Below are 99,819 nucleotides of genomic sequence, written 5' to 3'. Positions count from 1 at the left end.
CCAGCGGGTGCGCCTGGCGACACCTGCCGCCCAGCTTCGGGGTCACGGTACCGACAGCGCATCGCCGGTTCACCGAGTGGACGACCGCCGGACTGTGGCGCGAGGTGCACCGAGCAGTCCTGGACGAGCTGGGCAGCAAAGGCCTGATCGACTGGGCCCGTGCGGTCCTCGACGGAGCCTCCGTCAGGGCCAAAAAAGGGGCGAACTGACCGGCCCGAACCCGGTCGACCGCGGCAAACCCGGCTCCAAGATCCACACCCTGTCCGACCGCAACGGCCCGCCCCTGACCGTCGCGATCTCCGCGGCCAACACCCACGACAGCCACGCGCTCAAACCCCTGGTCAACGCCATCCCAGCCACCCGCTCCCACCGCGGACCGCGCCGCAGGAAACCGGCCAAGCTGCACGCCGACAAGGCCTACGACATCCCCGCCCTGCGCGACTGGCTCCGCCACCGCCGGATCATCCCGCGCATCGCCCGCAAAGGCAACGAATCCTCCAACAAACTCGGCAAACACCTGTCCGAAAAGCCCGTTGAACTGGAAATTATCCAGAGCCAACGGGCTCGTTCAGCCGTCGGGACGACAGGACCTGAACTCTCGACCCCGTCACCCGCACCCCTGCTCAGCGCACAGTGGGCGGGATGTTCAGGTTGACACGGAAGAGGTTCGCCGGGTCCCGCTGGGCCTTGACTTCCGCAAGTCTGGCGTATGTCTCAGCGCTGAAGGCATTTTGGGTGAGCGTGGGATCGCTGGCGAAGTTATAGGCAACACCTTCGGTCTTCCACGGCTGGATGGCCTTGTGCAGCTGGGCGTGATCCTCAGCGGCGCCGGCCAACAGCTGCGGCGGGACGATCGACACCGCGTAGACGAGGAAAGCCGCGTCCCTGTTGCCGACAGCGTTGGCGTGCTTGGGTTCGCGGGACAGTGCGCCACCGAGGTGCCTGATCTCGACGAGCGTCGCCGAGGGCTCCAGGTCGGCGATGGCGTCCGCGGTCCCTGCGGAGAATTCGCTCAGCAAAGCCGTGGTGTCGATGAAGGGGATCGGTCCCGGAGGGTCATTGTGTATTGTGCCGACCTGCGAGTACGGGAGGACACCGACAGAGGCGATGAGCAACGGTGCGATCGAACGCAGGGGCGCCACGAGCCGCTCACCTTCGGTCTCTGGTCCGTTGTAGGCGATACGAACGTGGGTCACGTATTTGCCGCGCAACGGATCCGGGAGCGTCGGGTCAGGCGGAAGCCGGAGCAGGGCGACCGAGGAGGTCATCTCTTCGGGCACGGTCTCGGTCCACGCGCTGTATGCACGCAGCACCTCACGCGCCGCCGAGCCGAGAAAATACAGCCCACCACCATAGAGAGAGGAAACCGGGAATAGATCGACCACAATGGACGTGACGATACCGAAATTGTTCTTACCGCCTCGAACCGCCCAGAAGAGGTCCTGGTTCTCCTCGGGACTGGCCAGTCGCTCGACTCCGTCCGCAGTCACGATGGTCAGCGACCGGACGTGGTCGGCGGCATATCCGAACGAGCGGGCGAGCGGGCCGACGCCACCGCCAAGGGTGTACGACACCGCACCGACCGACGGAGCAGCGCCGTTCAGTGGCGCGAGGCCGTACTTCACCGCTGCCTCAACGACTTGCCGCCATACCGTGCCGGCTTCGACGCGTGCGGTCCGTGCGCTCGCATCGATCTCGACTCCATTCATCTGCCGTGTGGTGACCAGGACCGCGCCGTCCGAGGGCTGTGGTGCATGCCCTGTCGCCTGCACCGCGACCGGCAGGTTCTGACGTACACCGAAAAGCACCGCTTCCCGCACGTCCGCCGACGACGTCGCACTGACTATGATCGCGGGCGACTGAACCACGGCTATATTGTAGCCACTCCACTCGGCGTCGTAGCCCGAGTCTTCAGGCAACAAGACCTGCCCGCGCACGGCGCGGGCAAGCTCGGCCGCGGCCGAGCGGAAATCGTTGTCAGAGTTCATGACCTTCTGAAACCTATCGTAATAGTGTTGCCAGGAATGGACTTGGGCGTGGACTACGCTCACTCTTGATTCCACTCTGGCCAGAATCAGCACGAGAGTCAACCGCAAGCTTGGCAAGTCCTCGCCGATGACAGATCTTCCACAGCAAACGCTACTGCACGCCCTCCGGCTGCAGCGGCGGGCGGACCATCCGCCGATGGTCCGAGTCCTCTTCGACGTTGCTGCGCAGCGTCACGAAGGCTACGATCCCGTCGAGTCGCCGCGATTCCTGTCTCACGCGGAGAAAATTCCCGACACCTTCGCACTCGCCCGGGCTCCTCTGTTCACGGCGGATAATGATCGGCTGATTTTTATCGTACTGGAGTCCAGATGGTCACCACTCACGACACCGCACCTCCCCACGCGGCTTGATCGACGAAGCGTTGCCCTCGGCGCCGCAGGCTCGCGCCCGCGGCAAGGTCACCATCTACTTCGTCGTGTTCGATGTGCTGGCTTATGGCGCCGACGACTTGCGGGCAGTGCCGTATCAGCGCCGGCGGGCCCGGCTTGAGCAGCTCTTCGTGGCGGCGGCACCGCCGCTGCAGTTGGCGCCGAGCACAACCGACCGGGTTGCCGCGATGGCGTGGATACCGCCGGAGGTCAGCGCCGTGGGCATCGAGGGCATGGTTGCAAGCTCGTCGACGCGCCGTATCGCCCGGGCCGTACCGGCGCATGGGTGAAGATCCGCCAGACGACGGTCGTGGATGCGCTGGTGGTCGACGTCACCGGGGAGTTCGGAGCAGCCGGTCGAGGTCGTGCTGGCGCGCCGTGATGAAACTGGGGAGCTGCGCCGGACTGTCACTGCCGTTGGCGCCGTCGTTGAGAGAGTCCCGTGACGGCACGACCGCTGATGGGGATATGCGACGTGATCGCTGTGTAGGACCAGACCCCTGAGGCGATCCGCCGGCTGGGCGAGCAGCGCCTGGCCCACTGGCCGTGCGCGCGCTGCGCGAGAAGGACGTACAGGTGAAAACACTTGCCGCCTCGCTCGGCTACTCCTCGGAGAGCGCCTTCACCAACGCTTTCAAACGCACGATCGGGATCGCTCTAGGCGCCACCGAGTGTTGTCGACGACGCGTGAATGCTGACCCCGTGTCGGCCGGCGGGACACACCTGCCCCAGACCAGTGTCTGGGGCAGGTGTGTCCGGCTCACAGGGGCAACCTCAGTTCACCAATTGAGGCAAATTTACCGACCTTGACGATCGTGACACGAGCTGCTTACCATAATTTTCATTTAAACGCGCGCGTGCAGTCAAATTACTGATCAAAGACTGGCAGCCGCTCAGCTCGCCTCGCTGACGGCCCTGTCGTGTCGACAAGAATCCATCGTGACAGGAGGACCGAGCATGTCTCAGATGAAGGCAGCCGTCATCTCCGAGGTCAACGGCCCGTGGGTACTTGAAGATCGCCCCGTCCCGGAGGTCGGACCGAACGACGTGCTTGTACGGATCCACGCATCCGGCATCTGTGGCACCGACGTCTGGATTTCCAACGGCACGCTGTCGTTCAAGGAGTTTCCGCTGATCCTGGGCCATGAGAGCGTCGGTGAAGTCGTCGGCGTGGGGTCAAGCGTCACCAGTCGCAAGGTCGGCGACCGCGTCGGAATCCCGATGCACCAGAAGACGTGCGGTGTGTGCGATTTCTGCCGTGAGGGACACCCCATCAGCTTCGTCAGCGCGGTGAATTGTGCCAATCCGACGCTGACCGGCGTCAACGTGGACGGCGGTTTCGCCGAGTTCATCGCCGCCGACGCCAACGGAACTGTACAGCTACCCGATGGAATCTCGTACGAGGACGCAGCTCCGACGATGTGCGCCGGCTACACCGTGTGGTCCGGGCTGCGAAGGGCTGACGCGAAGCCCGGCGCCAAGATCGCGGTCGTCGGCATCGGCGGCCTCGGCCACCTCGCGATCCAGTACGCGAAGGCCGTCGGCTACCACGTCACGGCGGTGACCCGCACGCCTGTCAAGGATGAGCTCGCGCGGGAATTCGGCGCGGACGACGTCGTCGCTGACGGCGCGGCCTTGAAGGATGCGGGCGGGGCTGACGTGCTCATGCACACCAGCAGTTCGCATGCGGCCGTTGTGGACGCTATGACCGGCCTCAAACCTTGGGGCAAGGTCGCCATGATCGGCATCGCCACCGACGAGGTGGCACTGCCGGCCGGACCGGTGACGTTCCAGAGCTACCAGATCATCGGCTCCGCGCACAACGGCACGGAGTACCTCGTCGAGGCCCTCGACTTCGTGGCGCGAGGAATCGTCAAGCCGATGGTCGACGTGTACCCGAAGGAGCGTGTTGGCGACGCGTACGAGGCCGCGGCCACAAGTACGGCGCGTCTTAGGGCAGTGGTCACCTTCTGACTGGCGGCCAAGCCACCACGCGCGTAGATCAGAAAGCGCGGAGGGTGCTCCCCACTGGCCCGGTGTATTGCCGGTGATATAGCCCTGATCGCGCTCGACTGGTCACTAGACGGCGAAGGCCCCGACGGCAAGCCCGTGTACTTCAGGCAAGTTGGACACCATCGCTGTGGCGGTGGCGAACGGACCGGAGGACGAGGCCAGTTGGCTGTCGCTCGGCTGGCAGCTGGCCGAGCCGGACGTACGTTGTCTGCGGCGACGGATCTTCACGGCATCGAGGAATGGGGACCTGAAACAGGTCCGCAATCTGCAGAAGCTGATGCTGCGCTCGCGCGCCAACGCCCGGCATTGATCAGATACGCCGACGACTTCATCGTGTTCTGCATCTCCCGGGAGCTGGCCGATGCGGTCACGCGCGGCTCGCCGCCTGGTGGGACCGCCCCGGGGCCCCGCAGCGGTCCCACCACCTCGTGGAGGCCGGACAGTTGGGGCAACAGGACGTACACGGCCGCGCCGAAGAGCAGCAGTCCGATGATCGTGCTCGGGCGCAGTGGGGAATGGAAGGTGGGGCTCGGCCGGTCGATGGCGTCGGCGAGCGTCTCCCGGAGGTCGGTCAGCACGTAACGGCCATCGACCTGCGTCCGGATCCTGCGGGGCAGGGCGAGGGGCTGAAGGTAGGCCAGGGATGTCTCGAGTTGGTCGGGCGACAGCGTCCGGCGGGCGCTGCGGACCGTCCGCTGGACACCGACCAGAGCCGTAAGCGACACCAGCGCCTCCGCGATGTCCTGCGCGCAGCGTCGCGGGGCCGCGCTCACCCTGCCGAAGGTGAAGTTGAGCAGCCACACGTCGCCGGCGGTGTCGATGAGGAAGTTCTTGGGCCTCAGGTCGTGGTGGGCGATCCGGGCCGTGGACAAGATCGCGACCTGCCTCCAGATGCCGTCCAGCAACGACTCGTCGATCTCGGTGGAATCCAGCTGGGTCAAGCGGCGTCCCTCGACCTGCCGGCGCACAGCAGCGGCGAGCCGTGCTCCGTTTCGCAGACCGACACGACCGGCGGCGTCAGTCGCTGGTCGGACGGTGTGCGGCCCTTGAGAGCGTCGAAACAGGCACACCAGCCGACCAACGCCCTGCGCAAACTCTCAGCCAGCCGGTTGAGCGAACAGGCTCTTGCCGCCGCAGACGTAGAGCACCTGACCGGTGATCGACTGTGCTTCGGGCGATGCGAAGAACCGTGCGGCCCACGCGACGTCGCGAGCGTCGCCGAGCGTGCCCATGGGCTGCGCTTGCAGCAGTCGTTCCATCACCTCCGGCAGTTCGCGCCGCAGGAGCGGGGTGTCGATCAAGCCCGGCGCCAGGCAATTCACGGTGATGCCGTATTTCGCCATCTCGATCGCCAGCGAGCGGGTGGCCGACACCGTGCCGCCCTTGGACGAGGCGTATGCGAGCTGCCCGAACCAGCCGAGCCATGCGCGGGAGGCGATGTTGATGACCCTGCCACGGCGCTTCTTGGTCATGCTCGTCACCGCTGCCTGCGAACACAGGAACACGCCGGTCTGGTTGATCGCGACAGTGCGGTTCCACTCGTCGTCGGTGATGCGTCGTACGCCGCGGTCGATGCTGATGCCGGCGTTGTTGACGAGGATGTCGACCGGACCGAGCTCCGCCTCGGCGCGGGCGAAGAGCTTCTCGACCGCCTCGCGGTCCGCGACGTCGACGGGGAGCCCGACTGCAGTTCCGCCCGCGGAGCGGATCCGCTCGGCCGCTTCATCGGCCTTGTCCCGCGCGAGGTCGGCGATCACCACCTTGGCGCCGCAGGAGGCGAACTCTTCGGCGATCGCGTTCCCGATCCCGCTGGCGGCCCCCGTGATGACGGCCACCTGCCCGGAAATGCTCATGATATTTCCTTTGTGGATGATAGAAATTGCTTAGACGGACAGGCTCGACAGCAGGCTTGCGCCGCCGCAGCAGTAGAGCACCTGCCCGGTGATGTATCCGCTCCGGTCGTCGAGGAAGAACGCCGTGGTGTGGGCGATGTCCTCGGCGGTCACAGGCTGAGGCAGCAATGGCTGCGGTTCGCGCAGATGGCTCCCAGCGGGTCCGTCGGCGCCGTGCAGCGCACTGCCTTCCACGGGAAGGCTGGCGACGACGTTCACGGTGATCCCGCGTGGCCCGAGCTGCAATGCGAGGCTTCGGGCGAAGGCCACGAGCGCGGCAGAGGTCGCGGCCGTGCGTGGCCGGTTCGGCCAGCCCAAGCCGTCTCGGCTGGTGACGACGACGATCTTGGCGCCGCCACCCTCGCGGGAACGCATCCGGGGCAATGCGCGGTCGACCAGGCTGGTCAGATCGTCGATCACCGAGCCGGTGTGCACCTCGTCGTCGCCGCTGAACAGGTCGGGTGCGTAGACGAGCGCGGCGATCGGCTGTTCGCCGCGGGCGGTACCGACGTCGTGTGCGACCGTCCAGCCGGCTTGCTGAAGCCGGCCGGCGAGTGCGGAAGTGACGAGGGAGCCGGATCCGGCGACGACGGCGACTGCGCCGCTGCCCTGCTGGGTTTCAGTCATGTTCGAGCTTTCGGTCAGGTCGTGGTGAGGATGTGGACGGCGCAGGCGCCGTTGTCGACACCGAAGATGCCGCCGCCCGTGACGTGGGTGAGCGCGACCTCGGCGCCGGGAACCTGGAGGGGACCGGCTTGTCCGGTGAGTTGCCAGTATGCCTCGCAGATCTGCGTCACGCCTGTGGCGCCGACCGGGTGTCCGCGCGAGAGCAGGCCGCCGCTGGGGCTGATCGCGACCCGGCCGTCGCGATCGAATTCGCCTGCTGAGACCGCCTTGAAAGCCTGTCCGCGTTCGGCGAGCCCGAGCGCTTCGGAGTGCAGCAGCTCCGCGATGCTGAAGGCGTCGTGCAACTCGACCAGGTCGAGATCCGCCGGACCCAGCTCGGCCATGTCGTAGGCCGCGCGGGCGGTTCGGGCGGTGATGTCGGGCCAGGTCATGTCGCGGTAGGAGGTGTGGAACAGGCCAGAGCGGACCGCGCTTCCACGGATGCGAACGGTTGGCGAGCCGAGCTCTCGGGCCACATCCTCGGAGCACAACAGGACTGCTGCTGCTCCGTCGCTGTTGGGACAGCAGTGCAGCAAGCGAAGGGGATCGGCGACCGGCCGTGATTCGGCGACGTCACCGGCCGTGGCTGCCTTCTGGAAGTGGGCCCGTGGGTTGTCCGCGCCATTGCGGCGATTCTTCACGGAGACGCGGCCCAGGTCGTCGGGCGTGGCGCCGAAGTCGTGCAGGTACCGCTGGGCGCGCATCGCGTACGCGCCAGGCATGACCATGCCCTGGTCGATTTCGAGGTCCGCGGTGGTCAGCGGCAGGGTGCCGCCGCCGAACGCCGAGAGGTTCTCCGCGCCGAAGGCGATGACGCAGTCTGCGGTCCCGGCAGCGATCGCTTGCCACCCGAGGTGCACTGCGGAAGCGCCGCTGGCACAGGCGTTCTCAACCGTGTACACCGGCTGGCCGGACACGCCTACTCGTTGCAGCACACGCTGGGCCAGCAGCGAACCTCCGTAGGAGGAACCACCGAAGCCGGTGTCGACCCGGTCCGGTGTGATCCCGGTGCTCTGGATGAGATCGCGCACCGCGCGGTAGCCGAGCTCGGCCGCGCTCAGTTCTCGGTGCTTGCCGAACGGATGCACGGCCGCACCCGCTACGAAAACCGGCTTCATTGTGTACCTCCTGTGGTCGGGGTGACGACGTAGGACGAGAACTCCCCGTCGTCGTCAGCGCCGATCGGCCCGATGCGGAGGTCGACCGGCGTGCCGGGCTCGAGTGCTTCGTCTCCGGCGACGTGCGCGAGGACCCTGACGCCCGAGACGTCGACGTAGGCCAGTACGTACGGTGGTCGGAATTTCGCCGGACCGATCCGCACGACGGTGGAGGCGTAGGCGACGCCGTGGTCGTCGGTGGTGGTCTGCTCTACGTCGGGGGACGCGCAGGCGGAGCACACATCCCGCGGCGGGAACCAAGTCCTGTCGCAGCGGGTGCAGTGCGTGGTGGCAAGCGCGACGCGATCTCCGCGGTCGCGGATCCAGCTGCGCCCGACGACGCGGGCGGTCGTGGTTGGTGGTGTGTTCATGGCGTTCCTCTCCGGTCAGCGGCCTCGGTATTCGGGCGTGCGGCGTTCAGCGAAAGCGGTGCGACCTTCCACTCGGTCTTCGGTGTCCCGAAGCAGGCCCCACAGCAGCTGCTCGAGCTGCACGGATTCGGTCAGCGGCAGGTCACCGGTGCGCTGGGAGAGCGTCTTGAGGCTTTTGACCGCGAGCGGTCCATTGGCCGCGATCCGGTTCGCGACCTCCAGCGCGTGGTCGACCAGACGGTCGGGCGGTACGACCTCGCTGACCAGGCCGATCCGGTGCGCTTCGGCCGCGTCGATCCGGTCACCGGTGAGGATCATCTTCATGGCCACCGCCCGGGGGACCGCGCGCAAGAGTTTGGACACCCCGCCGACCGCGGGGACGCTGGCCCACCGAGCCTCGGGCAGGCCGAAGGTGGCGTTGTCGCTGGCGATGCGCACGTCACAGTCCAGCGCAATCTCCATGCCTCCGCCGAGTGCGTGGCCGTTCACCGCGGCGATGAGGGGCTTGTTGATGCGCAGCTCACTGATCGTGATCGCGCGGACGTAGAGTCCCTCGTCGACGCTCTGCTCGTACGGCGCGAAGTACGCTTCGGCGAAGGACGTTTGCGGGGGCAGTGTCTTCTTCAGATCGGCGCCGGTGCAGAACGCGCGCTCGCCGGCCCCGGTCAGGACGGCGACGAGCAGTTCGGGGTCGTCGCGAAACTCCCGCAGCCGCTCGTTGAGCTCGCGCATCGACGCGATGTCGAGGGCGTTGAGTGCCTCGGGGCGGTTCAGGTGGATGAGGAAGACGCGATCTCTGCGTTCGGTTTCGATGGCCATGTCAGCCCACGACTCCTTCCCGCGCCAGGCGCGCGTATGTCTTCTCGTCGATGCCGAGCAGGTCGAGGCACACGGACCGGCTGTCAGCGCCGAGCAGCGGCGCGGGAGCCCGCAGCCGGCCTGGGGTTCGAGACAACCGATACGGGATTCCGTCGTAGACGCTCGGACCCATTACCGGGTGGTCGAGCTGCACCCAGTGCTCGCGCGCTCTCAGCTGCGGGTCGCGGTGCAGCAGGTCGTCGGTGTTGCGCACGGGCGATGCTGGGACGCCGGCGTCGGCGAGTGCGTCCGCGAGCTTGGTCGCATCCCAGGCGCTGGTCTCGGCTGAGAGCACCTTGTCGAGCTCTCGTCGGGCCCGGTGGCGGGCCGCCGCGTCGGTGAAGTCGGGCCGGGCCATCCACGCCGGAGCGCCCAAAACTCTGGTCAGCGCCTGCCACTGGGGGTCGTCGAACACGCCGATCGCGCACCACGAGTCCTCGTCCCTGCAGGGGTAGACGCCGTGCGGCGCCGCGACGGGGTCGTCGTTGCCCGCTCGTTCGACGCGGTGTCCGGCCGATGCCGCGAGCAGGGCCGGCCCGATGACGTTGACCGTGGACTCGAGCTGGGCGAGTTCGATGTACTCCCCACGTCCGGTGCGGCGCCGGTTGCGCAGGGCGGCAAGGACGGCGATCGCGGCGTGCAGCGGGTTCGGGACGTGGTCGGGGTAGTTGGTGCCGGTGCCGACGGGCGGCCGATCTGGGTAGCCGGAAAGTCCCAGCAGGCCGCCCGCCGCGGCGATCGCGAGCCCGTAGCCGCCGAAGTCACGATGCGGGCCGGCGTTGCCCTGCATGGGCATTTCGATGTAGATGATGTCCGGCCGTATCTTCTTGACCGTGTCGTAGCCGAGGCCGAGCCGGTGCATGGTCCCCGGGGTGAAGTTGTCGGCCACGACGTCGCTGCGGGCGATGAGCTCCAAAGCGATCTCGCGTCCTTCGGGGTGCTTGAGGTCGATGCACACGGAGCGCTTGCTGGTGTTGCGGTTGGCGAAGTACCCGCTGCGGTCAGGCCCGGGTTCACCGTCGCGGAACGGCGCCATTGAGCGAATCGGATCGGTACGCGTCCTCGATTCGATCTTGATGACATCCGCGCCGTGGTCGGCCAGCGGTTTGGTGAGAAAGGGCCCGGCGCCGACCCATGTGAAGTCGGCGATCCGGACGCCTTCGAGCGGTAAAGCGTCCGTCATGCGGTGATCCTTTCGTGGTGAAGAACTGAGCTCGTTGCCCGCTCTGGAAGGCCGGCACCAGGGCCGACGTTCGCGTGGCTGAACCGGTACGGCGGACCGGGGAGCATCAACTCGACGGTGCCCACGGTGATCCGGCGGAAGTAGCTCTGCGCGTTGAGTTGCGGGCTGTTGAGCAGATCGTCCGGAGTGGACACCGGGGCGATGCTGATGCCGCGGCGCTGCCCCGTCTGGTAAAGGTCTTCCTTGGTCCGGTTGAGCGCGAAGCGCTCGAATATCGTGCGGAAGTCCGCACGGGCCTCGGTGCTGCGGCGCCACTCGGCTTGCTGCCAGCGGTCCTCACGCAGCTTCGCGGCTTCGCCGATGCCGCCTTCCTCGAGCCAGTCGACGATCGCCGGCCACGCGAGCGGGCGACCGCCGAGCCCGCCCACCAGGTAGACCCAGCCGTTGGCGCATCGGAACAGGCCGGTGCCGGCCTCCATCGGCCCCGCGCCGGCCCGTTTGCGGACCAGCCCTTCCAGATCCAAGGACTGAACTGCGTTCTCGAGAGAGTGCGCCACAGCCTCCTGCACGGAGACATCGACAGTCTGGCCGCGGCCGGAAGTTTCCAGGGCGAGCAGCGCGATCAAGGTGGCGGCCGCCGCGTGCACCCCGCCGACGACGGCCGACTGGCTGCCCCACGGCCGCACCGGTTCGCGGTCGGGGTCTCCGGCCAAGCTCAAGAGTCCGCCGGCGGCCAGTAGGGTGAGGTCGCTGGCGGGCCGGTCGGCGTGCGGGCCGGTCAGGCCGTAGGGGCTGATCGAGACGTGTACGAGCGACGGGTGCCGCCGTGTGACGTCGTCCGGGTGGAGGCCTTTCGCGCGCAACGCCGCCGGCCCCTCACTGGTCAGCAGGATCTGCCCCGTGCCGAGGAGCTCGTCGAGGTCCACTTCGGACTCGGAGACGCTGGTCTTGCCCACTTCGGTGAAAACGAAGCTCAGCGACATGCCATCGGCGGTGAGGGGCGGTCGTTGCCGTTCGGGGACGCCACCGTCGGGTTCGACGCGGATTACCTCGGCGCCGAGGTCAGTGAGAAGCCGGCCTGTGTAGGCGCCCAGCCACGTCGTGAGGTCGATGACCCGGACCCCGTCCAACGGGCCTGGGTTCGTCGGGATTTCCGTCACGTTCACCACCAGCCTGTCAGAATGAGGAGTGTCCAGGTCACGATCGGTGCCACCAGGACCAAGCCGAGACCCCACAACGTGAGTCGCTTGTAGACCACGGCTTGTTGGTCTTCGGGGGAGTTGGCGACCACTAGCGCACCGTTGGTCGAGAATGGGCTGGAGTCGACGACGGATGCCGAGATCGACAGCGCGGCCACGAGTCCGATCGCTCCGACTTGGCCGGAAGCGAGCAGCGGCACGGCAAGCGGGATGAGCGCTCCGAGGATGCCGGTTGTCGAGGCGAACGCCGAGACGATCGCTCCCACGAAGCAGATCACCAAAGCCGCCAGCGCCGGTGCGGAGATGGAGGCGATCCCGTCGCCGAGGTAGCGCACCGTGCCGACGGATTCGAGCAACCCGACGTAGGTGACGATCCCGCAGATCAGCAGGACCACGTTCCAGCTGACATGGCTGAGTGCGCCTTTTGCGCCGGCTGGTGCGAGCAGCGTCACGACCACGGCCACCGAGAGAGACAGGAGGCCGATGTCGAGCTCGAAGACCAGCGACCCGACGACGAGCGCGGTCAACCCGAGCACGGTGATCGTGCGTTCACGGTTGAGCTTCACGGTCTCGGTCTCGGTCTCGGTCACCGTGGCCGTCTGCAGTGCCATTCCGCCCGAAGGCGTCGTCTCCGTCGGCTCGGCGTTCTCGTCAGCACGGCGTCCTTGCCGGATGAGCTTGCGCCCTCCGAAGGCGAAGTAGACGCCGATGGCGAGGAGGAGGTTGAAGACCACGTTGCTGAGGAACAGCACCGTCGGGCTGCTCGGCAGGTGGCTCTTTCCGACGATGCCGTTGGTGATCACGCCGAGCACGCCGAGTGGGGAGAAATTCCCCGCTGACGACCCCTGCACCACCATCAGGCCCATCAGCATCGGGTTGATGCAGTATTGCGCGCCGAGCGCCATGCCGATCGGGGCGATGATCGCGACGGCGGCCGGGCTGAGTGCTCCGAGCGCAACCAGCGCGCCGCTCAAGATGAACATGACCCAGGGGATCGCGGCGACGTGGCCGCGCACGGCCCGCACGGACCATTGCACCAGCCAGTCGACTGTGCCGTTGTTCTTCGCGATGGCGAAGAGGTAGGTCACGCCGACGAGGATCACGAACAAGCTGGCGGGAAATCCGCTCAGGACGTTGGCGGCGCTCTTGCCGAACACCCAGGTTCCGACGAGGAACGAGGCCACAAGGGCCAACGCGCCGAGGTTGATCGAACGAAGCGTGCCCACCAGGAAGATCCCGGCGAGCACGAGTATCGCGACGAGGTGGGGGGACATTCAGGCTCCTTGAGGTGACGCCACTGCGCCGGGGCGACTGCACGACTCGACTTCGCAGATGCGGCGTCGACTTCGTGAATGCGAAGCTATGTTCAATTGCCTCTACGTGTCAAGGGTGTGCTTCGAAAATGCGAAGTGTGCTGCGGAGACACGAAGTGACTCTCGGTAGTACCATGGGGCTCGGCGTGTACGTGAGAGGTTGCGAGAAGAAATGAACTCAGCCCGCATCGACCGGGCGCTCAAGATCCTGCAGTACCTGGGGCACCACCAGGAGGGGGCGACGCTCAAGCGAATCTGCGGCGACCTGTCGATGCCGATGAGCAGCGCGCACGACCTACTGCGCGCGCTGGAGGAGATCGGCGCGGTGCGGATCGCGGACCAGCGCACGTACTACCTCGGCCCGCGGTCCCTCGTGCTCGCGCTGTCCATCGTCGACGCCGTCGACCTCCGGCAGATCAGCCGGCCATACCTGGCCGAGCTGTGTGAAGAGCTCAACGAAAACACGTACCTCGCTCTGCGCAGCGGCAACACGGTCACCTATGCGGACCGCTATGAGGCAGGGCAGACGCTCTCGGTCGTCATGAAACTCGGTGGCCCGCGTCCGCTGCACGGCTCGAGCATCGGGAAGCTGATCACCGCCTACAACGCCGACCTCGAGAAGCTGGTGCTCGGAACCCCGCAGCTGGACCAGCTCACTCCGTTCACCCGCACCAACCGCACCGAGCTCCGGAAGGAACTGGAGACCATCCGGGCCCGTGGCTACAGCGTGAGCGACGGCGAAAGCGTCGAGGGCATCATCGGCCTGGCCACTCCAGTCGCAAGTGCCTCCGGCGCCATCGAAGCCGCCGTCCACGTCTCGGCGCCGCGCGGTCGGCTGGCTCCTGACCGGCTTCCGCAGGTGCTCGCCGCGATGTCGCGGACTGCTGCGGCGATCTCCGCGCAACTGGGCGCACCGGCGGACGCGGTCGCCGAGAAGTCGCTGGAGGAGATTGTCGCATCGGAGGAGAAGCGGCTGGCGAACGCTGGCTGAGCCGCCTGTACAAGACCGTGGTGTTCGAGCGAAGCTCGGGTCGTCGTGGCCGGCAGGACGAGAGAGTCGGTGGTCAGGAAGTCGGTGCCGAAGTGCCCCGGGTTCGACGACGGTGACCTTCACCTCGAAGCCGGCGAGCTCCGCGGCCAGGGCTTCGCTGAGGCCCTCCAGAGCGAACGTGCCCGTGCAAGCTCATGGTGGTCTTCTTCTCCTTGAGCAGTGGATCGGTCGTGGGACCGTTGCCGGTTGTCCGGTGCGATTCCCAGCCTGGCAACCGAAAGGGCGTTGTGGACCGCTATCTCGTGCCCTGCGAGGGCCGGGACGCTGTTGCCTAGGACTCAGAGGACCAGGCGGGCCGACGATTTCCGTGCACAATGGACACATGGCCGAGAAGAACCAGCCACTCGCCGATTTCCTGCGCCGCGCCCGCAGCCGGTGCGACCCGGCCCGGCTCGGATTGCCGACGGATTCCCGGAACCGGCGCGTGCCCGGCCTGCGCCGCGAGGAAGTGGCGCTGCTGGCCGGGATTTCCACCGGCTACTACGCCCGGCTGGAACAGGGCGCCGTGCCCTCGCCGGCGGTGCTCGAGGGGCTCGCCCGGGCGCTGAACCTCGACGCGGCGGGGCGGGCCTACCTCGAGGACCTCGTCGGGCTGGCCGGCCCGGGCAACCGGGACCGGTCCTCGGGGCAGCGCACGCGCCCCGGCCGCGACTGGCTCCTGGCCGCGTTCGTCCGCCACCCGACCCTCCTCCTGGGCCGGAGCACCGATGTGCTGGCCGCCAACCTGATGGCGCGGGCACTGTTCACCGACTTCGAGGCCGTCCCGCCCGGCGAGCGCAACTACGCGCGGTGGATATTCCTGGCCGAGGACGCGCGTTCGCTGTTCGTCGACTGGGAGGTTCGGGCCCGGGCGGTGCTGGAGAGCCTGCGGCTGGAGATCGGCGCCGACCGCCGTGACCGGGGCACGGCCGCGCTGATCACCGATCTGCGTGCGCAGAGCGCCGAGTTCGGGCAGTGGTGGGCCGAACGCCGGGCGCACCACCGCGCCTGCCGGGCGATCCGCCTGTAGCACCCGCTCGTCGGAGACCTGACCGTCGACTGCGAAACTTTCACGCCGGCCGCGGACCCGGACACCACGCTCTACGTCTACACCGCGGAACCCGATTCACCGTCACAGCGAGCGCTGAACCTGCTGGGCAGCTGGGCCGTCTCGGACGGGGCCTCGACTCCGCCGGCGGCGAACTGATTCGGCGGGAATGTCCGTCCGCGTGGTACTGGTGCGCCGCCATACAAGCGCCCCGGCGGCCAGTGCCGCGAGGGAGAGTACGACGGCGAAGATGGTCGTTCCCGTGGCGAGGCCGAGGCTGTCGCTCAAGTAGCCGGTGGCCATCGGGAGCAACGCGGCGGGGATGTAGCCGCCGAAGTTGAGCAGTGCGTTGGCTTCCGCGCGCCGGTGGGCGGCGATGTGGGTGCTGATCATCGTCAACCCGCCGAGCTGGCCGAGGCCTTGTGCGGCACCGGCGAAGATCGCGGTGACGACGATGGCCGCGATCCAGCCGGCGTGCACGGCCGCCAGGAGCGAGACCATGCAGGCCAGTGCGCTGATGGCGCCGGTGAGCAGGACGGCGCGGATGCCGAGCCGTTTCGCCGCGAACTGCACGGCGGTAGCGGTTCCGAACATGACGAACGCGGTGACGCCGGCGAGCAGCCGGCTGGCGGTGCCGAGCACGTCGGCCAGCAGGGCCGGGCCGAGCGAGAGGACGAACGAGGTCGAGGTGATGCCGGGCGCGAAGACCGCGATGCCGAGCGCGACGTGCTTGCGGTGGGCGCGCGGCACGGCGGGCACGCGAACCCAGCCGCCGCCGGCGTCGCCGCTCGGGCGGCTCAGCGGCAGCCGAGCGGCCACGACCGCAGCTGCGAGCAGGAGCACGGCCGCGAGGACGAAGATCGACACCGTCGGCGCGGGGAGGGTCTCGGACAGGGCTCCGGCCAGCAGCGGTCCCAGGCCGGCGCCGAACACCATCGCGGTGGACGCGGCCAGGGTGGCGGTGCGAGCCCGTTCCGGGCCGCCGACGTCCACGACGGCCGCCATACCCGCCGACACGGTGATGCCCACCGCGACGCCGGTGAGCAAGCGCGCGAGCGCCAGCACCTCGACGGAGCCGGCGGTGGCGAACAGCACGCAGCCCACCAGCGCGAGCACCAGGCCGGGCAGGATGACCGGCTTGCGGCCGATCCGGTCCGAGGCACGGCCGGCCACCAGCAGCGCGGCCAGCAGGCCGGCGATGTAGGCGGCGAAGATCACCGTCAGGGTGCCGGCGGAGAAGCCCAATTGGTGCTGCCACAGCACGTACAGCGGGGTGGGGGCGTTGGATAGGACGAACACGGCGGTGACCGGCCACGCGGCCAGCCACGGACTGCTCGCTCGGGGTGGTGCGGTGTCGTGCACGGCGACCATGGGAACTCCAGTACGAATGAGGTCGAACTATGCGGGGTGTGACTCTGGAACCCGCGGTAGTTCGACTTTATTCGTATTGAGGTGTTGACTGTGTGCATGACCACGTCGATCGCGACCGACCCGGATGTCCCGCCTGATGACCTGCCACCTGCGTTGCCGGAGCCGGCGCGTGAAGAGCTCCGGCTGGAGGTCGTTCTCAGCGCGCTGAGCGATGCGTTGCGGCTGACCATCGTGCGCAAACTGCTGCTCGAACGTGAGGCGTACGACCACCCGTGCGGCTGGTTCGAGCTGGGGCGTCCGAAGTCTTCGTTGACCCACCACTTCAAAGCGTTGCGGGAAGCCGGGGTTCTGCGGCAGCGGCAGTACGGGCTGGAACGCCGCAGCCGCGTGCGCACCGAAGACCTCGACGCCCGGTTTCCCGGTCTGCTGGACCTGGTCGCCGCGTGGGAACCCGCGTCCAGCCCGAAGTGAAGCGCGTCCCTCCGTGTGGCGGACGACTGCTGTGACATATCAGCCACCGTCGAGGTGCCGAGCACCACGACCGACCGAAAGGACCTAGGCCAGCGATGAGCCGACCACGACCGAAGATGCTGATCCTCGACGATTGGGAAGGTGAGCTCCGCGCCTCGCCCGGCGCGGACCGGTTACGGCAGCTGGCCGACGTCACCGTGCTGGACAGCCCGCTCGCCGACGTACCCGATACCGAGCTGGCAGACGTTCGCGTTGTCCTGGCGATCCGTGAACGCACCCGGTTCGACGTGGCCATGCTGGATCGGCTGCCCCTGCTCGAGCTCATCTTGCAGACCGGCGGACACGCCTATCACATCGACCTCGACGAGGCGGCCCGGCGAGGCATCGCGGTGCCGCTGTGGCGCCGCCACGATGCGTGCGAGGCCGCCATGCGGGAACTCACCTTCGGCCTCATGATCGCCGCGCTGCGCAAGTTTCCCGAGGCGCACCACTCCCTTGGCACCGGGAGGTGGCCCGGCCTCCTTGGCGGCACGCTGCGCGGCCGTCGCCTAGGCGTGCTGGGCATGGGCCTGCAGGGCGCGGCCGTGGCTCGGCTCGGGCAGGCGTTCGACATGGACGTCGTCGCCTGGGCCAGGCCGGGCAGTCGCGCCGCTACCGACGACGGAGTCCCTCGGCTGCCGCTGGAGGAACTGCTGGGAACCTCTGACGTGGTGAGCATCCACCTACGGCTCACTGCGGAATCGCGCGGCCTGCTCGACGCGGCGAAGCTGAGCAAAATGAAACCCGGCTCCGTGCTGATCAACACCGCTCGCGGAGCAATCGTCGACGAGAACGCGCTGGCCGAAGTTTTGCAGGACGGCCCGCTTCAGTCCGCCGGGCTGGACGTGTTCACCACCGAACCGCTGCCCGAGGACTCTCCACTGCGCACCCTGTCCAATGTAGTGCTCACCCCTCACATCGGCTGGACCGTGCGCGAAGCCTTCGCCGAATTCGCCTTAGGCGCCGCCGGGCAGCTGGAGGACTACCTCGCGTCGCGCCTCGACCCGCGAGAACTGGCCTTCACGCCCGCCGTGCGGCGACGCCCCGATGCGGTGGGTGGAGTGTTGCTCCCGCAGTAGTGAGTCGTCAGGCCGGTTATCTGGGATGGTGCTGCTGCCACGGCAAATCAATAACACGCCGATATTTGCGCGCTTGAACTCATTGTGGCCAGGCGCTGCTCAGCAAGCGGTCGAACGGCGGGAACGGGCTGCGCCAGCGAGAGGTATGAATGGCGCACCCCGGCCGTCGCAGCCTTCACGCGCAAAGGGGCGGGTGAAGGCTGCGACGGCTCGATGGACTGGGCCAGTCAGGAAGCCGTGGTCGAACGGCTGAGCGTCTCCCAGGCGGTGACGTCGGCGAGCACGGTCTCGTGGTGGTCACGCCACCCGTCAACGGCGTCTTCGCCGAGGAGGAAGTGCAGCGGCGAGTTCTCGGCGTCGAGCACCTCGATGATCGCCGCGGCGCCCTTGGCCGGGTCGTTCGGCTCCTGCCCCACGACGCCCTTGACCATGCGCCGCAACTCGCCCGAGGTCGCGTCGTAGGCGGGGTTCTCGGGGGTCCACTGCAGGCTGGTGCTGAACTGGGTGCGGAACATCCCCGGCTCCACCACCAAGACGCGGATGCCCAGCGGGGCCAGTTCCATCGACAGCGCCTCGCCCAGGGACACGAGCGCGTGTTTGGTGGCGTTGTAGCCGCTCAGGCCTGGGAACGTCATCACGCCGCCGAGTGAGCTCATCACCACGATCGTGCCGTTCCCCTGCTCGCGCATCGCGGGCAGGACGGCCTGGGTCAGCTCCAACGCACCGAAGTAGTTGACGTCGAACATGCTGCGCAAGTACTCGACCGGGGTTTCCTCGACGGCACCGATCACGTTGACCCCGGCGTTGTTCACCAGCACGTCGATGCGGCCGAACACGGCCAGCGTCGCGTCGACCGCGGCCCGAATGGATGCCGGGTCAGTCACGTCCATCGCTGCCGTGCTGATCCGATCGCCGCCGGCCTCCGCGAGGTCGGCGAGGGTCTCCGGGCGGCGCGCGGTGGCCATCACCCGGTCACCGGCGGCCAGCGCGGCCCGCACGAGCTCGCGGCCGAAGCCGCTGGAGCAGCCCGAGATCAGCCAGACACGGCCCGGTGTTTCGTTCGTCATTCCCATGCCTTTCACGTTGATGTTCAGCGAGGCCAATGGTCGTCTCGAGAGCTCGGCGCCATCCAACACCGGTTACCTGTCGTAGTTGTAGACTTTTCCTGTGACCCCTGATCTTCGCGGCAGCTGAGGTACTTTGTCGCCGTCGCCGAGGAGTCGACCTACACGCGGGCGGCCGAGCAGCTCCTCATCAGCCAGCAGTCGCTGTCCCAGCAGATCACCCTGTTGGAGCGCATGCTCGGCGTGAAGCTCTTGGACCGCGACACCCGGCGCGCCCGCCTCACGCGGTCGGCGCGTTGTTCTTCCCCGAGGCTCATGCGGTGCTCGCCCAGGCCGACGACGCGTTCGACGTGGTGGCACGGGCCGCACGCGGCGAGGCCGGGAGCCTCTGCCTGGCCTTCCTCGCGACCACGACGAACTACTTTGCTGCCACCGGTGGTGCGGGCCGTCCAGCAACGACTCCCGGAACTCCGGCTGACGACGGAAGAGACGACGATCGCCCTGCTGGCCGAGGGGCTGCGGAAAGGCCGCTACGACGTCGTGTTCACCCGGCCACCGCTCGTGGCCGGCCTGGCAACCCGGACGCTCGTGCGCGAACCGGTGTGCGCTGTGTTGCCCGAAGTGCGCCCGCTGGCCGGGCGGGCCAAACTGTCCCTCGCCGAACTGGCCGGTGAAGCTGGGTACTGACCCCGCGCAGTACCTGGGAATCTTTCGACCAAGCGTTCGACCGGTCCTCCAGGCGGCCGGATTCACCCCCGACGTGATCCACCGGGACGCGAGCGTCCAGGCTCTGCTCGCGCTCGTCGCAGCAGGAGTCGGTATCACGCGGCTCGCCCGGTCGGCCGGCAGCCTCCGTGGCACCGGCGTGGTGTTCGTGCCGATCACCTGAGAATTCGTGTCGACCGAATGGTCTGGTGGGAGGGCAACGACTCCGCTGCTTTACACGCGTTGCTGGACGTCGTCACCGAAGACGAAGCCATTGTGGACAGTCGTTCGAGCGCGTTCCACCGGAGAAGGCGTGTGCTCGGCGGAGGCCGCCTCAGGCGATGGCCGCGTAGGCGCTGACGTGCTCGACGTGCATCCGCACGAGCAGCATGCCTGGAACGCTGTTGCGTTCGCCGAGCTCGCCGGCACGCTCTTGACCCATGTACCACGCGGCGATGTTCGTCGCCCAGGTGCGCAACTGTCGGGGGTCCTCTGAGACTTCCGTGTGTCCCCACAGCACCGCGTGGGAGTACGGGGGCACCTCGTCGTCGATGCACATCGCAGCGCGTCCGTTACGGGCGAGGTCGTGGGCTTTCGCGGTCACGTTCTCCGTGGTGAAGACGAGATCGTCGCCGTCGAGGAGGAACCACACGGGTGCGATGTGGGGGCCGCCGTCCGCCCATACGGTGGCCAGCTTGCCGGTGCGGGTACCTTGCCCGATGAACGCCTTCCACTCGTTCACTTCCATTTTGGTCATGCCGTTCAGCATCCGTCCGCGCCGCACCGGAAGCAATACAGCCGACCCCCTTACCGGAGGAAGACTCCCCGGCGCGGCTGGAAGCGCCATAAACTGGGTTCTCCGCGGGAGCGACCCGGCGACGCCGGGATCTGGTGGACGGAGGCGATCGGGTGCTGCTGGGCCGGCACAGGGAGTGCGCAACGCTCGACAGGCTGGTCGAAGCCGTGCGAGCGGGGCAGGGTCGCGCGCTCCTGGTGGTTGGCGAACCCGGCGCGGGCAAGACGGCGCTGCTGCAGTACGTGGCCGCACACGCCGCGGAGTGCCGAGTGCTGCGCACGGCCGGGGCGCAGGCCGAGATGGAGCTGCCGTTCGCCGGCCTGCACCAGCTGTGTGTGCCGCTGCTGGACGGGCTCGGTCGCCTGCCGGCCCCGCAGCGTCAGGCGCTGAGCACCGCCTTCGGCTTGACCGAAGGTCCGGCGCCGGACCGGCTCCTCGTTGGGCTGGCCGTGCTGGGGCTGCTGGCAGAGGCCGGCGCCGAGCGCCCGCTGGTGTGCCTGGTCGACGACGTGCAGTGGCTGGATCGCGCATCGACCCACGCGCTGGCGGTCGCGGCACGCCGTCTGTTCGCGGATTCCGTGGGCCTGGTCTTCGCGACGCGAAACAGGGATTCGAGCACCGCGCTGACGGGGCTCACCGAACTGCCGGTCCAGGGGTTACCAGCCGGCGAAGCGCGGGCGCTCCTGCTGGCAGCGCTGCCGGGACCACTGGACGAGCGCGTCGTAGATCAAATCGTGGCGGACACCGGCGGAAATCCCTTGGCGTTGCTCGAGCTGCCGCGGAGCGTTCCGCCGACGCAGCTGGCCGGGGGGTTCGGCCTGCCGGCCAGCCGGGTGTCGCAGGGCGGGATCGAGTTGGAATTCCGTCATCGGGTCGCGCAGCTGCCGGAAGCGTCGCGCCGGCTGCTGCTGGTCGCGGCGGCCGACCCGCTCGGCGACGCGGTCCTGGTGTGGGACGCCGCCGCACGGCTCGGGGTGGGTGCGGACGCGGCGGTCCCGGCCGTGTCGGCCGGGCTCGTCGAGTTCGGCGCGCGGGTCTCCTTCCGGCATCCGCTCGTGCGTTCGGCGGTCTACGACGGCGCCACCGAGTGGCAACGGCGGCGGGCGCACCGGGCGCTGGCCGAGTGCACGGACCCCGCCTCCGATCCGGATCGCAGAGCCTGGCACCGCGCTCGGGCCGTCGCCGGGCCGGACGACGAGGTCGCGGCGGAGCTGGAACGGTCGGCGAGCCGCGCGCAGGCGCGTGGCGGACTTCCCGCCACCGCGGCGTTCCTGGCTCGCGCGGTCGAACTCACCCACGACCCGGCGAGACGGGCTGAGCGCGCGCTCGCCTCCGCGCGGGCAGCACTCGCCGCGGGCGCCCCCGAAACGGCGCTTGGCCTGTTGTCGGTGGCGCAAGCCGGACATCTCGGGGACCTGCATCAAGCGAAGGTCAACCTGCTCCGGGCGGAGGTGGCGTTCGCGATCAGCCGCGGGGCGGAGGCGCCGATGCTGCTGCTGAAGACTGCTCAGCAGCTGGAGTCGTTCGACGCGCGCCTGGCGAGGGACACCTACTTGGAAGCGCTGTCCGCGGCCCGGTTCGCGCTGCACCTCGCCGTCGGCGGCGATGTGGTGGAAGTGGCGGAGGCGGCCCATCGCGCCCCCGCGGCACCGGAACCGCCCGTCCCGGCGGACCTGCTCCTCGACGGCCTCGCCGCGCGTGACACGGGAGAGCTCGCCGCCGGCAGTCACCTCCTGAAGCGGGCACTGCGTGGGTTCTGCGACGAGGCCGACGCCGGTGTGGACGACTTGCGCTGGCTCTGGCTCGCCGGCACGACGGCACCCGATCTGTGGGACTACCGCAGCTGGGAGCGGCTCGCGACGCACCACGTCGAGCGGGCCCGTGCGGCCGGCGCGCTCACCACGTTGCCGCTGGCCGTGACCTCGCGGGTGGCGGTGCACGTGGTCCTGGGCGAGCTGGCCGAGGCGGCTCCGCTGGTGGGCGAGGTCGACGTGCTGGCCGAGGCGATCGGCGTCGGCCTCGCGCCCTACGGTGCGGTCATGCTCGCCGCTTGGCAGGGCCGCGCGGAGGAGACCGCGAGGTTGGTCGCCGCCACCCGCGGTGAGGTGCTGGCTCGCGGTGAGGGCGCCGGGGCGCAGATCTACGCGTGGGCGGAGGCGTTGCTGGGCAACAGCCTGGGCCGCTACTCCGACGCGGTGGCCGCGACCGACCTCGTGGAACGCGAGGGGCTGCTGGTCGGCGCGGGTCTGTGGATGATGGCCGAACGCATCGAAGCGACTGTCCGGAACGGGCAGCCGCGGGAGGCCGCCGAGGCGTTGCAGCGGCTTTCCGCGCACACGCGGGTGAGCGGCACGGATTGGGCGCTCGGTATCGAGGCCCGGTGCCGGGCCCTGGGCACCGAAGGCTTGGTCGCGGAGGACAACTACCGGGAGGCGATCCAACGCCTCGGTCGGACGCGTGTGCGCGGCGAACTGGCGCGAGCCCACTTGCTGTATGGCGAGTGGCTCCGCCGCGATCGGCGGCGACGAGCGGCACGCGAGCAGTTGCGAACCGCACACGAGCTGTTCACGGAGATGGGGATGACCGCATTTGCTCGCCGGGCCGAGCGTGAGCTGCTCCCGGGCGGGGACATGCCGCGCAGGCCCGTCACCGAAGGCGGTCACGAGCTCACCGCACAGGAGGCACAGATCGCCTGGCTGGTGCGGGAAGGCCTGTCCAACGCCGAGATCGGGACACGGCTGTTCCTCAGCCCACGCACGGTGGAATGGCACCTGGGCAAGGTGTTCGGCAAACTCGGCGTCACATCGCGCAAGCAGCTGCGCGCTCTGCCGCGGCCAGCGGAACCCGGGTGCCTCCCCGGGCCATCCAGGCTGTCACCCGGGTTCGGGCCCGAGCCGCTCGGTCGACTGTGAAGGGATGACCTCTACGCCAGAGTTGAGCACGGCGTCGCGGACTCTCGCCCCGGACGCCACCGAGATCACCACGGCACTCGTCGTGATCTCCCGCGACGGGCGCGCGCACCCGATGCAGGAGGCGTTCGTCCGGCACGACGCTTTCCAGTGCGGCTACTGCACACCCGCCCAGATCATGTCGGCCGTGGCGCTGCTCGCCGAACGCCGCGCGAAGACCGACGAGGACATCCGCGAGTTCATGAGCGGGAACCTCTGCCGCTGCGCCGCGTACCCCCACATCGTGGCCGCGATCCGGGAAGTGGCGGACATCGGAGGTACCGATGCGCGCGTTTGAGTACGTCCGGACGTCCGAAGTAGGCGACGCGCTGGCGGCATCGGAGCGCGCCGACGCCGCCTACCTCGCCGGCGGCACCACCCAGGTCGACCTGATGAAAGACGGAGTCCTTCTGCAGCAGAGCGCGCGCACTCGGGTGACCCGAGTGCCGCTGCCGGGGGGCGTCGCAGCCGTCCGCAAGGAGCCGCTCGGTCTTGATGCGCAGCCGCGGCTGTGGCACGAGGTAGCGATCCTGGAGCGGCTGCGCGGTGTCGACGGGGTCGCGCAGCTGCTGGATGCGCCGCGGTACCCGGGATCGATCGTGCTGGTGGACGCCGGTGACACGACCCTGGGCGGTCTGGCCGAGCCGCTGGCGATCGATGAGCTGATCCGGCTGGCCGGCAAACTGGCCCAAGCGGTCGCGGGAATGCATCGCCGCGGAGTGCTGCACCGTGACATCACTCCGGCCAACATCGTCGTCTCCGGGGACGGGGACCCGTGCCTGGTGGATTTCGCGCTGGCGACGCCGTTCGCCGAGATCCGTCCCGAGTTCACCCACCACAGCGAGATCGTCGGGACGCTCGCCTACGTTGCTCCCGAGCAGACCGGGCGCACCGGCCGTTCGGTGGACCAGCGCGCGGACCTGTATGCGTTGGGCGCAACGCTCTACGAACTGGCCACGGGCCGGCCACCGTTCGGCTCCGGCGACCCGCTGCGCCTGACCCACGATCACCTGGCACGGGTGCCGGTGGCGCCGGCCCAGCTGAACCCGGCAGTACCCGCTCCGCTGTCCGAGATCGTGACGCGTCTGTTGGAAAAGGAACCCGACCACCGCTACCAGTCAGCGGAGGGCCTTGCCTACGACTTGCAACAGGTCCGCGACGTCCAGGCGCATCCGGCGGCGGCTCGGGTGCACATGCACATCGGCGAGCACGACGTTCCGCAGCGGCTGCTGCCGCCCTCACGGCTGGTGGGACGCGATGCCGAGGTGGCAGCGCTGGAGGTGGCGTTCGAGGCGGCGCTGGCCGGTCGTTGTCAGGGTGTGCTGGTCGGTGGGGCGCCGGGGGTCGGCAAGACGGCACTGGTCGATCAGCTGCGGTCGGTGGTGACGGGCCGGGACGGCTGGTTCGTGGCCGGCAAGTTCGACCAGTACCGGCGGGATATCGAGTTCAACGCGGGATATCAGGCGTTCCGGGCGTTGGGTCGGCTGTTGCTGGCCGAGCCGGAGGAGGTGCTGGCCGCGATTCGTGAACGGATCGTCGAGGCGGTCGGGGCGAACGCGGGTCTGTTGAGCGCGGTGGTGCCGGAGTTCGCGGTGCTGCTGGGGGTGCCGCCGGATGCGGGGGATCCGCTGACCGCGCAGGCGCGCGTGCAGCAAGCAGGTGTGCAGGGGCTGCGGGCGGTCGCGTCGCGGAACCGGCCGGTGGTGGTGTTCCTCGATGACTTGCAGTGGGGTGGGCGCACCCCGCTCGGCTTCGTCGATCTCGTGCTGTCCGATGAACCGGTCGAAGGCCTGTTGCTGGTCGGCGCCTACCGCGAGACCGAGGTGGACGCGGCGCATCCGCTGACCACGCTGCTGTCCCGGTGGCGCGAGCAGGCCGGCGTGCGCTGGCTGGGGCTGGACAACTTGGCCGTTCCCAGCCTGGTCGCCATGGTGGCGGAGATGCTGCGCGCGGATCGGGCCACCGCGGCGGGCCTGGCCGAGATGATCAGCGAGCGCACGTCCGGCAACCCATACGAGACGGTCGAGTTGCTCAACGCGCTGCAACGGGAGGGCGTGCTGGCGGCGACCGCCGCCGGGTGGCGGTGGGACGACGCGGCGGCACGGACTCGGCTGGGCCAGTCCGAAGTGGCCGCGTTGCTGGCGGCGCGGGTCGAGGCGATGCCGCCGCCCTCGCGGGCGCTGGTCGAGGCGATGGCGTGCCTGGGCGGGCGAACCGAGGTGAGCCTGCTGCAGACCGCCACCGCCGCACAGGCGGGCGTGGTGGACCAGCAGCTGGCGCCCGCCCTCGACGAGGGCGTCCTGGTGATCGAGCCGGGGCTGCGGGAGGCCGTGCGGTTTCGCCACGACCGCACCCGCGAGGTCATCCTGAGTGGGCTGGACCCGCCGCGGCGACGCACCCTGCAGCTGGCGATCGCGCGGCGGCTGGCCCGGGTGCCGGAGCTGTTCGCGGTGGCGGCCGAGCAGTACCTGCCCGTGATCGACGCCGTCGTCGACGCGGCCGAGCGCCGGCAGGTGGTGGGACTGCTGCGCCGCGCCGCCGACCAAGCGGTGTTGATCGGCGAGTACACGCTGGTGAACGCGCTGCTGGTCGCCGCGCTGCGGCTGATCGGCCCGGGGGAGACTGCCACGCTGATCCAGGTGCACACCGGCCGCCACGCTGCCCTGTACAGCCTCGGGCGACTGGACGAGGCGGACGCGGAATACCACACGATCGAGCGGCTATGTCCCAACACGATCCGACGCGCCGACGCGACAGCGGTGCAGGTGCGCAGCCTGACCCACCGCAAACGCTTTACAGAAGCTATCGATCTGGGCCTGAAGTCGCTGCGCGCGTGCGGCATTACCATCCCGGCCGCCGGCCAGCTTGCCGCCGATCTCGACCACCAGTACGAGTACCTGTACCGGTGGCTGGACACCGACACCGCCGAGGATCTGGTTCGGCCGGAGATCACCGACCCCACGCTGCTCGCTGCGACTCGCCTGCTCGACGCGACCCTGCCGCCGGTCTTCTTCCTCGCCGACCACACCAGGCTCGCCTGGCTGAGCCTGGAAGCCCTGCGGATCTGGCTCGAGCACGGACCCGGACGCACCCTGGTCTGCCCCGCCTGCTTCGCCTCTTACTACACCGTGGTACAGCGCGGCGACAGCGCCGGATATCGGGCGTTGGCGCGGCTCCTGGCGTGGGGCGAAGCCCGCGGCTATGAGCCCGAGACCTCGTACGCGCACTACTACTTCGCCATCCTCAGTTGCTGGTTCGAGCCCCTCGAAAACGGTCTCCACGCCATGCTGCGTGCCCGCGAGGGGCTGGTCGCAGGTGGCGACCTGGCGTACGCCGGCTACACCTATCACTCGATCGAGTACTTCTTGCTCGACTGCCCGCCAACCCTCGACGACCTCGTCGAGCAGCTGGAGGCGGGCGTCGCCTTTGCACGGCGCACCGGCAACGAACAGATCGGCCAGGTGCTCGACGGTCACCGGTGGCTGGCCGGTGTGCTGCGTGGCGGAAGCTCGGACGCGATTGGTACGGCGGATCCCGCCGACAGGTACGCCGACAATCCGATGGCGCTTTTGTACGCGCATCTCAGCCGGGCGCTCGCCGCCGCTGTCTTCGGCGATCCATTCGGCTTGGCACAGCACACCGCGGCGGCGATGCCGCTACTACCGGCCATCCTGGGCCACTACTCGACCGCCGTGGCCCGCCTGCTGCGTGGGTTGGCCCTGGCCGGGCAAGCCCGCAACACGGCCGGTGACGAGCGCGCCGCTCTGCTGGCCGAGCTGGACGAGACGACGCGGTGGCTGGCTGCACGTGCTGCGGACGCGCCGGTCAACTTCCTGCATCTGCAGCGGTGGCTGGAGGCCGAGCGGGCGTGGGTGGTGGGGGATGTTCGGGCTGCCGAGCTGGCGTTCGACGCCGCTCGACGCGAGGTCGCCGGCCGTGCGCGGCCGTGGCACCGGGCGTTGATCACCGAACGCGCAGCGCGCTTCTATCTGGCCCGCGGCCTGGACCGCGTCGGTGGTGAGCTCCTCGCCCAGGCCCGCCAGATTTATGCCGCCTGGGGTGCGAGCGCGAAGGTCGACCAGCTCGACTGGGCCTACCCCAGCCTGCGGCCACACTCCGACGTGACCGCTGGGCTGAGCGAAGATCAGCCCGCTCATCTGGCGCAGCAAACGGGCCCTGTCACCACCGGCACCCTGGACCTGCTGGGCATCTTGGCCGCCTCCCAGGCCCTGAGCTCCGAGACCAGCATCGAACGCCTGCGCGCCCGCGTCGTCGAGGTTCTGAGTGCGATAACCGGCGCCACCGGTGTGCAGCTGCTGCTGTGGAACCCCGAACGCGACGACTGGCTGCTCCCCGCTCCCGACAGCGACACCGGCACCACCCAGATCCAAGACATCACTCAGATCGCACGCACCGCCATGAGCGCCGCCGGGGAGCCCATGGTCCCGCTGTCTGTGCTGCGCTATGTCCAACGCCTCGGCGAATCGGTGCTGGTCGCCGACGCCACCGAGGACGACCGCTTCGCCCGTGACCCCTACTTCTCCGACATCGACCGCTGCGCCCTCCTGGCCGTACCCATCCTCAGCCGCGGCAGCCTGCGGGCGGTGTTGCTGCTGGAGAACCGGCTCATCCGCGCCGCGTTCACTGCCGAGCGGCTCGACGCGGTCAGCCTCATCGCCGGGCAACTGGCTGTGTCGCTGGACAACGCGCAGCTCTACGCCGAGCTGACCACCTCACGCGCCCGCGTCGTCACCACCGCCGACCAGACCCGCCAGCGCATCGAACGCGATCTTCACGACGGCGCTCAACAACGGCTGGTCTCCCTCGCCCTCCACGCCCGCACGGCACAAGCATCAGCAGCTCTCGCCGACACTGAGCTCCGAGCCCAGCTGGAAAACCTCGCTACCGAAGCGATCACCGCACTCGACGAACTGCGCGAGCTCGCCCGCGGCATTCACCCGGCCGTCCTCGCCGACGGCGGGCTGCACTCCGCACTCAAAGCTCTGGCCCGCCGCTCGTCGGTCCCGGTCGAGCTGGACGTGACCATCCCGCGGCGGCTACCCGAACAATTCGAGATCGCCGCCTACTACCTGGTCGCCGAAGCTCTGACCAACACCGCCAAACACGCGCACGCCACCACCGTCGGCGTCACGGTCGACACCACTGACCAGGAGACCGGCGACGTCCTACGCGTCTGCGTCCGCGATGACGGCCGCGGCGGCGCCGACCTCACCCGCGGCACCGGCCTCGTCGGACTCAAAGACCGGGCCGAAGCGCTCGGCGGCCGACTGGTGGTGCACAGCGCCCCCGGCGCAGGCACCACCCTGCATGCCGAACTCCCGTTGTCACACCCCCACAAGGCCCGGGACCGCCGAAGATGACCTGAGAAGCAAGGTGGGGGCTTCTCGCTGTCAGGTCGGGGTGCGAACGGTCCCGGCAGGTCCTGCTTCATCACTACTTGGCCGTCGCCAAGTACCACGACGCCGAGCGGGCAGTCGCCCTTCGACGTGCGCCCGACCCAGCTGGGACTGCAGACGCGCAGCATTGATGACGCGCCTCGTGGTCATCGGCCGCTGTCGGCGTCGAGCCCGCGGTTGGCACGCTGGGCGGTGACAGAAACCATGCGCACCAGGTGAAAACTGTCGCACACACGACGACCAAACCGCGACGTCGCTGACGTCGCATGATGACATGGCGTGTCTCGTCGCCAATGCTCACTCGAGGATGCGCTCGAGCTCGTCGTTGGCTCGCCGCTCACGGCGACCTCGGACATCGGTGAAGGAGAAGGGGTCTGCCCAGGGTTTGGTTGACACCTCAGCTGTGAGGCTTCGGCCTCGCCTGGAAGGATGTCACCGGGCCCAAGCCCTACCCCCGTGAGTTCCGCGACGACGTGATCGCCGTCGCCCGCCGCGGCGAGACCCCGTTGAAGCAGGTCGCCAAAGACTTCGGATCTCCGAGTCGTGCCTGGCCAACTGGCTGCGCGCTGCCGGCATCGAGGACGGCACCCGGCCCGGCGTGACCCGCGAGGAGTCCGCTGAGCTGCGGGACTGCGCAAACGCAACCGCCTGCTGGAGCAGGAGAACGAGGTCCTGCGCAAGGCCGCGGCCTACCTGGCGCAGGGCAATCTGCCGGGAAAATAGTCTTCCCGCTCGTCCGTGAACTGGCCGCGGCCGGCGCCCCGATCAGGGTGCCGGCCGCGGTGACGTGCAGGGTGCTCGGCATCTCCCGGCGGGCCTACTACCAATGGCGCGCCGCCCCGGTCTGCCAGCGGGACTGGGACGACGCGCACCTGATCAACGCCGCCCTCGAGATCCACGCCGACGACCCGGCTGATGGGTACCGGTTCGTCGCCGACGAACTCGCCCGTCGCGGGTTCACCGCCTCGGAGAACCGGGTGTGGCGGATCTGCTCGACGCAGCAGATCTTCTCACTGCACGCCAAGAAGAAAGGCCCTCGCGTAAGGCGGGGCCGCCGGTGCATGACGACCTCGTGCGCTGCGACTTCACCGCCACCGCGCCGAATACCAAGTGGTTGACCGATATCACCGAGCACTCCACCGGCGAGGGCAAGCTGTACTTGTGCGCGGTCAAAGACCGCTACTCCAACAAGATCATCGGATACTCCATCACCTTGCACATGCGGGCCTCACTCGCCGTCAGCGCGTTGCGCAACGCGATCGCACTGCGCGACCCGGCCGACGCCGTCGTCCACTCCGATCGCGGCGCTCAATTCCGGTCGGCGGCCTACCGGCGCCTGCTGCGCGGCCATGGGCTGGCCGGGTCAATGGGACGGGTCGGCGCGTGTGGTGACAACGCCGCGATGGAATCGTTCTTTTCCTTGCTGCAGAAGAATCTTCTCGATACCCGCCGGTGGCGCACCCGGGAAGAACTCCGGTTGGCGATCGTGTCCTGGATCGAGACGAAGTATCACGGCAAACGCCGCCAGCGCGCCCTGGGCAAGCTCACTCCGGTCGAGTTTGAGACCATCTACACCACCGCAACAGCGGCCTGAAACAGTCAACACCGGTGTCAACCGAAGTCTGGGCAGACCCGCGTTCCCAACCTCACAAGGCACTACACCTAAGGGATGTCTCGTAACTGCTCTTGTGGTTGGTGGGACTGGTGTTGCGGATCAGTCTGCGAGGAGAATGTTGTGCAGATGCGCGATGCCGGAGACCGTGTCGTTCAGCGTGCTGGCGGCGCGGCGATAGTCGCGCAGGATCTTCCAGTACTTCATCCGCGCCAGCGCGTGCTCGACACGGGCCCGGATCTTGCGATGGTCGGCGTTGAGGTCTTCCTGCCAGTCCGCCAGATCGCTGCGGTCACGAGGTTTGCGGTAGGGCATGATCACCTCGGGATTGCCTTGGTAGCCACCGTCGGCCATCACCGGACGCACTGCCAGTTCCTGCTCGATACCGGAGTCACGGTAAACGGTGCAGTCGTTGCGGTTGCCGGGATGCGCGTCGCCGGTGGCGATCACCAACCGGGTGTCCGCGTCGATCGCGACCTGCACGTTCGCCGAATACCGGTAGTTCTTCGACGGCGCCGCCAACCGGTGATCCCGCGTCGGCACCAGCGTGCCGTCCACGATCGCGATCGCGTCGATCCGCCGCTTGCGGACCGAGGCCAGCGCCAGCAACGGCCCCATCGTGTCGATCACCCGATGCGCCGCCGAATGCGATACCCCGAACAGCGGTCCGATCTGGCGCATCGTCAGGTTCGTCCGCCAGTACGTAGCCACCAGCAGCACACGATCGGCCAGATCCAGGCGCCACTGACGACCAGGCCGACCATCAGCGATCTCATCACCGCCACGGCTCGCCACGATCCGCACCAGCTTACGGAACTGGCCCGGCTCCAACCCCGTGAACGGGGCAATCCACTCCGACCGCGACGCCGAGATCACCTGCACCACACCATGATCAACCAACACCCCCAACCGACCATCACCCGGTTACGAGACATCCCTTAGGCCAAAGTCCGCCAGCCACTACGAAGACGTCGACGCCCTTGGTATTCGGCGTGACCCGGAACCCAGCCCACCCGACAGCGCCGGTGCACAACGTGACCCGGAATGCCGCCTACCCGACAGCGCTGGTGCTCGGCCCGGACGACCCGCGCGGACAAGTCCGGGCGGTCGGGCTGTCGGCGTCGCTCACGTCGCCGGCAGCTCGGCTCCGGCTCGCTGAGGGCGCGCGGCGGTGGATGTCCGGCATCTTCGCCGGCCTTCCAGGAGAGCGACGACTCTACTGGCCTGTCGAGCCTCGCGTGACCGTCGAGGCGCGCGGGCCGCGCTTGTGAACTCGGCCGATACCGCCACCGCCTGTCCGTCGTCCGCGTTCGGGATTTATTCGAGTGGATGCAACATTGATGCACTCGGTGGTCAACGGAACCTTCGCTGGTGAGGGTGGGTGCCGGGGTGCCGGCGGTTGGCCGCAGCGGGGCCGCGATGCTGATCAGCACCCATGCCCGAATCAGATGAATCGATGTTGTGTTGGATGCAACGTCGTGGAGCGGGTAAACGTGCCGGGCGCTCTCGCCTGTTCTACGGCTTGCAGATCCCGCTCGCCTCGATCGTCGCGACGATCTTCTCGGCCTTCGCCTGGTCGACCGATTCGTCGGCGCCGAACCGCGAGGCCGCGTTCGTGACCACGGTCGCGCGATCCTTGCCCTGCGCGAGGTCCTCGCACACGTTCCGCCCATTGTCGATCGCACGATTCGCGTGCCCGACGACGAGCGCAGTGTCGATCTGATGCAGCAGCGCCGCGAGGTAGGTCCGCTCCACCGGCGCCACCGGATCCACCGCGACGTTCCGTGGCGGAGCCGCGGGCGCCGCAGCCGGCGAGAAGGACGAGAGCACCGAAAATCACGAGAGGTTTGCGCACGGTCGCTCCAGCGTGATTCCGTGCCGTTTCGTTACGGACGAGGATGTGTTCGCCGCCGGTGTGGACCGCCTGCAGAACCAACGAATACCGCACCGTTCGAACAAATGCATCGCCCCGGCCGCGGAGCCGGACGAGTAATCAATGACGAGGGCCCTGTCCTCGAAGCAAAACAGGAGACCACCACGGAACAACTCGTCGCACGTCAACTCGACGTAGCTGTCGGCAGGCAACGTGGTGAAGCATTGTGAGATTGCTTACCTTCGGTCACTGTTCGCGCTGGACTGGGCCGAAATCGCCCGGCGGTGTCCGTCGGCATGCTCAAATGAGACGGTCACGGAACTGGGTTGGGTCTGGTGCTGGCGACGGGGTCCTTCGCGTCGACGTGACGCGCCGCGGAGTGATTGGCTGGGAAATTTGGGCGAGGCGAGCGACTTTCCGGTGCCCTGGCTGATCAAGGGGATATCACGGCGCGAGGCGGGGTGCTGTGCCCATCCGGTATAAGCGGTGAGACCGCAGTCGGTCCGTACCGTCGCTATTCCGCGGATGACCGCTTGTCGGTCCAGTCGATGACCAGCTTCCGCTCCTCGAACAGCCAGCGGCCCTCGTACCGCGCGAAGGAGTCAAGGTATCGAATGGACATGACCATCAGGGTGCGCTGACCTTTTTCGAGGAACAGGTGGTGTGCCAGGCAATAGCTTTCGCCGGTGGCGCGGTCGCCGTTGAGGGCGATGGTGTTCTGCCCGTTGAAATGAGTGGTCACATCATAGTTGTCGAGGGTGGCGAAGGCTTCGGCGAGTTCAGCGTGCCCCCGGAGACGTTGGACCGGTTCGGATGTCGCGAGGTCTCCCTGGTAAACGTCCACGGTCCCATCGGGAACGAAAAGCGCCGCCTGATCTTTCGGTTTGCGGCGGTCGGCACAGTGTGCCCATGCGTCGACCAGGTCGCGGATGGCGAGCCTGTCGGCTGCTTCGCCCGTGGGAACGTCGGGATCAGTCATCGGGGATAGTCCTTTTCTGCCGGCGTCACCGGCGTGATTCTGTGGCCCCGCCTGCGCGGTGCATCCGCCGTCAACGGGCTAACGTGGTCTGGCGACGAAGCTCGGCTGGGCAAGCACAGTCAGACGATCGCGTTTCGGCGGCTCTCGGACACCGAGTATCCGCCTGGCCGGGCTAACCGGCAGGCCGGCGCCGGAGGAGATGTCGACGACCGAGTCGAATCCCTGAGCGGCCATCTGTGGCGGTTCGTGCTCCATCGAGAACAACATGCCACCGACCCGCTGTCGGCCGGAGACCTCCCGGTACCCGGGCCTCCGGCCGACGCGATGTGTGTGCCGGGCGTGAGCGAATTACAGTCCTCGGTGCCGGCAGGGGCACTAGATCTTGGTGTCGGTGAGCTGCTCGCTCAGCTCCCACAGGCGTGCGGCGGCGTGTGGGTCGATGGAGTGCTGCACCACACCGGGAGGCGTCTGGGTCCGTCCGGTCATCAGGGCGGCATCCTCTGGGCTGGGCGAGACCAGCGGTGACACTTCGTTGTTCTCGCAGTAGACGCCGCCCATGTCGTCGAGTTGCGGGCTGGTCGCGCACCAGACGGTGGTCGACGCTCCCTGCTGCGGTGTCTTGCGGTCGCTCTCCGGGTCGATGACGGGTGCGCTGTGCTCGTCGATGAGGCCCATCGATCGCAGTTGTTCCTGCGTCATCCAGGGGCTGAGGTTGGTGCCGACGATGAGGCCCGGGTGCAGGGCGAAAGCGCGTATGCCCTCGCCCGCGCCGTGTTCGTCCAGCGCCACCGAGAAAAGGCAGTTGGCCGTCTTCGACTGGCCGTAGGCCTGCAGGCCGTCGTAATCGCGCCGTTCGAAGTGGATGTCGTCGAAGGCAAGCGGCGCAATCCGGTTGATCCATGCCGAGACGTTGACCACCCGTGCACCGCCGGCCCGGCGCAGGGCGGGCCAAAGCCGTGTGGTGAGCTGGAAATGCCCCAGGTGGTTCGTCGCGAAATGCGCCTCGCAGCCGCGCCCGTCACGTGACAGGGGTACGCCCTGGATCCCGGCGTTGTTGATGAGCATGTGCACGGGCCGTCCGGATGCGAGGAACCCCTCGGCGAACCTGTCCACCGAAGCCGGGTCTGCCAGATCCAGCCGGTCGATCTCGACGCCGTCGATTCCGTCGAGAGCGGTCCGGGCCCGCTCTGGCGAGCGCACCGGGACGACGACCGTCGCGCCTGCGGAACACAGCGCACGTGTGGTCTCCAGGCCAATGCCGGAGTGGCCGCCGGTGACAATGGCGACCTTCCCGGACAGGTCGATACCCCGGACGACATCGGCGGCGGTGGATGCGGCGCCGAAGGCGGACCCGATCGGTTGTTGTGGGCTGGGCATGAATCTCTCCACGTCTAACGAAGGTTTTCTCCAGCCTGCCACCGCAACCTAGGACTATGAATACTTGAGAGTCCGCATTACTTGCTCCATAGTACGGCTATGGCTGCTGACCCCTTGTCTGATGCGCTTGCACACATCGACGCACGCTGCGTCGTCTCGGGTGGGTTCTCGATCGGCGGTGCCTGGGGTTTGGGTTTCTGGCCGCGGGCCCGGTTGAAGCTGATCGCCGTCGTACTCGGATCCTGCTGGCTCACTTCGGACGGAGTGCAGAATCCGCTCCGGCTTGAGGAGGGTGACGTGGCCGTGTTGAACGACCGGCAGGTGGTCGCGCTCGCCAGCGATCCGGCGCTCGAGCCGACAGACAGGACAGACCTCTTCGAGGAAAACCCCGGTGCTGTGGTGCGCATCGGTGATGATCAGGAGGTCCTCGTCCTCGGTGGCCACATCGATGTCAACCGGGGCGGCGAGGACCTGCTGCTCACCGCCCTTCCGCCCGCGATGCACATCCGCGCGAGCGGGGCCGAAGCGCCCGCCGTGCGCTGGCTGCTCGACCGGCTCGCCCAGGAAATGGCGAGTCTCCGACCCGGTGCCACCGCCGCCGCGCAGCAATACGCTCAACTGTTGTTCGTCGAGGTTCTGCGCGGCCACCTGGCCGAGTCCGTCGCTCTCCCCCCTGGGTGGATCCGGGTCCTTGCCGACGAACGCCTCGCACCGGCGCTTCGTTTGATGCACGCGGATCCGGGCCGACCCTGGCACCTGGACGACCTCGCACGGTCGGCGGCGATGTCCCGGACCACATTCGCCGCGCGTTTCAAGTCGACGGCGGGCGTACCGCCCCTGACCTACCTGCACCAGTGGCGCATGCGCCTGGCCATGCGCGCGTTGCGCGAGGAGGACGTACAGGTGAGTTCGCTTGCCGCCTCGCTCGGCTACTCCTCGGAGAGCGCCTTTAGCCACGCTTTCAAACGTACGACCGGGATCGCTCCCAGGCGCTACCGAGTGTTGTCGACGACGCCTGAGAGCTGAATCCTTGTCGGCGGGCGAAAAACCCGAGGGCTCGAGGCGGAGGCCGGGGGGATCCGCCGACTGCATCGGGCGGTCGAAGATGCCGACCAAGGTGATCGTCCGCAAGCTCGGGGCTTGGGCGTGTATGACAGGGCTTTGGCCCAGCTGATGGAACCGCCGGGTGGTGTGCATAGCGTGCCCGCGATGTCGCCTGCGCGGCCGATGTAGGTCACCGGGACGGTGACCTCTCGGCACGTCACTCCAGTCGCCGTTGCTGCGGCCGCGGCACTGAGTGGGATGGCCGCGGCCGAGCCGAGGATGGTCACGATCGCGACCGTTCCGGCCGCGCGTACCACGCGTGAGATCCGCCGCGTCATTGCGGGGGGACGAAACATGTTCACTTCACCCGGTCGCCCGGATAGTCGAAAGCCCCTGACGCCAGCGTGATGACCACGACCGCGGCGGCCGCCACGCAAGCCGACGCCGAGGGACAAGGCACGCAGGTGCGGGTGACCGTACGAGCGGAACCGCCACAGCTGGCTGCCGGCTAGGAACAGGTCGCTGAACATCGACCGCGCGGCGATCGTCCCCCGGCGACGCCGTAGTGCTCCTTGATGATCGCGCGCCAGCGGGCTTCGAATGCATCCGATGCGGGGCCCAAGGACGCCTTTACCGGCGAAAAGTCTGCGTGCGATGCAGGCTCGACGACGTCGCCCGAGAGCGGCTCAAAGACGAGACTGGCACCGTCCGGCCCGAGCTCGAAGCACTCGTACCGGTGCTGGCACGGCACTGCACCGGCTCTCTCAGGCCGCGCTCGACAGCCACTACGGGCCCCTCAGCGCAGGCGCCAAACAACAGCTGTGCGGGTTCCTCAACTGGGCGGTCAAGACACAGCGGAGGCCCAAGCCCACGGAAATGCCTAGAGCACACCCGGGTTGGAGACTGTCGAGATCATGATTCCGGCTTGGCCAACTGTCCTCACGGCGGCCGGCACTGCGGCGCAGCCCGCAGCCGCGGCGGCAGCCCGCCTTCTGCGCGATGTACGTCGCACGGCTTACGATTCCGGGGCGAGACGGGTGATCGCGGCGACATCCTCGTCGGACAGAGCAACCTCCGCCGCAGCCAGGTTGTCCTCGAGATGTGCAAGCTGGTGGTGCCCGGAATCGGCCTTCCCACGGCACGAGTCGTGGGAGTTCGTCGTGGCGTTCAACAACCCGCCGATGCCGTGGTCGGAGCTGGAGCGGATCGCGTCCGGTCGCAGCGGGTCGGCGGTGCGTGGGGATGGCGGCGATTCGCCGGCGTGGTCGCGCAAGCGCGATGGCTACCGCCCGCCCGAGGGTCTGGTGCGCCACCCGGCCGCCGAGGCCGGCACCGCGCGGGTGTCCTACGCCGAGCTTCACACCCACTCCTTCTTCTCGTTCCTCGACGGTGTCTCCTCCCCGGAGGCGCTGGTGGAGGAGGCGGTGCGGCTGGATCTGGACGCGGTGGTGCTGACCGATCACGACGGCATGTCCGGCGCGGTCCGCTTCGCCGAGGCCGGCCGCGATCTCGGGATCCGCACTGGGCACGGCGCCGAGCTCTCGCTCGAGCTCCCGGCGCCGCAGGGCGGCATCCCGGATCCGGTCGGCACCCATCTGGCCGACCAAGTCACCCCGCTCGACCTCAAAAGCCTCGCGGCCGCGTCCCGCGACTTCCGCTGATCAAGCTGCAGTCGCCATCGGTCCTGTAGGGTCTCGCGGCTGATGACGTAGTCGCACGAGCGATGTCGCACGGGAGTCGTAGTCGATCCCGGATGCTGGCCCCGGCTTTCCACCCGATCGACGGCCGCCAGGAAGTCGACCTCAGAGATGCCGCGCAGCCCGAGTCACCAAAGGTGCAGGAAGTCCCGGACGTCGTCAAAGCCGGCGATTGCTCGCGTGTCCACGTCTGTCGGGTCCGCCTCAGCACGCGCCGCCAACGACGCTGCCAGCGCCAATGCCTCATCGCTGAGACAACCGAACCGCCGAGCGGTATCACCGTGCCGCTGACGCCGCTGGTGAGCGACGCTTCGGCGACGGCCGCGTACGCGTCGATCCGGCCCGCACCGTAGCGGGTGTTGGGAAGTGCGCCGTAGCGGTCGTCGGAGAATGCCGTGCCGTCGAGGACGTCGAGGGTTTCGTCCACGCTGAGGCCGGGGTTCGCCTGCCGCATCAGCGCGACCGTGCCCGAGACGTGCGGCGTGGCCATCGACGTGTGATGGGACCGGCGTGAGACCGAATGTGCCCGCCGTTGAACGCACGATCTTTCCGGGACCTGCGCTTCCCTCGCTGACGACGTTGCTTGCGGCTGTGCCGAAGTGCTACGGCATCGTGGCGCGTCGCGGCCAGCACGAAGGTAGCGGTCGCTTCGGCGGCCCGGTGCGCCAGGCACGGCAGGACACTCGTGTAGGTGTCGGCGGTGAGCACGATGCTCGAGTGCCCGAGCAGCGCCTGCACCACCTTGAGGTCGTTTCCCGCAGCCAACGAGAGACTGGCCGCGCCGTGCCGGAGATCATGCAGCCGGATCGGCGGCAACCCAGCCTCCGCGACAAGCCGGGTGAACGTGTGCGTCAGGTAGCAAGGGCTGAACGGTCGTCCGCCCGGCCGAGAAAAGACGAATCCGCACGGCTGACCCGTACCGGTGCGAGTACCGAGCTTCCGCAACGCACGCCTCAGGACGTGGTCCAAAGCCAACGTTCGCACGCTCGCCTCAGTCTTCGGCGGGCACACGACAGTCCGACCGCCACGGTCCTGCACCTGATGCGAAACCTGCACGGTCCCCACATCCAGATCAAGACCACACCGCCGAAGCCCCGCCGCCTCAGCACGCCGCAGACCGAGCATCCGTACACACCACCGCCCGCGGCCGCCGCCCCGGCGGCAACTCGACCAAGTGCGCCGGATTCCGCTTGATCAGCCTCACCCGGGTCGCATTACGCCGCATGCATCACGCCACGAATCCGTACGAACGTCGCCGGCGCCGACGGCCGCTCCCGTAACGAGTTGGCCCGCGCGAGCGCCACGAACATCGCCTGGGTGTGGCATGCCGAACCCGAGGGCTGAGCCGATGGTGATGTCCAGCGAGGAACAGCGAGTTTTGCTGGGACGTGTTACGTGCCGTCGCCGAGACCGGTGGGGTGATCGGGATGTCCGCGGCGCCGCACACCACCTTGTCGCATAGCCATCCCCTGCACGACATCCATTCGGTCATGGACCATTTCCGGTACTGCGCAGACCTGGTCGGCATCGAGCACGTCGCGTTCGGGCCCGACACCCTCTACGGCGACCACGTCGGCCTGCACACCTGTTCGGGCAGCTGTTCGGCAAGACGACAGGAGGCGGACCGCTCCACGAGAAAGTGCCCTATGTGGACGGATGGGAGAACCCGACGGAGAGCTTCGGCAACATCTGTGGGGAGCTGGTCCGAGACGGGCTCTCCGACAGTGAGATCGCGCCGTGCTGGACGGCAACATCCTGCGGGTGCTGAAGGAAGTCTGGGCATGGCCGCTGCGCCCGGCCGGATCGCCGGGCGCAGTCCCGCCTGGATCGCCGGGCGCAGTCCTGTCTGCGTTACCCGCAGACAGCGCCCTGGGAGGCCGAGCCGACGAGCCTGGAGTACTTGGCCAGCACGCCGCGAGTGTAGCGGGCGGGCAGTGGCGTCCAGCCCGCGCGGCGGGCCGCCAGCTCGGCGGCATCCACGCCGACGTCCAGCATGCCGGTCGCGACGTTGAGGCTGATGGGATCGCCATCGCGGACGAAAGCGATCGGCCCGCCGTCGGCTGCCTCCGGGGCGACATGGCCGACGCACAGGCCGGTCGTGCCGCCGGAGAAACGGCCGTCGGTGAGCAGCAGGACGTCCTTGCCGAGCCCCGCGCCCTTGATCGCCGCGGTGATGGCGAGCATCTCCCGCATCCCCGGCCCGCCCTTGGGGCCCTCGTAGCGGATCACCACGACGTCGCCCGCGATGATCGTGCCGTCCTCCAGCGCGTCCATCGCGGCGCGTTCGCCATCGAACACCCTGGCGGTGCCCGTGAAGACGTCCGAGTCGAAACCGGCGGACTTCACGACCGCGCCGTCCGGCGCCAGGGAACCACGCAGGATCGTGATGCCGCCGGTCGGGTGGATCGGCGAAGCCATCGCGCGCAGCACCGTGCCGTCCGGGGCCGGCGGCGCGACCTCGGCCAGGTTCTCGGCGACCGTACGCCCGGTCACGGTTAGGCAATCGCCGTGCAGAAGATCCACTTCCAGCAACGCTTTCATCACCACGGGCACGCCGCCGATGCGGTCGACGTCGGTCATCACATGCCGTCCGAACGGTTTCACGTCGGCCAGGTGCGGCACCCGTGCACCGATCCGCGCGAAGTCGTCCAGGCTGAGCGGTACCTCTGCCTCGTGCGCGATGGCGAGCAGGTGCAGCACCGCGTTGGTGGAGCCGCCGAACGCCATCACCACGGCGATCGCGTTCTCGAACGCCTCCCGGGTCATGATCTGCCGAGCGGTGATCCCCTTGCGCAGCATCTCGACCACCGCCTGACCGGACCGCCGCGCGAACCCGTCACGCCGCCGGTCCGTCGCCGGCGGAGCCGCGCTGCCGGGCAGCGACATACCCAGTGCCTCGGCCGCACTGGCCATCGTGTTCGCCGTGTACATCCCGCCGCACGCGCCTTCGCCGGGGCAGATCGCGCGCTCGATCAGTCCGACGTCCGCGCGGCTCATCAGACCCTTGGCGCAGGCACCGACTGCCTCGAACGCGTCGATGATCGTGACTTCGCGCTCGCCGCCGTCCGACAGCGTGACCCGGCCGGGCAGGATCGAACCGGCGTAGAGGAACACGCTGGCGAGGTCGAGCCGGGCGGCCGCCATCAGCATTCCCGGCAGCGACTTGTCACAGCCGGCCAGCAGCACCGAGCCGTCCAGCCGCTCGGCCTGCATCACGGTCTCCACACTGTCCGCGATCACCTCACGCGACACCAGGGAAAAGTGCATGCCCTCGTGGCCCATCGAGATACCGTCGGACACCGAGATCGTGCCGAACTCCAGCGGGTAGCCACCCGCGGCGTGCACGCCGTCCTTGCTTGCCTTCGCCAGCCGGTCCAGTGACAGGTTGCACGGCGTGATCTCGTTCCACGAAGAAGCGACACCGATCTGGGGCTTCACCCAGTCGTCGTCACCCATGCCCACGGCCCGCAGCATCCCGCGCGCGGCGGTGCGCTCCAGGCCGTCCGTGACGTCGCGACTGCGCGGCTTGATGTCCGGAGTCTCGTCCATGGACGGAGCCTACCGCTCCACCACACCACGAGGAGCACCAAAAGAGCTGTCACGGATGGGCGAAGCCGGCTGGCGAAGCTGGGTAGCAGGTTCGGGACTGTGTAGCTCAACATCAGGTCGGCCCACATGTCCACGACGGCCAGCACCACGGACGGGCCCAGTGCCCGGTAGGGGCGAGTGGCCAGCCGGACGGCCGCTCCGGCGCGGGCGGCGAGGCCGAGCAGCAGCAGTGCCCCGACCGCCTGCGCGGCTTCAGCGGTGCAAGCGCCGACGAGGGCGAGAAACCGAACCCGATCAGCCGCACCGGCCGGCCGCGGGCAGCGGCGACGTCCGGGGCCAGGGTCGCGAACAGCACGACCGCCAGCAGCACCAGCAGCCAGGCACGCTGCCACCGTCACCCGCAACACGTTCAACGCCGGCGCCGAACCAACGACGACCGCCAGCACCAGTGTGCCGACGAAAACCCTGCCGACTATGCGAACTGCGATCAGCGCCGCACGGTCGCGAACAACCACCTCGATGCTCGCCTTTCGTTCCAGGGAAAGCGCCTACGGCACCTACAACTCCACGATACAGTCCGGCACCGGCGAGCCCGAGAAGCCCGAACCGCGACAACACTCGACGACACCTGCCGACACCAGCATGCGACCACAGCCGACGCTGAGCAGCGGAAACGATCTCGTCCGGCATCACTCGACACCATCCGACACACCAAGGTTCCGACCCCTTGACCAGCGGGTTCGGGGTTCGAGTCCCTGATGGCGCACCCTCATTCCCCAGGTTCGGATCGCTTCCGGCCTGGGGATTTGTTTTAGGTGGAAGAGATTCTTCGATTCGTTAACCGTCCACAATGGTCGGTTACGTGCCCGAGTCGCGCCCTAGCTGTCGCGTTGCCGACCGCGGGATGATCTTGGCGGTGGCCTCAGCCCGCCGCGAGTGCGACTTCGGTCTCCCAGCCGTACTGAATGATCTGATTCGCCACCTCGTCAGCGGTGCCGGCTGCGTACGCACCTACCGCCGCAACGGCTTTCCTGGTCGTCGCAAAGCCCGCGCCCTGCGCGCAGGGTCGGTCCGGATTGCTCGCTGATCGTCAGTTGTTGTGGGCGTCAGCGATCAATTCGGCCGGCACCGGCAGGCCGAGGTGCTCGAGGAGGGCGGCCAGCTTGGCGTCGAGTTCGCGCCCCACCTGTGAGATCCGCGGGTCGTCAAAACTGTCGAATCGGGTGCTGGGCTGATCGATCGTGAACCAGGTGCGGTCGTCGTGGTCCACGTAGATCGCGGTGCGCAACGGCGCGTAGAGCATCACCGCGGGGTCGTGCCGGAACATGCGCTGGGCGAAAACGTGATTGCCCATCAGGTACTCCACGCACGGGCGCGATTCGGCGGCCAACTCCATCAGAGACGCGACATCGGTGCCCCAGTACCTGATGAAGCTGTGCGGGGCGTTTTCCTCAGTGGCCTGCCGGACGAGGCCCCAGCTGGCCTGTTCCCTTTTGAACTGCTCGTATCGGTCTGCCTGAAGCGCCGGTACCGCCCGCTCGTAGCTGTCTCGGAAATCCGAAAAGGTTGTCGTGACGGGGATGGTCAGGCGGACCACCTCGTGCGGGAAGGTCTGGATGGAGTGGGAATCGCTGGCGGACATGGCGTTGCCGTCCTTCGATGGTCATGGCTGGTGCTCGACAGGGGGCGGGGGGACCGGTGAGAGCGGCCACGGTGCCGATCGCCGACGGCACCGTGGCGGCCTGTCATTCGCCGAGGAACTCCAGCACCTGCTGGACGAACAGCTCGTGGTACTGGAAAATCCCACCGTGACCCGCGTGGGGGTAGATGCTCAACGTGGCGTCGGGCAGTAGCTGCGCGAGGTTGAACGAACTCATCGTCGGCACCAGAATGTCGTTGTCGCCGTTGACGACCAGGACGGGCTTGTCCACGTCGGCCAGACCGGCGGGTGAGGTGCCCTGCTCCCATTTCGTGGCCGCGGTCAACTGGGCACCGATCGTCTCGTCCGTCACGGGCGTGTCGCGGTCCTCGGTGCGCTCGTCCAGGCGAGCGAGAAACGCGTTCGCGGCTGCCTCGCCGCGGGACGTCGGCGAGAAGAAGAGAAAGTACTTGGGGTGTTTGCCTTCAGTGGCCGACCGTCCGAAGGCGCTTTGCAGCCCGGCGCCCCAACCGGCAGGCCCTTCGTCACCGGCGGGCGAGGTGCCGGCCAGAACGATCCGACGGACCAGATCGGGTCGCTGCTGGGCGACCGACTGGGCCACCATGCCGCCCAGGGAAAAGCCCAGCAGATCGACCGTGTCCAGCCCGAAAGCTTCCAGGAAGGCCACGGTGTCGGCGGCCATCGCCTCGATGCTGTCGGGGGTGGTGCCACCGGAGGCGCCGACGCCCCGGAGATCCACCACGATGACGCGTCGCTCAGCTGCCAAGCCGTCGACCAGGGCAGGGTCCCAGTCGTCCAGCACCGCGGTGATGTGGTTCAGCAACACCAGCGGCACGCCGGCGGTCGGCCTCAACTCGCGGTACGCGAACGGCGTTCCGCCGACGTCCACCGTCTCGCCGGGTGCCTGCACAAAACTCGCTGCCATGTCTTGCCTTTCTTGCGCGGTGGCTCCGCGCTCTTCGAGGGGAATTCGCTTCCTGGCGCCGTCCGACAGCCTCTCGTGGATCGGCGGGGAGCCGCTTCCGTCGGAAGACCACCGCCGGGCAGCGCGACACTCCGCACCAGGCAGTCATTCCTCCGTGCCACCGCTTTATGCGCAGGTCGGCGCAGTCAGGACGAGGTGACGAATTCAGATTTCACGATGATCTTCGCGTACGCTGAACCGATTGAGGGCCCACCGGGGCCGGCGATCGACGGACATCCCCGTATCCGTCACCGTGCAATCGGCATTGCCTGCGCATTTCACGTGCGCAGGGCCGATCAATGAGGCACAGTCTCGCTGACAGTCATTCGACTCATGCGAAGAGATTCCGTCCTGCCGACACTGATGCGACAGCCGAGCGGGGGCTGGTGAATGGTGAGCCGGCCTGCGCCCGCCGTTCTCGGTCGCCGCGCCGCTTCCATGATCTGCCGAAGGGTGACGAGGAGCAGCATGTCAAAGATCGTCCTTGTTACCGGGGCTTCCAGTGAGCTCGGAGCCGCCACCGCCAATGCGCTAGCCGGTTCAGGCCACACCGCGTACGCGGGGATCAGCCCGGCTGTCGTCCACCCAGCCGGCCGCCTCGCCGAGCCCAGCGGCCACGGCGCGCGCCTGCGCCCCATCTCGTTGGACGTGGCCGACCAGCGCTCGGTCTCGACCGCGGTCGGTCACATCTTGGCGGAAGCCGGAAGAATCGACGCAGTGGTCCACGCCATCGGCCCGGTGCCCCGCGGGCCGCTCGAATCCTTCACCCCTTACCAGCTGGCGCAGATCTACGACGCGCATGTGCTGTCCACGCAGCGCGTCAACCGTTCCGTGCTGCCGCAGATGCGTGAGCGGCAGGAAGGCCTGCTGGTGTGGGTGGTGCCGGCGAACCACGATGCCGAGGGCGCTCCCTACCTCGCGCTGCACTCCGAAGCAGTCACGATGATCGACCATCTCGCCGCGAGTTACGCCCGGGAGCTGACCGAGTTCGGGGTCGAGACCACGATCGTCGTCCCTCGTTTCCTGGTCCCCGAGACCGGCCCGCGCGTTCGCACAGTCCATCCGGACGACGCCGAGACGGTTCAAGCCTATGAAGGCCGATACCCCGGCCTGGTCCACCGGGTGGACTCGAAGCTGGCCGAGCACGCGCTCACGGGCGCGGAGGTCGCCATCGCGGCCCAGGCCATCGCGGCTGTCGTCGGCAGCCCCAAAGGCACCCGTCCACTGAGGATCGCTCCCGGCCGGCCCAGCGCCGCATCCGGCCAGGGCGCCGTGTGGTAGGTCGGTCCACCTGGCGCGGTTGACGAGGGGTTCGCCGACTCGTCGTTCATCACTGTGGCGGTGTCATTTCTCCAGAGCCGCCAGCGCGTCGCGAAGTGCAGCTCTGGAGGTGATCCCGAGCTTCGGAAAGATCTGGTACAGGTGTGCGCCGATGGTCCGGTGCGAGAGGTACAGACGCTCGGCGATCTGTTTGTTGCTCAAGCCGGAAGCCGCGAGATCCGCGATCTCCCGCTCCTGGGGCGTGAGCACTTCGCCGCTCGCCGTGGTTCTCGGTGCGCCCCATCCGGTGGCACGGAGTTCCTTGGCGGCACGGTCCGCCCAGGGTACGGCGCCGAGCAGCGTGAAGGCGTCGTACGCCAGACGCAGCGGCTCTCGGGCGTCGGCGTTCGCCCGGGCGCGTCGCAGCCGTTCCCCATACGCCAACTGCACCCGGGCCAGATCGAACGGCCACCTTTCGACGCCCGGCCTCTCCAGCGCCTCCTCGAACAGGCGCACCGCCTCGGTGTCGTCGGTGGCGCACAACGCCGCCGAACCGGCGGCAAGCAGGCTGAGCCGCGGGGACAGCGCAGCGATGTCGGCCTCCCGCATGGCCCGCACGTGAGCGGCGGCGGCGCTGTGCCGATCGGTCCGTACCGCGGCTTCGACGACGTCCAGCGCCACCCACAACGCATGCGGCACGTGGGAGGCGAACGTACCGGCTGGGCTGATCGCCGTCGCGTTCTGGTAGGCGCTTTCGAAGTCACCGCGGCCGGATTCGGCCACTGTGCGGACGTGCCGGGCGCAGTGCACTGCTGCCCCCACTCCCCGGGGTGTGGCCCAGCGAATGATCTGGTCGGTCAGGCGGTCGACCGCTTCGTCGTCGCCGCGGGCCGCGGCGACGACGGCTCGGCAGTACCAGAAGTAGAAAGTGAAGAAGTGGTACCCGGAGTCCTGGCACACCTGGGTTCCTTCATCCGCCAGTTCCAGGCATTCGTCCCACCTGCCGGTGAGGTAATCGTCCAGGCACAGGTGCAACAGCGCGCCGATGTGCGGGCGCGCCGGACCGCCGTCGCGCCCTTGGAGAACGACTCGCCAGGACGGCTCGCGGACATCCGCCAGGCGATCGAGGTAGAGCGAGCCGGTGCCGGCGCGAACGATCCGGCCGGGGTCGGTCTCTTTCTGCAAGTCGCTGAGAACGGATTCCAGCTGTTCCAGTGCTGCGGCACCGGAACGGGCTGGGTCGGACCTGGCCTTGACAACCACCGACAGCAGGGCGGGCGGCTCCGGTCGCAGGCGTCGGAGCGTCGCGTACAAAGGATCCCACAGCTCCGCGCGGCCGCTGAAGGAGCACAGGAGCAGCAGCAGGTGGAGCGCGTCGATGAGGGCGCCGTCCTGGGCGTCGTAGCGGTGCGTGCCGGACTCGACGGCGCCGGCCAGCAGTCGGTGGGCGGTGTCGATGTCCCCGTCGCCGTTGATGATCAAGAAGGCAGCCACCGCCGCGAAGTGGAGGGACCCCTTCAGCTCCGGGTCGGCCAAGCGGGCGCCTTCGAGCAGTTCCGAGGCGTTGCGGAGTTGCCCGGTCGCGTCGGCGCCGATGTAGGCGGCCTCGGCGAGCCGGCGAGCGCGATTCGAGGCGTGGGGGCTCAGATCGGCTGCCCTGACCAGCGCCGCGACCGCTCCGACGGCGTCTCCGCGGCCTGCGATCCGACGCGCCGCCTGTTCCAACAGGCCGGCCACGTGCTCATCCGGCTCGACGGAAGCTTCGCCGAGGTGCCAGGCCCGCCGCTCGGGGTGGCTGACCAGCACCTGGGCCAACGCTCGATGAGCCGCTCGGCGCTCGGCACTCGTGGAAGCATCCACGACTGCCGAGCGGATCAAGGGGTGCCGGAAAACGAGCCGGCGCGTGCCGTCGTCGAAAGCCACCAGCCGATCCTGCTCGGCCGAGGCGAGGTCTTCGAGGTCTGATTCGTAGCCGGCCTGCCGTGCCGATGCCTGCAGGACCGCGAGATTGCCGGTTCCCTCCAGCGTCGCGAGCAGCAGCAGCCGCCGTGCGGCGAGGGAGAGGACGGACACCCGGGAGACGAACAGCGCCCGGAGCCGTTGGCTGAGCGGGAGTACCGCCGGAAGGCTCTCCAGGGCCACGCGCTGCTCCCCGCTCAGCGCCGTGGGCAACTCGAGCAGGGCCAGGGGGTTTCCCTCGGCCACCGACAGCAGTCGCTGACGCACTCGGGCGGCCAGCGTCGGGAATCGAGTGTTGAGCAGGAGCTGTGAGGACTCTCCGTCCAACGGCGGCACCTCGTACTCGGGCAGGCCACCGCGGTTGAAGAAGGTCTCACTTCCCGAGCGCATGGCGCCGAGGAAGGTGACGCGGGTGCCGTTGAGCCTGCGGGCGACGAAGCCCAGTACGGCGGCGCTGGCCCGATCAAGCCACGGCAGGTCGTCGACGATCAGGAGCAGCGGGCCGGCCTTGGCCACGTGACGCAGGAGCATGAGAGTCGCGTTCGACACGACGAGCCGTTCCGGCGGTGCTCCGCTCCCGAAGCCCAGGGCGACTTGCAGCGCATCGGCATGCGACGTCTCGAGTTCCCCGAACGCCTCGTAGAAGGGGAAGAGGACCTGGTTGAGTCCGGAATAGCTCACGTCGGCCTCGAACTCGACACCGGCGGCACGCAGGACCCGCGAGCCACTCGCGGCCGCCGCTTCCGCCACAGCATTGAGCAGTACGGTCTTGCCCACCCCCGCCGCCCCCGACAACAGGAGCGCTCCACCACGATCCGTGGCGTCGAGGAAGCCGCGGATGCGCTCGAGCGCCACGCCGCGTCCCACCAGGGAATCGACACCACCGTGTTCGAAAAGGCCGTTGTCGCCCACCGGGTCACGCTCCCCCGCTTGCGCGGCCCGTCGAGAATTCCCGGCCCGGCGCCCGGCCTCGCGGGCCGGACTGTCCACAAGCGATTCGCCGGTGTGTACCTCTGGCTGTCAACGTAGGCGATCCTTCACTCCTGCGGCGCGGAGTGCTGACGTCAGCCGTTGCGCAAACGTGGCGTTAAAGCAGTGGTTCCGCGTTCGGGTGTTCAATAATCTTGGACGATGCTCCACAGCATCGCGTGAAACTTCGCGTGGTCACGGGTGGGAATCGAGGACAGGCGGCGCATGACCGCCGTATCGCGAGCGATGGCGACCTGTTCCTTCACCTCGATGCCTTTCGCGGTTGCCCTGGGAATGCGCACACGCCGGTCACGGGCCGAGCGTTCGCGGACGACGAGCCCGTCGAGCTCCATGCGGTCGAGAATCGACACCAACGTGGTCTTGTCGACACCGAGTTCCGTGGCGATCTCCAACTGCGTCCGCTCCGGACCGTTGCTGATCAGTTCGAGAACGAGCCAGTCGCGCAGATCCGCCAACCCCGCATCCCGCGAGACCTCGTTGAACGCGTCGCCGAGCACTGCCGCCGCGCGGTGAGCCAGCCAGGTCAGGTCGCCGATCGCCGAGGTGGCGTCGGGTGGCGGCACCGCGTCACGGCGCTCGTTCTTCGGAGACACCGCGCGACCATACCATCCACGGCCAGATCATCCGAAACCGGATTGAATCCGCTGAAATGATCCAATCTCATATGGTCTGCGTGGCAGACATGTTGGGGGTAACCTCCACCGTCGGGAGCCCTGGGTCCGCTCGTGCGGAACCACTGGCGCGTCGCCGTCGCAGCTTAGAAGGAGGTCGGAGCCGAAAACATGACTCAAGATCCGGAAGACTTTGCCGATTCTCCACAGCCGCCGGCCGCCGGCGAGCACGATGCGCTCTCGGACGTGCTGCAGGCGATTCACCTGCAGGGTGGCGATGTGCGGCGCCGGTCGAGCCCGCGTGCACAGCACCCCGCGGGGGCCAGGTTGTTGCACATGGTCGAGGAGGGCGGGCTCAGCGTCGAGGTCGCGGGCGAACCCACCGTGGAACTGGGCGCAGGGGACCTCGCGCTGCTCGTGCGGGGTGATGCCCACCTCGTCCGAGCGGCGCCGCACGCCCGCTGGGTGACCGGGGAGTTCCTCGTCGAGACGGTGGTCGCCGCACCGCTGCTCGGTGTTCTGCCGCCGGCGATCGTGATCCGCGGCGACGCGGGATCCGCGGCGTGGCTCGCGCCGATCAGTGAGCTGCTCGTGTCCGAGGTGGTTCACCAGGCACCCGGCGCCCGCGTGATGGTGTCGCGAGCGCTCGATCTGCTCTTCATCTGGTCGCTGCGGTCGTGGGCCGCGTCCGGCGATGCGCGGGGCGCCGGCTGGCTGACGGCGGCCCTGGATCCGGTGCTCGCACCGGCCCTCACCGCGATCCACCGAGACCCCGGTCGCCACTGGCCCGTCGACGAGCTGGCGCGGCTCACGTCGCTGTCGCGTTCGGCGTTCGCGACGCGGTTTGCCGAGTCGGTCGGGGAAACGCCCGGTTCGTACGTATTGCGCTGCCGCCTGGGCCACGCGGCGCACCTGCTGCGCGGCACGGCCGACCCGGTCGGCCGGATCGCGGCCCGCGTGGGCTACACCTCCGAAGCCGCCTTCAGCCGGGCCTTTTCCCGTGCCTACGGCAGTTCGCCACGGGCGTGGCGCGGTGGGGCCGGTTCTGGTTCCTCCGAACGAACGCCGGAATGATCGGCCGGTTCGCGACCTCGCCGTTCCGGATTCGATGTGGATGGTGCTCGTTTTAGCCGATTTGGACAGTGATCGCACCATTCCTCAGCTCTTTCCAGGCCAGACACCATCTCGGTCATCGAGTGCACCTCCATGAGAGGGAGTCACACCGCTCGTCTTACAGTCCGGACACGATGATCGGCCGGCGCCGGACGACACCGCTGAGTTGGCCTGCGGTGTCGTCCGGTTCACGTCACCGGGTGGCCGCGGCGGCCCGTTCGATGAGGTCGATGACGATCCCCGGGTTGGTCACTTGTGCTGCGTGGGGGGTGTTCGCCTCGACGATGTGGGAGTGAGCGCGAGTGGCCATGAAGCGCTCGGCTGCCGGCGGGATCACGTGGTCGGCGTCGGAGACGAGGGCCCACGAGGGGATGGTTTTCCAGGCCGGCTCGCCGGACTGGTCGCTCAGGGCCGCCGAGTTGATGGGGCTCTGCGTGGCGGCGAGTTCCGCGGCGGTGGCCACGGAGACGCGGTTGCTCAGGAACAGGTCCCGGTACTGGTCCGGCTTGGCGTACAGATCGGCCTGGGGTTTGCCCTCAGTGTCGGCGTAGGGGACGGGGCTGAGGGCCGTGGGAACCTGCGCGTTGGGATCGCTGGTGATCTGGCTGCCCGGGAATTGCTTGGTCAGGTCAAAGACGGTGTCGTTCTCGGCCGGCTCGAAGGCCGAGATGTAGACCAGGGCCTTGACGTTGGGGTTGTGCGTGGCGGCGTTGGTGATGACGAATCCGCCGTAGGACTGTCCGACCAGGACGATGGGGCCCTGGATGGTCTTGAGGTAGGCCGCCAGGTAGGCGGAATCGCCGGAAACGCTGCGCAGGGCCGTCGGCGGGGCGACGACCGGGTAGCCGGCGGCCTGCAGGGGCTTGACCACGCTGCCCCAGGCGGCCGCGTCCGACCAGGCTCCGTTGACGAGGACGATCGTGGGCTTCGGAGCCTTGGCCGGGTGCGCGAGCGCGACGGGCGCGGTCTGGGGGGACGGTGCGGCCGACGCCAGCGTGGTCAGGCCGGCGGCGAGGGCGATCCCGGTCACGCCGAGGACGGCGGAGCGGAAAACACGACGGTTACGCACGGTTTCTCCTTGTTCGAAACAATTGTCATTGCTGTCCGCAGACGTGTCCGCCGTGCGGGGGTTTGTGGTGGTGGGGCCGGGGGCGACCCGTGAGCCCGGTGCCGGCGTGGTGCCCGGGGCGGGCGTGGGCGCCGACAGTCACACGCGGGCGGCGGCGTGCTCCTCGGCCCAGTTCAGCGCGTAGTCGGCGACTTCCTGCCAGCCGTCCTGGCCGATGATGAAGTGCGAGCGTCCGGGGAATTCACGGTAATCAGTGACGGCCGCGGACTTGCGGTGGAGACGCCAGTTGGCCTTGTTGACCTTGGGCGGCACGATGTGGTCGGCCTCCCCCGCGATGAACAGCAGCGGGGCCTGGCGCTTGCGGAAATCGACCCGGGTCACGGCGCGGGGGTTGAAGTTGGCGAACGCCCCCTGGAACAGCACCCGGGCCGAGCCGGGCACGGCGTACCGCTCGTAGCGCGCGGCGGACTGGCTCTCGGTGAGCGTGTTGGTCACGGCGTAGTGGAACTGCTCCGGCGTCAGCGAGACCGCTTTGTTCTTGTTGGCCGGGTTTCCCAGGACCGGCCAGGTCGACTTGAGGGTCGACAGCGGCAGCGGCAGGACGCCCTTGACGGCGGCCGAGTCGATCGCGACGCCGACGCTGCCGAGCCCGCGATCGAGCAGGAGCTGCACGACAGTGCCGCCGAACGAGTGGCCCATGATGATCGGCGGTCGATCCAGCGCGCGGATGATGCTCTGGTAGTGGTCGACCACCTCGCGAAGGCCGACTCCCGCGATACCCGCGGGGTCACGCCGAAGCTCCTCCACCTCGCGGTCGAGACCCGGCCAGGCCGGGGTGAGCACCCGGTATCCCCGAGCCTCGTAATGGTGTTTCCACCCCTCCCAGCTGCGTGGATTCACCCAGAGACCGTGAACGAGCACAATCGTGTCGGCCTCGTTGGCAGAGACATCATTCATGCGAATCTTCCCTTGAATAGGACGCTGTCTTCACTGGAGCAGGCCTGACCGGCGCTCCTCGAAAGCCGCCTCGATGCGGGCCGAGCACGCATCGGGCCGGTTCTCAGGATCCAGTCCCGCTCTGCTCGCCCGCTTCCGTCGGATGGCCACAGGGAGTCGGCGCCGTTGCGCCGCCTCGGACAGTCGTTCGACAGGTTTCGGTGTTTGCGCAGGTCGGCCGCGAGTGACGATGCACGCGCGCGCAACCCGGCTCACGCGCCGTGTCCCGTTCCGCAGCTGCCGGTCTTCGCGGCCGGCTGCGATCGATATGAGCCGCGGCCGTCCGCACAGTCAGTTGACTTGAACCGGACAGGTCAGAACGCCGACCCACCACGGCGCCGCGACGAGGTGCCGGAAAACGAAGCAGAGACTGAGCGGCTCGCCCAACGGCGTACCCGGACCGTAGGAATCAGCATGGGTCGCGAGTGGACAGTGAGCCTTGGACAGGAGCCGCGGCGGCAGTCGTATGACAGTGACCGCGACGGTCGCGAATCCGCTACCGTCCGGCGGAATGCCCGGGTAACCCCCTGGGTCGGGGTGAGGATTCATGCCGAACGAGCCGGTCGTCCTGCTCCACGGTTTCTACCACGGAGCGTGGGCTTGGACGGAGGTGATCGCCGAGCTGGTAGGGCGGGGCCGCACCGCGGTCGCGGTCGACATGGCGGCGCACGGTCTGCACGCGACGTCTCCGGCGTCCGCCGGCCGACGTCCGTTCGACCCGGTCGCCTACGCCACGGGGCCGCCGCCAGTCTCGGGCGTCGGGCTGGACGCCGCCGCCGACCTTCTGGTGGCGCAACTGGACAGCGTCGGCAGGGGAAAGGTTGGGGTGCAGCGGCTCTTCATCGCTCAGGCGGACACGGCGTTCCCCAAAACCCCACGACGGTCGTCGAGCTGACACAAGTCATCCTCGCCGGGATCCGCGCCTACCGCGCCCGGGTCCCGTTCCAAACCTGCCCACGCAAGGACGCCCTCCCCGCGATCCAGGTACCCGTCCTAGAGCTGTTCGGCGGTCGCAGCATCGTCCACGACCCCGCCGCGGCGGCGAACCTCAGGAGACTCCTCCCCCATGCTGAGGTCGACGTCCTGCCTGACGCCGGGCACTACCTGTATCTCCGCCCCAACGATCGGCACTTGATCCTCGACGCGATCGACACTGCCCGTCAGAATCACAGAAATGCAGTCCTGAAAGAGTTCGTCGAACTCGACGATTCAGATCAGATCCTTTTCCGGCCAGCGACCGGGGTGGTCACCTGAGCCGATGGCCGGGCCCTACCGTGGAATGGCGGTGTGGTCCAGGTCGAGGATGACGGGCGCGTGGTCGGTGCACTGGCCGACCGCGGCGTGGTCGACGACGTGGACGCTGCGCACGGCGGCGTCGGGCGCGTGGTGGGTGGCGTACCAGCGGTCGATGCGCCGGGGCGGGTGGTGATCACTCGGGTGAAAGCCGGTGGTGGCGGCCCAAGGGGCGCCGGTGATCCGGGCGCAGTCGCGCATCCGGCCCAGGTGCTCGAGCCGGATCGCGACGCGGCGGTCGAGGTGTCCGTGCTCGTCGAACTGGTAGGCGTGGTCGGGGTGCCAGGGCTGGTGCAGGTAGGGGTCGTGGTCGTAGAAGTGGCTGTCGCCCTTGGGGGTCGGGACCGTGGTGGCGCCGACGCCGTTGAAGCCCCCGCCGATGAACCCGGGTACGTCGTCGCAGTGCATGGCGCGCAGGATCTGCACGGCGTCCGACCATCCCCAGGCCTGGTCGAACCGGGACAGCTGCACCGACCCGACGCGCAGCCGTGGGCCGCCGAGGTCGAAGACGCAGGTGACCATCGAGTGCCACATCCCGGCGTCGGCGCGCTCGAAGCGGCCGATGGTGCCGGGCACCGGGGTGATCCCGTCGCGCCAGAGCAGCGCGGTGTGGTGGATGTCGCCGCGCAGCGCGAGCATCGGCTCGCCGCGGTGTTTCCACTGACGGCCCACGGCCTTGGCCAGTCGTCGCAGCCGCGTCGTCGCGAGGTCTCGCTTGTCGGGGTCGCGGGGGCCGGGTTCGCGGGCGACGATCTCCTGCACCGCGAGCACGTCCGCGTCGAGCCCGCGCACGAGTGCCTCCAGGCGCGCGAACCGTTCCTCCGCGGCCGGGGTGTCGCCGTCGTAGAGGTTGAACGCGTTCACCGACACCAGCCGCACCGCGACCTCCGAGTTCGTTCCGTCCAGCACCGACCGGCCCAACCGATGGCGCGGGGCCGACGGCGACACCGTAGCGCGGTGATCACCGCGCAGGTCGGTGTCGAGAGCCGGGCCCGCCAGGAGGGGGTGATGATCCAGGACAGGGCGCGGCAGGCGCCAAGTGTTTGTCAGCGTCGAGAGTGACCTGGCCTGTGTGCCGCCACTCGTACCGCACAGCGCTCTCATCGGCAGGGATCGGACGGGTAGCCGGTCCGGGGTCGTTGATCATGACCAGCTTCGGACGCCGGGCGACGGGGCCGGTAATGGTGAAGGTTGGGCAGCAGGCTGCGCAGTCGCGAGGTCGCCGGCGACGCTATTCAGCGGTCCCTCGATGCCGCCAGGCCCGGCGCCGCCAGATCATGCACGGGGCGTCGAATCGGGTGAAGCTGCTCGAAGCCTTCGCGCAGCTCGACGCACGCCAGGCCGTAGCCGAGGCCGCTCCGTCGAGCGAGGCGCTCGTGAGGGTCGTCAGCTGCATAGGCAGGCGCCCTTCCGCGGTGGCTCCTTCTGATCGGCCCGGCCGGCCCGTCGAACTCATCGTCAACCACGGGGCGGGCGCCGTCATCCCGGACCATCGGGATGGGAGAGGTCGTAGGCCCGGGAGACCTTCTGGGGGACCACCATCCGCCACGCGTCCACGACGAACTCGCGGGCCTCGGCCGGGTCCAGCGCAGCGAGCTCGGCGTGGACCCAGTTGAACCGCATGTCCGACTCCGACGGCAGCCGGAACTTCTCCGGCTCGCCGGCGACGAGCGCGGCGCGCTCCTCCTTCGGGAACGCGAACCCCATCACCGTCTCGTCGAGGGAGAATGCGACATAGACGATCTGCTTGACCCGGAACTTCAACCGGCCGCGCACGTAGACCGGATAGGAGCGCTCGAGCCCCGAGCCCAGGGCACGAACATCCTCGATTACCGCCATGACGCCCCTCCTCACCCGACGACGAGGCCGGCCAAGTCGCGCGCAACGCGCGATGCCGGTCGTCCTGGATCGTTCCCATCACCAGGGTGCCCTCGATCAGCCGGTGCAGCCAGTCTGCCGTGCGCTCGGGGTCGGTGTGGTCCATCTCCTCCCCCGCCCGCCAATCAGCCGCTCACGAGGCCGCCGGCGGAACCCTCGGTCTCGACACGGCCGAACCGAGGGCGATGTCGCTGGCGAAATGTGTGGATGAACAAGAAGTTGATCTCGTCCGGTCTCTGACCAGTGCCGGCGAGGTGGCGATCTTTTTCAAGGGTGGCCGGGCTGAGGGTGGCCGACGCGTCGATCATGCCGGTGGTGCCGTCGGCCAACACGAGCGCGCCGTCGATCATGATCGGCGAGAAGGCGGCAAATCTGATCAGGGGCTAGGGCGGTGTCCTCATCGGACGGACGCCGCATCCCCGTCGCCGCAATACCCTCAGTGCCACAGTATCCCCAGTGCCACAATGGATTGTCCTTTCCAACTTACTCTGGGACGGTGGTGAAGGTCCCCCACAGTAGGGGAAACCGGAACGGTGAGCAGGGATGAGTTCGGACGCGGTCTTGGTCACGGGCGCGACCGGCGGCACGGGGGGCACCGGCGCGCACGTCGTGCGGCGGTTGCTGGAGAGCGGGATTCCGGTGCGGGCCTTGGTCCGCCGGCACGACGAGCGGGCCGAGCGGGTGGCCGCGCTCGGGGCCGAGGTCGTGGTCGGCGATCTGAACGACTACCGGACCCTGGTGCCGGCGCTGGACGGCGTGGCGCAGGCGTACCTCACCTACCCGGTCGACGCGGGAATCGTCCAGGCGGCGGCGAACTACGCGGAGGCGGTGCGCGAAACGGGCGGAAACCCGCGCACCGTAGTGATGTCGATGGGCCCGTCGACGCGCACGCATCCGAGCCACCTTGGCCGGGGCCAGTGGCTGTCGGAGGAAGTGCTGCGGTGGGCCGGACTGGACATGACGATCCTGCGCATGGCCGCGGTGTTCCACGAGGACGACGTTCGACCCGCAGCTCTACCACCTTGACGCCGACGGCGCGCGGGACACGTTCTTCGACGGGCTCGGCGCGAGCGGCTGGCACACCGCGGCGATCACCATGCGCCTGCTGGTGACCTCCGCCCTGCCGCTCGCCACGGGCATCGTCGGCGCAGCCATCGACCTGGCGTGGCCGTCGGCGGCCCGCGCGGGTGATGCGCTGCGCGTCGAGGGGCAGATCGACAAGCTCACCTTCTCGCGGTCGCGGCCCTCGCGGGCCACCGTGCTGATGTCGTACAAGTACAAGACGGAGAACCAGGACGGCGACGTCCGGCAGAGCACGTCCGCGCGCGTCCTGGCGGTTCCGTCGGCCCGAAGCCGGGCACTAGTCAGGCGACCGGCGAGAACACCAGGCTGCCGTTGTGCCCGCCGAAGCCGAAGCTGTTGGAGAGCACGGGTCCCGGAGTCCACGGCGTGGGTTCGCGGGGCACGTCGATGTCGAGCGCCGGGTCCTGTGTGGACAGTCCGAGCGTCGGCGGGATCAGCCCGTGCGCCATCGTCAGCGCCACAGCGACGGCCTCCACCGCACCGGCCGAGCCGAACGAGTGGCCGGTGGCGCCCTTGATGCTGGTCACCAGCGGCCGGGAGGCACCGAAGACGCGGCGGATGGCGTGGGCCTCGGCGGCGTCGTTGAGGGCCGTCGAGGTGCCATGGGCATTGATGTGAGTGATGTCCTGCGGTGTGTAACCGGCGTCCTCGATCGCCATGCGCATGCAGCGCTCGGCGCCGGCGCCGTTCGGGGCGGGTGCGGTGACGTGGTAGGCGTCGGCGGTCGAGGCGGTGCCGTCGATGGCCAGGTAGATGCTCGCGCCGCGCTCCAACGCGAGTTCCAGCGGCTCGAGCACGAGGATACCGGCGGCTTCCGACGCGGCGAGGCCGTCTCTGTCCACATCGAACGGACGCGAGATCCCGCTGCGGCTCAGCGCGCGCATGTTGGTGAACCCGGCCACGCACACGGGCGTGAGGCTCGAGTCGCTGCCGCCCGCGAGCACGAGGTCGGCGGCCCCCGAAGCAATGAGCCTGGCGCCCGCGGCGATCGCGTCGGTGCCGGCCGCGCAGGCCGTGGTGATCACCGACGCGCTGCCCTGGAAGCCGTAGCGGATGCTGAGCGCGGCGGCGCCCGCGTTCGGCATCGTCATGGGCACGGTGTGCGGCGACACCCTGCGCTCGCCCTGCGCGGCCAGGACCCCGGCCTGCGACTCCAGAGTGGACACGCCACCGATGCCCGTGCCGAGCGAGACGGCGGCGCGTTCGGCGTCGAGCACCGTCACCGCCGGCTCGATCTCGCCGGTCAGCAGCCCCGCGTCCGCCAGCGCCTCGTCGGCGGCCGCGACTGCCATCTGCGTCGCGAGGTCCGCCGTGCGCGCCACCTTGTGCGACATCCAGCGCCGCGGGTCGAAGCCGCTGAGCCGCCGCACGTTCGCCGCGGCGGCCGGACGCGCCAGCCCGTCCCAGAACTCCTTCACGCCGATGCCGGCCGGCGACACGACACCGATCCCGGTCACTGCGACGCGCCGGTTGAGGGCTGGCTTCATGCACGTGCTCCTTCGAAAACGGGCCAAACTCTGGCTAGGCCTTTGCGCAGTCAGGTGTAGTCTACGGGACGACCGCGCCGGTGCCGCATCGATCGAACCCAAGTCACACCGGCGGTTGACGAGTGAGTTGCCTTGCGCAACCCTGAGGGCACGCAGCAACTTCACCGGAGCAGGAAAGCAGGCGAGACCGTGCTTGTCGGCATCTACAACGAGTACAGCGCGAAAGGCAGCTTCCGCGACCTGGCCGACGACGTCGTCGCGTACGAACGCGCCGGCGCGGACATCGCCTACGTGGCCGAGGTGTACACGTTCGACGCGGTGAGCCAGCTCGGTGCGCTCGCCGCGCTCACGAGCACCATCCGGATCGGCTCGGCGATCCTGCCGATCTACACGCGCAAGCCGTCCCTGATCGCGATGACCGCGGCAGGCCTGGACCACGTGAGCGAAGGCCGGTTCATCCTCGGCCTCGGCGCTTCGGGACCGTAGGTGATCGAAGGGTTCCACGGCGTGCCGTACACCGCGCCGCTCGGGCGGACCCGCGAGGTCGTCGAGATCTGCCGCCAGGTCTGGCGGCGCGAACGCGTCGTCCACCAGGGCAAGCACTACCGCATCCCGCTGCCGGAGGACGAGGCACCGGCCTCGGCAAGCCGCTCAAACTGATCAACACACCGGTGCGCGGCCGGATCCCGATCCTGATCGCGTCGATCGGACCCAAGAACGTCGCCATGACCGCGGAGCTCGCGGACATCTGGCAGCCGTTCTTCTTCCTGCCGGAGAAGGCGAAGGACGTCTGGGGCCGGTCGCTGGCCGACGGCGCCGGGAAGCGCGCCGACGACCTGCCCCCACTGCAGATCGAGGCCCAGGCGGTCTTCCGCATCACCGACGACCCCCGGCCGATGCTGGACGCGATGCGCCCGTCGCTCGCGTTGTACATCGGCGGCATGGGCGCGAAGGGCCGCAACTTCTACAACGACCTCGTGCGCCGCTACGGCTTCGAGGCCGAAGCGGAGAAGATCCAGGACCTCTACCTGGCCGGCAAGAAGCAGGAAGCGGAAGCGGCGGTCCCGGAAGAACTGCTCCGCTCGATCTCGTTGATCGGCCCCGAAAGCCACGTCCGCGAGCGCATCGCCGCCTATCAGGAAGCCGGAGTCACCACTCTCACCATCACCCCCGCCGGCGCGACGCGGGACGAGCGGGCCGACGTGGTCGAACAGTTCCGCGCGCTGGTGGACAAGAGCTGACTGTGCCGGCCTCACTCGCAAGCCTCGTCGAATCGGGTCTCACGGCGGCGGCTTGCTTTCCGCCGGCACCCGACGCGGTGTTCGACAGCGCGGTCACCGACTGGCCGGGCCTGTCCCGCGAGCAGTCCGCGGCCCGGCTCGCCGCGGAGACAAACGGTGTCGGGAACGCCGAGATCACCGAGCGCTTCACCGGCGAACGCGCCGAGGGCCTGATGCTCGCCGGCGAGATCGAGGGCGAGCCCATCCGGCAGATCCTCCTCGCCACCACCGACGAAACCGGGCGCCTGACCACGGTCAAGAGCTTCTTCAACAGCACCCAGCCCTTCACCACACTGCGAAACCGCGCCAAGGCGGCGTTCGACGACCTGCCGCCCGAGACCTGGGCCCCTACTCGCGCATCAAGGCCCGTCTCGGCGAAGAGCTCGGCCCCGGCTACTTCTGGGGCCGAGCAGCCGGACTACGACAGATACCTCTGACCCGCGCGTCCGGGAAGCCGCAGGATGCCGGCGCGCGCTCTGGGCGCACCGGCATCGGTCGCAAACAAAACCTACTACGGCGTGGAAAAGTTTTTGCCATCCCCCAATGTGATCTTCAGGCCTTCGTGTCCTATTGCTCGGGAACTCCGGCGGACGGGCGACCGGCCGCGTCTGATCCCGAGGTAGCCGCCGAGGTCGACGGTGGCCCGCGAAAAGGGTCCGGGATTCGAGTGCGTTCCAGGATTCCGGATCGTCGACGTCGTCGACCGCGGCGAACGGTGCCATATCGGGCCGATACCGGAAAGCACGAGAACTGTCCGACGGTCCCGGAACCGCGAACTGCCGGTGTGAGCAGAAGATCGGCGCGCCGGACGAAACCCATCTGCTCGTAGATCCGCGCGGCGATCTTGTTCTCGTGCATCACGTGCAGGAACGGCCGGTTGCCGTCGCGGCGGATCCCGGCCATCACCTCGGACACCAGCCGGCGGGAAAGTCCCTGGCCCCGATGGCCAGGGTGCGTGCAGACGGCGCTCACCTCAGCCCAGCCCGGTGGGCCGAACCGGCGTCCGGCCATCGCGACGAGCCGGCCGTGGCCCCCACAGCGAATGCCAGGCGGGAAAGTCCAGGACGGCGAACGAACCGGTCATGCCGGTACTCCTTCCGCGCGACGGCGGGCGGCCGCGTGCCGCACGAAGGCCACGGTCGGCACGGCCGAAACCACGAGGACGATGCCGCCGACGAGCAGTCCCGAGTGGACGGCATCGGTGAACGCGGAGGCCGCGGAGCTCGCGACCGTGGTCTTCAGGGAAGCCGGAACTCCGGCGGTGCTGCCGCCGTGACTCGCGCCGTCCACGATCTGGCGTGTCACCCCGGCGGGTACCCGGGCGTCGAGGAGACGTTCGGACAGCTTCTTCGGGAACTCGGTCGTGACGATCGTGCCCAGCACACTCGGGCCGAGCACGCTGCCCAGCTGCCGGAACATGTTCACCGCGGCGCTGGCCATGCCCGCCTGCTGCGCGGGCACGCTGTTGACCGCGGCCGCGGTCGAGGGCGCCACCAGCAAACCGGAACCGATACCGACGATCAGCAGGCCGGGCCACACCTGCCCGAACCCCGGGCGCATGGCCGGCAGGGCGCCCTGCACCACCCGCAACGCGCCGAGGGTGTTGAGCTCGAACAGCCCTCGTCGAGCGGCACGCTCTCCAGCGGCGCGCGGACACTTTCCCCGGCGTTGCTGACCACGACGTCGCTCTCGCCGGCCTCGCGGATGGCCGCGTCGACGCTTTCCTGGTCGGTCACGTCGAGCCGCAGCCGCTGGTCGACGGGCAGGTCGGCGAGCGTCTCCGGACGGCGGGCGGTGGCGATCACGTCGGCCCCGTCGCCAGCAGAAGCAGCGCCCCGGCACCCATGATCACCAGCCCGCCGGTGAGCATGATGACGACGCCGATGCGCCGCACCAGCCGGGCCGCCACGGCGCTGACCACGATGTAGGTCCCGAACATGACCAGCATCCGCACGCCGGTGGCCAGCGCGCCCAGGTGCTGCACGCGTTCGAGGTACAGCACGCTCACCAGCGAGATCCCGACGAAGCCGAACATCGTGGTGGTCGCGACGCCCATGACCGCCGCGAACGACGGGCTCTTGAACAGCCGCAGGTCCAGCATGCAGCGCGGTTCGGGCCGGCTGGTGTTCGTTTCGTCTCCAGCATCCAGGGCCGGATGGTGTTGCCGATGATCGGCCCGTACGGCGCGACCCAGTGGGCGCTGGGGGCGCTGGCCGAGACCCTCGCGATCGAGACCGGCCACTTCGGCATCCAGGTGAACCTCGTGCAGCCCGGTGCGGTCTCCTCGGGCGGCGGCGAACGGGCCAAGGTGCACCTGAGGGACGACGATCGCTATTCGGCGCTGTAGCAGGAACTCCCGGTCCTGCGCGGTGAGGTCGTGACGCCGGAGGCGGTGGCCGCGACGGTCGCCGACACGATCGAGCAGCCCGAACCGCCGCTGCGCGTCCCGGCCGGCGCGCCCGCGAAGCAGGTGCTGGAGGCGCGCAAGGTGGCGCCGGAGGACAAGCCCTTCCTGGCAGTGCCCCTCGACTGGTAGTCAGCCCATCAACGGGTAGTCAGCCGCGCGACGCCGAGATCGGCTCGAGGAGCCGCCGCGGGACGTTGAGCGCGGCGGACACCGGGTCGAGCTCGGCCTCGGTGGGCTTGAAGCCGGGGCCGGGCTCGATGCGGGTGTCGCCGGCCGCGACGAGCTCGCCGCACTTCTCGCACCGGCCCTCCTGGTCGAGCAGCGCGCCGTCCACGTCGTGGCGCAGCGCGCGCTTCACCCCGGCCGGCGAGTAGAAGTCGTCTCCCCAGTTGATGAGCGAGCGGACGATCGGCCAGAGCGCGACGCCCTTGTCGGTGAGCACGTACTCGACGGTGCCCGCACTGTCGTTGCGCGTGAGCACGCCTTCGCGGACGAGGAGCTTAAGCCGGGCCGTCAGTACGGCGCGGGGGATGCCGAGCTGGGTGGCGAAGTCCCCGAAGCGGCGCACGCCGTAGAACGCGTCACGCACGATGAGCAAGGTCCACCGTTCGCCGACGATCTCCAGTGCCCGCGCCAGGGAGCAGTTGCGATCCGCGTAAGTGCTGGGAAGGGACATACGGGCAGTCTACTCCGCTGGTTCGCTCACTGAACTGGAGTTGTGCTACGGTCGGCCGCAGTTCATTGACTGAACTTCGGTTGCCTCTGTTGCTCAGCCTCTGTCAGTGTTTGTCGGATTCCCAGGAGGACCAGTGATGTACCAGTTCCTCGTTTCCTTCACCGTGCAGCCGGACCGCCGCGACGACTTCGTGCGCGTGGCCTGCAAAACCGGCGTCGACTCCCTGGCCAACGAGCCCGGCTCGATCCGATTCGAGGTCATCGCGGACGAGGAGAACCCGGACGTCTTCTACCTCAACGAGGTCTACGCCGACGTCGACGCGTTCAACACCCACGCACAGGGCCCGTACTTCGGCGCGTTCTTCGCCGAGGCGAGCACGTATGCCGAAGGTCCCGTGTGGCTGATGAAGGGCAACCTGGTCGATGACGTCGACGACAGGGCCGCCGTCTGAGTCTGCTCGCAAGACCGGCGGAAGGCCCCTCGGACGTGCCCAAGCTGTTCGTGAACGCCGAACCCGGCGCGATCCTGAGCTCCCGCCAGCGGGAGTTCTGCCGGACCTGGCCCAACCAGACCGAGCTCACGGTGCCCGGCATCCACTTCGTGCAAGAGTTCAGCCCGGACCTGATCGGCTCCGCGATCGCGCACTTCGTCCGCGGTCTGTCCCGATGAGCTCCGGCATTTCGAAAGGTGCTGCAGTGTCCCACGACGACAGGCTGTTCCTGGTGACCGGCGCGACCGGCAAGACCGGGGGCGGCGCGCTCAAGCTGCTGCTCGAAGGCGGCCACCGCGTCCGGGCGATGGTGCACGGCGAGGACGACCGCTCCCACGCACTGGCGAAGGCCGGTGCCGAGGTGGTCGTGGCCGACCTGCACGACCTCGACGGGATGACCACCGCGCTGCAGGGGGTCACTGGCGCGTACTTCTGTCACCCGATCCTGCCGGGCCTGGTGGAGTCGACGGTGATCTTCGCCCAGGCGGCGACCGAGGCCGGGGTGCGCTCGGTGGTGAACATGTCGCAGATCTCGGCCCGGCGCGAGGCCGGCAGTAACGCCGCCCGGCAGCACTGGCTGTGCGAGCGCCTGCTGGACCGGACCGATCTGCTCACCACGCACATCCGGCCGACGTTCTTCGCCGAGTGGCTCAAGCTGTGGTGGGAGAAGCGCGACGGCGAGGGTTACTTGCGCCTGCCGTTCGGCGAGGGCCGGCACGCGCCGATCGCCGCGGCCGACCAGTCGCGCGTGATCGCCGCTCTGCTCCTGCAGCCCGAGCCGCACAACCGCGCGGCGTACTCGTTGCACGGTCCGGTCGAGATGAACCACCACGACATCGCCAAGGCCATCGCGACGGAACTCGGCCACCCGGTGCACTACGAACCGATCAGCGTCGAGGAGTTCTCCGCGTCGGGGCTCGAGAAGGGCGCGGACGCGCACCTCGTGCAGCACCTCTCGAACGTCGCGATCGACTACCGCAACGGCGTGTTCTCCGGCACGAACGACGTCGTCGAGAAGATCGCCGGCCGCCCGCCGCTCTCGGTGGCGGACTTCGTCCGCGAGAACCGCGCCGACTTCGCGACCAGCGGGCCGCGTTTCGTTCCCGCACCGTGACGCGGGCGGCCTGACCGATCGAGGAGAGTCCGTTGTCCTACGCGGTGGATCCGGAGCTCGCGCCCTGGTTGCCCCTGATCCCGGACATCGACGTCGGTGACCCCGGGAAGGCGCGCGCGGTTGAGCGTTCGTTGCTGGCGCAGCGGCCGGAGCCGTCGCTGGACGGGCTGACCGTCGAGGACCGGGAGGTGCCGGGCCGCCCGCTCGCGCCCGCGGTGCCGGTGCGCGTCTACCGGCCGGAGCAGCAGAACGGGCTGGTGCCGGCGATCCTGCAGCTCCATTCCGGCGGGTTCGTCACCGGTGGCCTGGACACGGAACACGGCGGTGCCGCCGCGCTCGCCCGGTCGGTGGGCGCGGTGGTCGTGTCCGTCGGCTACCGGCTCGCGCCCGAGCACCCGTATCCCGCCGCGCTCGACGACTGTTACGCGGCTTTGGTGTGGCTGGCGGAGTCCGTCGGCGAGCTCGGGGACGACCCGGTGCGGATCGCGGTGTCCGGGCAGAGCGCCGGCGGTGGTCTGGCCGCCGCGGTCGCGTTGCTCGCGCGGGATCGGGGCGGGCCGGCGCTGGCGTTCCAGGTGCTCGGGATCCCGGAGCTGGACGACCGGCTGCTGACCGACTCGATGCGGACCTATGTGGACACTCCGGTCTGGCATCGGCGGAATGCCGAGCAGAGCTGGGCTTTCTACCTGGGGGACCGGGCCGGTGGACCGGACGTGTCGCCGTATGCGGCGCCCGCGCGTGCGACGGACCTGACGGGCTTGCCGCCGGCCTACGTCACCGCTGGCCAGTTCGATCCGCTACGCGATGAAGCCCTGGAGTATGCGCGCCGCCTGGCCCAGGCCGGCGTGCCCGCGGAGCTGCACCTGTACCCGGGCACGTTCCACGGGTCCACGTTCGTGGCCGAGGCCGATGTCTCGCAGCGGATGACGGCCGACGTGATCGGTGCGTTTCGTCGTGTCTTCTGAGCGGCGAGGGGCCGCCACGGCTTGGCCGGCCGGCGAGCGGTTCGGCATCGCCGCCGCGCCGACCGGGCCGGCGCTCGTCCAGGACCTGCTCAACACCCGGCCGAGCCCGCGGAAAGGGTTCGTCGATCTGCTGTCCACAGTGGGCTCGGCGCAGCGGTGGGCGGCCGCGGCGATCGCGGAATGGGCTGAAGCCGAAGGACATCGCCGACGCCGGGTTCGGCTCAGGACCGCGGATGTCGACGAGCTTCGGCAGCTCCGGGAACAACTCACGGCCCTCGTGCGGACCGAGGACGAGCCGGTGCCGCCCGCGTTGTCCGGGCTGACGCTCACCGCGGGCACCACCACCGACGGCCGGCTGGACCTCGAACCGGCCGGGAGCGGGTGGCAGCTCGTCGACGGTGCGGTGCTGCTCGAGATCCACCGCGCCGGCCGGCTGGACGAGTGGCGGCGCCTGAAGACCTGCCGCGGCGCCGCGTGCCCGATCGCGTTCTACGACCGGTCACGCAACAACAGCCGCGTCTGGCACGACGTCAAGGTCTGCGGCAACATCGCCACCCTGCGGGCTTCCCGCGCCCGGCGTCGGCGGGTGGTGTCATGAGCGCACCGCAACAGTCCACACTCGACAGCCGGGGAAAGCTACGCTCGCCGCGCCCGCTTGGCGCCGCGGGAGATCTGCGCCTCGGTTTCCTCCATGGTGACGTCGTGGCCGGCCGCGCAGCGCACGGCGGCGAGGAGCGATTCGCCGCAGCCGGCGTGCACCAGCTCGACGCCGCCGGTCGGACCCGCCAAAGTGGCGCCCCAGTTCATCATCGCGACCACCACGGGGAACAACGAACGGCCCTGCTCGGTCAGCACGTACTCGTGGCGGGTGCGCAACCCGGGCTCGCGGTAGGGCTGCCGGCGCAGCAGGCCGTCGTCGACGAGCTGCTTGAGCCGCTTCGCCGCGACCGCGTCGCTCAGGCCGGTGCGCCGGGCGAGCTCGTCGAAGCGCCGGCCACCGTAGAACGCCTCGCGCAGCAGGATCATCGCCGACCGGGTGCCGACGAGCTCCAGCGCGCGCTCGATCTTGCACCAGCCTTCGGCAGTCCACGCATCGCGGTCGACGAACCGGCCGACGCGCGTCACCACGGGACGGTCCGCCTCGGACTCCTGTGTGTGTGCCATGACAGTCACTGTACCTGTCTAGCTTTGACCATAGTCAGGCTGTTAGCGTCCTGGCTATGCCTTTGGAAAGTCAGCAGGTGTCCGTGACCAGGTCAGGGACCGTGAGACCCGAAGCTTCTGCGCGAGGCCGATGGTGGGCCCTGGCGGTGGTCTGCCTCGGGGTGATGATGGCGTTCGTCAACGTCTCCTCGATGATCTCCGCGCTGCCGGCCATCCAGTCCGATCTGCACACGTCGTCGGCCCAGCTGGTGTGGGTCAGCAGCGCGTACACGCTCGTCGTCGTGAGCCTGGTGCTCACGGCGGGCACGCTGGGCGACCTGATCGGCCGCCGCGCGGTGTTCCTCGCCGGGGTGGTCGTGTTCGCCGCGAGCAGCGCGCTGGCGTTCTTCTCCGACAGCGCGGGCTTGCTGATCGCGGCGCAGGCGCTCATGGGCGTGGGCGGCGCCGCGATCCTCCCCGCCAGCCTCTCGATCGTCAGCCACTCCTTCACCGATCCGCGCGAACGCACGAGCGCGATCAGCGTGTGGGCGAGCTGCTCGGGGCTGGGCCTCGCGATCGGCCCGCCCGTGGCGGGCATCCTCCTCGACCACTCGAGCTGGCACGCGGTGTTCCTGACCAACGTCGTGCTCGGCATCGTCACGATCGCGCTGACGCCGATGCTGGTCCCGGAGAGCAAGCACCCCACGCGGCGGCTCGACCCGGCCGGCGTGGTGCTGGGCACGATCGTCGTCGCGTCGGCGACGTACGCGATCATCGAAGGCGGATCCGTCGGCTACGCGGCCGCACAGATCATCGCGGTGTACGTGGTTTTCCTGGTGTCACTCGTGGCTTTCGTCCGCGTGGAACTGCACCACCACGACCGCGGTGCCCGCGCCCGGCCAGCTCGATCGCGATGGCGCGGCCGATGCCCTTGGACGCGCCGGTGATGAGGACGGACGACATGGTGGTTCTCCTTGTGGTCGGAGGACATCACGGCCCACCGGTCGCCGTCGACCCCGCTTTCGACACAGCCGAGCGCGGCGTAGAAGGCCCTCGAAGTGGCCACATCTGACACCGGCAGGACGCAGAACCTGATCGAGTTCACACCGTCTCCTCGGCTCAGCTCGCCCGGGCGAGCGGCAGGGCGTGCAGGCCACCGTCGTGGAACACCAGCGGCCGCCGGTCGAACGTCTCGACGGCCTCGACGCGGCCGACGGCGATCTCGTGGTCGCCGCCCGCGAACACGCCGTCCATCGAGCAACTCAGCGCCGCCGCGATCCCGTCGAGCTCTGGCAGCCCGTCGCGCCAATGCCAGGCCAGGCCACTGAACTTGTCCCCGCCGGAGCGCGCGAACACCCTGGCGACGTCGTGCTGGTCGGCGGCCAGCATCTGCACCAGGAACCGGCCGGCGGAACGGATGTGCAGCCACGTCGTGGACGACAGCCCGGCGCAGAACAACACCAGCGGCGGGTCGAGCGACAAGGACGTGAACGAGTTCACCGCGAGGCCGACGGGAGCGCTGCCCGGGCCGGCGCTCGTCACCACGGCGACGCCGGTCGGCCACGCCCCGCACGTCCGGCGCAGCTCGTCCGCGCCGACGACGCCGCTAGCCACGGCTCGCCCCCGCGGTCGCCGTCGACAGTCCGGCGAGCTTCGGCTTGACGTCGCCGGCGAACGTCTCGATGCCCCGCACGGTCTCCTCGTGCGCCAGGAACCCGGCCTGGCCCATGAGCAGCAGGTGGCCGAAGCCGCCGACGCGATCGTAGAACCGCTCGATCTGGCCGCGGACCGTGTCGGCGCTGCCGGCGAACAACGCGCTGCTCACGCGCCAGTGGACCGAACGGCCCGAGGGCCCGCACTGCGAGAACACCAAGATCTGGCCGTTTTGCCTCACGCCGACGCCCAGCGCTTCGCCTGAGACCGGGCGCGCTCAGAAAACCCGGTCCAGCCACCCGACGACCAGCTCCGCGAGCGCTTCGCTGTTGTCCTCGCTCATCAGCATGTGGCCGTTGCCTGTGTGCTCCGGATCGTCGAGGAAGCGGTACGTGACGTCGGCGCCGTGCGCGGACAGCCACTCGGCCGTCGCGCCGTCGGCCGCGCGCGGGTGGTCCGTGTCGCGGTCGCCGGTGAGCACCAGCACGGGCTTGCCGTCGAAGCGACCGGCCCCGCGCAGCTGGCTGCCGCGGACGTTCTGGCGCTGCGCCAGCAGCCCGGCGGGGATGGGGCCGAGCTGCCGGCTGTATGTCGCCACCGCAGCGGCCGGGAACCGCGTGCTGGCCCCGATCAGCTTCGCCCGGGCGAACGCGTCGTCCGGCCACCACAGGCCCCGCTTCGGGAGCCGCCACCGCAGGGCCAGGCCTTGGATCTCAACGTCGTCTTCAGTCTCGTCGAGCACCGCCGGCTCCGGCTGGATGTCGCCGGGCGGGCCGGGCGCGAGCGCGACCAGCGCGGCGATCCGGTCCCCCTGCGTGGCCGCCAGGCGAAACCCGAACGGCCCCGACATCGAGTGCACGACGAGCGCCACCGGCCCGTCCTGCGCTTCGAGCAACGCCCCGAGCGCCGCGCAGACGACCTCACCCGAGACCTCGTCCGGCGGCAGCGCCGTACTGCGCCCGGTGCCGGGCCAATCCGGCACGAGCACCCGGTAGCCGTGCTCGGCGAAAGTGTGGGCCCAGCCCGGGCGACCGTCCGGAGTCGACAGGTAACACGCACCGGTCACGCTGCCACCGTGCACGAGGACGACAGTGTGAGCCGGGGCGCGATCCGGCCGCAGCTCGTCGTAGTACAGCGGCGCCAGGAAACCGGTGCGGTGCCTCACGCGGTGGCCGCCAGCAACGCCTTCGCGAGCTCGACCGGGTGCGTGAGCATGGCCTCGTGGCTGCCGGGACACTCGACGATGCGCGGGTCGGCCAGGCGGTGGGCGGACCGCTCGTAGGCCGTCTTCGGCACGGCCTGGTCCTGCTGCAGGAAGACGTAGCTGCTGGGGACACCCGAGGTGAAGAACCGCGACAGCCGGACAGGTTCCGTGAGCCAGCCCAGCGGGCTCGGCACGATCCGTGCGGCGACGCTCGCGGCCAGCGTCTCGTCGGCGTCCTGCATGAACGCCCCCAGGAACATCTCGGGCGGCAGGGTGACGGAGTTGTCGGTGCTCTGCCCGGCCAGCGCGGTGACCGCGTCGACGAGCTCGTCCGGCAGGAGGTCGTTGATGCACTCGCCGTCCGCCAGCACCCACGCGTCGACGAACACGGTGCGTTCCACGCGTGCGGGCTGCTGTTCCGCGACGAGCTGGATCACCGGGCCGCCGCCGCTGTGGCCGACGAGGACGAACCGGTCGAAGCCGTGGCGCTCGATCCGATCGATCAAGTCGTCGACCATGGTGGTCAGCGTGACGCCGGAGCGGTCGACGTCGCCGTCCTCCTGGCCGCGCAGAGTCGGGGCGAACACTTCGTGACCGGCGGCACTCAGCTGTTCGGCCACGTCGTCCCACGCCCAGCCGCCCTGCCACCCGCCGTGGACGAGCACGATCTTCATGGGAGCTCCTCGTTGAGTCTCTACTGTGGACAGTCTTAGGTGATCTGCAGCGGTTCACGCAACCCGGCGGGCAACGCGCGGGCGTGGCCCACGGCGACGGCGTCGCGGGCGGTGCCGAGGTAGTGGCGGCTCACGTCCTCGTCGGCGAGCAGTTCCCCCGCGGTGTCGGTGCGGGTGATGGTGCCGTTCTCCATCACCACGCCGTGGTCGGCGATGCCGAGCGCGGCGGCGGCGTTCTGCTCGGCGAGCAGGATCGTCACGCCGTCGCGCGCGAGCTGTTGCAGCACACCGAGGATCTCGGTGACCAGCAAGGGCGCGATGCCCAGCGACGGTTCGTCGAGCAGCAGCACCTTCGGCTCCCGCACGAGCGCCCGCGCGATGGCCAGCATCTGCTGCTGCCCGCCGGACAGCAGCCCGGACTGGCGGGTGGCGAACTCGCGCAGGATCGGGAACATGCCGTAGACGCGCTCCAGCCGCTCGGTCGCCGCGGTGCCGCGCACCCCGGTGCCGTGCAACCCGACCTGCAGGTTCTCCGCGACGGTCAAGTCGCCGAACAGCTGCCGCCCGGCCGGGACCAGGCACACGCCGCGACGCGCCACCTCGTGCGCGGCGAGCCCGGCGACCGGTTCGCCGCCCAGCGTGACCTCCCCCGCGGACGGCCGGTGCAGCCCGGCGAGGCACTTGAGCAGCGTGGTCTTGCCCGCGCCGTTGGCGCCGATCATCGCGACCATCTTGCCGTCGGGGACCTCGCAGGACACGTCGTGCAGCACGCGGGTGGAGCCGTAGCGGGCGTCGAGGCCGCGGACGGTGAGATTCATGGCTTCACTCCCAGGTAGGCCTCGATCACGGCCGGGTCGGCCTGCACACGCTGCGGCACGTCGTCGGCGATCACGCGGCCGGCGTCGAGAACGGTCACGTGGTCGCTCACGGTCATCACGAGCTCGATGTTGTGCTCGATCACCACCAGCGAGATGCCGCCCGCACACACCGCCCGCAGCGCCGCCGCGAGCTCACCGGTCTCCGTGTCGTCGAGCCCGGCCGCCGGTTCGTCCAGCAGCAGCAACGTCGGTCCGCCGGCGAGTCCGCGGGCGACCTCGACCAGCCGCTGGGCGCCGGCGGGCAGCTCGCCGGCGAGGCTGTCGGCGAACGCGCCGAGCTCCAGGAACTCCAGCAGCTCGTCGGCGCGGCGGCCGAGCGCGCGTTCCTCGCGGCGGGTGCCAGGCAGGCGCAGGCCGTCGGAGAGGAACCGCGCGCGGGTGAACCGGTAGCCGCCGAGCATCACGTTCTCACGCACGGTCAGCGTGCCGACCAGCCGAGCCGACTGGAAGGTGCGCGCGAGGCCGAGCGTGGGCAGCCGGTGGGGGCGGATGCCGGTGATGTCACGCCCCGCGAACTCGACGCGGCCGGCGTCGGGCGCGGTGAACCCGGTCATGAGGTCGAGCAGCGTGGTCTTGCCGGCGCCGTTGGGACCGATGATCGCGCGCACGGTGCCGGGGGCGACGGTGAAGCTCACGTCGTCGACCGCGGTCACGCCGCCGAAGCGGCGGGTCAGGCCGTGCACGGCCAGCAACGGGGTCTCGGTGGTCATCGCTGCACCGCTTTCTTGATCGCGCCCCAGATCCCGCGCGGCAGGTAGGTGATCACGAGGATGAGCACGACCCCGGCCACGAACGGCGACCAGGACGCGAAACTCTGCCCCACCTCCGGCAGCCCCTGGATCACGAGCGCGCCCAGCAGCGGCCCGACGATCGTGCGCGCGCCGCCGAGCGCGAGCATGATCACGATGCTCAGCGCCACCGTCACGCCGACCACTTCCGGCGAGATGAACCGCAGGTAGAACGCGTAGAGGCTGCCGCCGAGCGAGGCGTAGACGGCGGAGACCACGAACGCGCTGGTCTTGTAGCGGGCCGCGTTGATGCCGAGCATCGTCGCGGCCGCCGGGTCGGCGGCGATGGCCGAGAGCGCCCGCCCGGTCTGGGAACGCTGCAGGTTGCCGACGAACCACGCGCCGAGCCCGCACACCACGAGCAGCAGGTAGTAGTTGGCCTGGTCGCTGAAGACGTCGAACGTGCCCAGGCGCAGGCTCGGCACGCCGACCAGGCCCGAGGGCCCGCCCGTGAACCCGGTGAGCCCGGACGCGAGCGACTCGGTGATCACGGCCAGCCCCAGCGTCGCGAGCGCGAGGTAGTAGCCGCGCAGCCGCAGGAACACGGTGCCCAGCCCGGCCGCGACCGCAGCGGAGACCACGGCCATCACGATCATCGCCACCAGCGTCGGCCAGTGCCAGCGCAGCGTGAGCAGGCCCGCGCCGTAGCCGCCGATCGCCATGAACAGCGTCTGTCCCAACGAGACCTGGCCCGCGTAACCCATGAGCAGGTTGAGCCCGAGCACGATCAGGAAGAAGATCCCGGCGATCACGAGCAGGCCCAGCCAGCCCGGGACCAGCAACGGCAGCACGAGGGCGACGACCACCGCCACGGCCGCGATGACCAGCCGCTGCGGTGACCGACCGCGGCCGGCCTGCGGGCGGGCTGCGGTGGTGGGAGTGGTCTGTTCCTGCGTGGTCATCGGCGCACCTCGCTCGTCTTGCCCAGCAGCCCGGTCGGTCGCACGAGCAGGAGCACGATGAGCACGGCCATCGCGATCACCTGCGCGAGGTCGCCGCTGGTGTAGCGGCTGAAAAGTCCTTGCAGCAGACCGAGAACGAGGCCGCCGACCACAGCACCGGCCGTGCTGCCGAGGCCGCCCGCGACCGCCGCGATGAACCCGGCGACCGCGTACGGCGTCACCGTGGAGAACTGCAGGAACGTTGCCGGGATGACCGTGGTGCCGGCCAGCGCCGCCATCGCGCCGGCGAGGCTGAACGCGATCAGCCGGATGCGCCCGACGTTGATCCCTTGCAGCGCGGCGGCTTCCGGGTTGCTCGCCGTGGCGCGCATCGTCAGCCCGAGGCTCGTGCGCTGCACCAGGAACCACAGGGCGGCCACCGTCACCACGAGTGCGCCGATGATCCACAGGTACTGCGACACGATGCGGACGCCGCCGATCGTGATCGCGGTGTCGCCGCTGAAGGGCTGCATCGTGTACGGCAGGTTGCCCCACACGAGCAGCAGCAGCCCGCCGATGGCCTGCAACAGTCCGACGGTGACCAGCAGCATCCGGTCCGGCGTCGCGCGGGCCGCGGCCGGCGCCATCACCAGCCGTTCGACCACCGCCATGAGCAACGCGAACAGCGGCACCACGATCACCACGGTGACCAGCGGTGGCACACCCAGCCACTGCTGGATCGACACGGCAAGCAGCGCCGCGAGCACCACGAACCCGCCCTGGGCGAGGTTGATGATGCGGCTGATCGAGTAAATGAGCGAAACGCCCAGCGCGATCAGCGCGTACACGCCCCCGTCGGCGAGGCCGCCGACGATGACCTGGATCAGTCCGGACATGGCCGTGCTCATCTCCCCACGAAGGTCAGCCGGCCACCGGTCGCGCGCACGATGCCGACGTCGTCGGCGCCGATCCCGCGGTGGTTGTCCCGGGCGAACGAATAAGTGCCGACGACACCTGAGACCCCGCGCAGGCTCTCCAGTGCGTCACGGGTTCCGGCGACGTTGCCGTGCGCCTTCTCCAGCGCCTGCGCGACGAGCAGCACCCCGTCGTAGGCGACGCCGGGCCCGAAGTCGGGGTCGGCGCCGTAGCGGGCGCGGAACTCGTCGTGGTAGCCGCGTTCCAGCTGCTGCACCTGGATGCTCGGGTTCTGCTGCTGCCACCAGAAGTCGCGCGTGGCCGGGATGAGCAACGTGTCCGGCGTGTAGTCGGCGATGCGGCGCAGGAACGCGTAGGTGAGGTTGCCGTCGGTGGTCGCGACCGGGAGCTTGAGTCCCATTTGGTCGATGCCCTTGAACGCGACACCCGCGGCCGCGCCGCTGCTCCACACCACCAGCGCCTGAGGCCGGCCCGAGGTGGTGGCCTGCAGCTGCGAGGTCACCGACACCGCCGTGGGGCTGTAGCTGGCCTGTCCCACCACGGAAACACCCGTGTGCGCGGCGGCCGACTGGATCGCGTGCGCGCCGTCGAGGCCGCTCGCGTCGGTGGTGTAGATGAGCCCGACGCGCGTGATGCCCTGGCTCTTCCAGTACGCCAGCAGCCGCTCGGCGAGCGTGTCGGTCGGCGCGCTGGCCGACCACTGGTACGAGTCCGGTTTCGGCTTCACACCGGGGGAAAGGCAGTAGTCGATCAGCTGCGCGCTGGACGCCAGCGGGATCACGGCCTGGCACGGGCCCGACAGCGACGGCCCGACGAGCGCGTCGACGCTGCCGAGCATCTTGCGCGTCTGCAGCACGGCCTGCGCGGGATTGCTCTGGTCGTCGGCGGTGCGCAGCCGCAGGGGCTTGCCGTTGACGCCGCCGCGCGCGTTGATCTGGTCCACCGCCAGCTGCGCGCCCTGCAGCTCGCCGACGCCGAGCTGGCTGCCGGTGCCGGTCTGGCTGGTGATGAGGCCCAGCGTGTAGGCGGAGTCGTCTGAAACGGCTGAAGCGGAGCAGCCGGCCGTGGCGAGTGCGAGAGCCGCGAACACGAAGCCGAAGCGGCGCCGTGGTGGGGACGGTCTCGGCGGCGGGGAGAACTGAACAGCAATGGTCATGGTTCACCAGTCTTCTGCGATGAAGAAGTGCGCTCTGTCTAACAGAGGTTGAGAACCGGGTCAAGGCACAGGTTCGCCGTGCGTTCCCAACGTTTCGACACGGTTGCGGAGGGCGTTTTCCGTTGCCCGCAAAGGTGCGTCGTTCTCGAGTTCTTGGCTGCCGGGCAGACGTTCCCGGTGCGGACCGCCCGCGGCGCGGTGATCACCGCGCCCCGCCGGGTTCGCCGTTTGCCGTACGATTCTGCTATGAAGAAGCCCGCTCTCGACCCCGCCGGCGCGCACTCGCCCGCACCGCAGTACCCGATCGACTCGGTCGACAAGGCGCTTCGGATCCTCCTGCTGCTGGGGGATCGCCCCGAGCTGCGGATGACGGACGTCGCCGAGTACCTGGGTGTCGCCTCTTCCACCGCGCACCGCCTGCTGGCGATGCTGCAGTACCGCGGTTTCATCCGGCAGGACGCGCGAACGAAGACCTACCGGCCGGGCACCTCGCTCACGGCCGTCGCCTTCGCGATCCTGCAGCGGTTCGACGTGCGTGAGACGCTGCGGCCGTTCCTCGAGAAGCTCAACAACGAGTTCGCCGAGACCGTGCACCTCGCGATCCTCGACGGCACCGCGGTGCGGTTCATCGAGGCCATCGAAAGCCCGCGCGCGGTCCGGGTCGCCTCGCGGCTGGGCCAGGCGATGCCCGCCAACTGCACCTCGACCGGCAAGGCGCTGCTCGCCGAGCTGTCCACCGAGGACCTGCACCGGATGTACCCGGACGAGCAGCTGGAGACGCTCACGCCCAACTCGATCGGCACGCGCAGCGAGCTGGAGCTGGAGATCGAGAGCGTGCGCCGGCGCGGTTACTCGACCAGCAGCGAGGAGAGCGAGGAAGGCGTGGCGTCGGTCGCCGTCGCCTTCCCCGCCGGGAACCTCCCCGCGCGGCTCGCGCTGAACGTCTCGCTGCCGGTCGGGCGGCTGTCCCGCGCCGAGGTCCGGCAGATCGGCGAACGTCTCAAGGAGACGGTCGCCGAAGCCACGCCGCTGTTGCATTGACAGCCGGTGCACTAGCCGAGCCGGGCGAGCTCGTGGCGCCAGGCCACGCCCTCGTTGAAGGCCGGCCCCAGGTCCGGCAGCTCCGCCAGGTCTTCCGGCGGCAGGTCGGCGAGCCGGCCGCCGGCACTCACCACGTCCAGCGCCATCCGAGCGAGCGTGTCCACGGACAGCGCGCGCAGCACCGCTTCCTGCACCGAACCTCCGCTGCTCGTGAGGCCGTGCCCACGCAGCAGAACGACCGGCCGACCGGCCATCGCCGCCACCATTTCCTTCGCCAGCGTGCGGTTGCGGACCAGGACCCCACGCGGGTACACGGGCACCCCGCCGGCCGCGAGCTTGGCTCCGGGGATGTCGTAGGCGCCCACGATGGGCCGGATCGCCAGCCCCGCCAGGTCCGCCGCGACTACCGACGGCGGGTGCGCGTGCACCACGGCCTTCACCGCGGGATCAGTGCGCAGCACCTCGGTGTGCAGGGGCAGCTCGTTGGGGACCGACCAGCCGTCGAGCTCGCCGGACGCCGCGGCTGCGCCGTCGAGGTCGACCAGCCGGATGTCCTCGGGCGTGGTCCACGCCAGCCCCCGCTCCCGCTGCCCGCGGCAGCGGACGAGCAGGAGTTCGTCGTCGATGCGCAGGGAAACGTGGCCGAGGAACCCTTCCGCCAGCCCCCGGGCGGCGAGCACGCGGCAGGCGTCGGAGACGAGCTGCCGTTCTTGCTGCAACTCGGTCATGCCGCACTCACCGGGGCGATCAGCTTGTCCAGCACGGAAAGTCCTTCCTCGTAGGGGGTTCCGGCGGTGATGAGCCGGCGCGCGGCGACGAGCAGCTTCGGCCAGTTCACCGTGACGGCCGCGGAAAGCCTGCCGGTTTCGTCGCGGTAGAGCGCGGCGAACCGCGGTGGGTCGGTGGTGGGATCGCCGGCCAGCTCGAAGCCGGTCGCGCGGTTCGGCCGTCCCGCGATCTGGATTTTCCAGTCGTACTGGTCGCTCCACGCGTACTCGGTCGGCCGGTACTGCACCGGCTCCTCCGGGTGGACGACGTTGTGCGCCACGCACGCCGCCTGCTCGACCGCGTTGGTCCAGTGCTCGACGCGCACGTGCTCGCCGTGGCCGGCGTGGAACCAGCGGGCGACGTCGCCGACGCCGAAGATCTCCGGGTGCCCGGTGGCGCGGCAGAACTCGTCGCACACGAGGCCGTTGTCCAGCTCCAGCCCCGAATCGGCAAGCCACTCGACCGCCGGCACCGCGCCGATGCCGACGACCACCGTGCCCGCGGGCAGCACCGTCCCGTCGGTGAGCGCGACCTCCAGCGCGCCTACCCGCCCGGACACCGCCTGGACGCCGGTGCCGAAGCGCGTCTCGACGCCGTGGCGCCGGTGCACGTCGCCGACCAGCCGGCCCACCTCGGCACCGAGCACGCGCGCGATCGGCGCCGGCAGCGGATCGACGACCGTGACCGCGCGGCCGGCGGCGTGCGCGGTGGCCGCGACCTCGGCGCCGATGAATCCGCCGCCGACGACCACGAGCGGCCCCGGTTCGGCGAGCGCGGCCCGCAGGCCCGTGCCGTCGCCGAGGGTCCGGAGCACGTGCACCCCGGATTCGGCGGCCCACGGCGACGGTCGCGCGGTAGCGCCGGTGGCGATCACGAGCGTGTCGTAGCCGACGCTCGTCCCGTCGGCCAGCTCGACGGTGCGCGCGACCGGGTCGAGGCCCGTCGCAGCGACACCGAGCCGCAGCTCGATGCCGTCGGCGGCGGCTTCCTCCTCCGTGAGCAGCGCCAGCCGGTCGTGCTCCCACGCGCCGGCGAGGAACTGCTTGGACAGCGGCGGTTTGTCGTAGGGCAGATGGGGTTCGGCTCCGACGAGAACGATCCGGCCGTCGTGGCCGTTCGCCCGCAGCGCCTGGGCCGTACGGACACCGCCCACCGACGCGCCGACGATCACGACCGTGCTCATCCGTCGACCACTCCCAGTGCCTTGACCGGACAGCTCAGCGCCGCCGCTTCGACGCGGGCGCGGTCGGCCTCGGGGATGGTTTCGGTCAGCAGGACGACTTTGCCGTCGTCGTCGATGTCGTAGACGTCGTCGGCGGTGGTGAGGCAGTTGCCGTATCCCTGGCAGAGGTCGGTGTCGGCGGTGAGCTTGGCCATCGGTCTTTCCGTTTCGGGTTCAGGATCGTTTGCGGGGCGCGGAAACGCCGATGCCGCCGTCGGGGTGGACGGCCTGACCGGTGATGCCGCGGGCGCGGTCGGAGGCGAGGAACACGTAGCTCCACGCGTGGTCCTCGCCGCTGAGCGCCACGTGCAAGGGCACGCGCGCGGCGAGCTCCTCGGCGCGGCGCGGCGCGTCGCCGAGGCTGCGCTCGGCGGTGCCGAGGCTGGGCAGGCCGCGCAGGTCGGTGCCCAGCGTCCCGCCGGGCGCGACGCCGTTCACGCGGATCTCCGGCGCGAGGTCGTGCGCGAGCGCGGTGACGAGCCCGCGCACGGCGAACTTCGACGACAGGTACAGCACGCCGCCGCGGCCCGGGTAGTACGACGACGTCGACTCGGTCAGCAGCACCACGCCATGACCCGAGCGCTTCAGCTCCGGCAGCGCGGCTTTCACCGAATGCAGGTGGCTCTTGACGTTGGTACGGAACATCTCGTCGAACGCGTCGTCGAGCACATCGGCGTCGAGGTCCTCGATGCTGCGGTAGAAGTCGAAGACACCGACGCAGTTGACGAGCACGTCGAGACCGCCGAACGCGGCGACGGCGGCGGCGACCGCGGTGTCGTTGGCCGCTCGCGTGGTCGCGTCGCCGACCGTGACCCGCACATCGGGGACCTCGGCTTCGAGCGCCGCCGCTTTGGCCGCGTCGCGTTCGAGCACGGCGACGCGCGCGCCCTCGGCGAGGAACGCGTCGACGACCGCGCGGCCGATGCCCGAACCGGCGCCGACGACGAGCGCGCGGCGGCCTTCCAGCCAGCCGGTCACGAGTCCTCCCCCGGGTCGGTGGATTCGGAGGCCACGAGCGGGCCGAAGGGGTGGCCGATCATGGCGGAGAACGTCTCGGTGTTCTGCCAGGTCAGCGCCTCCAGCTCCAGCGGGCACAACGACACCCACTGGCCCGACTTCGGCGACTCGATCAGCAGCCGGGCGCCGTTGCGCGTGTCGACGCGCCGCACCAGGATCTCGGCGAACTCGTTGCCGAGCCGGATCACCTCGCCCGTGGTGTGGGCGACCAGTTCGTCGTGTTCCGCGGCAGCCGCGGCCGCCGCGCGGGCGTCCTCGGCCTCGCCTTCCCAGGAGAGGTTCACAGGAAGATCGCCAGGTTCTGCATGCGGATCACCGAATCGTCGACGAGGATCGTGCGCCGCGCGAGCTGCCAGCCGTCGGGGGCGCGGCGCAGCAGGTCCTCGCGGCCGGCGGAGACGATCGAGCCGGACAGCACGTCGCCGCGGCTGCGGAACAGCAGCGTCGCGGATTCCACGACGAGGTGGTTGTCGTCTTCGGTCGCGAACGTGCGCACGTTGGACAGGTGGTGGCGCAGGCGCGAAGGCGGGTCCTCGGTCCAGGCGTGCTCGGTCATGAACCGCGCGACACGCCGCGACAGCGAGTACTTGTCCTCGTCGAAGTGCGCCATCCCCGGCGCGGTGTCGAACCCCGCGCCCAGCGCGGTGGTGACGCGCACCGGCATCAGGTAGTGGATGTCCTCGGTGAGCGTGGTCAGCCACTGCTCGTAGTCCTGCGCGTCGAGCAGCCACGCTTCGTCGACCAGCCACTGGTGCGCCTGTAGGTGGCGGGCGTCGTCGAACGGCAGCGGCCGGCCGGTGCGCAGGATGCGGGACGCGTTCGCCCCGAGCGCGGAACGGCTGGAGTGAGTTCCGGTGGTCATGCCTGCACCGCCTCGGCGGTCTCGGCCGGCGCGCCGACTTCCAGGGCGGTGGCCGATTTCGTCGGCTGTTCGAGGTAGTCGGCCCAGCGGTTGAGCAGCTCGCGCTGGTTGTACTCACCGTAGCCGGTGTGCGCGATGCCCGGGCCGTGGAACTGCTCCGGGGTGAGCGCGGGGACGACCTCGGTGTCGTCTTCGAGGATGCCCATGCGGCTGTTGAGCTTGAGGCGCCGCGCCATCGAGCCGGCGGCGGTGTTGGTGAGCGAGACCCAGTTCTCGACGTCGTCCTGCTCGAACATGCCGGTGGACCCAAAGCACATCAGATAAGCCTTGTAGGACAAGGCCTTGTACTCCTCGGGCGCCTCCGCGTCGACCGCGAACCAGGACAGCACCTCGGTCTCGTTCTCGCTGATCGGCTGCCACTGGCGGACGGAGATGAACGGCAGCACGTCGTCGGAATCCGCGACGCGCGGCCAGTTGTGCACGAACGACAGGTTCGGGAACACCGAAGCGGCGGAGATCATGAAGCCGTCCTCGCCGATCACCTGCTGCTGGGCCTGCGAGAAGCTGGCCTTCATGCGGTCGACCATCTCCTGGGGGTAGCCGACGTAGCGCGTGCGCTCGTCGAACCCGCCCGGCGGCAGCTTGTAGGTGGTGCCGCCGCCGTTGCCGGCCCAGTACGTGGCGCCGTCCTTGCGCTTCTCCGCCTTCGGCTCGCGGAAGAGGCCGATCTCCACGACGGAGGTGTGCGTCTGCGGCGTGTGGTACATGTCGCCGGCGAAGTTCTCGGCGCCGATCTTCCAGTTGGCCTTCACGCGCCAGCGCTGCGGGCCGCGCAGCTCGATGCCGCTGGGGCTCTGCTTGGTGTAGAAGTCCAGGTAAAAGCGGAAATCGCCGAGGAAGTCCACCAGCGGCGGGGCTTCCCGGTCGAGCGAGACGAAGATCAGCCCGTTGTAGGTGTCGAGGTTGGGCGCCGGCAGCAGCCGCTGGCCCTTGCGCTTGAACCCGGCCTCGCCGCCGTAGGCCTCCTGGTGGAATGGCAGCCCGACGATCCGGCCGTCGTTGCGGTAGGACCAGCCGTGGTAGGGGCACCGGAAGTGCGAGGCGTTGCCCATCTCCGCACGGCAGACCTGCATCCCGCGGTGCAGACACATGTTGAAGTGCGCCCGGATCTCGCCCTTCTCGTCGCGCGTGACGATGAACGAGTCGTCCAGCACGCGGCGCACCACGTAGTCGCCGGGCTTGGCGATCTCCGACTCGTGGGCCACGAACAGCCACGCCCGGCCGAAGACGCGCTCCCGCTCCAGCTCGAAGATCTCCCGGTCGTTGTAGATGTGCGCCGGGATCATCCCGCGCCGCACGTCGGACAGGGTGCCGGACTGATCCGTCATCGTCGACTCTCCTCAAACCAAAACTCTGTAGAGCAGAACTAATCTCTGAACAGTAGAGCAGACGCGGAGATCGGGAGTCAATCGCCGGGGTAGGCCTCGAGGTGCGAGCCCGGACACGCCGAAGAGCGCCGCCGAAGACAGCTCGGCGGCGCTCGCGGTGAGGCCGATCGATTACTCAGGCTTGCGGTACCGGCGTGCGAAGAAGGCCAAGACGTCTTCCACGAACCGCTGCGCGTGCTCGATGTTGGGCAGGTGTCCGCATACGGCGTAGACGCGCAGCTCGGCGTCCGGCAGGCGCGCGGAGGACTCCACGGCGTCGGACCAGAACTCGACCAGCTGCTGCTCCCCTGCCCGCTGCACGACTGTGCCCCCGCGGAACCCCACCGGCTCGGCGAACCGCACGTGCAACGCACCGTGGTTGTCCCGCACGTGCTCGACCCAGAACCCCGTCGGGTCCTCCGGCGCGCCCGCGACCGCGTCCGTCACCCGCACCTCGTACGACCCCACGGCCTCGCCCACCTCCGCCATCCCCGTCGACGCGCTGGGCCCATGCCAAGCCGATCACGGCGAGCCCGGCGGTGGTCCGGCTGAGCAAGACCATCGCCGGGGTTACGGGAATCAGCCCTGGGCGAAGACCGCCAACGGGTCGGTGTGCCGCGGCTGCCAGCCCAGCTCACGCTGCGCCTTGGCCGGCGTCAGCTGCTGGTCGAGCGCGAACGCGTCGGCGATCGGGCCCATCTCGGCCTGCGCCTGTTCCAGCGGGATCGACGTGGTCCTGCCGGCGAGGCCCGCGGCTTGAGCGCACGCCTCGGCGACCTGCTTGGCGGTCGGGTTGACGCCGCCGACGCCCACGTAGACCGAGCCCGCCGGCGCGGAGAGGGCGGCGACGTAGAGCGGGGCGAGATCGTCGATGTGGACGAGCGCCCAGTGGTTCGCGCCGTCGCCGATGTAGGGGATGGCGCCGTTCTTCTTGCCGGGCTGGACGATGAAGGCGTCGATCAGGCGGTTGTCGCCGCCGTAGAGCAGGCCTGGCTGCACGATGACGGGGCGTCCGCCGTGGGCCAGCACGGCGTCCTCCACCGGCTTGCGCCACGCGACCGCGGCGGGCGGGTTCCAGGGCGCGGACTCGTCGGCGACGCCGTCGGTGTCGCCATAGACCCAGGTGCCGCCGGTGTGCACGTAGGTGCCGGTGCCGACGCCGTCCTGCATCGCCGTGGCGGCGGCGAGGTCCTCGTCGCCCGATTCGGCCTGCGCCAGGTGGATCACGGCGTCGGCGCGGGCCGCGGAGTCCTTCAGCACGGCCAGATCGGTGAGACCGCCGCGGACCGCGGTGGCGCCGGCCGCCACGACCGTCGCCTCCGCGCGGTCACTGCGGGCGAGCGCCTCCACTGCGTGCCCCTGCTTCACCAGCTCGGCGATCGTGGCCTGTCCGATGTAGCCGGATCCGCCGGTCAAGAAGACCCTCATGACAACTCCCTTTGCTCACAATGGATACAGAACAACTGTGCGTCGAGGCCGAGGTGTACGTCCAAGACCTCTTTCGGTCGCTGTGATATCTTCCGGGTATCACAGCGCGGTGAGGTGCCGCACGAACCAGTCCCGCGCCGCTTGCGAAGCAACCTTGAAGCCCTCGCCCGTGTATGCGTCGAAATGTCCGCCCGGCAGGAACACGATGTCCTTCGGCTCGGCCGCGCCGGAATAGGCGACGGCGGCGAGGTTGCCGCCTGTCAGGCCGTCTTCGCTGCCGACGATCATCAGCAGCGGCGTCGGCGTCACCTCCGGCAGGTACTTCGCCGGTTCGTAGCAATAGAAGTTGTCGAGGCTGCGCAGCGTGACCTCGTTGGGCCAGCTGGGATCCAGCTCCGCGCGCATGGGTGAACCACTCGTGCGAGTCGCGCGTCGGCAGTCCCACGAGCTGCCCGGGGTCGGTGCCGATGACGGGGATCGTCGCGGCGGCTTCCCCGCGAGCGCGAGCCCGGCGGTCGGCCGTGAACACATCCGGCCCGACGACCTGGTTGTCGACCCGCGCGAGGTTCGCGTAGGTCGCGCGGCCGCTGACGAATGGTGCCTGCGTGACCACAGCCTTCACGCGCCGGTCCATCGCCGCGACGACATAGGCGTGCGCGCCCGAGAAACTGGTTCCCCAGACCCCCACCCGGCCGGGGTCCACATCGGGCCGGTTCTGCGCGTGGGTGATCGCGTGCCGGTAGTCACCGACCTGCACCCACGGGTCGATCTCGTGCCGGGGCTGTCCCGGTGCCGCCTCCGAATCACCCCAGCCGCGGTTGTCGTACAACAGCACCGACAGACCGCCGGCGGCGAAGACCTCGGCGAACCGGTCGAGGTACATGCGCTTGGTCGAGCTCCAGCCGTGGGCCATGACCACACACGGCGCGGGCCCGGCGACCCCCTCGGCCTCGTAGAACCAGCCGCGCAGCAACGCTCCTTCGGCGTCGAACTCAATGTCGTGACGCATGGGTGTGCCTCCTCGAACACTGGTGGTACAGGAAAAATCCTGAGGTCTAACGGATCTGCTCGCCGACGAAAGCCGCGACGTCCTCGATCTCCTGACCCTGCACGTCGTGGCCCAGGCCGGGGTAGACGTGGTTCTCGACGGTGGCGTGCCGCGCCAGCCACCGGTCCGTCCGGGCGAGCGCCGCAGCCGGGATGACACCGTCTTCCCGGCCCCGGCCCCAAAAGACGGGCGGCCGTGTGGTGCTCAAGAGCTCGTCACCGGGCTGCTCGTCCCGCACGACGAAACCCGCCAGGTTCACGCCGTATTCGAAGCGCACAGGCGCGTGCCGCATGAGCTGGTGGACCATGGCACCGCCCTGGGAGAAGCCGAGCAGCCCGATCGACGGCGCGTCGATCGTCTCCAGCCACGCCAGGACATCGAGCGTCGCCGCGTTGGCCACTCGCGACTGAGGGTCGCCGATCGGGTTGCCCTGGCTGGGAAACCACGCGTACCCGCCGGCCTCCGGAATGCGCGCCCGAACCGACGCGACCACGACCTCCGCCGGCAGCAGCGGCGTGATCAGCCGGTGCAGGTGCGTCTCGTCGTAGCTCCAGCCGTGCAGCATCACCAGCAGCGGCCGCGACCCCCGTGCACTCTCCACTTCGGACCACAGCACCGCGCCGCGGTCCATCCCGGGTTCCCTGCTCATCTCGCTCCCGTCGTCGATCACCTCGACTGTGCGCCGGGCGCGCGAGCCGCGTCCAAGACCTGTTCCGCCCTCTGTGATACCCAGCGGGTACCACCGCAGGCCCGTGGGCTTGAAAATCCCCCGCCGGCGACGAACACTGAGTGGGTGAACTCAGAATCGCCGCGCGCGGGCCGGCCGCTCGGCTTCGACCGCCACGAAGCCCTGAACAGCCTGATGACCCTGTTCTGGCACGTCGGCTTCGACGGCGTCACCCAGCAGCAGATGGCCGCGGCGACGGGACTGTCCACGTCGAGCCTGTACAACTCGTTCGGCACGAAGATCGAGATCTACCGCGAAGCCGTCGACGAGTACCTCGCGCTCATGCAAGACGTTCTCGCACCACTTCAGCAGGGCGAGCGTGGCACCGAAGACGTGCTCGAAGCGTTGTCCCGCCTGGAATCCGTGCTCGACGGCCCGAACGCGGGCTTCGGCTGCCTGGCCACCACGGCGATGTCCAAGCCGGTCGACGAGCACGTCGCCACTGCCACCCGGCGCTACCGCGAGCAGCTCCGCGCGGGGTTCCTTGCCGCCCTCGAACGCGGCCGTGAGCTGGGCGAATCCACCGCTGACTCGGCCGTGCTCGCGGATTTGCTCACCGCCACCGTGCTCGGCACGCTCACCATCGCACGCGCCGACGCCGACGGCCGCGAGCTGGCCGCCCAGCTGAAGTCAGTGCGCGCGTTCGTGGAGAGCCGGCGCGCCTGAGCTTCAGACGGCCAGTCGCGCGTGACGCAGCAGGGCTTCGACGGCCTGATCCACGTCTGCCTCGTCGCTCGCCCAGTCCGAAACCGAGATGCGCATGAGCCGCTCGCCGCGGTAGGTGGTGCCGGTGAAGAACGCCTTGCCCTCGGCGCGAACCCCGGCCATGACGGCGTCGGCGAGCCGGCCGTGGTCGCCGTCAGGCGCGAGCCAGCGCACGAGCACCTGATTGGACATGACGTCGTTCACGATCTCGGCCTGACCACTCGCGCCGAGCTGGTCGGCGAAACGGCGGGCCAGCCCGATCGTCCGCTCGACCAGGCCGGCGACGCCGTCGCGCCCGCCGGGAAAAGTCGGGTCCCCAGTCCATCGGGTCGCGGCCGCCTTCACCCTGTTCGAGGTAGGCCGCCTGCACGCTCATGGCCGCCCGGTGCGCGGACGCGTGGGCGCAGATGGCGATTCCGCAGTCGTAGGAGACGTTGAGCAGCTTGTGCCCGTCGGTCGACCACGAGTCGAGGCGCGAGAGGCCCGCGGTGCGCGCCGCCATGGCCGGCGCCGCGGCAGCCAGGAGCATCACGGCGCCGTCGACGTGGACCCACGTCGGATTGCCGGCGGCACGATGGGCCTCGGCGAGGTCGGCCACGGCGGCGAAGTCGTCGAAGCTGCCAGTGTTCACGTTGCCGCATTCGACGACGATCATCGTCGGCCCGTGCACGGAGGCCAGCACCTTTTCCAGTGCGTCGGGGCGCATGTTGTCCTCGTCGTCGCACGCCACGGTGACCAGCGCCCGCTCGCCGAGGCCGAGGAACCGCAGCGCGCGCAGCACGGTCGAGTGCGCCCCGGACTTGACCACGACCGTGATCCGCGGCGCGCCGGCGAGACCGTCCGCCTCGACGTTCCACCCGACGTCGCGCAGCACCTGGTGCCGGGCCGCCGCGAGGCAGGTGAACGTGGCCATCTGCCCGCCGGTGACGAACCCGACCGAGCTCTCGCCGGGCAGCCCCAGCAGGTCGACCAGCCACTCGGCCGCGAGTTCCTCGGCCACGGAGACACCCGGCGTCGAGGGGTAGAGCGAAGCGTTCTGGTCCCACGCCGTGAGCAGCAGGTCCGCGCCGAACGCCGCCGGGTGCAGGCCGCCGACGACGTAACCGAAGTAGCGCCCGCTCGCCTGCGCGGCCACGTAGGGCTCGAGATCACGAGCGAGCTCGTCGACGACGCGTACCGCGTCGATCCCTCGCGCCGTCGGCGGGTGGTCGAGCGCCGCGCGGATCGTCGCGTGGTCCGCGGTCGGGAACACGGGCCGGTCCGGCAAGGAGCCGAGGTACTCCAGCGCGGCGTTGCTCGCCGCGTCGAGCACGGATTTCCAGTCTGACTCCTGCACGGTTCCTCCTGTGGTCGTCGGCACGTCGAGGACCGACAACGTCCACGCAGGACAGCCGGCGCCGCGATCTGAGTCGTGCGACTCAGATCGCCGCCATTCTGCGTCGTATCACTCAGAACTGTCAAGGCTCCCCGGGCAGCGCGCGGGTGCCCACACGGTTTCAGCCGCGCTCGGCCAGCGCCTTCTGCAGCGCTTCGGCGGCCTGCTCACCCGAGGCCGGGTTCTGGCCGGTGATCAGGTTGCCGTCGACCACCACGTACGGACCCCAGGCCGGGCCCGAGGAGTACTCGGCGCCGGCGCCACGCAGCCGCTCCTCCAGCAGCCATGGGGCGTTCTGCGCGAGGCCGACCTGCTGCTCCTGCTCGTCGGTGAACGCGGTGAGCCTGCGGCCCTTGAACAGCCAGCCGCCCTCGGGGTCGCCGGCGGAGAAGAAGCTCGCCGGGCCGTGGCACAGTGACGCGACGACCTTGGACTCGTCCGGCAGCAGCGCGGCCAGCACGTGGGCGACGTCGGCGTTCACGGCCAGGTCCTGCATCGGGCCGTGGCCGCCGGGGATCAGCACCCCGTCGAACTCGGCCGGGTCCACGTCCTCGAGCCGCGCCGGCCGAATCCGAAGCCCACCTGCAGCGGGCCGCCCTGCGTTTTCCGGTGACGACGGTCGTCACGGCCCAGGGGTGCGAGCTGCACCCGACTGGCACCGGCGTCGACCGGTCGTTCTCGCACCTGCTCAGCGCGGTCGCCGACCTCGCCTCGCGGGGCGCGTGGCCGCGGGTGAAGGTGTGCAAGAACGACACGTGCTACACGGCGTTCTTCGACAAGACGCGCAACTCCTCGGCGCTGTACTGCAGCACGACGTGCAGCGGCCAGATGGCGACGCGCGCGTACCGCGAGCGGAAAAAGGAGTGCGCCGCTCGGTGATCAGCGGAACACAGCCGTCCGTTCAGGAGTTGAGCGTGGCATGAGCCAACTCGTGGACCGCACGATCACCGCCCTGCGCACCGAGCACGACACGCTCGCCGCCCTCGTCCGCACCCTGACCGACGAGCAGCTGGCCACCACCAGCGGCGCTGCCGAATGGACCGTCGCGCAAGCCCTGTCCCACCTCGGAAGTGGCGCGGAGATCGGCCGCGCGCCGATCGCCCGGGCCGCCGGCGAGACGGTCGCGGCCGAAGACAACCCGACGATCTGGGCCCGCTGGGACGCGTCCGCGCCGCGCGCGCAGGCCGAAGGTTTCCTGGAGCACAACGCCCGCTGGCTCGAGACCGTCGAAGCCCTCACGGCCGAGCAGCGCTCGTCGCTGACCGTCGATCTCGGCTTCCTGCCCGAGCCGGTCTCGCTGCTGACCGCCCTGGGCATGCGCCTCAACGAGGTCGCCAACCACTCGTGGGACGTGCGCGTGACCTTCGACCCCAAGGCCGGCGTCGAAGCCGCCTCGGCCGAGGTCCTCGTCGACCTGATGACCGGCCCGATCGGCTTCATGCTGGGCTTCCTGGCGAAGCCGGCCGAGCTCGGCAAGCCGGCGTCCGTCGCCATCCCGGGTGCCGGCCTGGTGATCGACGAAGGCGTCACGGTGGTGGACCACCTCGAATCGCCTTCGGCCACGTTCGACGGCCCGGCCGAAGCCTTCATCCGCCTGGTCAGCGGCCGCCTGAAGGCCCCGTACGACACCGGCGTGACCGTCGACGGCGCCCTCTCGCTCGATGACCTGCGCCGGGTGTTCCCCGGCTTCTGACGCGGGGTGTTCTCTCCGACTTGGGACGGAAGGGACAGCGGGCTGACCGGTTTCGCTCACGGTCAGCCCGTTTTCCGTCACTCCGGCGATAACCTTCGCACGTGAGCGGTTCTGGGGTGCGCGGTCTGCCGCACGGGCTGTGCGAATTCGGACGGGCGCTGATGCCGTTGTGCCACTTCATGATCGGTTGAGGACAGTGGCTGTCGACGAACCACCGACGATCCGCGTCCTGCGGTGGGGACTGTGGCTGCAGGTCCCCGCCGCCCTGATGGCGGCGGGCTTCGGGGTGGCCGAAGTCGGGGACAGCAGCGGTTGGTGGAGCGCGTTCCTCGTCGCCGGCCTGGTACTCGACGTGGTCGCCGCGGCACGTTCGCGGCGTGCGCCGTCGCGCTCGGCGATGGTGCGCGGTGGGTTCTGCGCTCGATGACCGCCCGCACCTGGCTGATCGTGGTCCAGGGAATCGTCTTGATGCTGAACGGGCACTTCTTCGCCACCCCGTCGTGGGTTCTCGCGGGGGCGCAGGCGCGCGTGGCGAGGTACGGCGCCGAGGAGTGGTTCGACGCCTGAGCCCCGCGGCGATCACGTCCGCTCGGCGACTCTTCGCACCCGGTGCACCGTCCTCGGGATCCACGCCCACAGCGCCCCGGCCGCCGCGAAGCCGACCAGGCCGCTGACGACGATCCCCAGCCCGAGCCCGGCCAGCGCGGTCACCCCGGCCAGCAGCAGCGGGCCGAGGCCGGAGCCGACGTCGGCCAGCTCGTTCCAGATGCCGATGTGCGTCGGGCGGCCGACGGTCGGCGAGACGTCGGCTCCGAGCGTCATCACGATGCCCGAGCCGAGGCCGTTGCCGAATCCCATCACCATGGCCACGAGGGCAAGCAGAACCGGCCCGTGCGTCAACGGCATGAGGACGAAGGAAGCACCGAGCACGAACGTGCAAGGGACCGCGACCCACCGGCGGCCGCGGCGGTCCATCACCTTGCCCGCCGGGTAGAAGACCAGCGCGTCGATCGCGCCGGCGAAACCGTAGATCACCGAGCTGACCGTGGGCGACAGGCCGAGGTGGGCCGCCCACAGGGGAACGACGGTCTGGCGCGTCTGCCGGATCCCCGACAGCAGCAGGATGCCGACGCCGAGCGTCGCGTACACCCGCCACTTCTGCTTGACCATCCCCCACGTCGTGATCGCCGCCGCGGCCGCGCGGTGCTCCTCGGTCGTCTCCAGATCCGGCACCCGGTACACGACGATCCCGGCGGCGAGCACCGCGACGAGGCTCAGGTAGTACGCGCCGGCCTGCCCCCAGACCTGCATCGCCGCGGCCCCGGCGAACGGACCCAGGAACAGCCCCACGCGCATCGTCCCGCCGAGCGTCGACAACGCCCGCGCCCGCATGTGCAGCGGCACCGCCTCGGTCAGGTACGACTGTCGCGCCAGGCCGTACACCGCGCTCGCGGCGCCGATCAGCAGCACGCCGGCGCCGTAGACCAGCAACGCGGACTGCCCCGAACCGATGTTGACCAGGCACAGCGCCAACCCGACGGCCGTGACCCCGGCCGCCACCAACATCGACTTCCGCTCACCGACCCGGGTCGCGAGGATGCCCGCCGGGATGTTCGTGATCAGCGAACCGATCCCGAGCAACGCCCCGATCAACGCCGCCACCGACGTCGTGGCCCCGCGGTCGATCGCACTCAGCGCGACGACCGGCAGCATCGACCCCTCCGCCAGCCCGAACAACGCGGCGGGCCCGTACACCGCGACGGCCACCGACCGCAGCCGGAACTCCTCAACCATGCCCGGCCACCACCGCGATCACCAGGTCGCGGTCAGGACCGTCCGCTCTCCGAGCGCAGGAGTGCCACAGAGCGCGGAGACTTGGTATTTCGGCAGCGAGAAGTCCTGTGCTCACGGGCCGATCTTCGCAAGCCCGGCCCTTTCACCGGCCCGCTCGTGGCGAGTCCCACACCGGTCTCCGACCGTCTGGAGCACAACTCGCGCCGCAGAACTACACAATTCTCCTTCAACGGACTTTCCGCCGGCTCGGCTCCCGTGTTCGCCGACGATCATCCGATGTCGGACTCCGACCGGATCAGCGAGATCTCCAACGACACCGAGATCTACGCCAACGCCGGCGAACGGATCGTCCAACCCCGCGGCGAGTGGCATACCTTCCGGAACGACACAGACGAGCCCGCCGCCGTCCTCGGTGATCGAACGCCACCAGCCGGTCTCCTGACGGGGCCGGTCAGAACTGGTCGACGTCCACAATGGCCTTGGCGAACGGCTGCGGGGCTTCCTGCGGAACGTTGTGACCGATCCCGGTGAACGTGCGGTGCTCGTACTTGCCCGTGAACTTGTCGCGATAGGCCTTGCCGTCGGCCGCAGCGGCGTCGAAGTCGCTGCCGATCGTGATCGTCGGAACGCCGATCTTCGGCGAGGCCTGAAGTTTCTGTTCGTAGACGTCGTACTGCGGTTCGCCCGGGGCAAGGCTTTGGCGCCAGCGGTAGTTGTGCACGACGATGGCCACGTGGTCGGGGTTGTCGAACGACTGCGCTGTGCGGTCGTAGGTCGCGTCGTCGAAGTGCCACTTCGGAGAGACGTTCTTCCAGATCAGCTTGTTGAAGTCGTGCCGGTACTTCGCGTAGCCCAGCTCGCCGCGATCCGTGGCGAGGTAGTACTGATACCACCACCCGTATTCGGCCAGCGGGGCCAGCGGCTCCTTGTTGACCGCCAGGTTGTTGATGCCGTAGCCGCTCACCGCCACCATCGCCTTGACGCGTTCCGGCCACAGCGCCGCGATGACGTCCGCGGTGCGCACCCCCCAGTCGTAGCCGCCGAGGATCACCTTGTCGAGGTGCAGGGCGTCCATCATGGCCACGATGTCGAGCGCGACCGCCGCCTGCTGTCCATTGCGGACGGTGTCCTTGGACAGGAACGTCGTCGGGCCGTAGCCGCGCAGGAACGGTGCGAAGACGTGGTAGCCGGCGCCGGCGAGCAGCGGGCCGACGTCGACGTAGCTGTGCGGGTCGTACGGCCAGCCGTGGAGCAGAATCACCGGCTTGCCCGTGGCCGGGCCCCACTCGGCGTACCCGACGTCGAGCAGCCCGGCCTTGACCTGTTTGATCGGGCCGAGCGAGGTGTTCTTGCCGGAGCCCGCCCTGAGGTCGTCGCCGGGCGCGGCGGCCGGCGCGCTCTGTCCGGTGGAACACGCGGCCAGCGACGCGGCCGCCGCTGTCGCGGCGAAGGCCTGGCCGAACTGCCTCCGGTTGATCATCGGAACTCCTTGGGTGGATCGCGCGTTTTCGTTGACTCGGAAAACCTATGTGGACAGTGATCTTCGGCGCGAGCGTCAGATGACGCTGTCGGTGTACGTCACGCCTGAGGGCGTCGGTTTTCGGGCGCGGCAAGGGTTCCGTGGACGGTGATCGTCTCCCCGTGCCGCACGAACCGGATGTCCGGAAGCCGGCGACGAAGCCAGTCGAGGACGAAGTAGTTGGCGCCGAGCACATCGCACCGCACCCGCGTCGAACCGCCGTCGGAGAGGGCGTTCGCCATCTCCCGCAGGAGTTTCCGGCCGATGCCCCGGAACTGGTAGTCCTCGGCGACGACGATGCCGATGTCCACGCCGTCACCGTCGTGCTCGGTCGCCATCAGGTGCCCGACCACGGTCTCCCCGTCGAGAGCGAGGAGCACGACTTGGCCGGGCGCGACCGTGGTCAGCGTCGTGAGCAGAGCCGGCGAGATGTGCCGGATGCCGGAGAAGAACCGGTGGTACCGGCTGGCGAGCGACAGTCCGATGAGGAATCTGCCGACCGGTTCACCGTCCTCGGCAGAAGGTTCGCGCACGACGATCCGCGCCGCGAGGTCGGCTTCAGGCGCCATGGAACCTCACAGCGTCAGCACCGGAAGCCCCAGTGCCTCGGCCGATTCCGCGCGCATCTCGACTTTGCGGATCTTGCCGGTCACGGTCGTGGGGAACTGCTCCACCAGACGCACGTACCGCGGGATCTTGTAGTGCGCCAGTTTTCCCCTCGCGAAGGCGCGGATCGCGTCGGCGTCGAGCGGCGCCGCGCCGGCCCGCACCTTGACGCACGCGCACAGCTCCTCGCCGAACCGCTCGTCGGGCACCCCGACCACCTGCACGTCCTCGATGTCCGGATGCGTGTAGAGGAACTCCTCGATCTCGCGCGGATACACGTTCTCCCCGCCCCGGATCACCATGTCCTTGATCCGGCCGACGATCAGCGCGTACCCGTCCTCGCGCATCACGGCGAGGTCACCGGTGTGCATCCAGCCGTCGGCGTCGAGCGCGTCCGCCGTGCGCTCGGGGTCGTTCCAGTACCCGATCATCACCGAATAGCCGCGCGTGCAGAACTCGCCCGGCGTCCCGCGTTCCACGGTTTCACCGGTCTCCGGATCGACGATCTTGATCTCGACGTGCGGGTGCACGCGCCCGATCGTCGCGGTGCGCCGGTCGAGGTCGTCGTCGGCGAGCGTCTGGCAGGAGACCGGCGAAGTCTCCGTCATCCCGTACGCAATGGACACTTCCGCCAGGTGCATCTCGGTGACGCAGCGCTTCATCACCTCGACAGGACACGGCGCGCCCGCCATGATCCCCGTGCGCAGCGTGCTCAGATCGTACTCCGCGAACGCGGGCAGCGCCTGCATGCCGATGAACATCGTGGGCACGCCGTACACCGCCGTGCAGCGTTCGTCCTGAATGGACCGCAATGTGGCCGCCGGGTCGAACGCCGGGCCCGGGATGACCATCGCGGCGCCGTGCGTGGTGCAGCCGAGGTTGGCCATCACCATGCCGAAGCAGTGATAGAACGGTACCGGGATCGCCAGCCGGTCAACGTGGGTGAAGCCGATCGTCTCGGTGACGAAGAAGCCGTTGTTCAGGATGTTGCGGTGGCTCAGCGTGGCGCCCTTGGGAAAGCCCGTGGTGCCCGACGTGTACTGGATGTTGATCGGGTCGTGCGGGCTGAGCGAGGCCAGGCGCCCGGCGAGGTCCTCCTCACCCGTCGCGCAGTCGAGCAGCTGCTGCCAGTCGTCGGTGTCGAGGTACACGACGGTGCGCAGCGCGGTGCCGGCACGGACCTCGTCGATCATGGCCCCGTAGTCACTGGTCTTGAACGTGCTCGCCGAGATCAGCAGCGTGACACCGGACTGTTCGAGCGCGTACGCCAGCTCGTGTGTACGGTACGCCGGGTTGATGTTGACCAGGATCGCGCCGATCTTCGCGGTGGCGTACTGCGTGATCGTCCACTCGGCACAGTTCGGCGCCCAGATGCCGACGCGGTCGCCCTTTTCGACCCCGACCGCCATCAACGCCCGGGCAAGCGCGTCGACGTCCGCATTGAGCTCGGCGTAGGTCCAGCGTCGCCCGGTCGCGAACTCGACGAGGCCCTCGCGGTCACCGTGCGCGGCGACAGTGCGTTCGAAGTTCGCGCCGATCGTCTCTTCGAGCAGGGCCGGGCGGTCGGCGCCGCGGGCGTAGGAGAGCATGATCCACTCCGATCACTTGAGTTCGGCGGACGACTTGCCGAGCAGCCGGCGCGCCACGATGAGCTGCTGGATCTGTTGCGTGCCTTCGAAGATGTCCATGATCTTCGCGTCGCGCGCCCACTTCTCCAGCAGCGAGTCCTCCGAATAGCCGAGGCTGCCGGCGAGCGCGACGCAGCCCAGCGCGATGTCCGTCGCGCTGCGGCCGGCCTTCGCCTTGGCCATGGACGCGTGCATCGAGTTCGGCCGGGCGTTGTCCGCCAGCCACGCCGCTTCCAGGGTGAGCAGGTAGGCCGCCTCGTAGTCGGCCTCCAGGTCCAGGAACGTCGCGACGGCCGCGGGTTGCCGCGGGCCGGCCCGGTCGTAGTCGATGGTCAGGCCGGCCTCGGCGAGCAGCGTGCGCGTCTCGTCCAGCGCGGCGCGGGCCACGCCGACGGCCATCGCGGCGACCAGTGGACGGGTGTTGTCGAACGTCTGCATCACCCCGGCGAAGCTGCGTTCGACGTCGATCTCCGGGTCGCCGAGCAGGTTTTCGCGCGGAACCCGCACGTTGTCCAGGCGCAGGTGCGCGGTGTCGGAGGCGCGGATGCCGAGCTTGTGCTCCAGCCGCACGAGTTCGAACCCCGGCGTGCCCTTCTCGACCACGAACGACTTGATCGCCGCCCGGCCCAGCGCGCGGTCGAGCGTCGCCCACACCACGACGACGTCGGCGCGCTCGCCGGAGGTGACGAAGATCTTCTCGCCGTTGAGCACGTAGTCGTCGCCGTCGAGCACAGCCGTGGTGCGGATGGCGGCCGAGTCCGAACCGGTGTCCGGCTCGGTGATGGCCATGGCCGCCCACTTGCCCGCGAACCGCTTCGCCTGCTCGCCCTTCGCGACCGAGGCGATGGCGGCGTTGCCGAGGCCCAAGCGCGGCATTGACAACAGCATTCCCGCGTCACCCCAGCACAGCTCCATGATGCCGAGCACGCTGGCGAGGTTGCGTCCATTGCGGACTTCCCCGGTGGCCACCTGCCCGCCACCCGCGGTATTCAGGTCGTCGGCGAGGGGCGTCAGCGCGTCGAGCTCCGGCGGACGCGTGTGCTCGTCGCGGTCGTTGCGGCGGGAACCCGGCCGGAGCAGCTTCTCCGCGGTGAGATGGGCCTGGTCGACCACTGTGGACAACCGGGCCGGCACTTCGAGGTGGATCACTGGCTTGCTCCTTGCGTACCGGTTCAGACGAGCAGGACACCGCTGGCGACCCCGACCGCGCGCAGGTCGCGGTACCAGCGTTCGACGGGGTGTTCCTTCACATAGCCGTGCCCGCCGAGCAACTGCACGCCGTCGCTGCCGATGCGCATGCCCTTGGCCGCGCACAACCGGCGGGCAAGCTCGGTCTCACGGGCGAACGGCAGGCCGGCGTCGGCGCGAGCGGCCGCGCGATAGGTGGCCAGCCGCATGCCTTCGAGCTCGATTGCGACGTCGGCGACCTTGAACGCGACACCCTGGCGGTGGCTCACCGGCTCGCCGAAGGCGACGCGCTCGTTGACGTACGGGATCACGTAGTCGAGCACGGCCTGCGCCGTGCCGACCGCGAGCCCGCACCAGGCCAGGCGCGACAGCCGCACGCACTCCGTGTAGGCGGCCGGGTCGGCGTCGCCCAGCAGGGCCGTTTCGGGCACGTGCACCGTCGCCAGATCCAGCCGTCCGGTGCCGGCCGCGCGCAGGCCCATCGCGGGCTCGGGCTCGACGCTCGTCCCCGGCGCATTCGCCTCGACGACGAACAGTGCGGGACCGTGGCCGTCCAGCTCGGCCGCGACCACGAAGAGCTCGCCCTGCGCAGCCCGCGGCACCAGCGACTTGGCGCCGTCGAGGACGAACCCGCCCGGCGTGCGGCGGGCCACCGTGCGCAGCTCGAACGGGTCGAACACGGCACGCGGCTCGAGGATGGCGAGAGCCGCGGCCGGCACGGTGTCGCCGACGAACGCGGGCAGGTACGCGGTCTGCGCCTCGCCACTCCCCCACAGCACGAGCGCCGTGCTGACCGCGGAGGACGCGAGGCACGCCACGGCCAGCCCCATGTCGCCGGCGGCCAGGGCCTCGGTGACCAGGGTCGCCGTGACCGCGGACCGCGCGGTCGCGACCCCGCCGAGTTCCTCGGGCACACCCAGCAGGCTGAGGCCGAGCTCGGCGGACTTGGTGAGCAGGTCGTCCGGCGCTGCGCACCCCGCGTCGGCCTCACCCGCCCGCGCGCGCAGGTGCTCGGCGGCGAACTCGGCCACGGTGTCGCGGATCAACCGCTGGTCCTCGCTCGGGGTGAAGTCAAGCAGGTCGGGCGGGGTGTCGAGCCCGGGCCGGCGGGGTTCACTGCTGGCCATGACAAATCTCCTGACGTGCTAGTACGGGCTTGGGCCCTGGGGGAAGAGTGAGCTCGGACTCCGGAAGCGCGGTGGTGCTCAGGCCTTCTTGGCGCGAGTCCCGGCACGACGACGAGCGGGGGCGGGCGCCTGGCCGAGGCCGGCGATCAACGCGTCGAGCCCGAGGCGCCAGCGGCGGTCCACCGACTGCTTCGAGCCGCCCAGCCGGTGCGCGCTCTCGGCCGCCGCGATGCCCTGGACGTAGGCGAAGAACACGTGCGCGATGTCCGTCGGGTCCGCCGCGAACAGGCCGGCGTCGACGGCGGTGCGAATGTGGTGCACGAAGATCTTGCGCACCTTGACGCCGGCTTTGTCCTCGTCCTGCGTGGGATCGAAGTCGGTGAACGGGCGCGAGAACATGATCTCGGCCAGCACTGGGTTCGCGACCACGAAGTGCCGGAAGGCTTCGGCGAGGTGCCGCAGGGCATCCAGCGGGTCGTCGGTGGCCGGCAGCGCCGCCAGATCGTCGCCCAGCAGGCGGAAGCCCTCGAAGAAGACCTCGCGGATGAGACCCGCCTTGTCGCCGAACACCTCGTAGATGGCCGGGACCGAGGCCTCGGCCCGGCGGGCGACGGTGCGCGTGGTCAGCCCCACCACGCCCTCCTCGGCGAGCACCGCGAGCGCACTGGCCAGCCCGCGCTCGCGCAGCGCTTCGGTGCGTTGCTTCACCCGGGGCACAGCACGATCGTAACACTCTGCCTCCCTGGTGTGAACCGAAGTTACGGAACGTCGATACGGAACAACGTTACGCTTGCCCCCACTATGCATCGGCGCACGCCTCGCCGCTACCCTTGAATGGGGGTAACCGCGTTGTCGGCCTCCGGCAGCTCTGCCACGATCGCGATCATTCCCCTTGCCTGCCAACGGAAAATTCCGAGGAGAGCGTTGTACGTCACCTGGACAGCCCGGTTAGCGAGCGCTAACATCGACGTTGTTAACGACCGCTAACAACGGGTCTCGACGAGCAGGTGTGCGCCGGTCAGGCGCGGCTCGTGACCGAAGCGACGAGAGTGCCGCACACACGATCACCGCCCCGGAAAATCGCCGGGTTCAGCGGTCCGCCTCGGCCACCAGGTGACGCCGAACGAACAATTGTCCTTTGGACTCGAGGGAGTCATCGTGATCGACAACAGGCTCAGCGAGGAATACGAAGAACTGCGCAAGACGGTCGCCGCGTTCGCGCGCGATGAGGTCGCGCCGGTGATCGGCGAGTTCTACATGCGCGAAGAGTTCCCCTACGAGATCGTGGCGAAGATGGGTGAAATGGGCCTGTTCGGCCTGCCCTTCGACGAGGCGTACGGCGGCATGGGCGGCGACTACTTCGCAATGTGCCTGGCCGTGGAGGAACTGGCCCGCATCGACTCGTCGGTCGCGGTCACCTTGGAAGCCGGCGTGTCGTTGGGCGCCATGCCGGTCTACCGGTTCGGCACCGAGGAGCAGAAGCAGGAATGGCTGCCCCGGCTGTGCACCGGGCGGATGCTCGGCGCGTTCGGCCTCACCGAGCCGGGCGCCGGTTCCGACGCCGGCGGCGCGCGGACGACCGCTGTCCGCAAAGGTGAGGACTGGGTGATCAACGGCTCGAAGGCCTACATCACCAACTCCGGCACGGACATCACCGGTGTGATCACCGTCGCCGCGGTGACCGGCACGGACGACAAGGGCGCCAAGGAGATCTCGACGATCATGGTGCCGTCGGGCACGCCCGGCCTGAGTGTGTCCAAGCCCTACTCGAAGGTCGGCTGGGCCGCCTCCGACACGCGTGAGCTCGGGTTCGACGACGTCCACGTGCCCGCCGCGAACCTGCTCGGCGGCCTCGGCCGCGGCTACGCGCAGTTCCTCTCCATCCTCACGGAGGGCCGGGTCGCGGTGTCCGCGCTGGCCACAGGGCTCGCGCAGGGCTGCGTCGACGAATGCGTGCGCTACGCCAACGAGCGCGAGACCTTCGGCCGGCCCATCGGCAAGTACCAGGCGATCCAGTTCAAGATCGCGGAGATGGAGGCCCGCACGCACACCGCGCGGCTGGCCTACTACGCGGCGGCCGCGAAGATGCTGCGCGGCGAGCCGTTCAAGCGCGAGGCCGCCATCTCCAAGCTCATCTCCTCCAACGCGGCGATGGACAACGCCCGCGACGCCACGCAGATCTTCGGCGGCATGGGGTTCATCAACGAAGCCCCGGTCGCCCGGTACTACCGCGACGCCAAAATCCTCGAGGTCGGCGAAGGCACGAGCGAGGTGCAGAAGATGCTCATCGCCCGCGAGCTCGGGCTCTGACGCGCTCGCTCGAAGGGCGGGGCCCGGGGTGCGCCCGGGGCCCCGGTGAAGAAGGTATGTCGACCAATAGTAGGTCGTCCTATTAAATCGGAGGTACGATCCCGCCATGGAAGGCACTCGGACATACAGCTGGGTGGACCCCCAGGAGATGGCCAAACTCAGCCGCGAGATGGACGGGCTCGAGTTCAGCCGGCACCTGCTCGACGCCGGCGAGTCCGGGATCATGCCGATCGCCGCGACACTGGGCTTCCGCCTCGCCGAGATCGAGTCCGGCCACGCCGTGCTCGTGGGCGAGGTCGGCGAGCACCTCTACAACCCGATCGGCATCGTCCACGGCGGGGTCGCCGCGACGCTGCTCGACAGCGCCGCCGGTTACGCCGTGCAGACGACGGTGCCGGTCGGGAGCACCTACACCACTTTGGACCTTTCGGTGCACTACCTGCGACCGCTCACCGCGGACATCGGCGCGCTCCGTGCTACCGGCAACGTGATCAACCGGGGCCGGCGGACCGCGCTGGCGCACGCCGAGATCCGCGACGCGAAGGATCGGCTGCTCGCGCACGCGACGAGCTCATGCATGGTGTTCACCACCGACGCGTGACGGTGACGAGGCGGACATGAACGGACCCGAACTGCGCTCCCGTCGTCCACTGTGTCCCACCCCGCCGGCCACAGTGGACGACGGGAGCGCGATCCGGCGCATCATCGACGACCTGCTGCCCGAGCGGCTGGAGCGGCTGCGGAAGGTGACCGGCCTGCCGATCGCCCTCGGCGGCACCACCCGCCACGGCGCCTCCGGCCTTCACCTGGTGCTCGACCGCCTGATGGGCAACTCGGGTGATGCGTTGCGGGGGCTCGTCGTGCAGCCCGGGAAAGGGCTCGGCGGGTGCGTGCTGCGCAGCCGGACCCCGTTCCGCGTCAACGACTACGCGTCCACGATGGCGATCACCCACGAGTACGACGTCGTGGTGCGCGAGGAGGGATTGACGTCGGTCTTCGCCGTACCCGTGCTGGTCCGGGGTGAGGTGCGCGGGGTTCTATACGGCGCGGTCCGGGAAGGCAACCCGATCGGCGACCGGACTGTGCGCAGTGCCGTGGTGGTCGCCGATCAACTTCAGTTCGATGTGGAGGGACAGCTGCGCCGCGATCCCGGTCATGCCGCCGTCCGCTCGCGGGGCGCGCTCGCCGAGCTCGCCGCGCTCATCCGTGACACGAGCGATCCGCAGCTGCGTGCGCGGCTGGAGCGGATCCAGGCGGACCTGACGGGTGAACCCGTGCGGGCCGAGATCGCGGCGTCCGCGTCGCTCGCGCCCCGGGAGATCGACGTGCTGCGGCTGGCGGAGGTGGGGGCCAGCAACCTGGAGATCGCCGCCCGGCTGGGGCTGAGCCTGGAGACCGTCAAGGCCTACCTCCGATCGGCGATGCGCAAGCTGGAAGTCCACAACCGAACAGCCGCCGCTCATCAGGCACGGCTGAACGGTCTCTTGTGAGCGGACGGGGCCACGACTGTCGTGGCCCCGTCCGGCTGTACTAGCCGAGTTTGCCGACCGGCAGCACCTGCCGACCGTAGGTCGCGGTCATGATGTCGGCCGTGCCCCGGTAGAGCCCGAGGACGGCGAACACCACGGTGACGTACCCGGAAGCCTGCACGAAGCCCTCGCTTCCACTGTGGACGCCGATCACGAGGAGCACCAGTGCCGCCAGAAGCAGCACCAGCACGCTGACGAGCACCGCGTCCGTCCGCAGCGCCGAGACGAGGAAGACGAACGTGAGCACGGCGAACATCGCGAGGAACACCGTGAGTCCGCTCGACACCGCGGCGGCGGGATCGACGTTCGCCTTGGTCGCGGCTTCGACCACCTTCTCCTCGAACGTCGTCTGGATGAAGCCGTAGATGACCCAGAACGGCCCGAAGCTGCCGAACACGACGGCGCCGAACACGTTGCCGCGCACCACTTCGAGCACGGCGACCATGATCTGGATCGCGCCACCGAAGAAGAAGGCCACCGGGATCACGAGGGCGGCACCGGCGGTGTTGACGAAGTTTCCGTTGTAGAGGCCGAGCATGAGCGAGGTGGCGGAGAAGGCCAGGATCGCCCACGCACCGGGGTCGGCGATCGGGACGGTCCGCCCGGCCGGCCGGTCGAAGGTCTTTTCGCTGATGAGAGAGTCGTGCTGAACAACACTGGTCGTACGAGTTCTCCTTGGGGGTTGGCGACCAGTAAAGGTCGTGCACGCCCGAGGGGCTACCCCCGGCCGGGGGTGACTTCGCCGTAGGGAACCCGTCCGGTGACACGCAATCCGTAGCCCTCCAGGCCGACGCGTTTGCCGGGGTTGTCGGAGAGCAGGCGCATGCTGCGGATGCCGAGATCAAGCAGGATCTGGGCACCGGTGCCGTAATCCCGTGCGTCGGCCGCGACACCGAACGAGAGGGTGGCGTCCACAGTGTCCTGATCGGCGTCTTGCAGCTGGTAGGCCTGCAGCTTGTGCAGCAGCCCGATGCCGCGGCCCTCGTGGCCGCGGATGTAGAGCACGACGCCGCGGCCCTCGTCGGCCAC

At 69.3% G+C, this 99,819-nt stretch carries 103 protein-coding genes and 12 pseudogenes; 44 read left to right on the top strand and 71 right to left on the bottom strand.

Annotation, left to right across the window (positions count from 1 at the left end; all coding sequences use genetic code 11):
* A pseudogene (locus AB0M56_RS40385) lies at positions 1 to 535 on the top strand (IS5 family transposase); the annotation flags it as partial.
* 88 nt (positions 536 to 623) lie between these two features.
* On the opposite strand, the gene AB0M56_RS40380 reads toward AB0M56_RS40385, so the two are convergent.
* Positions 624 to 2,051 carry an FAD-binding oxidoreductase gene (locus tag AB0M56_RS40380; protein WP_364186163.1) on the bottom strand — a complete coding sequence of 476 codons (1,428 nt, stop codon included), beginning with the start codon at positions 2,049 to 2,051 and terminating at the stop codon, positions 624 to 626.
* A gap of 88 nt (positions 2,052 to 2,139) precedes the next feature.
* Entirely contained in the window at positions 2,140 to 2,265 is a 126-nt protein-coding gene (locus tag AB0M56_RS40375) for a hypothetical protein (protein WP_364186162.1), read from the bottom strand.
* 130 nt (positions 2,266 to 2,395) lie between these two features.
* On the opposite strand from AB0M56_RS40375, the gene AB0M56_RS40370 reads away from it, so the two are divergent.
* The 3 genes from AB0M56_RS40370 to AB0M56_RS40360 all read left to right on the top strand — a co-directional run bounded on the left by AB0M56_RS40370 (position 2,396) and on the right by AB0M56_RS40360 (position 4,740).
* The gene (locus AB0M56_RS40370; protein ID WP_364186160.1) at positions 2,396 to 2,707 is read left to right on the top strand and encodes a hypothetical protein; all 312 of its coding nucleotides are present in this window, start codon (positions 2,396 to 2,398) and stop codon (positions 2,705 to 2,707) included.
* 667 nt (positions 2,708 to 3,374) lie between these two features.
* On the top strand, positions 3,375 to 4,391 hold the full coding sequence (locus tag AB0M56_RS40365; RefSeq protein ID WP_364186159.1) for an alcohol dehydrogenase catalytic domain-containing protein: 1,017 nt from the start codon (positions 3,375 to 3,377) through the stop codon (positions 4,389 to 4,391).
* Positions 4,392 to 4,557: 166 nt separating this feature from the next.
* A complete protein-coding gene (locus tag AB0M56_RS40360) occupies positions 4,558 to 4,740 on the top strand; it encodes a reverse transcriptase N-terminal domain-containing protein (RefSeq protein ID WP_364186172.1) in 183 nt (60 codons plus the stop codon).
* Here the strand turns inward: AB0M56_RS40360 and AB0M56_RS40355 are convergent.
* The 9 genes from AB0M56_RS40355 to AB0M56_RS40315 form a co-directional block, all read right to left on the bottom strand.
* Positions 4,655 to 5,398, bottom strand: coding sequence for a hypothetical protein (locus tag AB0M56_RS40355; RefSeq protein WP_364186157.1), 744 nt, complete (start codon positions 5,396 to 5,398; stop codon positions 4,655 to 4,657). The genes AB0M56_RS40360 and AB0M56_RS40355 overlap by 86 nt on opposite strands.
* Before the next feature lie 129 nt (positions 5,399 to 5,527).
* Entirely contained in the window at positions 5,528 to 6,283 is a 756-nt protein-coding gene (locus AB0M56_RS40350) for an SDR family NAD(P)-dependent oxidoreductase (RefSeq protein WP_364186156.1), read from the bottom strand.
* Between the two features lie 30 nt (positions 6,284 to 6,313).
* Entirely contained in the window at positions 6,314 to 6,949 is a 636-nt protein-coding gene (locus AB0M56_RS40345; RefSeq protein WP_364186154.1) for an SDR family oxidoreductase, read from the bottom strand.
* Between the two features lie 14 nt (positions 6,950 to 6,963).
* Positions 6,964 to 8,106 carry a thiolase family protein gene (locus tag AB0M56_RS40340; protein ID WP_364186152.1) on the bottom strand — a complete coding sequence of 381 codons (1,143 nt, stop codon included), beginning with the start codon at positions 8,104 to 8,106 and terminating at the stop codon, positions 6,964 to 6,966.
* On the bottom strand, positions 8,103 to 8,516 hold the full coding sequence (locus AB0M56_RS40335) for an OB-fold domain-containing protein (protein ID WP_364186150.1): 414 nt from the start codon (positions 8,514 to 8,516) through the stop codon (positions 8,103 to 8,105). Before AB0M56_RS40335 ends, AB0M56_RS40340 begins: the two co-directional genes overlap by 4 nt.
* A gap of 15 nt (positions 8,517 to 8,531) precedes the next feature.
* On the bottom strand, positions 8,532 to 9,335 hold the full coding sequence (locus AB0M56_RS40330; protein ID WP_364186148.1) for an enoyl-CoA hydratase-related protein: 804 nt from the start codon (positions 9,333 to 9,335) through the stop codon (positions 8,532 to 8,534).
* Position 9,336: 1 nt separating this feature from the next.
* Positions 9,337 to 10,557, bottom strand: coding sequence for a CoA transferase (locus tag AB0M56_RS40325; protein WP_364186146.1), 1,221 nt, complete (start codon positions 10,555 to 10,557; stop codon positions 9,337 to 9,339).
* Positions 10,554 to 11,717: a CoA transferase gene (locus AB0M56_RS40320; protein ID WP_364186145.1), complete on the bottom strand. Its 1,164-nt coding sequence runs from the start codon at positions 11,715 to 11,717 to the stop codon at positions 10,554 to 10,556. The genes AB0M56_RS40325 and AB0M56_RS40320 overlap by 4 nt, the downstream gene beginning before the upstream one ends.
* Before the next feature lie 2 nt (positions 11,718 to 11,719).
* Complete coding sequence (locus AB0M56_RS40315) at positions 11,720 to 13,030, bottom strand: SLC13 family permease (RefSeq protein WP_364186143.1); 1,311 nt, start codon at positions 13,028 to 13,030, stop codon at positions 11,720 to 11,722.
* A 211-nt stretch (positions 13,031 to 13,241) separates the two neighbouring features.
* Between AB0M56_RS40315 and AB0M56_RS40310 the strand changes: the two genes are divergently transcribed.
* On the top strand, positions 13,242 to 14,060 hold the full coding sequence (locus AB0M56_RS40310; RefSeq protein WP_364186141.1) for an IclR family transcriptional regulator: 819 nt from the start codon (positions 13,242 to 13,244) through the stop codon (positions 14,058 to 14,060).
* Positions 14,061 to 14,147: 87 nt separating this feature from the next.
* Here AB0M56_RS40310 and AB0M56_RS40305 read toward each other — a convergent pair.
* Positions 14,148 to 14,237, bottom strand: a pseudogene (locus AB0M56_RS40305) (short-chain dehydrogenase/reductase); the annotation flags it as partial.
* A gap of 205 nt (positions 14,238 to 14,442) precedes the next feature.
* Here AB0M56_RS40305 and AB0M56_RS40300 point away from each other — a divergent pair.
* A pseudogene (locus tag AB0M56_RS40300) lies at positions 14,443 to 15,306 on the top strand (helix-turn-helix transcriptional regulator).
* Here AB0M56_RS40300 and AB0M56_RS40295 read toward each other — a convergent pair.
* On the bottom strand, positions 15,232 to 16,518 hold the full coding sequence (locus tag AB0M56_RS40295) for an MFS transporter (RefSeq protein ID WP_364186139.1): 1,287 nt from the start codon (positions 16,516 to 16,518) through the stop codon (positions 15,232 to 15,234). The pseudogene AB0M56_RS40300 and the gene AB0M56_RS40295 overlap by 75 nt on opposite strands.
* A gap of 96 nt (positions 16,519 to 16,614) precedes the next feature.
* Here AB0M56_RS40295 and AB0M56_RS40290 point away from each other — a divergent pair, with 96 nt between their 5' ends.
* Positions 16,615 to 16,989, top strand: a complete 375-nt coding sequence (locus tag AB0M56_RS40290; protein WP_266118052.1) for an ArsR family transcriptional regulator — start codon at positions 16,615 to 16,617, stop codon at positions 16,987 to 16,989.
* Between the two features lie 116 nt (positions 16,990 to 17,105).
* Positions 17,106 to 18,107 carry an NAD(P)-dependent oxidoreductase gene (locus AB0M56_RS40285; RefSeq protein WP_364186137.1) on the top strand — a complete coding sequence of 334 codons (1,002 nt, stop codon included), beginning with the start codon at positions 17,106 to 17,108 and terminating at the stop codon, positions 18,105 to 18,107.
* A gap of 227 nt (positions 18,108 to 18,334) precedes the next feature.
* Here AB0M56_RS40285 and AB0M56_RS40280 read toward each other — a convergent pair whose 3' ends face one another.
* Positions 18,335 to 19,174 (bottom strand): SDR family NAD(P)-dependent oxidoreductase, encoded by an 840-nt coding sequence (locus AB0M56_RS40280; RefSeq protein ID WP_364186135.1) that lies wholly within the window; start codon positions 19,172 to 19,174, stop codon positions 18,335 to 18,337.
* A 123-nt stretch (positions 19,175 to 19,297) separates the two neighbouring features.
* Between AB0M56_RS40280 and AB0M56_RS40275 the strand changes: the two are divergent.
* The 3 genes and pseudogenes from AB0M56_RS40275 to AB0M56_RS40265 form a co-directional block, all read left to right on the top strand.
* Positions 19,298 to 19,405 (top strand): annotated as a pseudogene (locus AB0M56_RS40275) (LysR family transcriptional regulator); the annotation flags it as partial.
* A 201-nt stretch (positions 19,406 to 19,606) separates the two neighbouring features.
* Positions 19,607 to 19,858, top strand: a complete 252-nt coding sequence (locus tag AB0M56_RS40270; protein WP_364186133.1) for a LysR substrate-binding domain-containing protein — start codon at positions 19,607 to 19,609, stop codon at positions 19,856 to 19,858.
* A 73-nt stretch (positions 19,859 to 19,931) separates the two neighbouring features.
* Positions 19,932 to 20,060: a hypothetical protein gene (locus AB0M56_RS40265; protein WP_364186132.1), complete on the top strand. Its 129-nt coding sequence runs from the start codon at positions 19,932 to 19,934 to the stop codon at positions 20,058 to 20,060.
* Between the two features lie 150 nt (positions 20,061 to 20,210).
* Here AB0M56_RS40265 and AB0M56_RS40260 read toward each other — a convergent pair whose 3' ends face one another.
* Positions 20,211 to 20,633, bottom strand: coding sequence for a PPOX class F420-dependent oxidoreductase (locus AB0M56_RS40260; RefSeq protein WP_364186130.1), 423 nt, complete (start codon positions 20,631 to 20,633; stop codon positions 20,211 to 20,213).
* 134 nt (positions 20,634 to 20,767) lie between these two features.
* Between AB0M56_RS40260 and AB0M56_RS40255 the strand changes: the two genes are divergently transcribed.
* From AB0M56_RS40255 to AB0M56_RS40235, 5 genes and pseudogenes are all read left to right on the top strand, one after another.
* On the top strand, positions 20,768 to 23,584 hold the full coding sequence (locus tag AB0M56_RS40255; RefSeq protein WP_364186128.1) for a BREX system ATP-binding domain-containing protein: 2,817 nt from the start codon (positions 20,768 to 20,770) through the stop codon (positions 23,582 to 23,584).
* A 4-nt stretch (positions 23,585 to 23,588) separates the two neighbouring features.
* Complete coding sequence (locus AB0M56_RS40250; RefSeq protein WP_364186127.1) at positions 23,589 to 23,918, top strand: 2Fe-2S iron-sulfur cluster-binding protein; 330 nt, start codon at positions 23,589 to 23,591, stop codon at positions 23,916 to 23,918.
* Positions 23,905 to 29,001 carry an AAA family ATPase gene (locus tag AB0M56_RS40245; RefSeq protein WP_364186125.1) on the top strand — a complete coding sequence of 1,699 codons (5,097 nt, stop codon included), beginning with the start codon at positions 23,905 to 23,907 and terminating at the stop codon, positions 28,999 to 29,001. Before AB0M56_RS40250 ends, AB0M56_RS40245 begins: the two co-directional genes overlap by 14 nt.
* An 806-nt stretch (positions 29,002 to 29,807) precedes the next feature.
* Positions 29,808 to 30,008: pseudogene (locus AB0M56_RS40240) on the top strand (IS3 family transposase); the annotation flags it as partial.
* A gap of 8 nt (positions 30,009 to 30,016) precedes the next feature.
* Positions 30,017 to 30,631: an IS3 family transposase gene (locus tag AB0M56_RS40235; RefSeq protein WP_364186123.1), complete on the top strand. Its 615-nt coding sequence runs from the start codon at positions 30,017 to 30,019 to the stop codon at positions 30,629 to 30,631.
* Positions 30,632 to 30,751: 120 nt separating this feature from the next.
* Here AB0M56_RS40235 and AB0M56_RS40230 read toward each other — a convergent pair whose 3' ends face one another.
* The 4 genes from AB0M56_RS40230 to AB0M56_RS40215 all read right to left on the bottom strand — a co-directional run bounded on the left by AB0M56_RS40230 (position 30,752) and on the right by AB0M56_RS40215 (position 34,878).
* The gene (locus AB0M56_RS40230) at positions 30,752 to 31,531 is read right to left on the bottom strand and encodes a transposase family protein (protein WP_364186121.1); all 780 of its coding nucleotides are present in this window, start codon (positions 31,529 to 31,531) and stop codon (positions 30,752 to 30,754) included.
* A 633-nt stretch (positions 31,532 to 32,164) separates the two neighbouring features.
* On the bottom strand, positions 32,165 to 32,413 hold the full coding sequence (locus AB0M56_RS40225) for a DUF732 domain-containing protein (RefSeq protein WP_364186119.1): 249 nt from the start codon (positions 32,411 to 32,413) through the stop codon (positions 32,165 to 32,167).
* A 623-nt stretch (positions 32,414 to 33,036) separates the two neighbouring features.
* Positions 33,037 to 33,501 (bottom strand): nuclear transport factor 2 family protein, encoded by a 465-nt coding sequence (locus tag AB0M56_RS40220; RefSeq protein ID WP_364186117.1) that lies wholly within the window; start codon positions 33,499 to 33,501, stop codon positions 33,037 to 33,039.
* A gap of 375 nt (positions 33,502 to 33,876) precedes the next feature.
* Positions 33,877 to 34,878: an SDR family NAD(P)-dependent oxidoreductase gene (locus tag AB0M56_RS40215; RefSeq protein WP_364186115.1), complete on the bottom strand. Its 1,002-nt coding sequence runs from the start codon at positions 34,876 to 34,878 to the stop codon at positions 33,877 to 33,879.
* 99 nt (positions 34,879 to 34,977) lie between these two features.
* Between AB0M56_RS40215 and AB0M56_RS40210 the strand changes: the two genes are divergently transcribed.
* From AB0M56_RS40210 to AB0M56_RS40200, 3 genes and pseudogenes are all read left to right on the top strand, one after another.
* Positions 34,978 to 35,904 (top strand): AraC family transcriptional regulator, encoded by a 927-nt coding sequence (locus AB0M56_RS40210; RefSeq protein ID WP_364186113.1) that lies wholly within the window; start codon positions 34,978 to 34,980, stop codon positions 35,902 to 35,904.
* A 1,178-nt stretch (positions 35,905 to 37,082) separates the two neighbouring features.
* Positions 37,083 to 37,520, top strand: a pseudogene (locus AB0M56_RS40205) (PHP domain-containing protein); the annotation flags it as partial.
* Positions 37,521 to 37,675: 155 nt separating this feature from the next.
* A complete protein-coding gene (locus AB0M56_RS40200) occupies positions 37,676 to 37,972 on the top strand; it encodes a hypothetical protein (protein WP_364186177.1) in 297 nt (98 codons plus the stop codon).
* 47 nt (positions 37,973 to 38,019) lie between these two features.
* Here AB0M56_RS40200 and AB0M56_RS40195 read toward each other — a convergent pair.
* Positions 38,020 to 38,073, bottom strand: a pseudogene (locus tag AB0M56_RS40195) (hypothetical protein); the annotation flags it as partial.
* Complete coding sequence (locus AB0M56_RS40190; protein ID WP_364186111.1) at positions 38,073 to 38,744, bottom strand: site-specific integrase; 672 nt, start codon at positions 38,742 to 38,744, stop codon at positions 38,073 to 38,075. The pseudogene AB0M56_RS40195 and the gene AB0M56_RS40190, both read right to left, overlap by 1 nt.
* 302 nt (positions 38,745 to 39,046) lie before the next feature.
* Here AB0M56_RS40190 and AB0M56_RS40185 point away from each other — a divergent pair.
* Positions 39,047 to 39,115, top strand: a pseudogene (locus tag AB0M56_RS40185) (hypothetical protein); the annotation flags it as partial.
* Between the two features lie 355 nt (positions 39,116 to 39,470).
* On the opposite strand, the gene ilvD reads toward AB0M56_RS40185, so the two are convergent.
* The 3 genes from ilvD to AB0M56_RS40170 form a co-directional block, all read right to left on the bottom strand.
* Positions 39,471 to 41,168: a dihydroxy-acid dehydratase gene (gene ilvD, locus AB0M56_RS40180; RefSeq protein ID WP_364186110.1), complete on the bottom strand. Its 1,698-nt coding sequence runs from the start codon at positions 41,166 to 41,168 to the stop codon at positions 39,471 to 39,473.
* 1,090 nt (positions 41,169 to 42,258) lie between these two features.
* On the bottom strand, positions 42,259 to 42,810 hold the full coding sequence (locus AB0M56_RS40175) for a DUF302 domain-containing protein (RefSeq protein ID WP_364186108.1): 552 nt from the start codon (positions 42,808 to 42,810) through the stop codon (positions 42,259 to 42,261).
* Positions 42,811 to 42,913: 103 nt separating this feature from the next.
* Positions 42,914 to 43,663, bottom strand: coding sequence for an alpha/beta hydrolase (locus tag AB0M56_RS40170; protein WP_364186106.1), 750 nt, complete (start codon positions 43,661 to 43,663; stop codon positions 42,914 to 42,916).
* Positions 43,664 to 44,182: 519 nt separating this feature from the next.
* Between AB0M56_RS40170 and AB0M56_RS40165 the strand changes: the two genes are divergently transcribed.
* Entirely contained in the window at positions 44,183 to 45,073 is an 891-nt protein-coding gene (locus AB0M56_RS40165) for an SDR family NAD(P)-dependent oxidoreductase (protein WP_364186104.1), read from the top strand.
* A 63-nt stretch (positions 45,074 to 45,136) separates the two neighbouring features.
* Here the strand turns inward: AB0M56_RS40165 and AB0M56_RS40160 are convergent, their stop codons facing one another.
* Both AB0M56_RS40160 and AB0M56_RS40155 read right to left on the bottom strand, forming a co-directional pair.
* On the bottom strand, positions 45,137 to 47,923 hold the full coding sequence (locus AB0M56_RS40160) for a LuxR family transcriptional regulator (protein ID WP_364186102.1): 2,787 nt from the start codon (positions 47,921 to 47,923) through the stop codon (positions 45,137 to 45,139).
* A 203-nt stretch (positions 47,924 to 48,126) separates the two neighbouring features.
* The gene (locus AB0M56_RS40155; RefSeq protein ID WP_364186100.1) at positions 48,127 to 48,594 is read right to left on the bottom strand and encodes a MarR family transcriptional regulator; all 468 of its coding nucleotides are present in this window, start codon (positions 48,592 to 48,594) and stop codon (positions 48,127 to 48,129) included.
* Between the two features lie 189 nt (positions 48,595 to 48,783).
* Between AB0M56_RS40155 and AB0M56_RS40150 the strand changes: the two genes are divergently transcribed.
* The gene (locus AB0M56_RS40150) at positions 48,784 to 49,686 is read left to right on the top strand and encodes an AraC family transcriptional regulator (RefSeq protein WP_364186098.1); all 903 of its coding nucleotides are present in this window, start codon (positions 48,784 to 48,786) and stop codon (positions 49,684 to 49,686) included.
* A 232-nt stretch (positions 49,687 to 49,918) separates the two neighbouring features.
* Here AB0M56_RS40150 and AB0M56_RS40145 read toward each other — a convergent pair whose 3' ends face one another.
* A complete protein-coding gene (locus AB0M56_RS40145) occupies positions 49,919 to 50,794 on the bottom strand; it encodes an alpha/beta hydrolase (protein ID WP_364186096.1) in 876 nt (291 codons plus the stop codon).
* Positions 50,795 to 50,932: 138 nt separating this feature from the next.
* Positions 50,933 to 51,751 carry an alpha/beta hydrolase gene (locus AB0M56_RS40140; protein ID WP_364186094.1) on the bottom strand — a complete coding sequence of 273 codons (819 nt, stop codon included), beginning with the start codon at positions 51,749 to 51,751 and terminating at the stop codon, positions 50,933 to 50,935.
* Between the two features lie 586 nt (positions 51,752 to 52,337).
* Between AB0M56_RS40140 and AB0M56_RS40135 the strand changes: the two genes are divergently transcribed.
* Positions 52,338 to 52,685, top strand: a complete 348-nt coding sequence (locus AB0M56_RS40135) for an alpha/beta fold hydrolase (RefSeq protein WP_364186093.1) — start codon at positions 52,338 to 52,340, stop codon at positions 52,683 to 52,685.
* Between the two features lie 374 nt (positions 52,686 to 53,059).
* On the opposite strand, the gene AB0M56_RS40130 is transcribed toward AB0M56_RS40135, so the two are convergent.
* Together AB0M56_RS40130 and AB0M56_RS40125 are read right to left on the bottom strand one after the other, a co-directional pair.
* A complete protein-coding gene (locus tag AB0M56_RS40130) occupies positions 53,060 to 53,992 on the bottom strand; it encodes a hypothetical protein (protein ID WP_364186091.1) in 933 nt (310 codons plus the stop codon).
* 570 nt (positions 53,993 to 54,562) lie between these two features.
* A complete protein-coding gene (locus tag AB0M56_RS40125) occupies positions 54,563 to 54,922 on the bottom strand; it encodes a hypothetical protein (RefSeq protein ID WP_364186089.1) in 360 nt (119 codons plus the stop codon).
* A gap of 312 nt (positions 54,923 to 55,234) precedes the next feature.
* On the opposite strand from AB0M56_RS40125, the pseudogene AB0M56_RS40120 reads away from it, so the two are divergent.
* Positions 55,235 to 55,348: pseudogene (locus AB0M56_RS40120) on the top strand (GMC oxidoreductase); the annotation flags it as partial.
* A 156-nt stretch (positions 55,349 to 55,504) separates the two neighbouring features.
* The gene (locus AB0M56_RS40115; protein ID WP_364186087.1) at positions 55,505 to 55,987 is read left to right on the top strand and encodes an NAD(P)H-binding protein; all 483 of its coding nucleotides are present in this window, start codon (positions 55,505 to 55,507) and stop codon (positions 55,985 to 55,987) included.
* Here AB0M56_RS40115 and AB0M56_RS40110 read toward each other — a convergent pair.
* Both AB0M56_RS40110 and AB0M56_RS40105 read right to left on the bottom strand, forming a co-directional pair.
* Entirely contained in the window at positions 55,976 to 56,236 is a 261-nt protein-coding gene (locus AB0M56_RS40110; RefSeq protein WP_364186085.1) for a hypothetical protein, read from the bottom strand. The genes AB0M56_RS40115 and AB0M56_RS40110 overlap by 12 nt on opposite strands.
* Before the next feature lie 89 nt (positions 56,237 to 56,325).
* The gene (locus AB0M56_RS40105) at positions 56,326 to 57,531 is read right to left on the bottom strand and encodes a beta-ketoacyl-[acyl-carrier-protein] synthase family protein (RefSeq protein WP_364186084.1); all 1,206 of its coding nucleotides are present in this window, start codon (positions 57,529 to 57,531) and stop codon (positions 56,326 to 56,328) included.
* A 189-nt stretch (positions 57,532 to 57,720) separates the two neighbouring features.
* Here AB0M56_RS40105 and AB0M56_RS40100 point away from each other — a divergent pair.
* Positions 57,721 to 58,772, top strand: a pseudogene (locus AB0M56_RS40100) (LLM class F420-dependent oxidoreductase).
* A 2-nt stretch (positions 58,773 to 58,774) separates the two neighbouring features.
* A complete protein-coding gene (locus AB0M56_RS40095; RefSeq protein WP_364186082.1) occupies positions 58,775 to 59,248 on the top strand; it encodes a hypothetical protein in 474 nt (157 codons plus the stop codon).
* Positions 59,249 to 59,378: 130 nt separating this feature from the next.
* On the opposite strand, the gene AB0M56_RS40090 is transcribed toward AB0M56_RS40095, so the two are convergent.
* Genes AB0M56_RS40090 through AB0M56_RS40075 form a run of 4 tightly spaced genes read right to left on the bottom strand, consistent with a single transcriptional unit; the run spans position 59,379 to position 60,912 of the window.
* Complete coding sequence (locus tag AB0M56_RS40090; RefSeq protein WP_364186170.1) at positions 59,379 to 59,855, bottom strand: GNAT family N-acetyltransferase; 477 nt, start codon at positions 59,853 to 59,855, stop codon at positions 59,379 to 59,381.
* Between the two features lie 36 nt (positions 59,856 to 59,891).
* Complete coding sequence (locus AB0M56_RS40085; protein ID WP_364186080.1) at positions 59,892 to 60,401, bottom strand: hypothetical protein; 510 nt, start codon at positions 60,399 to 60,401, stop codon at positions 59,892 to 59,894.
* Complete coding sequence (locus AB0M56_RS40080; RefSeq protein ID WP_364186078.1) at positions 60,332 to 60,616, bottom strand: hypothetical protein; 285 nt, start codon at positions 60,614 to 60,616, stop codon at positions 60,332 to 60,334. Before AB0M56_RS40080 ends, AB0M56_RS40085 begins: the two co-directional genes overlap by 70 nt.
* A complete protein-coding gene (locus AB0M56_RS40075) occupies positions 60,613 to 60,912 on the bottom strand; it encodes a hypothetical protein (RefSeq protein WP_364186175.1) in 300 nt (99 codons plus the stop codon). Before AB0M56_RS40075 ends, AB0M56_RS40080 begins: the two co-directional genes overlap by 4 nt.
* A 42-nt stretch (positions 60,913 to 60,954) precedes the next feature.
* Here AB0M56_RS40075 and AB0M56_RS40070 point away from each other — a divergent pair, with 42 nt between their 5' ends.
* Both AB0M56_RS40070 and AB0M56_RS40065 read left to right on the top strand, forming a co-directional pair.
* Positions 60,955 to 61,158, top strand: coding sequence for an SDR family NAD(P)-dependent oxidoreductase (locus tag AB0M56_RS40070; protein ID WP_364186169.1), 204 nt, complete (start codon positions 60,955 to 60,957; stop codon positions 61,156 to 61,158).
* Between the two features lie 30 nt (positions 61,159 to 61,188).
* Positions 61,189 to 61,347: a hypothetical protein gene (locus tag AB0M56_RS40065; RefSeq protein WP_364186077.1), complete on the top strand. Its 159-nt coding sequence runs from the start codon at positions 61,189 to 61,191 to the stop codon at positions 61,345 to 61,347.
* 19 nt (positions 61,348 to 61,366) lie between these two features.
* On the opposite strand, the gene AB0M56_RS40060 is transcribed toward AB0M56_RS40065, so the two are convergent.
* The gene (locus AB0M56_RS40060; RefSeq protein ID WP_364186075.1) at positions 61,367 to 61,894 is read right to left on the bottom strand and encodes a helix-turn-helix domain-containing protein; all 528 of its coding nucleotides are present in this window, start codon (positions 61,892 to 61,894) and stop codon (positions 61,367 to 61,369) included.
* Between the two features lie 136 nt (positions 61,895 to 62,030).
* Here AB0M56_RS40060 and AB0M56_RS40055 point away from each other — a divergent pair, with 136 nt between their 5' ends.
* From AB0M56_RS40055 to AB0M56_RS40035, 5 genes are read left to right on the top strand one after another with little or no spacing between them, the layout of a single operon-like run.
* Entirely contained in the window at positions 62,031 to 62,345 is a 315-nt protein-coding gene (locus AB0M56_RS40055; RefSeq protein WP_364186073.1) for a putative quinol monooxygenase, read from the top strand.
* 35 nt (positions 62,346 to 62,380) lie between these two features.
* The gene (locus AB0M56_RS40050; protein ID WP_364186071.1) at positions 62,381 to 62,563 is read left to right on the top strand and encodes a hypothetical protein; all 183 of its coding nucleotides are present in this window, start codon (positions 62,381 to 62,383) and stop codon (positions 62,561 to 62,563) included.
* A gap of 26 nt (positions 62,564 to 62,589) precedes the next feature.
* Complete coding sequence (locus tag AB0M56_RS40045; RefSeq protein ID WP_364186070.1) at positions 62,590 to 63,498, top strand: NmrA family NAD(P)-binding protein; 909 nt, start codon at positions 62,590 to 62,592, stop codon at positions 63,496 to 63,498.
* 32 nt (positions 63,499 to 63,530) lie between these two features.
* Positions 63,531 to 64,463 (top strand): alpha/beta hydrolase, encoded by a 933-nt coding sequence (locus AB0M56_RS40040; protein WP_364186068.1) that lies wholly within the window; start codon positions 63,531 to 63,533, stop codon positions 64,461 to 64,463.
* Positions 64,453 to 65,061, top strand: coding sequence for a CGNR zinc finger domain-containing protein (locus AB0M56_RS40035; protein ID WP_364186066.1), 609 nt, complete (start codon positions 64,453 to 64,455; stop codon positions 65,059 to 65,061). Before AB0M56_RS40040 ends, AB0M56_RS40035 begins: the two co-directional genes overlap by 11 nt.
* Positions 65,062 to 65,099: 38 nt before the next feature.
* Here the strand turns inward: AB0M56_RS40035 and AB0M56_RS40030 are convergent, their stop codons facing one another.
* Positions 65,100 to 65,627 (bottom strand): helix-turn-helix domain-containing protein, encoded by a 528-nt coding sequence (locus tag AB0M56_RS40030; protein ID WP_364186064.1) that lies wholly within the window; start codon positions 65,625 to 65,627, stop codon positions 65,100 to 65,102.
* Between the two features lie 146 nt (positions 65,628 to 65,773).
* On the opposite strand from AB0M56_RS40030, the gene AB0M56_RS40025 reads away from it, so the two are divergent.
* The gene (locus AB0M56_RS40025; RefSeq protein WP_364186062.1) at positions 65,774 to 66,553 is read left to right on the top strand and encodes an MFS transporter; all 780 of its coding nucleotides are present in this window, start codon (positions 65,774 to 65,776) and stop codon (positions 66,551 to 66,553) included.
* Between the two features lie 172 nt (positions 66,554 to 66,725).
* Here AB0M56_RS40025 and AB0M56_RS40020 read toward each other — a convergent pair whose 3' ends face one another.
* From AB0M56_RS40020 to AB0M56_RS39980, 9 genes are all read right to left on the bottom strand, one after another.
* Positions 66,726 to 67,220, bottom strand: coding sequence for a flavin reductase family protein (locus tag AB0M56_RS40020; protein ID WP_364186060.1), 495 nt, complete (start codon positions 67,218 to 67,220; stop codon positions 66,726 to 66,728).
* Entirely contained in the window at positions 67,213 to 67,431 is a 219-nt protein-coding gene (locus tag AB0M56_RS40015; protein WP_364186059.1) for a hypothetical protein, read from the bottom strand. The genes AB0M56_RS40020 and AB0M56_RS40015 overlap by 8 nt, the downstream gene beginning before the upstream one ends.
* 105 nt (positions 67,432 to 67,536) lie before the next feature.
* Positions 67,537 to 68,424, bottom strand: coding sequence for an alpha/beta fold hydrolase (locus AB0M56_RS40010; RefSeq protein ID WP_364186057.1), 888 nt, complete (start codon positions 68,422 to 68,424; stop codon positions 67,537 to 67,539).
* Positions 68,421 to 69,137, bottom strand: a complete 717-nt coding sequence (locus tag AB0M56_RS40005; RefSeq protein ID WP_364186055.1) for an alpha/beta hydrolase — start codon at positions 69,135 to 69,137, stop codon at positions 68,421 to 68,423. Before AB0M56_RS40005 ends, AB0M56_RS40010 begins: the two co-directional genes overlap by 4 nt.
* Positions 69,138 to 69,172: 35 nt before the next feature.
* Positions 69,173 to 69,955, bottom strand: coding sequence for an ABC transporter ATP-binding protein (locus AB0M56_RS40000; RefSeq protein WP_364186053.1), 783 nt, complete (start codon positions 69,953 to 69,955; stop codon positions 69,173 to 69,175).
* Positions 69,952 to 70,725 (bottom strand): ABC transporter ATP-binding protein, encoded by a 774-nt coding sequence (locus AB0M56_RS39995; RefSeq protein WP_364186051.1) that lies wholly within the window; start codon positions 70,723 to 70,725, stop codon positions 69,952 to 69,954. The genes AB0M56_RS40000 and AB0M56_RS39995 overlap by 4 nt, the downstream gene beginning before the upstream one ends.
* Entirely contained in the window at positions 70,722 to 71,705 is a 984-nt protein-coding gene (locus tag AB0M56_RS39990; RefSeq protein ID WP_364186050.1) for a branched-chain amino acid ABC transporter permease, read from the bottom strand. The genes AB0M56_RS39995 and AB0M56_RS39990 overlap by 4 nt, the downstream gene beginning before the upstream one ends.
* Positions 71,702 to 72,580, bottom strand: coding sequence for a branched-chain amino acid ABC transporter permease (locus AB0M56_RS39985; protein ID WP_364186049.1), 879 nt, complete (start codon positions 72,578 to 72,580; stop codon positions 71,702 to 71,704). Before AB0M56_RS39985 ends, AB0M56_RS39990 begins: the two co-directional genes overlap by 4 nt.
* A gap of 8 nt (positions 72,581 to 72,588) precedes the next feature.
* On the bottom strand, positions 72,589 to 73,776 hold the full coding sequence (locus AB0M56_RS39980) for an ABC transporter substrate-binding protein (protein ID WP_364186048.1): 1,188 nt from the start codon (positions 73,774 to 73,776) through the stop codon (positions 72,589 to 72,591).
* 246 nt (positions 73,777 to 74,022) lie between these two features.
* Between AB0M56_RS39980 and AB0M56_RS39975 the strand changes: the two genes are divergently transcribed.
* Positions 74,023 to 74,817, top strand: coding sequence for an IclR family transcriptional regulator (locus AB0M56_RS39975; protein WP_364186046.1), 795 nt, complete (start codon positions 74,023 to 74,025; stop codon positions 74,815 to 74,817).
* An 11-nt stretch (positions 74,818 to 74,828) separates the two neighbouring features.
* Here AB0M56_RS39975 and AB0M56_RS39970 read toward each other — a convergent pair whose 3' ends face one another.
* The 12 genes and pseudogenes from AB0M56_RS39970 to AB0M56_RS39915 all read right to left on the bottom strand — a co-directional run bounded on the left by AB0M56_RS39970 (position 74,829) and on the right by AB0M56_RS39915 (position 83,238).
* Positions 74,829 to 75,545 (bottom strand): class II aldolase/adducin family protein, encoded by a 717-nt coding sequence (locus AB0M56_RS39970; RefSeq protein WP_364186045.1) that lies wholly within the window; start codon positions 75,543 to 75,545, stop codon positions 74,829 to 74,831.
* Positions 75,542 to 76,768: an FAD-dependent oxidoreductase gene (locus AB0M56_RS39965; RefSeq protein ID WP_364186043.1), complete on the bottom strand. Its 1,227-nt coding sequence runs from the start codon at positions 76,766 to 76,768 to the stop codon at positions 75,542 to 75,544. Before AB0M56_RS39965 ends, AB0M56_RS39970 begins: the two co-directional genes overlap by 4 nt.
* A complete protein-coding gene (locus tag AB0M56_RS39960; RefSeq protein WP_364186041.1) occupies positions 76,765 to 76,962 on the bottom strand; it encodes a ferredoxin in 198 nt (65 codons plus the stop codon). The genes AB0M56_RS39965 and AB0M56_RS39960 overlap by 4 nt, the downstream gene beginning before the upstream one ends.
* A gap of 19 nt (positions 76,963 to 76,981) precedes the next feature.
* Positions 76,982 to 77,785 carry a 3-(cis-5,6-dihydroxycyclohexa-1,3-dien-1-yl)propanoate dehydrogenase gene (hcaB, locus tag AB0M56_RS39955; protein ID WP_364186039.1) on the bottom strand — a complete coding sequence of 268 codons (804 nt, stop codon included), beginning with the start codon at positions 77,783 to 77,785 and terminating at the stop codon, positions 76,982 to 76,984.
* On the bottom strand, positions 77,782 to 78,108 hold the full coding sequence (locus AB0M56_RS39950; protein WP_364186037.1) for a hypothetical protein: 327 nt from the start codon (positions 78,106 to 78,108) through the stop codon (positions 77,782 to 77,784). The genes hcaB and AB0M56_RS39950 overlap by 4 nt, the downstream gene beginning before the upstream one ends.
* Positions 78,105 to 78,686: a 3-phenylpropionate/cinnamic acid dioxygenase subunit beta gene (locus AB0M56_RS39945; protein WP_364186035.1), complete on the bottom strand. Its 582-nt coding sequence runs from the start codon at positions 78,684 to 78,686 to the stop codon at positions 78,105 to 78,107. Before AB0M56_RS39945 ends, AB0M56_RS39950 begins: the two co-directional genes overlap by 4 nt.
* Positions 78,683 to 80,074: a Rieske 2Fe-2S domain-containing protein gene (locus AB0M56_RS39940; RefSeq protein ID WP_364186033.1), complete on the bottom strand. Its 1,392-nt coding sequence runs from the start codon at positions 80,072 to 80,074 to the stop codon at positions 78,683 to 78,685. The genes AB0M56_RS39945 and AB0M56_RS39940 overlap by 4 nt, the downstream gene beginning before the upstream one ends.
* Before the next feature lie 171 nt (positions 80,075 to 80,245).
* Positions 80,246 to 80,581 carry a hypothetical protein gene (locus tag AB0M56_RS39935; RefSeq protein ID WP_364186032.1) on the bottom strand — a complete coding sequence of 112 codons (336 nt, stop codon included), beginning with the start codon at positions 80,579 to 80,581 and terminating at the stop codon, positions 80,246 to 80,248.
* A gap of 111 nt (positions 80,582 to 80,692) precedes the next feature.
* Positions 80,693 to 81,541, bottom strand: a complete 849-nt coding sequence (locus AB0M56_RS39930) for an NAD-dependent epimerase/dehydratase family protein (RefSeq protein ID WP_364186030.1) — start codon at positions 81,539 to 81,541, stop codon at positions 80,693 to 80,695.
* A gap of 99 nt (positions 81,542 to 81,640) precedes the next feature.
* On the bottom strand, positions 81,641 to 81,946 hold the full coding sequence (locus tag AB0M56_RS39925) for an alpha/beta hydrolase (protein WP_364186173.1): 306 nt from the start codon (positions 81,944 to 81,946) through the stop codon (positions 81,641 to 81,643).
* A 211-nt stretch (positions 81,947 to 82,157) separates the two neighbouring features.
* A pseudogene (locus AB0M56_RS39920) lies at positions 82,158 to 82,550 on the bottom strand (alpha/beta fold hydrolase); the annotation flags it as partial.
* 46 nt (positions 82,551 to 82,596) lie between these two features.
* On the bottom strand, positions 82,597 to 83,238 hold the full coding sequence (locus AB0M56_RS39915; protein ID WP_364186028.1) for a dienelactone hydrolase family protein: 642 nt from the start codon (positions 83,236 to 83,238) through the stop codon (positions 82,597 to 82,599).
* Between the two features lie 144 nt (positions 83,239 to 83,382).
* Here AB0M56_RS39915 and AB0M56_RS39910 point away from each other — a divergent pair, with 144 nt between their 5' ends.
* Positions 83,383 to 83,982, top strand: coding sequence for a TetR/AcrR family transcriptional regulator (locus AB0M56_RS39910; protein ID WP_364186026.1), 600 nt, complete (start codon positions 83,383 to 83,385; stop codon positions 83,980 to 83,982).
* A gap of 3 nt (positions 83,983 to 83,985) precedes the next feature.
* Here the strand turns inward: AB0M56_RS39910 and AB0M56_RS39905 are convergent, their stop codons facing one another.
* From AB0M56_RS39905 to AB0M56_RS39895, 3 genes are all read right to left on the bottom strand, one after another.
* On the bottom strand, positions 83,986 to 84,213 hold the full coding sequence (locus AB0M56_RS39905) for a hypothetical protein (protein ID WP_364186024.1): 228 nt from the start codon (positions 84,211 to 84,213) through the stop codon (positions 83,986 to 83,988).
* On the bottom strand, positions 84,176 to 85,357 hold the full coding sequence (locus tag AB0M56_RS39900; protein WP_364186022.1) for a pyridoxal-dependent decarboxylase: 1,182 nt from the start codon (positions 85,355 to 85,357) through the stop codon (positions 84,176 to 84,178). Before AB0M56_RS39900 ends, AB0M56_RS39905 begins: the two co-directional genes overlap by 38 nt.
* A 160-nt stretch (positions 85,358 to 85,517) precedes the next feature.
* Complete coding sequence (locus AB0M56_RS39895; RefSeq protein WP_364186167.1) at positions 85,518 to 85,967, bottom strand: type 1 glutamine amidotransferase domain-containing protein; 450 nt, start codon at positions 85,965 to 85,967, stop codon at positions 85,518 to 85,520.
* A gap of 38 nt (positions 85,968 to 86,005) precedes the next feature.
* On the opposite strand from AB0M56_RS39895, the gene AB0M56_RS39890 reads away from it, so the two are divergent.
* From AB0M56_RS39890 to AB0M56_RS39875, 4 genes are all read left to right on the top strand, one after another.
* The gene (locus AB0M56_RS39890; RefSeq protein ID WP_364186020.1) at positions 86,006 to 86,275 is read left to right on the top strand and encodes a CGNR zinc finger domain-containing protein; all 270 of its coding nucleotides are present in this window, start codon (positions 86,006 to 86,008) and stop codon (positions 86,273 to 86,275) included.
* 40 nt (positions 86,276 to 86,315) lie between these two features.
* Positions 86,316 to 87,089 (top strand): maleylpyruvate isomerase family mycothiol-dependent enzyme, encoded by a 774-nt coding sequence (locus AB0M56_RS39885; RefSeq protein ID WP_364186019.1) that lies wholly within the window; start codon positions 86,316 to 86,318, stop codon positions 87,087 to 87,089.
* Positions 87,090 to 87,285: 196 nt separating this feature from the next.
* Complete coding sequence (locus tag AB0M56_RS39880) at positions 87,286 to 87,516, top strand: hypothetical protein (protein WP_364186017.1); 231 nt, start codon at positions 87,286 to 87,288, stop codon at positions 87,514 to 87,516.
* Complete coding sequence (locus AB0M56_RS39875; RefSeq protein WP_364186015.1) at positions 87,513 to 87,656, top strand: hypothetical protein; 144 nt, start codon at positions 87,513 to 87,515, stop codon at positions 87,654 to 87,656. The genes AB0M56_RS39880 and AB0M56_RS39875 overlap by 4 nt, the downstream gene beginning before the upstream one ends.
* A 12-nt stretch (positions 87,657 to 87,668) precedes the next feature.
* Here AB0M56_RS39875 and AB0M56_RS39870 read toward each other — a convergent pair whose 3' ends face one another.
* The 7 genes from AB0M56_RS39870 to AB0M56_RS39840 all read right to left on the bottom strand — a co-directional run bounded on the left by AB0M56_RS39870 (position 87,669) and on the right by AB0M56_RS39840 (position 95,668).
* Positions 87,669 to 88,883 carry an MFS transporter gene (locus AB0M56_RS39870; protein ID WP_364186013.1) on the bottom strand — a complete coding sequence of 405 codons (1,215 nt, stop codon included), beginning with the start codon at positions 88,881 to 88,883 and terminating at the stop codon, positions 87,669 to 87,671.
* Between the two features lie 451 nt (positions 88,884 to 89,334).
* The gene (locus tag AB0M56_RS39865) at positions 89,335 to 90,363 is read right to left on the bottom strand and encodes an alpha/beta hydrolase (RefSeq protein ID WP_364186012.1); all 1,029 of its coding nucleotides are present in this window, start codon (positions 90,361 to 90,363) and stop codon (positions 89,335 to 89,337) included.
* A 98-nt stretch (positions 90,364 to 90,461) separates the two neighbouring features.
* A complete protein-coding gene (locus AB0M56_RS39860; protein ID WP_364186010.1) occupies positions 90,462 to 90,971 on the bottom strand; it encodes a GNAT family N-acetyltransferase in 510 nt (169 codons plus the stop codon).
* Positions 90,972 to 90,977: 6 nt separating this feature from the next.
* Positions 90,978 to 92,597, bottom strand: coding sequence for an AMP-binding protein (locus tag AB0M56_RS39855; RefSeq protein ID WP_364186008.1), 1,620 nt, complete (start codon positions 92,595 to 92,597; stop codon positions 90,978 to 90,980).
* A gap of 12 nt (positions 92,598 to 92,609) precedes the next feature.
* A complete protein-coding gene (locus AB0M56_RS39850; protein WP_364186007.1) occupies positions 92,610 to 93,785 on the bottom strand; it encodes an acyl-CoA dehydrogenase family protein in 1,176 nt (391 codons plus the stop codon).
* 23 nt (positions 93,786 to 93,808) lie between these two features.
* Positions 93,809 to 94,951: an acyl-CoA dehydrogenase family protein gene (locus tag AB0M56_RS39845; protein ID WP_364186005.1), complete on the bottom strand. Its 1,143-nt coding sequence runs from the start codon at positions 94,949 to 94,951 to the stop codon at positions 93,809 to 93,811.
* A gap of 78 nt (positions 94,952 to 95,029) precedes the next feature.
* Entirely contained in the window at positions 95,030 to 95,668 is a 639-nt protein-coding gene (locus AB0M56_RS39840) for a TetR/AcrR family transcriptional regulator (RefSeq protein WP_364186003.1), read from the bottom strand.
* Positions 95,669 to 96,109: 441 nt separating this feature from the next.
* Here AB0M56_RS39840 and AB0M56_RS39835 point away from each other — a divergent pair, with 441 nt between their 5' ends.
* The 3 genes from AB0M56_RS39835 (at position 96,110) to AB0M56_RS39825 (ending at position 98,751) form a co-directional block, all read left to right on the top strand.
* A complete protein-coding gene (locus AB0M56_RS39835) occupies positions 96,110 to 97,261 on the top strand; it encodes an acyl-CoA dehydrogenase family protein (RefSeq protein WP_364186001.1) in 1,152 nt (383 codons plus the stop codon).
* Positions 97,262 to 97,367: 106 nt separating this feature from the next.
* On the top strand, positions 97,368 to 97,862 hold the full coding sequence (locus AB0M56_RS39830; protein WP_364185999.1) for a PaaI family thioesterase: 495 nt from the start codon (positions 97,368 to 97,370) through the stop codon (positions 97,860 to 97,862).
* A gap of 16 nt (positions 97,863 to 97,878) precedes the next feature.
* A complete protein-coding gene (locus AB0M56_RS39825) occupies positions 97,879 to 98,751 on the top strand; it encodes a LuxR C-terminal-related transcriptional regulator (protein WP_364185997.1) in 873 nt (290 codons plus the stop codon).
* 40 nt (positions 98,752 to 98,791) lie between these two features.
* Here the strand turns inward: AB0M56_RS39825 and AB0M56_RS39820 are convergent, their stop codons facing one another.
* Complete coding sequence (locus tag AB0M56_RS39820) at positions 98,792 to 99,379, bottom strand: acetate uptake transporter (RefSeq protein WP_364186165.1); 588 nt, start codon at positions 99,377 to 99,379, stop codon at positions 98,792 to 98,794.
* A 128-nt stretch (positions 99,380 to 99,507) separates the two neighbouring features.
* Positions 99,508 to 99,819 (bottom strand): annotated as a pseudogene (locus AB0M56_RS39815) (bifunctional 3,4-dihydroxy-2-butanone-4-phosphate synthase/GTP cyclohydrolase II); the annotation flags it as partial.

It is taken from the genome of Amycolatopsis sp. NPDC051372 (assembly GCF_040682095.1).
Lineage (GTDB): Bacteria > Actinomycetota > Actinomycetes > Mycobacteriales > Pseudonocardiaceae > Amycolatopsis.
This window is presented reverse-complemented; position numbering and strand designations above follow the sequence as displayed.

What these genes read in the sequence shown, in the direction of transcription:
- AB0M56_RS40365 (WP_364186159.1), top strand. Translation starts at nt 3,375, where the DNA reads ATGTCTCAGATGAAGGCAGCCGTCATCTCCGAGGTCAACGGCCCGTGG.
- AB0M56_RS40350 (WP_364186156.1), bottom strand. Translation starts at nt 6,283, where the DNA reads ATGAGCATTTCCGGGCAGGTGGCCGTCATCACGGGGGCCGCCAGCGGG.
- AB0M56_RS40345 (WP_364186154.1), bottom strand. Translation starts at nt 6,949, where the DNA reads ATGACTGAAACCCAGCAGGGCAGCGGCGCAGTCGCCGTCGTCGCCGGA.
- AB0M56_RS40340 (WP_364186152.1), bottom strand. Translation starts at nt 8,106, where the DNA reads ATGAAGCCGGTTTTCGTAGCGGGTGCGGCCGTGCATCCGTTCGGCAAG.
- AB0M56_RS40335 (WP_364186150.1), bottom strand. Translation starts at nt 8,516, where the DNA reads ATGAACACACCACCAACCACGACCGCCCGCGTCGTCGGGCGCAGCTGG.
- AB0M56_RS40330 (WP_364186148.1), bottom strand. Translation starts at nt 9,335, where the DNA reads ATGGCCATCGAAACCGAACGCAGAGATCGCGTCTTCCTCATCCACCTG.
- AB0M56_RS40325 (WP_364186146.1), bottom strand. Translation starts at nt 10,557, where the DNA reads ATGACGGACGCTTTACCGCTCGAAGGCGTCCGGATCGCCGACTTCACA.
- AB0M56_RS40315 (WP_364186143.1), bottom strand. Translation starts at nt 13,030, where the DNA reads ATGTCCCCCCACCTCGTCGCGATACTCGTGCTCGCCGGGATCTTCCTG.
- AB0M56_RS40310 (WP_364186141.1), top strand. Translation starts at nt 13,242, where the DNA reads ATGAACTCAGCCCGCATCGACCGGGCGCTCAAGATCCTGCAGTACCTG.
- AB0M56_RS40295 (WP_364186139.1), bottom strand. Translation starts at nt 16,518, where the DNA reads ATGGTCGCCGTGCACGACACCGCACCACCCCGAGCGAGCAGTCCGTGG.
- AB0M56_RS40290 (WP_266118052.1), top strand. Translation starts at nt 16,615, where the DNA reads ATGACCACGTCGATCGCGACCGACCCGGATGTCCCGCCTGATGACCTG.
- AB0M56_RS40285 (WP_364186137.1), top strand. Translation starts at nt 17,106, where the DNA reads ATGCTGATCCTCGACGATTGGGAAGGTGAGCTCCGCGCCTCGCCCGGC.
- AB0M56_RS40280 (WP_364186135.1), bottom strand. Translation starts at nt 19,174, where the DNA reads ATGACGAACGAAACACCGGGCCGTGTCTGGCTGATCTCGGGCTGCTCC.
- AB0M56_RS40260 (WP_364186130.1), bottom strand. Translation starts at nt 20,633, where the DNA reads ATGACCAAAATGGAAGTGAACGAGTGGAAGGCGTTCATCGGGCAAGGT.
- AB0M56_RS40250 (WP_364186127.1), top strand. Translation starts at nt 23,589, where the DNA reads ATGACCTCTACGCCAGAGTTGAGCACGGCGTCGCGGACTCTCGCCCCG.
- AB0M56_RS40245 (WP_364186125.1), top strand. Translation starts at nt 23,905, where the DNA reads ATGCGCGCGTTTGAGTACGTCCGGACGTCCGAAGTAGGCGACGCGCTG.
- AB0M56_RS40220 (WP_364186117.1), bottom strand. Translation starts at nt 33,501, where the DNA reads ATGACTGATCCCGACGTTCCCACGGGCGAAGCAGCCGACAGGCTCGCC.
- AB0M56_RS40215 (WP_364186115.1), bottom strand. Translation starts at nt 34,878, where the DNA reads ATGCCCAGCCCACAACAACCGATCGGGTCCGCCTTCGGCGCCGCATCC.
- AB0M56_RS40210 (WP_364186113.1), top strand. Translation starts at nt 34,978, where the DNA reads ATGGCTGCTGACCCCTTGTCTGATGCGCTTGCACACATCGACGCACGC.
- AB0M56_RS40200 (WP_364186177.1), top strand. Translation starts at nt 37,676, where the DNA reads ATGCTGGCCCCGGCTTTCCACCCGATCGACGGCCGCCAGGAAGTCGAC.
- AB0M56_RS40190 (WP_364186111.1), bottom strand. Translation starts at nt 38,744, where the DNA reads ATGCTCGGTCTGCGGCGTGCTGAGGCGGCGGGGCTTCGGCGGTGTGGT.
- ilvD (WP_364186110.1), bottom strand. Translation starts at nt 41,168, where the DNA reads ATGGACGAGACTCCGGACATCAAGCCGCGCAGTCGCGACGTCACGGAC.
- AB0M56_RS40175 (WP_364186108.1), bottom strand. Translation starts at nt 42,810, where the DNA reads ATGTCCGCCAGCGATTCCCACTCCATCCAGACCTTCCCGCACGAGGTG.
- AB0M56_RS40165 (WP_364186104.1), top strand. Translation starts at nt 44,183, where the DNA reads ATGGTGAGCCGGCCTGCGCCCGCCGTTCTCGGTCGCCGCGCCGCTTCC.
- AB0M56_RS40150 (WP_364186098.1), top strand. Translation starts at nt 48,784, where the DNA reads ATGACTCAAGATCCGGAAGACTTTGCCGATTCTCCACAGCCGCCGGCC.
- AB0M56_RS40140 (WP_364186094.1), bottom strand. Translation starts at nt 51,751, where the DNA reads ATGAATGATGTCTCTGCCAACGAGGCCGACACGATTGTGCTCGTTCAC.
- AB0M56_RS40135 (WP_364186093.1), top strand. Translation starts at nt 52,338, where the DNA reads ATGCCGAACGAGCCGGTCGTCCTGCTCCACGGTTTCTACCACGGAGCG.
- AB0M56_RS40125 (WP_364186089.1), bottom strand. Translation starts at nt 54,922, where the DNA reads ATGGCGGTAATCGAGGATGTTCGTGCCCTGGGCTCGGGGCTCGAGCGC.
- AB0M56_RS40115 (WP_364186087.1), top strand. Translation starts at nt 55,505, where the DNA reads ATGAGTTCGGACGCGGTCTTGGTCACGGGCGCGACCGGCGGCACGGGG.
- AB0M56_RS40105 (WP_364186084.1), bottom strand. Translation starts at nt 57,531, where the DNA reads ATGAAGCCAGCCCTCAACCGGCGCGTCGCAGTGACCGGGATCGGTGTC.
- AB0M56_RS40075 (WP_364186175.1), bottom strand. Translation starts at nt 60,912, where the DNA reads ATGCTGGACCTGCGGCTGTTCAAGAGCCCGTCGTTCGCGGCGGTCATG.
- AB0M56_RS40060 (WP_364186075.1), bottom strand. Translation starts at nt 61,894, where the DNA reads ATGTCCCTTCCCAGCACTTACGCGGATCGCAACTGCTCCCTGGCGCGG.
- AB0M56_RS40055 (WP_364186073.1), top strand. Translation starts at nt 62,031, where the DNA reads ATGTACCAGTTCCTCGTTTCCTTCACCGTGCAGCCGGACCGCCGCGAC.
- AB0M56_RS40030 (WP_364186064.1), bottom strand. Translation starts at nt 65,627, where the DNA reads ATGGCACACACACAGGAGTCCGAGGCGGACCGTCCCGTGGTGACGCGC.
- AB0M56_RS40005 (WP_364186055.1), bottom strand. Translation starts at nt 69,137, where the DNA reads ATGAAGATCGTGCTCGTCCACGGCGGGTGGCAGGGCGGCTGGGCGTGG.
- AB0M56_RS40000 (WP_364186053.1), bottom strand. Translation starts at nt 69,955, where the DNA reads ATGAATCTCACCGTCCGCGGCCTCGACGCCCGCTACGGCTCCACCCGC.
- AB0M56_RS39995 (WP_364186051.1), bottom strand. Translation starts at nt 70,725, where the DNA reads ATGACCACCGAGACCCCGTTGCTGGCCGTGCACGGCCTGACCCGCCGC.
- AB0M56_RS39990 (WP_364186050.1), bottom strand. Translation starts at nt 71,705, where the DNA reads ATGACCACGCAGGAACAGACCACTCCCACCACCGCAGCCCGCCCGCAG.
- AB0M56_RS39985 (WP_364186049.1), bottom strand. Translation starts at nt 72,580, where the DNA reads ATGTCCGGACTGATCCAGGTCATCGTCGGCGGCCTCGCCGACGGGGGC.
- AB0M56_RS39980 (WP_364186048.1), bottom strand. Translation starts at nt 73,776, where the DNA reads ATGACCATTGCTGTTCAGTTCTCCCCGCCGCCGAGACCGTCCCCACCA.
- AB0M56_RS39975 (WP_364186046.1), top strand. Translation starts at nt 74,023, where the DNA reads ATGAAGAAGCCCGCTCTCGACCCCGCCGGCGCGCACTCGCCCGCACCG.
- AB0M56_RS39970 (WP_364186045.1), bottom strand. Translation starts at nt 75,545, where the DNA reads ATGACCGAGTTGCAGCAAGAACGGCAGCTCGTCTCCGACGCCTGCCGC.
- AB0M56_RS39965 (WP_364186043.1), bottom strand. Translation starts at nt 76,768, where the DNA reads ATGAGCACGGTCGTGATCGTCGGCGCGTCGGTGGGCGGTGTCCGTACG.
- AB0M56_RS39960 (WP_364186041.1), bottom strand. Translation starts at nt 76,962, where the DNA reads ATGGCCAAGCTCACCGCCGACACCGACCTCTGCCAGGGATACGGCAAC.
- AB0M56_RS39945 (WP_364186035.1), bottom strand. Translation starts at nt 78,686, where the DNA reads ATGACCACCGGAACTCACTCCAGCCGTTCCGCGCTCGGGGCGAACGCG.
- AB0M56_RS39940 (WP_364186033.1), bottom strand. Translation starts at nt 80,074, where the DNA reads ATGACGGATCAGTCCGGCACCCTGTCCGACGTGCGGCGCGGGATGATC.
- AB0M56_RS39930 (WP_364186030.1), bottom strand. Translation starts at nt 81,541, where the DNA reads ATGAGGGTCTTCTTGACCGGCGGATCCGGCTACATCGGACAGGCCACG.
- AB0M56_RS39925 (WP_364186173.1), bottom strand. Translation starts at nt 81,946, where the DNA reads ATGCGCGCGGAGCTGGATCCCAGCTGGCCCAACGAGGTCACGCTGCGC.
- AB0M56_RS39915 (WP_364186028.1), bottom strand. Translation starts at nt 83,238, where the DNA reads ATGAGCAGGGAACCCGGGATGGACCGCGGCGCGGTGCTGTGGTCCGAA.
- AB0M56_RS39905 (WP_364186024.1), bottom strand. Translation starts at nt 84,213, where the DNA reads ATGTCCAATCAGGTGCTCGTGCGCTGGCTCGCGCCTGACGGCGACCAC.
- AB0M56_RS39885 (WP_364186019.1), top strand. Translation starts at nt 86,316, where the DNA reads ATGAGCCAACTCGTGGACCGCACGATCACCGCCCTGCGCACCGAGCAC.
- AB0M56_RS39875 (WP_364186015.1), top strand. Translation starts at nt 87,513, where the DNA reads ATGACCGCCCGCACCTGGCTGATCGTGGTCCAGGGAATCGTCTTGATG.
- AB0M56_RS39870 (WP_364186013.1), bottom strand. Translation starts at nt 88,883, where the DNA reads ATGGTTGAGGAGTTCCGGCTGCGGTCGGTGGCCGTCGCGGTGTACGGG.
- AB0M56_RS39865 (WP_364186012.1), bottom strand. Translation starts at nt 90,363, where the DNA reads ATGATCAACCGGAGGCAGTTCGGCCAGGCCTTCGCCGCGACAGCGGCG.
- AB0M56_RS39860 (WP_364186010.1), bottom strand. Translation starts at nt 90,971, where the DNA reads ATGGCGCCTGAAGCCGACCTCGCGGCGCGGATCGTCGTGCGCGAACCT.
- AB0M56_RS39855 (WP_364186008.1), bottom strand. Translation starts at nt 92,597, where the DNA reads ATGCTCTCCTACGCCCGCGGCGCCGACCGCCCGGCCCTGCTCGAAGAG.
- AB0M56_RS39845 (WP_364186005.1), bottom strand. Translation starts at nt 94,951, where the DNA reads ATGGCCAGCAGTGAACCCCGCCGGCCCGGGCTCGACACCCCGCCCGAC.
- AB0M56_RS39830 (WP_364185999.1), top strand. Translation starts at nt 97,368, where the DNA reads ATGGAAGGCACTCGGACATACAGCTGGGTGGACCCCCAGGAGATGGCC.
- AB0M56_RS39825 (WP_364185997.1), top strand. Translation starts at nt 97,879, where the DNA reads ATGAACGGACCCGAACTGCGCTCCCGTCGTCCACTGTGTCCCACCCCG.